Source organism: Micromonospora gifhornensis (assembly GCF_016863515.1).
Taxonomy (GTDB): domain Bacteria; phylum Actinomycetota; class Actinomycetes; order Mycobacteriales; family Micromonosporaceae; genus Micromonospora; species Micromonospora gifhornensis.
In genome coordinates this window covers 1-115343 of record NZ_BOPA01000002.1, presented here as the reverse complement: position 1 = coordinate 115343, position 115343 = coordinate 1, and the positions used below count along the sequence as shown (strand labels likewise).

The following is a 115343-nucleotide window of genomic DNA, read 5'->3' as shown; positions in this document are numbered from 1 at the left end:
GGTCTTCGGCCGGCTCGACCTGCGGGACGGGCAGGTGATCTACGTCGGGCGGCTCGGCATCCGCGACGAGGACGCCAGCACCCTGGTGGTCGACTGGCGGGCCCCCGCCGCCGCCGCGTTCTACCAGGCCACTCCCGCCGAGCCGCTCGGCGTAGTGCGCCGCCGGACGATCCAGTCCAGCGGGGAACGGGTCACCCGGATCGAGGACGACCTGCTCGACCCGGAGGCCGCACCGCCGGACATGCCGGTGGTGGGCGACGGCGCGCTGCTGGCGACCCTGTCCCGCACCACCGGTCGGGGCATGCGCGACATCGTCGCGACCATCCAGCGTGAGCAGGACGAGGCGATCCGCTCCCCCGGTTCCGGGGTGACGCTCGTCTCCGGCGGCCCCGGCACCGGCAAGACGGCGGTGGCCCTGCACCGTGCCGCCTATCTGCTCTACTCCGACCGGAGCCGGTACGCCGGCGGCGGCATCCTGGTCGTCGGCCCGTCCTCGGTCTTCGTCTCCTACATCGCCTCGGTGCTGCCGTCGTTGGGCGAGGACAACGCCAGCCTGCACTCGCTGGGCAGCATCTTCCCCGGCCTGGTCGCCACCCGCACCGACGCACCCCGGGTGGCCGCGATCAAGGGATCGTTGCGGATGCGGCGGGTCCTGGAACGTGCCGTGCGGGACACCGCGCCGGGTGCCCCCACCGAGTTGCGGCTGCTCTACCGGGGACAGCTGCTGCGGTTGGAGCGGGCCGAGCTGAACACGGTCTGGAACCGTGCGCTGCCCCGTGGCGCCCGCCGCAACGAGGTACGCCGGGCCGGTTTCGACGGCATCCTCGCCGCGCTCTGGGCACAGGCCCGCCGGTTGGGCATCGCCGGCCTGCCCGATCAGCGCGCCTTCGAGGACGAGCTGATCGACCGGACCGACTTCCGGGAGTTCCTCAAGGCCTGGTGGCCACGGCTGCATCCCCGGCACGTGCTCGGTTGGCTGGCCGACCACGAGCGGCTGCGCCGGTACGCCGGCGGCATCCTGTCCGGGGCCGAGATCCGTCTGCTGAGCGAGGCGTACCGAGGGTTGGCCACAGACGGCCCGACGGTCGCCGACGCCGCGCTGCTCGACGAGCTGGACACGCTGCTCGGTAAGCCGGTACGCCCGGCCCGGCCCAAGCGGGACCCGTTCCAGCTGGCCGGGGGCGTACGGGAGCTGAGCACCTTCGCCGACCGGCAGCGGGCCGCCCGACAGGCCGCCCGCGAACGCCCGGAGGACTACCGGGACTACGCCCACGTGGTGGTCGACGAGTCGCAGGACGTCTCGCCGATGCAGTGGCGGATGATCGGCCGGCGGGGCCGGTTGGCCTCGTGGACCGTGGTCGGCGACCCGGCGCAGACCGCCTGGACGGGAGATCCGCAGGAGCTTGATCGCGCTCGGGAGCAGGCCCTGGGTCGGCGTCCGCGGCACCGGTTCACCCTCACCACCAACTACCGCAACTCCGCGGAGATCTTCGCGGTGGCGGCCGAGGAGATCCGCCGGGTGTACCCGGATCTTCCGCTGCCCACGGCGGTCCGCTCCACCGGGGTCGACCCGGTGCAACTCGTGGTGCCGGCCGAAGAGTTGACGACGAGCGTGGTGTCTGCCGCGCGCACCCTGCTCGGCGAGGTCGAGGGCACCGTCGGAGTCATCACTGCGGTGCCGCGGCGGGACGAGGTGACGGGCTGGCTCGGCGGCCTCGGCGGCGACCGTCTTCAGGTGGTGACGAGCCTGGAGGCCAAGGGCATGGAGTACGACGCGGTGGTGCTCGTCGCGCCGAGTGAGATCCGCGCGGTGCCCGATTCCGGCGTGCGGACGCTCTACGTCGCGCTGTCCCGAGCCACCCAGCGGTTGACCACTGTCGATGTAGGCGGCTGAGACCGGGTCTACCGATATCTGCCACGGATGATACTTTCGTCCGATTTCCTGGTGACCGGACGAACACCACGGGTCACACCGGCTGCACGGGTCACAGCAGCACCGGTAGGCTCGGACCCGGCCTCCGCCAGGCGGCACCCACCGGTGCCGGCGGTGGTCGCCGCCTAATCGCCCGCAGGGGCGAGCCGGGGAACCATGTTCCTGGGGTGCATCCGCGCACGCGCGGTAGGGATCTTCCGTCCCGAACCCGTCAGCTAACCCGGTCGGCGGCTGACGGAAGGACATGTGCATGCCAGCAGTGGCAACCGTGAAACCGGCCGCCCGAACGGCGGCCCTGATCTGCGCGGCGCTCGCTCTCGCCGTAGGCGTCGCGCTCGTTCCCGGCCCGGCCGCGGCGCACGGGTTACGGGCGGCGGCTCCCGGCGACGTCGGCGACGAGGGGGGCACCCCGGCGCTGCGCGCCCAACTGGAGGCGGCCAGCAAGGGCTACCTCGACGCCAAGGCCGCGCTGGACCGTTCGGTCAAGCGACAGAAGCAACTGGCCGCACAGCTCACCGCCACCGAGAGCCAGCTCACCGAACGCGGTGCCAAGGTCGCCGAGATCGCCGCACAGGCGTACCGCAGCGGCCGGCTCGGCGCGGCGTCGGCGCTGCTCAACAGCGGCTCTCCGGCCGGCTTCATGGACCGGGCGGCGGCGCTGGACGCGGTGGCCGCCAACGAGGAACGCGCCCTCGGTGAGCTGCGGGCCACCCGTGACGAGGTCAGCAGGACCAAGCAGGCGCTGGACGTGGAGGTCCAGGAGCAGCGCAAGCAGGTCGCGGTGATGGCCAAGCGCAAGGACCAGGCCGAGCGGGCGCTGACCGTGGCCAACGAGCGGGCGGAGGCGGCCGAACGCGCCCAGGCCGCCGAACGCGCCGCCCGCACCCCGAACCGTGGTGGCGGTTCCAGCCCGACGGCCAAGCCCGCGCCCCGCAACTCGGACGGCTCGTGGCCCTCGGAGTCGTGCAGTGTCAACGACCCGACCCCGGCCAACGGCTGCATCACCCCGCGCACGCTGCACGCGCTCAAGCAGGCCAAGGCGGCCGGCTTCACCAGGTACGTCTCCTGCTACCGCTCGGGCGGCTCGGGCGAGCACCCCAAGGGCCGGGCCTGTGACTTCGCCGCGCAGAAGAACGGCTTCGGCGGAGTCGCCACGGGCGGCGACCGGACGTACGGCAACAACCTGGCGGCGTACTTCGTCAACAACGCCGACCGGCTCGCCGTGCTCTACGTGATCTGGTACAAGCAGATCTGGCTGCCCAGCAGCGGCTGGAAGGCGTACAGCGGCGGTCGCGGCGACCCGTCCAGCGACCACACCAACCACGTGCACCTGTCGGTGTACTGACCCGTTCACACGACGACGCCGGGTGGGACTTCCACCCGGCGTCGTCGCATCGTGCCCGCACCCGCGAAACGGCCACCCTCGCCCGCCGGTCGACGCGCGCGGATCCGCCACCTTGGTTACCGTCTAAGACGGAAGTGGACATTTCGCCACGAGGGGGCGCAACGCGCATGAGACAACCCACCACGCGGTTCACCCGGTCCGGCGCCTGCGGGTGGGACCGGTGACCGGGCACGTCATGGTCTTCGCGCCCACACCGCTGCTGACCGTCACCGTCGACCAGCCCAGTGACGTACCGGAGCTGCACCTGCACCCCGGCGGACAGGGCGTCTGGCAGGCCCGGATGGTGCTGTCGCTCGGTGTCGACGTGGTGCTCTGCACGGCGCTCGGCGGCGAGATCGGGGAGGTCCTGGCGCCGCTGCTGGTCGGCGAGGGAGTGGACCTCAAGGTGGTGAACCGCGACTCCGGCGGCAGCGGCGGGTACGTGCACGACCGTCGCGGGGGCACCCGGCGGGAGATCGTCGACGTGCCCGGCCAGCCGTTGAGCCGACACGAACTGGACGAGTTGTACAACCTCGCCCTCAGCGAAGGGCTGCGCGCGGAGGTGTGCGTGCTCAGCGGCCCGAACGACCCGTCACTGGTGCCCGCCGACCTGTACCGGCGCTTCGCCGCCGACCTCGGCGCCAACGGCAGCCGGGTGGTGGTGGACCTCAGTGGCGAGCACCTGACGGCGGTCGTGGAGAGCGGCGTGTTCTTCCTCAAGGTCAGCCACGAGGAGCTGATCGCGGACGGCCGAGCCGCCGACGACGACGAGGAACAGCTCACCCGCGCCATGTACGACCTGCATACCGCCGGTGCGGAGAACGTGGTGGTCAGTCGGGCCGAGAAGCCGGCGCTGGCCCTGGTCGACGGCGAGGTGTTCGAGGTCCAGATGCCCCAGTTGGAAGCGGCCGACCCGCGTGGCGCGGGCGACTCGATGACCGCCGGGGTGGCCGCCGTGGTCGCCCAGGGCGGCGACGTCCGCACCGCCATCCGTACCGGCGCGGCGGCCGGCGCGCTGAACGTCACGCGCCACGGGCTGGGCACCGGCCGGGTCGACTCGATCACCGGCCTGGTGGAGCGGGTGCAGCTGGAGCCGGCGAGCATCCGCCCGCAGCACCGCACGACCCCCGACGAGTTGGCCCACCGGGCGGGCGGGCGATGACGCTGCGGGTACTGATCACCAACGACGACGGGATCGCCGCCCCCGGCATCCACGCGCTGGCCCGGGCCGCCGTCGACCGGGGCCTGGACGTGGTGGTGGCCGCCCCGCTGGAGGAGGCCAGCGGCACCAGCGCCGCGATGAGCGCGATCGAGCAGGACGGCCGGGTGGTGGTCCACGAGCACCCGCTGCCGGACCTGGACGGTACGCCCGCCTTCGCGGTCGGCGGGTCTCCCGGCTTCATCGCGCTCATCGCCGTGCACGGCGCTTTCGGGCCACCGCCGCAGGTGCTGCTGTCCGGAATCAATCGTGGCGCCAACGCCGGTCGCGCGGTGCTGCACTCCGGCACCGTGGGTGCCGCGTTCACCGCCGCCGCGAACGGCTGTCCGGCGATGGCGGTGTCCCTGGACGTCCTGTCGGCCGGTGAGGCCACCGCGGCCAGCGGCGGTGCGGCGGTGGCCGCCGCCGCCCGGGTACGCGACGCCGACCGGCACTGGTCGACCGCTGCCCGGGTCGCGCTGGACCTGCTGCCCAGGCTACCCACCGGGCCGGTGGCGAGCGTGCTCAACGTCAACGCGCCGGATCTGCCGTACGAGCGGCTTCGCGGGGTACGCCGAGGCGCGCTGGCCACCTTCGGCCAGGTGCAGATGACGGTCGCCGAATCCGGTCACGGTTTCGTCCGCACGTCGCTGGAGGAGCCCGGTCAGGCGGTGCAGCCCGGTACCGACCTGGCCCTGCTCGCCGAGGGTTACGCCTCGGTGACGGCGATTCGGGCCGTCACCGAGGCGACCGATATTGATCTGTCCGGCCTCGACGCCGGATGAGGAGTCAGGCCCCCGGAAGGACCTCGGGTGTGGCAGCCCCCGCGTAGTACGGCTCGGGGGCGCCGAACAGGCCGAGCAGGCCGGTCACCCAGAGTTGCCGGTGCACGAACCGGCTCGGCTCGGTCACGACCAGTTTCACGCCACTGACCTCGGCAGTCTGGAATCCGGCGACCATCGCGCTGATGCCAACCGAGTCGATGAAGGTGACCAGCCGCATGTTGAGCTCGATCCGGGCCGGCCGGCCCTTGGCCAGCACCTCGGCGATGGCCTCTTTCACTTCGTACGCGGTGTCGACGTCGATCTCCCCTCGCGGGGCGATCTCGATGACACCACCAGGCCGAACCGTCTGCAGGATCGACAGGCTCACGCGAGCACCTCCACTCGCCCGTACGACGGGCGCCTCATCAGTACGCGGGCCGCGACCGAGAGTATTCCTCCAACGGCCTCGGTCGCCACCCCTCGGGATGAGCAATTCGCGGACAGGGGCGTGCCAAGTCGCCCTTGTCCGGACTTTTCATGTCCTATCACTCGACGCGCTGGCCGCAATTCCACACCGCGAGCCAGCCCACGCCGCCGAACCAGGGTAGCGGGCCGATGCCAGCGGTTTCGATATCCAGCGCGGCGAGGCGTCCGCCCCGAGGCCGGCTCCGCTGGTAGCCGGGCTGCGGTCAGTGCCGGAATGTGCCTAGCATCACCACTTACCGAATCGATGAGAGGACGACGACATGCTTCGCAGGCTCGCCACCCTGGCCGGCGTCAGTGCCCTGCTCACCCTCGTCCTGGCCTGCGGTTTCGGCGGCGCGGGCGATGACGACGACGATGACGACGACGACTTCGCCCGCGCCGCCGTCGCGGTGGTGTCGTCCCGCTGATCCGGTTTGCGAGGGCATCGGGCGGGGCACAGCCTCCGATGGCGTACCCCCCGCCGCACGCCGGGCAAGTCGCCGAGGAGGTCTCATGCGGGCACCGGCCTCGGTCCTGTCGAGGAGGGAACCATGTTCGGAACCAACCTGCTGGAACGCCGCAGCAAGCCGGAGCGGATCGCGGACGACGCCTGGCACCACCTCGTGTCGGCGGTGAGCACCGCGGGCGACAACCTCCGGGGCACCGCACGCTCCGCCCGGCACACCTCTGCGGGGCTGGCCGACGACGCCGGGGAACTGGTGGGGTCGGCCGCCGAGGAGGCCCGCCGCCGGGCCACCCGGGCCTTCGACGCCCTCGCCGGTCGCCGTCCCGCACTGCCGTGGACCCTGCTGATCGGCGCGGCGCTGGCCGGTGCCGCTATCGGCTGGGCTGCCGGCACCGCCGCCCGCGCCGCCGGCAGTCGTGACCGGTCCGTCGACGACATCGAGTTCGTGGACGTCGAGCGGCCCGACTCCCCCGCCGAGACCGACCGCTGAGCGGCGGCCTTCTCCCTGCTGGCGTCGAACGGGCTCAGCTCGGGACGGGACCCCGTCCGACCGATCCGGTCGGACGGGGTCCGCTGCGCTGACCGGGTGTGGACGGCCAGCGAGTGGTGCGGGTGGTGGTCGTCGGAAGCGCACTCGCGTCACGCGTCGGCGCCGAGGCAGGCGGCCGGAGCGCCGCCCGACGGCGGCGGGCGGGTCGGGAACGCGGACGGGCCGGTGGCCGGGGTGGACGCGGACGGACCCTGGGGCGACGCCGTCTGGCCGGTCGGGCTCGGGGAAGAAGAAGCCCGTACTGCTGACGTTCGTCGACGTGATGCCGGTGGCTCCGGTGCGACGCCCCGGCCCACCCTGCCCACCCAGCCACAGTTCGCCCTCCTTAGCGGGCCGGGCCATGGACCGTACGGTGCCGGTGGTGGGTGGCGTGGTCGCGGCGGATGGTACCCCCGGTCGGGCTCGCAGGACGGGTCCGGCGCCGGCACAGCCGGGCGCGGACTCCGCCGCAACGACGAGACCTTTCCGCATCTGAGTTCCTCTCGGGGGGAGACGCCCCACACCCCGTGACCGGGGTGGGGTGGACGCACAACAGACACCCATCGGAGCTGCCCTGGCTCCGGCACCGGCGCGATTGGCTCCCGCACCCGAGGAATGAACTCACACTAACCGTTTGGACGAGCAAATGGAAGCGCTCCCACGGGCCTCCTTCGACCCGGGTGAGGCCGGATCACCCGTACCGCCACCAGGCTGAGTCCCGCGGACCCGGCAGAACGGGCCGCGCCACGCCGGCAAGGGAGGAGCAAGGCGATGGCCAGCATCTCGACGATCAACCGCATCGATCAGGACATCCGCTCGGCGGTACTCGACGAACTGGACTGGGAGCCCCGCGTGCAGCCGCACGAGATCGGGGTGGCCGTGGCCGAGGGCGTGGTGACGCTGACCGGCCGGGTGGACAGCTACGCCAAGAAGTGGGCGGCGGAACGCGCGGCACACCGGGTCGCCCAGGTCCGGGTGGTCGCCAACGACATCGCCGTACGGCTGATCACCGGCGCGGAGCGCACCGATCCGGAGATCGCCGCCGCGGTGGAACACGCCCTGCAGTGGCGTGCCTTCGTACCGGTGGAGCAGCTCGACGTGACTGTCGCGGAGGGCTGGGTCACCCTGCACGGCCAGGTCGAATGGGAGTACCAACGCCGCGCCGCGGAGGAATCGGTAAACCAGCTCAACGGCGTACGCGGCATCAGCAACGGGATCACCGTACGGCCGACGGTCCGTCCCGACGGCAGCAGACTGGCCGACCGGATCGTCGACGCGCTGGCCCGTAACCGGGCGACCGACGCCGAGCAGGTGACGGTGCGGGTGCACGGCGACACCGTGCTGCTGGGCGGTCTGGTGCACTCGATGCCCGAACGCGCCGAGGTGGAGCGGGTCGTCTGGTCCGCGCCGGGCATTCGGGAGGTGCAGAACCACATCGCCGTGGCACCGGTGCTGCGCTGAAGCGGCGTACGCCCCAACCACCCGGGCCGGGTGAGCCACCCTCACCCGGCCGGGCAGCAGTCTGGCACTCATGACCGATCAGCTGACCACACCACTGCAGGTCACTGCGCGGCTCCGCACACCCGTCACGGAACACGACCACGTCCGAGGTCCGACGGACGCGCCGGTGACAATCGTCGAGTACGGCGACTACCAGTGCCCCTTCTGCGGCCAGGCGCACGCCAGCCTGCAGGAGGTGCTCCGAGAGCGGGCCGACACGGTCCGCCTGGTCTACCGGCACTTCCCCATCGCGAACCTGCACCCGTACGCCGAGATGGCCGCCGAGGCGGCCGAGGCCGCCGGACGGCGGGGACGGTTCTGGGAGATGCACGACTGGCTCTACGAGCACCAGGAGCAGCTGGATCGGGTGCACCTGATGCTCGGCGTCGAGCAGCTCGGGCTGCCCGTGAACGAGGTGGACGCGGAGATCGGTCGACACGCCGGTGGTGACCGGATCCGACACGACTTCGTCAGCGGCATCCGCAGCGGCGTGGACGCCAGCCCGACCCTGTTCGTCAACGACACCCGCCACGACGGCGACTTCGACCTGGCCACCCTGCTGGCCACCGTCGACGCCGCCACCACCTGATCCGGCCATCACCTGATCCGGGCACCGACGGATCCGTTAACAAGGGGCCCCTCCTCTACCGCAGGCGTTAACAAGGGGCCCCTCCTTGCAGGTCATCTGGTGACGGGACGCCGCTCGCCCACGACCCGCCGGCACTGCCCATTCAGATGAGGTGGAGTTCGCGGGCCCGGCGGACGGCGTCCCGGCGTCGGGTGGCGTCGAGCTTGCGGTAGATGTTGCGCACGTGCGTCTTGACCGTGTTCACCGACACCGACAGCTCGGCCGCGATCTCCACGTTGGACAGGATGCTCTGCAGGTAGCGCAGGATTGTCAGTTCCCGCTCGGTCAGGGGCTCGTCGAGCGGTGCCACCGACGCACCGGACGCGGCGAGGTCCGCCGGCGGGTCCACCGCCCGAACGAGGTCACTGACCATCGGCCAGTGCGCCGTACCGGCGTCGAGGTGGGCGGTGAGCAGGTGACGCAGGCCCGGCTCGGCGCGGGTGAACGGGCGGCGGTACCCGTCGGGGGCGGCGAGGTCGAGCGCCTGTTCCAGGGTGCGTCCGGCCCGGCGCTCGTCGCCGCCGCGCCCGGCGAGCACCGCGTCGAGCAGCGCGGCGTCGAGGCGTACCGGCAGGGGCCAGTCGGTTGCCGACCCGGCGGCCCAGTCCGGCAGCAGCCGCGCGGCGGCGTGCGGGTCGCCGGAGCGCAGTTCCACCCGGGCCGCCGCGACCGACAGCACGGCTGCGGGGAAGGCCGGCCCGGCCTGCGTCGGTGAGGTGAACCGCGCCATCCCGGCGGCGGCCAGCTCGCGGGCGGTCGACAGGTCACCTCGGGCCGCGTGCAGATCCACGTCGGCGGCGAGCAACCAGGCCGCCACCGGGCCGGAGCGCTGCGACCAGCACTCCCGAGCCTGCCCGAGCAGGCGGTGCGCCTCGACGAGGTCCCCCTCGTCGAGGCGCAGCATCGAGTGGCACCAGGCCGCCACCGCACCGGCAGGTGCGTCGCCGGTCGCCGCCGCGGCCAGCGTCAGGTTCGCCGCGGCCTCCGCCGGCTGGTCCCGGTGCAGCGCCACCAACCCCAGCGCCAGGTACGCGTACCCGCAGTCCAGCTGGGCCGACCAGCCCTGGCAGGGCGGCAGCGCGAGTGCGGCCCGGGCCGCCTCCTCGGCCGTCCGCAGGTGACCACGCAGCGCCGCCAGCAACGCCCAGCGGCTGGCGCAGACCAGTTCGGGGCGGAGTCGGCCGGTCACCCGGGCGGCCGTCAACGACGCGGCGAACCCGTCGGCCGCCTCGGTCAACTCCCCGGCGTCGAGCGCCAACCGGGCCAGCTCGGTGCCGGCCACCGCCCGTACGTCGGCGTCGTCACCCGCGTCGCCGCGAGGCGTCTGCCCGGCGGCTCGTTCCTCCACGAGGGTCACGGGGGCGGCACCCGCTGCGGACGCGGTGGCGAGCAGCCGGGCGGCGGCGGTGCGTACCGTCTCGGGGTCGCCGGTCGACCGGGCCAGGGTGAGCGTCACGGCGGCGGCCAGCCGGTTGAACCGGCCCCGGCGTGGTTCGGGCAGCGCGCCGCCGTGCTCGGCGGCCAGCCGCAGCTGCGCCTCGGCCGCCTCCCGGTCGCCGTGCAGGGCCCGGTCGGCGGCACAGGCCAGCGCCAGCTCCGGATCCCGCGCCACCGCCTCCGGCGGGGGTGCCGCGGCAGGGCCGTCCCGGTCGACCGGGCCGTTCGGGACGAGTTCCGGCCACCGGGTGACGAACAGGTCGACGGCGCCGACCCAGTCCTCGGCGGCCAGCGCGTGCCGCAGCGCCTCGGCCGGTCGGCCGTTGCCGGCAAACCAGCCGGCGGCGCGCAGGTGCAGGTCACGCAGCTCGTCGGCGGGCAACCGACCCAGCTCGCGGTGCAGCAGGTCCGCCAGGAGCGGGTGACTGCGGTACCACGCCGGGCGGCCCCCGTCGTGGTGCAGCAACCCGGCGTCCTCGGCGAGACCACTCAGCCGCCCTTCGACCGTCGGGTCGTCGGTAAGCGCACCGGCGAGACCGGCGCAGACGGTGTCCGCGACCGCGGCCCGCCGCAGCAGCTCGCGGTCCTGCGGCGTCAGCCCGGCCAGCACCTCCTCGCGCAGGTAGCCGCCGATCTCCGGGTGGTCGGCACCGAGCTGGTCGATCCAGCGTTCCGGGTCCGGCTGCTGGCGCAGCGCCAGCGCGGCGATCCGCAGCGCCGCCGCCCAACCCTCGGTGCGTTGCCGCAGTCGCCGCACCGCGGCCACCGGGACCGCCACCGCGTGCGCGGTCAACAGGTCGGCGATCTCGTCGCCGGTGAAGGCCAGTTCGTCCGGTCCGATCTCGGTCAACTCACCGGCCAGCCGCAGTCGCTGCACGGCCAGCGGTGGGCCGGAGCGCCCGGTCACCACCAGACGTAACCGCTGATCCGTGTGACGCAGCAGGAACTCCAGCCCGGCCACCGCCGCCGGGTCGGTGACCCGGTGCAGGTCGTCCAGGATCAGCACCGCAGGCTGCTCCCGGGCGGCCAGCGCGGCGGCGAGCACCTCCAGGTCGTCCGGGCCCGGCAACCGGTCGGGGATCGGCGTCGCCGCCACGTCGACGATCGAGCGCAGTGCCGCCGCGAGGTACGCCCAGAGCCGCTCGGCGTCGTCGCCGGCCTCGACCGAGACCCAGGCCGGTGGCGGGGTGCCCGAGTCGCGCTGCGTGGCCGTGCGCCGCCACGAGGCGAGCAGCGTCGTCTTTCCCCAGCCCGCCGGGGCACGCAGCAGGGTGACCGGCCGGGCCACGGCCTCGTCGAGCAACCGGGCCAGCCGTGGCCGCAGCACCACCGGCTCGGGCAGCACGGCGGGCGACAGGCGGGACGCCAGCACGGCTGACCCGCCCGGCGTACGGGCCCGTGCGGCAACCCGGACCTCGCTGCGGTCATCCGGCATCCGGCCCACCCCCACGGACGCGTCCACCCTCCCCAGGCCCCTGCGGTCCGGCGGTTACCCGGCACCGGGCGGTTCACCCCTTCGGGAGGAGCCCGGTTCACCCCGGTCGCGATGACGATGGAGGCCGCGCGGAGCACGGGAGGTACGGGTGGGACAGGTGAGAACGGCACTCGCGGTGACGGGTGTCCTCGGCGCTGCCCTGCTCCGGGCTGTGCGTACCGCCCTCGTCCGGCGGCGGGCCGGGCGTTCCGGTCCCGCCCGTCAGGGGCCCCAGCCGTGGCAGGTGGTGGCCATCGCCCGGCCGCCCGAGGAGGTGCTGCCGGAAGGGGTCTGGCCGGAGCCGCTGCGCCGACTCGACGGTGCCATCCAGGTCGAACTGCGCAGCCCGCCCGACGGTCGGCGTACCGAGTTGGCCGCCCGACCGGTCACCGATCCCGCGCCCACCGGGCTGGCCGCGCATCTGATCGGTGACGAACCACAGCTCGCGGTCCGCCACGCGTTGTGGCAGGCCAAGCAGCTTGCCGAGACCGGTGAGCTGCCGCCGACCGCGCGGGAGCGGTAGCCGGTGCCGAGCGGTGGCGCGCTCGGGCTGGCATCATTCGCGGCATGACGGCGGAGCGGGCGTACGACATCGTGTTGTTCGGGGCGACCGGCTTCACCGGCGGACTCACCGCCGACTATCTCGCCCGACACGCCCCACCCGGGCTGCACTGGGCGATCGCCGGACGCAACCCCGACAAGCTGGCCACGGTCCGCGACCGGCTGGCCGCGATCGACCCGGCGCTTGCGGAACTGCCGCTGCTCACCGCCGACGTCACCGACCCGGCGTCGCTGCGCGCGGTGGCCGACGCCACGCGGGTGGTGGCCAGCACCGTCGGGCCGTACATCCGGCACGGGGAACCGTTGGTGGCCGCCTGCGCCGCCGCCGGCACCGACTACCTGGACATCACCGGCGAGCCGGAGTTCGTGGACCTGATGTACGTGCGCCACCACGCCGAGGCGGTACGCACCGGCGCCCGGCTGGTGCACGCCTGCGGCTTCGACTCGATCCCCCACGACCTGGGTGTCTGGTTCACGATCAAGCACCTGCCGGCCGACGTGCCGATCACCGTGGACGGCTACGTACGGGCCGGGGGCCGGGTCTCCGCCGGCACCTACCACTCCGCGTTGACCGCCTTCTCGCGTACCGCCGAGACCGCCCGGGCGGCCCGCGAACGCCGCGCCGTCGAACCGCGCCCGACCGGCCGTCAGGTGCGGGCCGTGCCCGGCAAGGTGGCCCGCTCCCGCGACCTGCCGGTCTGGGCGGTGCCGCTGCCCACCATCGACCCGCAGGTGGTCCGCCGGTCCGCCGCGGCCCGCCCGGAGTACGGGCCGGACTTCCGCTACCGGCACTTCGCGGCGGTACGGCGGCTGCCGACGGTGCTGGTCGCCGGTGCCGGTCTGGGCGCGCTGACCGCGCTGGTGAAGCTGCCGCCGACCCGGCGTTGGCTGCTCGGCCGGCTCGCCTCCGGCCAGGGACCGAGCCCCGAGCAGCGGGCGAAGTCGTGGTTCCGGGTCCGGTTCGTCGGTCGCGCTGGCGACCGGCGGGTGGTCACCGAGGTGGCCGGCGGAGATCCGGGCTACGACGAGACCGCCAAGATGCTCGCCGAGTCGGCGCTCTGCCTGGCCCTGGACGACCTGCCGTCCACCGCCGGGCAGGTCACCCCGGTCACCGCGATGGGCGACGCCCTGCTGCACCGCCTCACCACCGCCGGCCTCACCTTCGGTGTCCTGGACGAAGGAAGGGCACCTTCTTAACGCCTGGTGTAGAGCAAGGTGCCCCTGTTAACACCCGACAGCCGCTTGACCCTCAAGCAGGTCGAGGGGGCAGGATCTCGGCGTGGACAGTGACCTGCGCAGCATCGGCGAGCTGGCCCGGGCCAGCGGGCTGACGGTGAGCGCCCTGCGGTTCTACGACGCCGCCGGGGTGCTGGTGCCCGCCTGGGTCGACCCGGTCACCGGTTACCGCCGCTACACCGACGACCAGGTGGCGCCGGCGCGGCTGGTGGCCGGGCTACGCCGGGTCGGCATGCCGGTGGCCGAGATCGCCCAGGCGGTACGCGCCGAACCGACGCTGGTGCACCGGCTGCTCGACACGCACCTGCGAAGGCTGGAGCAGGGGCTGGCCGACGCGCGTCGCGAGGTGTCCCGGCTGCGCTCGCTGCTGCCGGCCGACCAGCCCGGGGTCACCCGACTCACCCTGACCGGTGCCGCGCTGGCCGCCGCCGTGGACGCCGTACGGTTCGCCGTCGGCACCGACCCCACGGTGCCGGCGTTGACCGGTGTGCTGTTCGACGTGACCGCCTCGGGCCTGGAACTGGTGGCGACCGACCGGCACCGGCTGGCGGTGGCGACGGCCGAGGCGACGGTGCACGGCCCGGCGGTGCGGACCCTGCTGCCGCTGGACACGGTGGACGCCCTGCGTCACCTGCTCGGCGCTGGCGCTGGCGCTGGCGCTGATCGGGTCGTGGTCGAGTTGACCGTGTCCGGCTCGTCGCTGGTCGCCGACGTGGCCGGGCACGAACTGCGGGCCACCGCGCTGCCGTACGACTTCCCGGACTACCACGCGCTGCTGCCACGATCCGGTGCCGCCGGGCCGACCCGACGGGTACCGGTCGACGCCGAGTGGCTGGTCACCGCGTTGCGGGCCGGTGGGCCGACGGTCGTACGGGAGTACGCCGGCCGGTCGTGGCCGGTGACGGTGCTCGGTCTCGGCCCGCCGGACCGGCTCCGCCTGCTCGGCCCCGACGACCTGCTCGGCCCCGACGACCTGCCCGATCCGGACCGTCCCGGCGTGGCCGCCGGTGGTGACCGGGCCGGCGCGGACGGCACCGAGCTGCGGATCGGAGTCAACGGCGAGTACCTGCTCGACGCGCTGGACGCGGCGGGCGGCCGGCACCTGACCCTGGAACTGGACAGCCCACTCACCCCGCTGACCATCCGCCGCCCGGACGACGAGGGCGCCTTCTCCATCCTGATGCCGATCCGACTCTGAGGCTGGTCCGGCTATGGGGCTGAGCCGCTGCGGAAGGTGGACGGTCGGGTGCGGGGGGTAGGGCGGTCGGCGTACGGCGGTAGCATCACCGGGTCAGCCTGACCTGAAGGTACGGAGCAGCATGCTCGACATGGAGTTGATCCGTAAGGATCGCGACGCGGTGGCGACCGCCCTGGCCAAGCGGCTCGATGCCGCCGAGGTCGACCGGGCGCTGGACGAGATCCAGCACCTCGACCGGGAACGCCGCCGGCTGATCACCGACATCGACGGGGAGCGGCAGCGTCGCAAGGCCGAGGCCCGGGCGTACGCGCAGGCCAAGCGGGCCGGTGTCGAGCCGCAGGTGACCGACGAGACCGGCCGCAAGCAGGTCGCCGAGTTGGAGGCCGAGCTCGACCAGGTGCAGTCCCGGCTGCGTACCGTGATGAGCGAACTGCCCAACCTGCCCGCCGACGACGTGCTTCCCGGCGGCAAGGAAGCCAACCGGGTGGTCAAGACCTTCGGCGCCCCACCGGCCATCGAGAAGATCCGCGACCACGTCGAGTTGAGCCGGATGCTGGCGCTTGTCGACCACGAGCGGGGCGTCAAGCTGGGCGGCTCGGGCTTCTGGATGTACACCGGGCTGGGCGCCCGGCTGGAGTGGGCGCTGATCAACTGGCTGATCGAGCGGAACATCGAGGCCGGGTACGAGTTCCTGCTCCCGCCGCACCTGCTGCTGGACACCGCCGGTTTCGCCGCCGGCCAGTTCCCCAAGTTCTACGACGACGTCTACCACCTGGACAAGCAGTCCGCCCCGCGCGGGCAGTTCCTGCTGCCCACCGCGGAGACGGCGATCCTCGGGGCGTACCAGGACGAGATCCTGGACACCGCGACGCTGCCGCTGAAGGTGTTCGCGTACACCCCCTGCTACCGGCGGGAGGCGGCCGGGTCGCACTCGGACGAGCGCGGGACGGTCCGCGGCCACCAGTTCAACAAGGTGGAGATCTTCCAGTTCACCCTGCCCGAGCAGGCCGACGCCGCGCTGGAGCAGATGGTCTCCCACGCGGAGAGCCTGGTCGAAGGGCTCGGCCTGCATTACCAGCGCAGCCTGCTGGCCGCCGGCGACTCCAGCGCCTCGATGCGCAAGACCCTCGACATCGAGGTGTGGATGCCGAGCACCGGCAAGTACAAGGAGGTCTCGTCGGTCTCCTGGGGCGGTGACTACCAGGCCCGCCGGGCGGCGATCCGCTACCGGGAGCCGGGCGCCAAGCAGACCCGCTTCGTCCACACCCTCAACGGCTCGGCACTGGCCACCAGCCGCCTCCTCCCCGCCATCCTGGAGCAGTTCCAGCAGCCCGACGGCTCAGTCCTGGTCCCCGAGGTCCTCCGCCCCCGCCTGGGCACCGACCTCCTGACCCCCCGCTAGCCCCTCTCCCCCTCCCCGCACCCTGCCGTCGGCGTCGACCTCACCGTCGACGCCGACGCCTGCGTCCGCCCCGACCTCTGCGCCGACGCCTGCGTCCGCCCCGACCTCTGCGCCGATCTTGCACTTGTGGTCGCTGAAACGTCCGCATCTGTCTCTTTTGTCGAGACAGAAAGTGCAAGATCGCGGGGGTCAGGGGGGTGGGGGTGGGAGGGGCGGGTGAGGAGGGTGAGGGTGGCTAGGAGGAGGGCCAGGGTGGTGGGGCCGGCGGTGTCGAGGGCGGCGGCCAGCCAGCGTTGGACCTGCGCGGCCCCGACGATCACCGGGTCGGTGAGGGCGTTTCGGTGGCCGGCGAACAGGCGGGCCTCGTACCAGCCGTACCAGGCGACGTAGCCGCCGGCAAGCAGCAGCACCAGGCCGCTGAGCCGGGGCACCCACGCGCCGGCACCGCGTAGCCGGGCCACCACCTCCCCGCGCAGCAGGGCCACGCCGAGGGCGGCCACCGCCACCACCAGGCCCATCCCGAGGGCGTACGCGCCGAACAGCGCCAGCCCGCGCGGCAGCGTACCGGCCCGCAGGCTGGTCACCACGATGGCCAGGAACGGTGCGATGGCGCAGCCCAGCGAGGCGACCGCGTACGCCATGCCGAACAGCACCATCGACGGCCACGAACGGGTCAGTCGGGGTGCCCGCGCCAGGGGGCGCATGGTGGGCAGTCGCCGGCCGGCGAGCAGCCAGCAGCCGAGCAGCACCAGCAGCAGTCCGAGCCCGACGGTGAACCAGGGCAGTCGAGGGCGCAGCCAGCCGGCGACCGGGGCCAGCGCCAGGCCGAAGGCACCGAACACGACGACGTAGCCGAGGGTGAGCGCGGCGGCGGCGGTGAGCGCCCGCCGTACCGCGCCACGGGTGTCGGTGGCTCCGGCGACCAACAGCGACAGGTACGCCGGCAGCATCGCGAAGCCGCACGGGTTGACCGCGCCGAGCATCCCCGCGGTCAACGCGAGCAGCAGCGTGGCCTCCATCAACCACCTCCCGGTCGGAGCCGACAGCGCTGTTGCGCCCTCGGCGACAGCGGGCAGCGCCGATGCGCCCCCGGTCGCAGCGGGCAGCGCCGATGCGCCCCCGGTCGCAGCAGGCAGCGCCGGTATGCCCCCGGCATCAGGCGGCCAGCGCGGTGACCCGGCGGGTGAGGTCCTCCCCGTCCAGCCAACCCTGGTGCACCACCCGGCCGTCCCGGTCGATGATCACGAAGGTGCTCTGCTCGGTGACCTCGAAGCGCCGCCAGATCGCCCCCGCACGGTCGTCGAGTTGCGTCACCGGCGCCAACTCGAACTCGGTGACGAAGTCGGCCATCGCCTGGTGTTCGCCGAGGCCGGCGACGCCGATGATCGGCACGGTGTCGCGGAAGCCGGGGGCGATCTCGGCCACCGTCCACGCCTGGCTCGCGCAGGCGGCACACCACGGTGCCCAGAACCAGAGCACGACCGGGCGACCGGCCAGAGCGGCGGCGTCGAAGGCCGTACCGTCGAGGGTCTTGCCGGTGAACCGGAGGGTGTCCGGCACCGTGACCGGTCCGGTGGGCGCGGCCCCCGGGGAGGCGGTGCCACCCGCGGGAGTGGCCGCACTGTCGGCGGAGTTCGAGGCGGGCGGGGCGCCCGCCGGCGTGACCGCCTCCGCGCCGCAGCCGGCCCCGGTCAGGACGACGGCCAGCAGGGCGGCGGCGCGTCGTCCGGTCGTTCGTGCCTTCCCCATCCGCGTCTCCTTCGTCGGTTCACGTGGCGAGCCAGGGCGGTCCGCCGAGGGTCGGGACCTGCCGGGCGGGCCGCGTCGGTCCGCCGCTGGTCGGAACCTGCCGGGCAGGCCGGGTCGGTCCGCTGAGGGTCGTGAGCTGCCGGGCGGCTTGGAGCGGCCCGTCAGGCCTTGGTCAGTCGCAGTGCCAACTCCGGGCAGACCTTGACCGCCTTCGACGCGCCCTCCCGCAGCCAGGTCGGCACGGGGGTGGGTGGGAAGGCGGGGTATCCGTTCTGGTCGAGCCGGATGAAGTCCGGCACCACGTGCGCGCACAGCCCGTGACCGTCGCACCGGGACCAGTCCAGGACGAGCTTCTGCGGATCCGGGTCGGGCGCACCGGGCAGCCCCATCATGCCCTTGACCCGTCGGCCGCAGCCCTCACCGGTGGTGTGCTTCTTCAGGTCCTCGGCGAAGACCTCCATCGCGGACAGCGCGAATCTGGACGTACCGTCGGGGTGGCTGCACGCGCCGCGTCCCTTGACGTCGCCGGCTGCCGCGCGCACGACCTCCACCGGCGCGCTGCCGGAGACCGCCAGGTCGACGGCGCGGGCCAGGTCCGGCAGGCCACGCTTGCACGGGCCGCACTGCCCGGCGGACTCCCCGGCCAGATACCGCACCACCTGGGCGGCCTCGCCGAGCGGGCAGGTGTCGTTGGCGAGCGGGACGATGATGCCGGCGCCGAGGGTGCCGCCTACCGCGGCGAGCCCCTTGCGGGAGACCTCGGCCTTGTTCGCTGCCTCCCAGGTGATCCACTTGCCGTGGTAGCCGCCCATCAGGATGCCCGGCCCCTCGGGCACCTCGCAGAGTTCGAGGATCTCCCGCAGCGGGGTGCCGGCGGCGCACTCCACCACCGCGTGGCGTTTGGCCGCGCCGGTGATGCTGAGCAGCACGGTGCCGGGTTCGTCGTCGGTGCCGAGCGCCGCGTACTCGTACGGGCCGAGCCGGGCGGCGATCGCCATCTGCGAGTACGTCTCGGCGTTGGACAGCAGGGTGGGCAGGTTGTTGACACCCGAGTCGCTGGACCGCTTCTTCGTACCGGGCGGGATGTGCGGCAGGCCGTTGATCCCGTTGACAAGTGCGCCACCCTCGCCGCTGATGAAGCGGTGCGGCACCGTGACCACGCTTGTCGGTACCGGCATCCGGCGCTCCTCCAGCGCCTCCATCAGGGAGTCCCGGCCGATCAGGTCGTCGGCCACGCAGAGCACGATCTCCTCGGCGTCGAGGGCGAACGCGGCCAGGGCGGCACCGTCGAGGATCAGGTGCGGCGCCCGGGTCAGGATGACCTTGTCCTTCCAGCTGGCCGGCTCACCCTCGGTGGCGTTGACCACCACCACCGGGGGCAGGTCCTGGCGTTCGCAGGACTCCAGCACCGCGCGCAGCTTCCGGGCGAACGGGAACCCGGCACCGCCCTTGCCCTTGAGCTGGATGCCTTCGGCCAGTCGCAGCAGGCTGGACGGTTCCATCGGGCTGATCGGGCCGTGCACCATCTCGTGCGCCCGCAGATCGAGGCGACCGAACTCGGCGAACCCGGCGGTGATCCGTGGCTCACCCACGCAGGCGACCGGTGGCACGGTGGTACGCATCGTCACTTGGCTTCACCTCGCAGGCCGGCCCAGTAGGCCCCGTCGACCGAGTCCGGGTCGGCCCGGCGGCGACGCCGGCTGTCCGCAGCCGCCCGCTGAGCTCGTCGGGCGGCCAGGTCGACAAGGGTCGGGGTGTCGTCGTCGGCAACGTCGTCCGGGGCGTACCGGGCCGGGGGACGCCAGTAGTCGGTCTCCGCCTCCGGGCCGTCGTCGTCGGCGCTGTGCCGGCCGCCACCACTGCGCGGCGCGGCCGAGATCGGCGAACCGGAGATGGGCGAGCCCGAGATCGGTGAACCCGAAATCGGTGAACCGGAGATCGGCGAGCCGGAGATCGGCGCGGTGGACTCCCAGCGGCGCGGGCTGTCCCAGGGTTCCTCCGGCTCGTCGACGATGCCCTGCGGAGGTGCCGAGTAACGGGTGCCGGCGTCCAGGTCGGACCGGGACCGCCGCGAGCGGCCGTACACCTCGTCGTCGCGGTAGCGCCGGCCGCCCGGCTCACGGTCGACGTCGGCCACCGGCTCCTCGTCGCGGCGTCGGGTGGCGCGGCGTGCCACCGGCTCGTACTCCTCTTCCCGCCGGTCGACGCGACGCCGGCTCGATTCCTCGTCCCGTCGGGAACGACGCGGTTCCGCGTCGTCGTCGATCCGGGAACGGCGCGGTGCCGGCTCCAGTTCCTCCTCGTGGCGGGAGCCACGCCGCCCGACCGGCTCCTCGTCGCGCCGCCGACGGGCCACCGGTTCGAGCAACTCGGTCTCCCGTCGTACCGCGCGCTCCAGGTCCTCCTCGTCGCGCCACGACGTACGCCGGGCGACCGGCTCCAACTCCTCGTCCCGGCGTCCGGGGCGGACCGGTCCGCGCAGCGTGCCCGGCTCCGGGACCACCGGCACGGTGAAGCGTTCCGGGTCGTTGCGCCGGATGGTGGGGCTGGCCCAGGTGCCGGAGGTGCTCTCCGCCCAACTGGTGTCGCGGCGGGTCCGCTCGCCCTCGCCGGCCCGCTTGGTCAGGCTGCCGAGCAGGGTCTTCGGTCGGGTCTCGTCACTGCCCTTGCCGGTCATCGCCTCGTTGAGGGCGGCGGCCTGGTGCCGTTCGCGACTGCGCCGCTGAAGGGTGACCGAGAGACGGACCAGCAGCGCCATCACGACAAGCACCACGCAGAGCCCGTAGCTCAGGCTGACCCAGGTGGCCGGCGGACGGCCGGCACCGAGGCCGTGGAAGATGCCGAACGGCCAGGAGAGGTACGCCAGGGAGTGCAGCGCCCGCCACACCCACTTCGGACCGATGTCGGCGAACCGGGCCCGAATGATCCCCGTCCACAGCACGCTCACCATGAGCAGCGCGGCAATGGTGCCGAGCCCGACGTAGAGGCCCCGCCCACCGACGAACGGCACGGCCGCGTCCGTCATCCCGGCCCGCCCGGTGGTGATCTTGGTAATCACGTGGAAGCCCAGACCCGCCACCCCGAGGATGCCGGTGGCCCGGTGCGCGGACTGCAACAGGACCCGGTGCCGGATGAGCAGCACCAGCCGGTCGGTGGAGAGCAGCCCCATCATCACGGTGAGGCTCAGCGCGACCAGGGCGATCACGCCGGCGAAGAACTCGGTGAAGAAGAAGCCCATCGCGTACGCCTTCTGGCCGGCGCCGGTGAGCATGACCAGCGCCCACACCGCGGCGAGCCCGGACGCGGACAGCGCCAGGATCTGGCCACGGGAGGCCACCTGGACGCCTCTACTGCTGCTGCTGGTACGGACGGCAGGCGTCGTCTCGTTCTGCATAGCCCGGGCCATGTGCTCCTCGATCGTCTCGCGGCGGCGTACCACCGGCCGACCCTGTTCCCCACTCCAGTACGCAGTCGGATGCCGGACGGATCAGCCCGCGCCGAAAAAATCTCCACGAGTTGTCGAACCGTCCCCCCGCCCGGCGCGTGTAGACCCGATCCGGGCACTGACGCACGTCCATGCGTTGACAGCCCGTGAAATGGGCTTGTAACCTTGCTGAAATTTTTCAGCATCGATGCAAGATGCCGGCAACCCCCCACCCCCGTAGGAGCTTCCGATGCACCGACGTCGACTCCGTACGGCGATCGTGGCCCTCGGCGCGATCGCCACCCTGCTCGCCCCCACCGTCGTGACGGCACCCCCGGCCGTCGCCGCCCCGACCGGCGGCAAGAAGGTCATCGCCAACCTGTTCGAGTGGAACTGGCCCTCGGTGGCCAGCGAGTGCACCAGCACTCTCGGCCCGAAGGGCTACGGCTACGTCCAGGTCTCGCCCCCGCAGGAGCACGTCCGCGGCAACCAGTGGTGGGTGGCGTACCAGCCGGTCAGCTACCGGATCGAGTCCCGCAAGGGCACCCGCGACCAGTTTCGGTCCATGGTCACCACCTGCCAGTCAGCAGGCGTCAAGGTGATCGTCGACGCCGTCGTCAACCACATGTCCGGGCAGTCGGGCGGCGGCACCGGTTGGGCCGGGTCGTCGTACCAGCACCACGTCTACCCCGGCATCTACCAGGCGCAGGACTTCAACTACTGCGGCCGCAACGGCAACAACGACATCGTCAACTACAACGACCGGTACGAGGTGCAGAACTGTGAGCTGGTCAACCTCGCCGACCTGAAAACCGGCTCGGACTACGTCCGCTCGCGGCTGGCCGCGTACCTCAACGACCTGCTCTCCCTCGGGGTGGACGGCTTCCGGTTGGACGCCAGCAAGCACATGCCCGCCGCCGACATCGCCAACATCCTCAGTCGACTGAACCGCCGCCCGTACATCGTGCAGGAGGTCATCTACGGTGCCGGTGAGCCGATCCGGCCCGAGGAGTACACCGGCAACGGCGACGTGCACGAGTTCCGCTACGGCAAGGACCTGGCCCGGGTCTTCCGCTCCGAGCGGTTGGCGTACCTGCGCAACTTCGGTGAGGGCTGGGGCCATCTGCCCAGCGGCGTCTCGTCGGTCTTCATCGACAACCACGACACCCAACGCGACGACGGCGGCGTGCTCACCTACCGCGACCGGGGCATCTACGCGCTGGCCAACGCCTTCATGCTGGCCTGGCCGTACGGTTCGCCGACGGTGATGTCCAGCTACACCTACAGCAGCCGCGACGCGGGCCCGCCCTCGGACAGCAACAACAAGACCCGCAACACGGTCTGCTACTCCGGCTGGGAGTGCGAGCACCGCTGGCCGGTCATCGCGAACATGGTCGGCTTCCGCAACGCCACCGAGGGCACCGGCGTCAGCAACTGGTACGACAACGGCGCCCAACACATCGCGTTCAGCCGTACCGGCAAGGGTTTCATCACCATCAACGACGAGGACTTCGCCATCAACGGCCGCTCCTACTACACCGGCCTGCCCGCCGGCCGCTACTGCGACGTCATCCACGGCACCTTCTCGGGCGGCACCTGCTCCGGCCCAGTCATCACGGTCGACACCAACGGCTGGTTCACCGCCAACATCCCCGCCCACGACGCCATAGCCATCCACCTCTCCGCCCGCCTCCCCTAACCCCACCCCCGCCCGCGCTCCCGCTCCCGCCCACGCTCCCGCTTCGTTGATCAAGAGGTTTGCGTCAGGAATCGACTCCATCCCGACGCAAACCTCTTGATCAACACGGCTCAGGGCAGGGCGGGTCAGGGTGGGGGGTGGGAGGGTGGGTGGTTTGGGGGTGGTGGGGCGGGTGGGGAGGTTAGGGTGGGTTGTGGTTTTTGGGAGGTTTGAGCGGGGGCGGCGGGGGGCCGTCGCGGCGGTGGGTGTTGCGGTGCTGGTGGGTGGGTCGGCGTACGCCGGTTGGGCGCTGACGCCCTCGGCGGGGCCGGCCCCGGTGGCCCGGCCGAGCGACCAGGTGTCGGCACCGACATCGTCGGTGCCGACGGAGAGCGCCGAGACGATCGCGCCGGCGGCGCCGGCTCCGGATCACCTGCCGGAGATCGACTACGACCCGGCACCCGTCGGCTTCCCCGACGATCCGGACGCACTGGACACCACGCCGCTCACCGAGGGCGTACGCCCACAGCGCCGCCTCGCCGCGTACGACGGGCCCGGTGGGCGGCCGATCGCCTTCCTCATGCCCACGATCAGCGGGGTGGACCTGACCGTCCCGGTGGCGCGCCGCGAGGCCGGCTGGACGGCGGTGCTGCTGCCGTCGGCCAACCGCAAACTGGCGTGGCTGCCACCCGGTGGTTTCGACACGGTGGAGCTGCGGGACCAGATCGTCGTCGAGCGGGTGCCGTACCGGCTCACCTGGTACCGCGACGGTGTCGCGAAACGCAGTTGGCGGGTCAGCCTGGGTCAGCGCGGCCAGGAGACCCCGCTCGGGCGCACCTTCGTGCTGGGGCGTACGCCACCACCGGAGTCGGTCTACGGCGGCGTCGACATCTACGCCCTTGGCTCGGTGCCCGACGACCCGGAATCCGTACCGGCCGGCCTGCGCGGCGCGCACATCGGCATCCACACCTGGTACCACGACGGGGAGCTGGGCCGGCAGACCACCAACGGCTGCATCCGACTGACCCCCTCCGGGCAGCGACTGCTGCTCAAGGAGGTACCCCCGGGCAGCCCGGTGACCGTCGTCGACACGCTACCCACCCCGACCCCGACCGCCTGACCGCCGCCGAACAGCCCTGGCCCGACCACCGGCCATTTCGGGTACGCGCAAACCTGACCGGTCGTGGCATGCTCGCCCGACATGAAGACCCGCATCGCTGACCGTTGTCGGACGGGCAGCTCGGCATGATGACCCGCATCGCTGACCGTTGTCGGCCGGGCAGCTCGGCATGATGACCCGCATCGCTGACCGTTGTCGGCCGGGCAGTGGGGACCACCGATGACCACCGCGCGTCCCGCAGCTCGCCAGATCACCCGTTCCGGCGACGGTGAGGTCGGGCTGCGCCGGGCTCGCGGCACCGCGCTGCGTGCGGTCATCGCGTACCGGGATCTGTCGTGGACGCCGTTGTTGCTGGTCGGGGCCGGCCTGGGCCTGTCCGCCTTCGTCGGTGACGAACTGCCCGGCATCGCCGGGATGGTCGTGCTGACCCTCACCAGCACCGGCTTTGCCTGGGGTGGCGCTGCCCTGCTGACCGGCTACCTGACGACCAGCAGGGCACTGGCGCCGGTCAGCGCCACAGTCGTCCTGGTAACGGCGACGGTCGTCTACTACGGACTGATCATCGCCCACGGCCGCCGTTGGCGTCTCGGCACTCTCGAGGACGGCAGTTCTTCCGCCCTGAACGGTCTGGCCTCGGTCGGGCGGGCCACCGCGTTCTGGCTCGCCGCCTCGGTCGTCGCCGGTGTCCTGCTGGGCGGGCTTGGTGCGCTCGTCCGACGGGGAAGCCGGATCCAGGCGTCGGTGGCTGCGGGCGTGGTGCTCGGGCTCCTTGCCGGCCAGGGCCTGGAGTTCCTGATGATCTTCCGTGCCTGGCACGCCCTGGACGCGTTCTTCCTGGGCCGGGTGCTGTCCGCCACGGTCAGCGTCCTGCTCGCGATGATCGGGGCGACCGTGCTGCTCGCGTACCGTCGGGCCCCGAAGTCGTGGCCGGTCTTCGCCGCCACGTCCCTGCTGGCCAGCCTGGCGGGGGCGCTGCTCTGGCACCAGATCAGTTCGATCACCACCGCCATCTGACGTGCGGAGAGCCTGCCAACCGGACGATCAGGTCACGACGAACCGGACCGACTCACTCAGCACACTCACCGCGGCCTTCGGATCGGCTAAACGAGCGGACAGGGTCGCCGCCGCGAGCTGCTTCGGCAGGGCGGCACTGAACTTGAGGCCGTCGAGCGCCTTCTCGCTGACCTCAGGAAGACAAAGCCGAACGCTGGCATCGGCGGTCTTCTGCCGCCATTCAGCCGAGGTCACATTGTCACGCAACCGGATGCTGTGATCGTCGAAACGCTCCATCGGATCGACCACGTCACCGAGCGTTGCAGTCAAGGTCGCGTTTGCCCGGATGCCGGCCCAGGTCCACCAACGGAGGTCCCCGCCTTTCTCGCGGACGATGAGAGTGCCGCCCGGGTGCACGAGATGCAGTTTTTCCTCGCGCTCGCGCGCGAGCCGCTCGATGGCGCGACGGGTCAGTCGAACCGGCGGATCGGCTCCGAGCAGGACCTCACGTACTGCGCGGGTCAACGCGAAACCCTGGTACGCCCAGCCGGTCCCGGACCAGCGCGCCCGACCTCCGCCGTCCGTTGCTTCGACGAAACACCGCCGCCGTCGCCAGTCGATGTAAGTGACCCGCCAGCTCCGGCCGCCCAGCAGGAGCCGACGGTCGCCGCGGACCTCCTCGGTGAGCAGACTGGGATCTACGCGCCCCAGTTCGGTGCGTCCCAGCAGAACCGTGAACTCCGGCGGGCCGGAAAACACCGCCGTCAGATCCATGAAGTGTCGGCGACCGAAACGCGCCTCGGCAGCAGGACCGATGAAGAGCATCCCCCCGTCGTGGTCAAGGTATCCATGCTCAACCAGGTAACGGAGGATTGGCTCCGCTTCCTCCCCGAAGGGCGGCAGCTCATTCCACGCCTGCACCCACAGCTTGTCGCCCACCTGATGTTCCTGCAGGCAGAGGGCGAGCAACTGTTGGGCGACAATGTGCCGAGGCTCCGGCGGTGCGACGACCGGCTCGACCCAGCCGCGCGACCAGAGCAGCAGCAATGCGGCAGCCTCGGTGAGCGCCGCACCGTCGAGCGCCAGGAACAGGCAGTTGCGGCTGCTACCAACGCGCCGGCCGGCACGCCCGATCCGCTGCAAAAAAGACGCGACGGTCGCCGGAGCATCAATCTGGATCACCCGATCGAGGTCACCGACATCAATCCCGAGTTCCAGAGTGCTGGTGGAGACGATGGCACAGTCCCGCGCCTCACTGAATGCCTGTTCAGCCCGGCGCCGCTCGTCGATGGAAAGCGAGGCGTGCGACAGAAATGTTGTCACTCCCTTTGACCGCAGCAGCTGACCGAGTTCTTCCACGGTCTGCCGGGATTCGCAGAAGACAAGTCGTTTCTCTCCGCGATGCAGCCCAGCAATCACCGTCGCCGCGTTAGCGAGCGAGCCGACATAGTCCAACTCGATGTCGCCAGGCGGCGGTCCATCGGCCGCAGTAACCAGGTCAGGAGCCACCACCTCGGCTGGCCGACGGCCGCCCCCCGAGCCCTGAAGCCAGCTGAGCAACTGACCCGGATTGCCGACGGTGGCGGAGAGCCCAATCCGCTGCAGGGGACGACCGGCCACCCGAGCCAGTCGTTCCAACACCGCCAGCAGGTGCCAGCCCCGGTCGTCCCCGGCGAAGGCGTGTACCTCGTCGACGACCACGGCGCGCAGCCCGGCGAAGAAACCTTGGTGGTCGACCTTCTCGCTGACCAACATGGATTCCAGTGATTCGGGAGTAGTAAGGAGAATGTCGGGCCGCTCGTAGAGCACTGCCCGTCGTTGTGCAGCGCTGATGTCACCGTGCCAACAGGCGGCACGTCGACCGAGCCATCCGGCGTACTGCTCGACGCGGGGCTGCAGGTTGTTGAGCAGCGCTTTGAGCGGGGCGAGGTAGAGCACCGAGGTGCCCGTCCACCGCTGTTCCGTCATCCTGGTCAGCAGTGGAAACAGCGCGGCTTCCGTCTTACCGCCCGCCGTGGGCGCCAGCAGCAGCACGTCCGCGCCGCCGCGCACCGGGGCGATCGCGGCCCGCTGCATCGGCCTGAGATCACGCCACCCCAGGCTGTTCACCAGGTGATGCACCACCACCGGGTCGAGGTCGAGCGACATGTCAGATCGGCAGTTCGATGTCGTCGGCCGACGCTGCTGCATTCCGTTCGATGTCGGTCAGTTCGTCAGCCCGTAGGGTCAGCTGGTAGTGCTGGCGCGGATCCCAGTCCTCGAACTGGTCGACCCGATCGAAGACGTCCGCCACCAGCTTCTTCAAGTAGATCCGAGGTGCCACTCCCACCTGGCCACCGAGGGCGCCGGTGACAGCTCGGGCCAGCAGGGCCAGATAGTCGTCGTCAATGCGGGAGACCACTGCGGCGCTGCCGTAGATGGTCCGTACCCGTCGGCCGAGGTCGACGAGCGCGTCAGTGGTGAAGCCCGGCAGCCGCAACTGGGTGGCGCGCGGATTGTCCCAGCGGGCTTCCGGCCCGAAGTCGGTGGCGAGGCGCTGGGCCAATGGCGCGAGCCGCTGCACGCCCTGCGGGCCGTCGTAGAAGGCTGGCGTCCCGGTGATCAGCACCATCAGGCCCGGAAAGCGGTCGGCATGTACCTCGTCGATGAGCTGACGCAGCGAGTTGAGGGCCTTGTCGCGGACGTCAGAGCGTACTCGTTGCAGCGTCTCGACCTCGTCGAGCACCAGCAACAACCCTTGGTGCCCACTGTCACGTAGCACGGTCAGTAGGCCACGCAGAAAACTCAATGCGGCGTAGTGGTCGAGGTCGCCTTTGACTCCGGCCGCCCGGCGCGCCGCCGCCGCGACGTGCGGCTGGCCGCCCAGCCAGGCAGCGAGACCATCCGCCGTGGCGTGGTCCGCGCCTGCGCTGGCAGCCCGGTAGCCACGTAGCGCGGCCGCGAAGCCCGGAGTAGTTCGGGAGATTTCTCCCAGCCGACGCTCCAGCAGGTCGTTTACCGCGCGTTCGAGGGCGTCCGCGTCGTCCTCGGCGATCACACCGCCGGCCAGGACGTCCTCCTCAAGAGCGAAGATCCACCCATCGAGTACGGGCCGGAACGCGCTCGGCGCGAACTGTTCGGTGCTGAGGTGCTCGACCAGACGCCGGTAGACCGTCTCCATCCGATGCAGGGGCGTTTCCAGCTCCGAGATCTGCACCTCGGCGGCGGCGAACCCGCGTCGTTTGGCGCGCTCGGCGAGCCATCGGGTGAAGAAGGTCTTGCCGGCGCCGTACTCGCCGCGTACCGCTTTGAAGACGCTGCCGCCGCCGGCCACCCGGTCGAGGTCGTCGTCGAGCGCGGCGGCGAATCGTTCCAGCCCAACGGCGAGAGCGTCCAGGCCGTTGCTCGGTACGACACCGCGACGCAGCGCATCAATGATGTCCCGGCGACGGCGGGCGGAGATTTCCGCTGTCACTGCGGCTCCAGCTCGAACTGCTCGATCAGCAACTTGCGGTTGAGGTGGACCGTCCGACCGTCCGCGTCGACCGTGAGTACGGGATAGCCCTCGACCTGGAGAAGCCGGCGCAGCACGGTGAGCGTGCCGGTGATGCGGTGCGCGGGGATGCCGGCCCGCGCCGCGAGGGTGTCGAGGGTCGCCCGGTCACCGCCGGCGACCAGGGTGCGCAGCAGTGCGGCGACCCGTTCGTCGGTGAGCGACAGCCGGGGGTCACGCCGCTGGGCGTACCGGTCGCTGGCCAGCAACGCGGTCACCAGGTCGAGCATCGGATCGACAGCAGGCGCAGCGGCGGTAACGGGTGCGGTGGCAGGCGTGGTGGCCATCAGATCGAACAGGCCTTCGGGCTGGTGTTCGATGGGACGACGCGGACGGCGTCGAGCGATCGGGGAGGCTGACTTCTCGGACGGCTCGGGCAAGGGTTCACGCCACCACTCCGGGCTTGCCACCGGGGCACCGGACCAACCCGGTACGGCGGGATCCTCACCGGGAGTGAACACGAGCAGCGGGATGACCGCCTCGGCCGCCGAGGCACCACCGTGGTAACCGGCCTTGCGTGGCCCGTACCGCACCTCTTCTCGCCAGGGCACGACGATCTCGCCACCAGCGAGCGCCACCCGGCTGCCGACCAACCTGACTTCGGCGTCACCTGCCGGCTCGCTGGCCGGACGCCACCGGTTCTCGCTGCTGGAGCTGGGCAGAACCATCGCGTCCGGTCCCCGGTCGACGACGTGACCGTGATCGGAGACGACGACCACCACCCGGTCGGTCACGGAGGCCAACAGGTCGTCGACGGCGGTGATGGTGTCGGTCCCCCAGACGGTGGTGCCCGGCTCGCTGCGGTCGAGCGCATCGTCGATGGTGTTCACCACGGCGGCCACAAGTGGGACCGAGGGATCCTCAAGGGCAGCCAGCACCTCCCGGTCGAGCGCCATGCCTGCACCGGCACGCAACGACGCCTTGTGCAGCAGTCGCCCGGCGGGGAAGCGCAGTTGGAACGCCTTCCGCTCGGCCTGCTGGCCCCCGGTGGCGATGCGTCCACTCAGCAGGCTGCATCGGCTCACTTCGGTCACGGTGGGTAGCGCCGCCAGTACGCCGGTGCGGGGTCCCCCGTCGGGAGTGAGTTCTACCCAGGCACCCCTACGGGTGACCGACTCGGCCACCTCGGTCGCCGCCGCGACACTCATCCCGTCGAGCACCAGCAGCAGGACGCGTTTCCCCTGGTCGAGGATCGGTTGGACCACCCGATCCAGAACGTCCTCGACGCGCAGCAGGGCTCCGGGTTCGCTCTCGGCGGCGGCGAGCAGGTCGGCGAACTGGCGGTCGTGCCGGGACCGACGGGCGTCCACCGCCTGGTGCAGCAGCCGGTATGCCGCAGCGACCTGTGGATCGGGGTCTCCGGCGAAGACATCGAGCCGCGCGCGATCCACCCAGCCGTCCTGCTGAACCTGCCGGTGCAGCGCCTCCAGCAGCGTTGCCGGCGCAGCGGCGTCGACGGTGCCGAGCCAGCGGAGCAGGCGTACGGCCATCCGGGCCGTCTCCAACCTGCGCGGCTCGACAGCCCGGTGTGCCTCCACGGTGGCCAGTGCCGTCTGCACCCGGGCGACCGCGGCCGGCAGCGCGACACCACCGGCCGGTACGGCGAGCCGGACGGCGTCTGCGAAGGCACGCAGTCGCTGCAGGAATCCGCTGGGCAGGATGGTCGATGCGCCGATCAGCTCGGTTATTCCGATCTCGGCGGCAATGGTTTCGGCTCGGCGCAGCATCCGCATGGCCTCGGCCGTGCCGTCGACGCCGGTGTCGATGGTCCGGTAGACCCACGCTTCGGCTGCCTGATGCAGCGCTTCGGCCTGCGGTGGTGTCAACGACAGTCCGCCGAACCTCGGTTCCAGTCGGGTCCGGCCGACCGCCGCCACGACCTCGTTGCCACCCGTGTCGGTCCAGAGCAGCCCGGCCAGCAGGCCCATCGGGATGACGTCCACTCCGTGTCCGGCCCGCACGGCGGCCATGATGCCGGGGACGGCCCGGCCTGCGATGCCGGTCAGGTACGCCGTGATGCCATGCGCCACGGCGTCGGGCGCGTCCATGAACCGCCGTTGTCGGGTGGCTTCGGTGGTCCATTGCACGAGGCCGCTGTCGTCGAGTGCGGTGGCCGGCAGGCCGAGCAGTTCGGCGGTGAGGCTACGCAGCGCGTGGTCGCGGGTGAGAATCGTGCCGGGTGGTGCCGGCCATCCCTCAGGGGGGGCGTAGTCGCTGAGCGCGTCGGCGACCCAGCGTCCGCTCCGCACCAGCATGGGATCGTTGCGGGCGACCCCGCCGAACAGTTGCCGGACCAGGTCCCACGGATCGATCTTGCGCACGGTCTGCTTACTGAGATGGGCGAGCAACCCGTCGCCCAGTTGACTCTCGCTCAGATCGGTGAGCAGCACCAGCCGTTCACCGTCGACCCGATCGTGTATCGCAGCCCGTGCGGCCAGGGGGGTCGGGCACGGCACCACCCGGATCCGCACATCGCGAACGGTGAACACCGGGTCGCCCTGCCAATCGGGGCGGGTAGCCAGCGCGATCGCGTACCCGGGTTCATCCTCGGCCAGCCACGCCTCGACCTTGCGTCGCACTGCCTCGGGTGTCGCGACACCCTCCGGAGCACTCACGATGACACCACCCCGACCGTGACCGGCTCAACCCCAGCCGCCGTCACCGGGTCTCCCAGGTGACGGTGATCTGTCGGCCAGCCGCTACCGCCGCCTCTATTTCGGCGGCGACCTCTTTCCAGGTGGCCAGGTCGGAGACTTCGTGTTGCCGGGCGCGACCGACTCCGATGCCGCCGGCCTGGTGCCCGGTACCGCCCGGCGCCAGGTATGTCACCTCCGGCTGAGCAGGGCTGCCGCCGTCACCGGAACGCACGTCCCCGGGCAGTCGGGGATCGGGCACCATGCCGCCGCCCCCGACCGTGCCGCCGCCCGGTACGGGTCCGTCACCGGTCGGACGCTCGGATGCCGGGTCCGGGGTCGTTGCGGGCGGGCGGGCCGAGGCATCCGCGGCGAGCAGTGCGGCAGAGCTGCTTACCGCAGCCTCAAGGGCGTGCACGAGATCCTGCCCGTGTTGCTCGTGCTGGACGACACTGCGCAACTGGCCGATGATCTGACGCGCCTGCTCGTCCTTGGCCGATCGGGCCAGAACGACCTTGAGCAGCGGCCACTGGTGTTCCTGTCGAAGCGCACGACCGAGCGGGCCGGCCTGGCTGAGCAGCTCGCCGACGGCCGGGTCGTCGACGTCACCGAATTCGGCAGCGGCAACGGATTCGACGAGAACGACATCGTCGCGCTCGCTGGCGATGTCGGCGACGAAGCGGGCCGCTCGCCGTGCGGTGGCGAGCCGCCCGACGGCTGCGGCAGGGTCCAACCCCAGCACCTCGGCGTGCCTGGTCAACTCGTCTACCAGCCCGGCGGCGGCATCGCGACGGTCCCTGGCCGCCTCACGCAGCGTGGCGGCGAGCGTGCCCAGGTTGGCCGGGGTACGCCAACCCGGCAGCACCTTGCCGAAGAGTTTGGCGCCACGGTGCACCGCGTCCGCCCAGGCCTGTTCGTCGGGCATCGGCGGGTGCCGCAGCTCCATCTCGTCGTCGCGTACGGCGGCCACGCTTGTCACGTCGACCTTGCCGCCCCGGTAGTACCAGGCGAGCTGCTGTTCCAGCCCGAAGACCAGGATGATCAGGTTCTGGAGTTCCCGGTCGAAGCCGAACGGGGCCGGCACGTCGATGAGTTCCCGCAGCCGGGCCACCGGGAAGCGGTCGGTGTAGCCCTCGTTGGCGGCGGCCTGCAACAGGTGTCGGCTCCAGCGGCAGGTCGAGGTGGTGAGCACGTACCGGCCGTCGTCCAGGTCGCCGAGGCCGAGGTTGTTGCAGACGCGACGCAGGGTGCGCTGGTCGGCGGGGTTGGCCACGGTGACGCCGCGCGCGGGGTCGGCGGCGGCGCGGGTGGCGTACTCCAGGATCTTGGCCAGCTCGCTGCGGGTGACCGGCTTCTCGTCGTCGGGCATGGCCGGGCGGCCCGGGTAGGACCAGGCGAGCAGTTCCCCGGTGAGGTGGTGGAATGCCTCGGCGAGCGTGCCGCCGCGCGGATCGCCGAGGTGCAGGCCCTCGCTGAGGGTGTGGAACACCCCGACGCTGTCGTCGCGCACGTCCGAGCCGTGGGAGGTGGCCGACCCGTACGCCTGCATCAGCGCGCCGAGCAGGGTGCTGCGCAGTTGCGACTGGCGTTGCTGGAGGTAGACCCGGCCCTGTTGCCGGTCGGCGAGGGACCAGTCGGCGGCGAGCGAGTTGAGCCGGTCGCCGGTGCCGTTGCCGAGCAGATAATTGATCTTGGCGAGCTGGCCGACCTTCGCCATCATCTCGTCAGTCAGGAAGAACGGCAGCCAGAACACCGTCCGGGAGCCGCGTTCCAGGCTCTCGATCCGGGACCGGTCGGCACTCCGCTCGAAGCCCTCAAGGTCGAATGGGTAGTCGATGATCACCCGCCAGGCTTCCCCGCTGGCGATCAGCGCCGAGACCGGCATGCTGTCGGGGTCACGCACGTTGCCGAACTTGACCTGGATGGTGTGCCGCCCGCCACGCCAGTCACGCGGGTGCAGCAGCTCACCGAGCTGGCCGTCGGCCCCGATGATGCCCATCTCGGCGGTGACCATCTCGCGGATCAACTGCTGCCGCACGCCGGTGGTGGTGGTCTCGTTGTCGGGCACCAGGTCGAGCAGCTTGTCGTAGTCGACAGCGTGCAACTTGAGCGAGAAGACCGGGTCGGGTGTCTTGGTGATGTGCAGCTCCCCGGCGCTGTCGGCGACCCGGTTGAGCCGGTTGAGCACGATCTGCCCCTCGTAGCCGGGGATCGGCGAGGTGATCGAGCCGAAGTTGAGCGCGTGCAGCTTGGCCGCGGTGAGGTTGTGCAGCGCCGGCACCTCGGGCACCAGCGCGCCGAGCAACAGCGTCTTGATCAGCTTGTCGTCGAGCTGGAACTGTTGGTGCCCGGCGGCCTGCTCCTCGGTGATGTTGTTGATGTTGAGCAGGATCGGCCGCAGCTTCTGGAGGTAGAGACTGCGGGCCGATTGGAACAACTGCTTGAGCTTGGGCCGGTCGGGCAGTTCGCCGTGCAGCACCAGCGGGTCGAAGAGGGCGGCCACGCCGATCAGGTCGTTGACCCGCAGGGTGTCCCGCCGAGCCACGAGCAGCTCGGTCATCACCTTGAGCGCGGTCCGCTCCCGCTGCAACGCCTGCGACAGTGCCACCAGGGTGGCGACCAGGGCCGGCGAGAACGGGTAGAGCTTGCGGAAGGCGGAAGCGTCGGAGCCGATGCCGGCGTCGCCGTACTGGGCGCCGAGCAGCAGAGTGTCCCAGACCTGCCGGTTGCCCTTGACTGCGGCAAAGGCGTTGTCAATCACCGCTCGGCCCTCGTCGGTGATCGGCTTGAGCAGTCGCTTCTCGGTGATCTCCGGCAGGTTGGTGTCGGCCAGGGCGATCTCGCCGAACCGGCCCTGCACGCTGCGCATGACGTGCGCGAGAGCCTCCCGCTCGGTGCCGCCGACCTGCGGGCCGAGGAAGTCCTCCAGGTTGCGCTGCCGAGCCACGAAGGAGATCAGCGGCAGCGGCCGGGTGGCGTCGGCGGACTCCACCAGCTTGTTGAGCTTGGCACCCTCGGTGTTGACGAAGACGTGATCGCTGAGTTTCGTGGAGAGCCAGAGGATCAGCTCGTCGAGGAAGAGCACAAGCGCGTCGTACCCGAGGGCCTTGGCATGTCGGGTGATCACCGCGAGGCCGGTGTCGAGGTCCAGGTATTCCCCGCTGCGTACCGCACCGGTGAAGAACGTGCTGGTCAGGGCGCTGACCAGCAGGTCTCGCTGCTCGGTGCCGGGCGCTGCCGCGGCGGCGTCGGCGTAGCGCTCCGCCGTCCAGCCGGCCTTCCGGGTGACGTGTGCGGCCAACCCGGCGCCGCTGGCCACCGGCGTGCTGCCGCCGTCGTGCAGCGCGGCGAAGAACGCCTCGTCGCCCATCCGTTCGCGCAGCCGGGCCGCGTCGTCGAGCAAGGCATCCGACCGGTGTACGGCGGGCACGGGTGCCTCGGGGTGCAGTGCGGTGATCTGGTTGAGGTACCCCTCCAGGATCGCCTGCTCGACCGAGCGCGCGTCGAGCATGTGAAAGGTCAGGGTGAGCAGCTTGCGGTCACGCAGCCACGGGTCGGCGGCGAGCACCGGCTCGGCCAGACCCCGGATCTGCCGCGCGTCCGGGTTGTGCTGAAGGATCTCCCGGAGCACCGCCATGAAGTGCGACTTGCCGGAGCCGAACGAGCCGTGCAGGAACATGGCTTGGGAACGCCCGGTGGTGACGGCGTGCCCGATCCGCCGTAGCGCCTCGGCGAAGTTCTCCCGGAGTTGCTCCGTGACGACGTACCGCCGCAGATCGGCACCCTCGGCGGCCCGGACGACGAAGTCACCGTCGCCCACCGACGTCGGAATCTCGATCACGTCCCGCAGCAGGGTCATCACCGCTCCTCGTTCCGCCGCTCCCCGTAACGCCGCGCCACCGGCGACCCGACGATCCTAAGCCGTCCCCCGCCCCCTGCCGTCGATCATGGAGTTGTGGCGCTTGCTCCTCCCTCACAGCCGCAGGGCGGAGACGGCGTCGTCGAGGGTGGCCGCCCGGGCGAGCGGTTGGACGAGGCCACCCTCGGCCAACCAGAGCCGGCAGCCCGTCCGGCCGAACGAGGCCACCACCGGTTGCCCGGCGTAGTGCCGGCCGACCCGGCGCAGCAGGACGGTCGGGTCCGGCACCGGCGGCGACGGTGCCGCCTGCGGTGCGGGTACCGGCCGTTGCGGGTCGCGAGGCACGGCGGCGAGCAGGTGACTGTCGAGGTACTCGACGCAGCGGGCCACGGCCAGCTCGACGCTGGCACAGAACGGGAACTCCGCCCCCACCTCGGCGTCCCGCGCCAGCAGCCGCACGTCCCACCGCTCACCCTGGATCTTCGTCGGGTCGCCCGCGTCGAGCCGATGGTCGCAGTAGGTCAGCACGACGGTCAGATCGAGCGCGTGGGCGAGCCGCAACAGGTCGGTCAGCGGCGGCGTGTCGGGGGCGGCGGCCAGCACGAACAGCCGCGCACCGGGCAGTCCGGCGACGATCCGCTCGACGTGCCGCCGGGCCGGCTCGACGGCGGGGTCGAAGACGGTCACCGTACCGTCGAGCAGGTCCTGGTCGACCGGCTGCCTCTCGTCGAGGCGGGTCAGGTCGGCCGGGCGTACCCCGAACGTCTCCGCGTGCCGGCGCAGCCGCCAGTGCGCCCCCAGTTGGTGCACCGGGCTGCCGTTGGGCTGGTAGCCCACCACGGGGGCCGGCTCTCCCGGCACCGACCGCCACGTCTCGTGGCTGACCCGACGCAGGTCCGTCACGGTCACCGTCAACGCCGCCGGGATCCGGCCGCCGTCGCGGCAGGTGAAGCAGGCCAGCGCCGACGGGGCCAAACCTGACCCGGAACAGCGCGAGCACTCCGGGTCGGGGCCGGGCGCACCGATCCGGCAGTGGCAGCGGCGCAGCCGGGTTCCGGGCCGGCAGTCCGGGCACGGCCGGTGCTCGACCGGCTCGCCCCACCAGGCCGGGTCGGGTGGTTCCGTGGCACGGCGTACCGTCTCCCGCACGTACCGGACGATCTGGCCGGTGTCCCGTTCGTGCAGCTCCTCGACGTTGCCGGCCGGGCAGAGCCGGGTGTGCCACCAGCGGCCGTCGCGCCAGATGGCCTGGGCCCCGGGCGCGTCGCCGGCCAGGTCCGCGAGCACGGCCGCGCCGAGCCGGTCCAGGTCCACCTCCGGGGGTACGCCGGCAGCCGGCACCGACCGCATCGTGTACGCGGGGGCGTGCCGGCCCCGCTCGTCCAGCCGGTGCATGGCGCTGGTGACAGTGGTGCCGGTGACCGCCGAAGCCAGGTCGGCGGGCCCGCTGACGTCCTGCCCGCCCGGCACCGGTGAGCCGGGCAGCTCGTAGCGGATCTGCCAGGTCAGCCAGTCGTACCGTCGGCGGGCGTCCACCACCAGATCAAGGTGCAGCAGGTCGGCCAGCCCGCAGAGCCGGGCCAGCTCACGGCCCGGCTCGCCGGGCGCGGGAAGCTCGCTGCCACGTCCCACGTAGACCCGCCACGGGTCGAAGTCCTGCCCGGCCAGGGCCGCCGCCTCCAACCTCCACCGCTGCGGTGCCGGCAGGTCGGGCTGCCACGATTTCGGATACCAGGCCAGCACGTCGTCCGGTTTGCGCCCGGTCCAGCGGGGTCGCAACCCGCGTACCCCGACGGCGTCGGACAGCTCGGCGACCACCGGCTGCGCCCGCCATACCCGTTCCGCGTCGACCTGCGGCACCACCGGGCCGCCGGGCACCAGCCGCCGCGACGCCGCCGCCCCGGTGTCCAGGTTGACCACGGTCACCACGAGTTGCGCCCGCCGTAGCCCACCGTGCCCACACCGGTGGCACGCCTGCGCCACGCTGCCGTCACCGCCACAGACCCGGCATCCGGCGTACGTCTCGTCGCGGTACCGGTCCCCCTCGACGAGAAGCTGGTCGCCGCCGGCAGCGCAGTAGCACCGCCGCACCTGGAAGCCCAGCCCTGAGCACTCGTCACAGTCGACCATGCTCATCGGCGACCATCTCCCAGCCGGCGGGCGCACGCGCCGTCGTGGTCGGCCCGCAGCAGGCACCGCCCGCCGGTGGGCAACCGCAGGTCACAGAAGACCCGATGGCGTACGCCCTGCTGGTCTTCTGCCGACACGGTGGCCTCCCCCGGGTCGGCCTGCGGCAGCACCGACGCCCACCGGGCCACCACCCGGGCCATCCGCTGCGCCGCGAGCAGGTCGGACGCGGTGACCGGCAGGTGTACGACCCACCGCCCGCTCACCGGTGGTGTCCCTGGTTCGCCGGCCGCTGGTGGAGACTTGCCTGCCGCGCCTGCGCCTGCTCGGACTGCCACCGGCGCAGCGCCTCCCGGACCCGAGCCGCCTCCCGATCGGCCACGGCCACCTGCCGGTAGGCAGCCTCCAGGTCACCGGCCACCCGGTCGAGGAACTCGGCGACCTCCGCCGGGTCGTAGCCGCGCCGCCCCAGCCGGAACCGGCGATCCCGCACCTGCCACGGCCGCAACGGCCGATAGCTGGTCGAGCGGTAGCAGGTGCCGGTGTGATGCCGCTCGTCACGCTGGTTGCCGTGCCGACCGGCGCGCCGCCGGAATGGGATGCGCATGACAGACCTCGCTCTCCTTGGCGTAGGCGATGTGGATGGCGGGTCCGTCGGCCCGCCGCGCACCGACGGACCCGCCCGGCACCTGCCACCGCAGCCCTCCTCGGCAGTACGGCAACAGGGCAGACATGGCCGCTGAGCAGCAGTTCCACAGTGGCCGCAAACAGAGTCAAGCACTGCAAGCATTCAATTGCAATGTCGCAATAGCGTCTCTTGATCAGAGATCTTGCTATAGAGGTTTACTGTTCGTGACGTGTCTATTGATTCTGAGACACTCGGCAGCTTCAATTGGACAGAAGAATGTCGAACCAGCCAAACCAGCCGAACCAGCAAAGGACGGACAGTTGTCACAGTCAGTAGCAGGATCGACGATGCTGAGGCGTCAGATCGGACGCAAGTTCGAGTCACTGCGCAAGGCAGCAGGGCTCACGATGGAGCAGGCTGCGGAGCGGTTGGATCGAGCACGGGCCACGTTGCATCGGATCGAGAACGGCGCCGAACACGTCCGCTTCCGCCAGGCTGACGTACAGCAGATGCTCGACCTGTACGGCGCCTCCGATGACGAGCGGGAACTACTGCTCGCGCTGACGGCGGCGACGCGTGAAAACAAGAACTGGTGGCATGACTACATCGGCGCTGGCCTGCCACGCTGGTTCCAGCTCTACGTTGGTCTCGAAGCAGCGGCTTCCACTATCCGCCAGTACGAAGCCGAACTGGTACCCGGCCTGCTTCAGAGCCGCGCCTACGCCGAGCAGGTCTTCAAGATGCCGGGCGGTGCGATTGATGCTGCCGACGAGCAAGAGCAGCAGCGTGCCATCCAACTCCGCGTCGACCGGCAAGCACTCCTCACGCGCTTCTCCCCTCCGCAACTCAGCGTGATAATCAACGAGGCCGTGTTGCGTCGCCCCGTGGGCAACGCGACGATCATGGCTGCGCAACTTCACCACATCGCGAAAGCTGCGGAGCTACCGAACGTGACCGTCCAAGTTCTAGATTTTTCTGCCGGGCTGCACGCGGGCGCGATGGCCGGAGCCTTCTCGCTCCTGGAGTTTCCCCGGGACACTCATGGCCGGGAGGTCGAGCCGCCTGTTGCGTACCTCGATGCCGCGACCGGAGCGATCTACCTCGACAAGCCTCACGAGACGGCTGCCTACAACACGATCTGGGCCGACATGGCGAGTAGAGCCCTGAACGAGTCAAGATCCTTGAGCCTGATCCAGCAGATCGCTAAGGAGTACTCTCGTGTCTGAGTTGATCGGTGCGGTGTGGCGCAAGTCCAGCCGCAGCAACAACGGCGGCAACTGTGTCGAGGTCGCCGATAACCTGCCCGGCGTTGTCGGGCTGCGAGACAGCAAGGACCCTAACGGGCCAGTTCTCGCGATCAGCCCGGCAGCCTGGACCGCCTTCGTGGTGGGCGTGAAGCGGGAGACCTTCGACGTCTGAGTCGGTGGGCGCGGGTCGACGACCCGCCGATGCGGCGAGCAGACCTGCGCCCTCAACCAATCGAGCGTGACAGGGGACCCCGCGCAGCCTTGTTGGAAGCAGTGGACAAGCGTTGAGAGGACGGCGACTGTGGAAGAGATCAGCCGCCACCAAGCGCATCCTCCGCCCACCCGCTGACCGATGAGCGATCGGGGGCTGACGGACCGTACATGATTCGGTACGGTCGCTGCGGACGTGTTCGATGCCCACGGGGAGGAGTCGTCGCGGTGGCGTCGATTGAGGAAATCAAGGCTGGCATCAATCGGTTCGGCCAACAGACGCAGCAGAGCGTCGTACAGCTTCGCGCTGTGCATGACTCGTTGGAGCAGAGCCTCGCGCTGTTGCAGGCCGTTACCGCCGGCACCAGCCACCCGGCTGTCGGCCAGGCGATCAGTCAGATTGAGCAGGTCAAGACCAAGCTCAACGAGGCATCCCAGCTCGCGCTGGGCGCGGTCGAAACCACCAGGCGATACGCCGCCAGCTTCTGACACCCAAGAGGTTCCCATGCCACGCGTCATCGTTCCCGTCGGCCTGTCCATGGGCCCGCGCTACCGCTACGTCCGTCCGCCGGACCCGATCCCCGAGTGCTACGAAATCCACCTCGGCGACGACTTGATCGAGCTGACCGAAACCGAAGCGGCTGTCTGGGCAGCCGCTTTCGTGGACGCCGAGCGGCACGCCAAACTCGAAGCCAACCGCGAGTCTCTGATCCAGCTGCTGGAAACCGCACCAAAGCCGGAACCCCAGGCCGCCCGGCTGGTCGACAGCCTGATCGCTCGCGGCCTCCTCGTAGAGTTCGACACCGACGGCAACCTAGAGCCGGTCTTCCGCCGCCACAAACTCCTTCCCCTCGGTGAGGGCCTCGGCTCCACCCCCGAGGAACCCCATCTCCACCGCATCGGCCACGCCGGCCAACCCAAGGTCGCCGTACCGGTCGACGTATACGGCCTCTGGTCGTTCTCCTGGCGCGATCCGAATCTATGGCAGGCGTGCGTGCTCTATGCCGACGACTCGGAGAACGTTGCGGAGGGCGACGAGCCGTCGGACAGCACCCCTGGCGAGGTAGCTCACGACATCGCCGTTCATCTGCCCCTGCTCATAGCCGTCAGCTGCGGCTACCTGGACCCGATCTCAGCCTGATGGGCTGGCGTAAGGAGAACCGCCGCAAAAAGCAGGTTGAGCGGCCGTTCGCGCGGCGGTTGAAGTACGAGAGCGCCAAGGAGGCGCTCGGGAAGCTGGTCGAGTGGGGCGGCGCTGGCGTCGGCATGCTGGTCGGCCTCGGCAGCGCCAAGTACGGGTTGCCGGTGTCGCCTGCCGTCGCCTCCACTGGCGGAGCGATCATCGGCGGCATGGTCGGCTCGCAGGGCAAGGCGTTCGTCGTTGCCGGCATCGACCACTTCCGCGAGCGACACGAGCAGAGAAAATCCTCCGCACCGGCGGACGGATCTCGCCACCGGCCGAGGCGGCGCACGGGCAGCAGCGGCGGAACCGGAGTCGTTTCCGTGGCACGCGCACAGGGCAGCTCGGCCAGCATTGCCGGGCAGGTGATCGGCGGGCTGGACAATGTGATGGCTCAGCTCAATCGGGCGTCGCGGCAGCTTGCCAAGCTTCATCGCACGATGTGGGCGAGTCAGAACGAGCTCAACGCTGTACTGGCCGGGGGGCGGCCGGATGTGGTGGGCGGCCTTGAGGACGCCCTCACCACGGCTCGGAACCTCGTGCTTGACTCGCCCGATCTGCTCCGCACCTGCACCGACACCATCAGGGGCTACCGCTCCAGAATCTGACGCCCGGAACACCGGCATCAGGTTCCGCGTGGCGGCTTTGACGATGAGCAAGGTGGCACCACGATAGCCCGCGTGGAATCGAAGGAGTTGAAGGAGCGGGCGCAGGCGCTGCGGTCCGCCGGTCAGACGCCGAAGCAGATCGCCCGGGAGCTAGGTGTGACCCGCGCGGTGGTGACCCGGCTGGTCCGTGGGGTCGACGTCGTACGACCGGCGCGCGTTCACCCGTCGGAGTTGCCGCTGCTGGGATGCTGGATCAGCCGACAGTGGAGCAACGGGTTGAGCATCACCGATCGGCCGACCGACTGGGTGGACGACAAGGAGCTGCCCGAGATGGCGATGGGTGCCGGGCTGGTCAGCGTCATGGTCGCTCGTGCCGAGAACGGTGGCGTGACCACCTGCGGCTTCCTGGTCGACACCTACTGTCTCGGGGTGAAGAACGCCCTGCCGCCGGTAACCAGCGCTCCGGAGGAGATGACGGGCACTGTGGCGGAGTTCTTCTCCGCTTACGACGCCGAGCCGCTTCAGACGCCCCTCGATCTCGCCCGGCACCTGGTCTTCGGCGCGGTGGACTACGCCCACAGCCTCGGCTTCGAGCCGCATCGTGACTTCTACAGCGCCGCCCCGCACCTCGGCGCCTGGGAACCGCCGAGCCGTATCACCTTCGGCCTCAACGGCAAGCCCTACTTCCAGCAGGGCCCACACGACAACCCCGAGCGAATCATGCGTACCCTCGACCGGACGGTCGGCCGTGACAACTACCACTTCACGATCGTCCCGACAATGCTTTGAGGACAATCATCGAACGAGGTGGGAGGCGCACGCGTGGCCGAGCAGGTGGCCGGGTTCGTACGCCGGACCGAGCGGTACGCGGCCGAGGACGTACACGCGGTGCTGCGCCTGTGTGACTCCGGGCGGCTGCGGTGCAGCGAGAAAACGCGGCGGCCGGCGGCGGCCACCGTGGTCGAGGTGGCCAGGACACTGTCCTCGGGTGACTTCTATCCGGACGAGCCGATCGCCGCGTTCGCCTGGCCGCTGCTGGTGCAGGCGGGCGGTCTCGCCGACATCAGCAGCGGGAAGCTGCAACTGACCGCGAAGGGCCGGGCCGCCCTCGGCAAGCCGGCCGCCGCAGTCGTGCAGGCGCTCTGGCGGTCGTGGCTGACCAAGGGTCTGATCGACGAGTTCAGTCGGGTCGAGAACATCAAGGGGCAGCGCGCCGCCAATGTGCTCACCGCGCCGAAGGCGCGGCGGCAGAAGGTGTCCGAGGCGCTCACCGCTCAGCCAGTCGGCGAGTGGGTCGACGTGGACGATCTCTTCGCACAGATGAAGCAGACCGCCTGGTCACCGCGGGTGGTGCGCAGCGAGCGGGCACTCTGGAAGCTGTACCTAGAGGATCCGCAGTACGGCAGCCTCGGCTACGCCGGGTTCGGCGAATGGGAGTTGCTGGAGGGCCGCTACACCCTGGCGGTGCTCTTCGAGTACGCGGCGACGCTGGGCTTGATCGACGTCGCCTACGACGAGCCGGGCGGTGTCCGCGACGACTATCACGAAAACTGGGGTGCCGACTCTCTCGACGCCCTCAGCCGATACGACGGGCTGCGGGCGATCCGCCTCAACGACCTCGGTGCCTACGTGCTCGGTGTACGCAGGTCGTACGCCCCGCCGGAGCCGGAGGCACCCGGGCGTACGGTGAAGGTCCTGCCCAACCTCGATGTCGTGGCTGTCGAACGCCTTTCCCCGGCCGAGTTGCTGGTGCTGGAGAGCTACACCCGCCGCACCGGTGACTACGTCTGGACCGTCAGCCGGGAGAGTCTGCTCGCCGCCGTCGATGCCGGACGGCATCCGGACGAGTTCGCTGCATTTCTGCGGGACCGGGCCGCGCAGACCGAACTGCCCGGTGCGCTGCTGGCGCTGTTCGATGAAGTTGCCGAGCGGGCAGGGCGGCTCACCGACCTGGGGCAGGTGCGCCTCATCGCGTGTGCGGACGCGGCGCTGGCCGCGCTGATCAGCAACGACCGGAAGCTACGGTCGCTGTGCCAGCTGATCGGTGACCGGCACCTGGCCGTGCCCTTCGACCGAGAACAGGACTTTCGGCGGGCGTTGACCACCCTCGGCTATGCCGTGCCAACGAGCACGTCACGCCGCCCCGGATAACCTCCCCCGGCATACAGGTCTCAGGGCAACTCCGGCACGCCCCGCAGCAGGGTCAGGGCCGAGCGGTCGGAGCTGAGCGCGGCAAGCTCGGCATTGATGAAGTCGGTGAAGAACTCGGCGGGTGATCCGGGGAAGGCAGGATGCTCGCCGGAGTGCCACTGGTGTAGCCACGGCTCAATCTCGGCCAGGCCCGCGAGCAGCGGCAGTAGCCGGTGCGCCGGCCACACCTCCTGCGTCTTGCGGTCCAGGTAGACGGTGGCCAAGGCTTGGGCCTGCGCCAGGTGGTCCCACCCGGCCCAGCCGAGCAGCTCGCTGCCGTCGCTGTCCCGGCCCGCTCCCGGGTACGAGATGAAGCGCTCCTTCGGCACGTCCAGCTTGCCGCGCGCCTTCCAGTACGACGGCCGTACAAAGTCTGGCGAGCTGTACTTCGGCGGCACCTCGATGGTGACCTTCTCCCCGGCGTCCTCCCGGCGCTGCAACGCCCACGTCCGCTCCCACTGCGCCCGCTTGCGCAGCCCGGCCGGCTTGTAACGCTGCGCGGGAAGGTACGGCACATGCTCATCGGCGACCAACTCGCCAAGCGCCCGCGTCAGGTCATAGTTGTCGTGCCCGACCCACAACTCCAGCACCGCCCGGAAATCCTGATCGCCGCTGACCCGGTCGGCGAGCTGTGCCACCGACAACGGCACCGGCTGCCCACTCCACAACTCCGGAGCCTCCAGCCGATCGAGCAGCCAGTCCCGCAACGCGACCGACTGCATCTTCTCCCACCCGTCGGTCGACCAGCGCCGCTTGCACTCCGGCCGCTCGATCAACCCGATGTGCCGGTTCGACCCGATCACCTCGATCCGGCGCTCCACCAGCGACCGATACTCCGCCGGCCACTCCGCCCTGGGCCGGTCGATCGGCTTGGACCCATGCCGGTTGAACCACTCGGTCTGCGTCCCGCTGGTGTGCAACACAATCTCGAAGGCCCGCTCCCCCAGCTTCAACTCCGGCGGATCGGCGCAGGTCAGATCCTCATCGATCAACCCGTAGAGCCGGTAGACCTCCCAGTCCAACTCCTCCTGAAGCGCGATCATCCGCGCCCGCACCGAGTGGTACTCCGCCTCAGCCTCCGCAAGCCGCTGCCGACTAGGCACCCCGGAGGCGGCAACCGCCGCCGGGGTCAAGCCCGACAGCCGCTGCGCCAGCCCATCCAACTCCCGCGCCCGCCCTAACGGGTACGCCGAAGGCAACGGAAACTCTTGCAGCTTGGTCCCGGTGAACTCGTAGAACCGCTCCCACTCCTGGCTCTTGAAGCCCTCATTGACGCCCTGGCTCCCCTTGTTGTGGCTGACCTGCTTGAGCCAGAAGCAGGCGGTGGAGCTGTTCAGCACCCCGAGCAGCCGCAGGTGATCATCCTCCGTAGCCCCCTCCGGCAACTTGATCACGGGAGCGTGACGATTGAGGACGCTGTTATCACGATTCAGCATGAAGTGGTTGTGAGTAGAGACGCAAACGAATGCAATCAAACGTTCGGCAGCAACTCTTGACCACGACAGCATTGCGTATTCGTGCCAGGCCATACCGCGCTGTTCTCGCCGTTGGCCGAAGATTAATCCTGCCCTAAGCCTGGCACGATATGGCCAAAACAATGGCCCCGGTTGAAGTGCAAGAAGAGGCTGTTGACCCTCATACGGCCACAGCACGAACTCGGAAGTATTCACCCAATCTCGGACAAGGTCGCCCGTAATGAATGGACGAACAGGAGGTTGCTGCTGCAACCAAGTCGGCGGTCGGCGTTTACCGCCGACGAAGACCTCGTCGTCTCCAGTAATCGTATGGGGCCCGACTGTACTGTCCAGTTCATCCCTGAGCCGGTACCCGGAGGACTCCAAAGAGGTCAGAAGCCCAGCCGCGCCACCACCACTGAGACTCCATGGATGAGTTGCGAGTTGGAAGCGAGGGCAATCCGTGACACTGATCCACTCAGACTCGTACCCTGGAACGTCAACCTGGTTCTTGATGTCAACCCACACCGCTCCTTCTTCCGCCTCTTCTGGTTTGGACGGCTCACCTCGAATGCCAAGTACGGTGCGGATTGGCCTGCTATAGCGAGGGCTGACAAGACGGCTTCGTCCAATCAGGATGACAGTCGGAGTACCGTGGTGTGGGATGTAGGCACCTGAAGTGTCTATCACCTCGGTCAGCTCAACACTGCTCGCGAGGTAGTCATTGATAAATTTCTTCCCGAACTCGCGCTTCATGAAGCCGTTGCCGGTGATCTGACCGACGTGACCTGCACCATCGCCGTCATGGTCGCCGCGCACAGCCAAGTCGAAAAACCGCTGGGCGAACGGCACGGTCAAGGCGTACTTGCCGGAGCAGGTGTCATACAGCCCCCGGTAAAGCTTGTTGCGCGCCGGGTCGGAGACGGTGATGTAGGGCGGGTTGCCGACCACCACCGTGTACTGGTTCTCGGCCAGGTATTCCTTGAGCAGGTCGGCGTCTTCGCTCTCGTACGCGAAGATCTCCCTGCCCTCGATGGCGGCGAACAGGTCGCCTTGGGCTCGGGAGGAGAAGTCACCCCAGGGCAGCAACGAATCGCCGGTGGCTACTCGGACGGGGAAGGCGGGGGTGCGTTCCAGTTTGGTGAGTTTGCAGGCTTTCGTGGCGGCGATGAGCAGGCGGAAGCGGGCGATGGCCACCGCGAAGGGGTTGATGTCGACGCCGGTGACCTGGCCGAGGGCCCGTTCGGCGAGGATGCGTACGTCGGTGCCGGGCTCGCGGTCTTGCCACTTGCGCAGCAGGCGGTGGAACGCGCCGAGCAGGAAGTGGCCGGAGCCGCAGGTGGGGTCGATGACGCTGGTCTCGGCGAGGCCGAATTCCTTGACCGCCGGCTCGAAGGTGCGGTCGAGGATGAATTCCTCGACGAACTCGGGGGTCTGCAACAGCGCGTACGTCTTTTTGGCGTGCGCGGAAAGGTCCTGGTAGAGGTCGCCCAGGAAGCGGGTGTTCAGGTCGTCGCGGCGTAGCGACTCGGCACCGGCGCCCCGGCGGAAGAAGTCGCTGAGGTCTTCAGCCGCCGGTCCGGAGATGTCGAAGCGCCAGACCGGGTTGTGCTGATCGAAGATCTTGCCGGTGGCGCGCAGCCCGGCCAGGTAGCGGAAGGCTTCGCGCAGCCAGTGCCGGTCGTTCTCCTTGGGATGGGCGATCAGGTACGCCTGCCGGTGCTGCACCGCCTGCTCGGCGGGGGCGGCCGGGTCTGCGCCACCGATCCAGAGGCCGTTTACCAGCTCGTTGTCCTCGCAGAAGCGGACGAAGACACAGCCGAGCACCCAGGCCACCGCCGCCTGGTCGAGGATGTCCTCCAGCCAGGTCTCGAAGCTGACCCCGACCCGTTCGGCGGCCTGCGCCCTGGCGTACTCCTGGCGCAGCTCGGCGCGCAACCCCGGTGTCTCCGCGACCTGGCCGCGCAGATCCTCCACCAGGTTCTTGACCTGCGCTTGCAGTGCCTTCAGCTCGATCACTGCTAGATCCTAAGGTCTGCCGCTCGCACGGCCGTCATTCCGAGTCGTCGTCGGCGTCGCCTTCGATGGCGCCGAAGACCGGCACGTCGAGGCGGTCGGCGAAGGCCCGGAGTCGCTGCTCCAGGAACTCGGTGCGATCGTCGACGAAGATCTGGTTGCCGTTGCCGCCCTCGCAGAGCCGCCGCCACGCCTTGACGGGGATGCCGTGGCTTTCCAGGATCTGCTCATCCTTCGGCAGGTTGAGCCCTTTGAGCGCGGCCAGCACGCCGATGTTCGGCGTGGTGGGGAAGATCAGCCGGTTGGCGGGTCGGCTGTCCTTCGGCACGACGTGCCGGAATATCTGGATGTCCGCGGTTTCCAACAGTTTCACCACGTCGAACGGCTGGCCCAGCATGTCGAGCCGCCGAGGGAACTCCGACGACTCCCAAGCCACGTACGCCTTGGTGCGGGCGCTGTTGAGGGTGAATGCTCCGGGCATCGGTTGCACGTCGCTGAGGTCCGGCCGTAGATCACCCGTGCCGCTGGCGAACGTCTCCATCTCCACCAGCGCCTTGCGCAGGACGGTGGAGGTCGCCCCTGCGAACGCGCTCGACCAGGAGGTCACCCAGAACCAGCGGCGCAGCCGGTCGTACTGCCAGCCGCTCGGCTCCGGGCAGATGTGGAAGAACATGGCCAGCAGCACCAGCTGATGTGAATACGGCAGGAACTTCGCCTGCGGCAGGTTCACCCCGGTACGCAGGAAGCGCGCGGCGAGGTGCACCGCGCGATCGGTCTGCGGCAGGGCGTCGTGCAGCCGGTTCTGCATGTAGTTGGCGACCAGGTTCCACCGGGGCGACATGATGTCGTTCTCCCCGGCGATCGCCAGCAGCGCGCGGAACACCGCCTGCCGGGGCAACTCGCCGAAACCGGTGTCGGCGACGGCCGCCACGATGTCGTCGATCCGGCTGGCGAGGGACGGCTGCTCCTTGCGGTACGTCAGGGCGGAGACCATCTGGTCCGGGTCCATCCGGGTGCCGGTGCGGTTGAGCCGGGCGTAGACGTTAACCGCCTGCTCGATGCTGGCCCCGTCGAGACGTACCAGCGTCAGCTTGTATCCCTTGATCCGCTGGGCGACCGCCTCGGCCTCCCGGATCAGCGAGTCCGCCTGGTCGGGATCCTTGACCGCCAACTCCACTCGCTGGAAATGCCGAAGAAAATCCCGGGTACGCATCACCGCCGCCAACGGCAGCAGATGCGGCAAGAACTTGCCGGACCGGTGGTGGCGGTAGCGGTCCGAGCCGAGCGGATCAGGGCGCAGGTCCCGGTAGATCTGCCAGATCCAGTCCGCTTCGTTCTGCGGTGGGCCGTCGCGCAGCGGGCGGTTCAGCACCCCGAACAGCGTCGACACCCGCTGGTGCCCGTCGAGCAGGTAGGACACCTGGCGGCCCTCGGGCGGCGGCGGAATCGGCAGGCCACCGATGCTGTCCAGTGAGGGCACCCGCTGGTTGGTACGCCAGAGCAGCAGGCTGCCGATCGGGTAGCCACGCTCGATGCTGTCGAACAGCTCCAGCATCTGGTTGGGCCGCCACACAAAGGGGCGCTGGAACGCGGGCACCCGGATCTCGCCCCGACCGATGCCGCCCAGCAGATCATCGACGAGTGCGATGGTCGGGTCGGGCCGGATCTCAGCCTGGTCGGCGCGCATGGTTCCAGTCTCCTACAGGATCCGGTTGATCATCGCGAGCAACTCCCGCAACTCCGCCACGACCTCCGGCCCCAACTCGGCAAAGTCGTCTTCGGTCAAGCAGGTGTGCTCGGCGATCAGCGGCTTGGGCATCTTGCCGCCGAAGTGCTCTTTGACGTCGAGGTAACGCCGCTCCTCAACACTTTTGCTGCGCAGGGCGTCCACCTTGGGCTGCCTCGTCGGCAGGCTCTCCTCCCAGGCCCGGCAGGGGATGTAGTTCTCCATCTCCCGACAGCCCCACAGGTGCAACTCGACGCCGTCGATCTCCCGAATCTTCGCGGCGTAGGTGTCGTTTCGCGTCCGGTGCCCGGCATTCTTGCGGTCGCTGTCCATGATCGCCGCCAACCGGACCAGGATGGCGAACTGCCGGCGACGACGCTCGACGAACAACGGCATGCGGTCCTTGCCGCCTGCGTGCCTGACGGTCAGCCAGTCGGCGCGGATAGCGTGCACGATGCGCTGCTCGTTGAACGCCGCAGCGAGCGCGAGCAGGAAGCACTCCTCGTTGATCTCGTCCTCGACCACCAGCACCGCTGGTTGGCTCAGATCCGCCACCAGATCCTTCAGCTCGGCGGCGGTGATCGGTGCGCGTTGCCCGGCCGGTGCCGCCACGGGGCTCGTGGCCCGGATGAACGCCTCCTCGACGAACGCCTTCACCCCGTCGAACGGCAGGGTGTCGGCGAAGCGAGCGGCGCTTTCCGCCGTCGTCCTGTCCGGCCGCCACTCGTGCCGCTGATGCATGAGTAGTTCGAGGAGCTTGACGACGGCGATCTTGTCGCCCTGGACGAACACCTCGGACTTGATGTCAAGATCCATAACCGCTCCGGCTCAGCTGCGCGCTCGCCAACGCCCGTGCCTCGTCGTAATCCTGCGAGAAGTAGCCCTCCGGCCAGCCAGCCCCGAGATTGCCCAGCTCGTCGATGGCCACCCGCTGCACGGTCGACACCCCGTCGCGCTGCTCCACCACATAGACCGCCACCATGTCGGGCTGGTACTTGCCCTCGGCGATGAGGCGTCTCAACCGCAGCAGCAGGGTCTCACTGTGAGTCTCGATGAGGAACTGGGTGCCGGTCGTGCGGGCGGTTTCCAGATAGAGATTCGCCAGTGCCGCGTGGGCACCCGGATGCAGGTGCATCTCCGGCTCCTCGACGATCTGCAGCGGCTTGACGCCGTCACCGCGCAGCTCGTCGAGCGCGCACTGCACCAGCACCGGCAGCACCTGCGCCAGCCCGGTGCCCGCGTCGGCGAGGTTGACCCGCACCGAGCTGCCCGGCCGGGTCAGCACCGTCGACCAGAGTGGACCTGCCGGGATCTCCTCGATCCGCCAGTCCGGCACGATGGTGGCGAGCAACTCGTTGACCCGATCGATCAGCTCTCCGCTGCGCCGGGCCTGGTCGTCGGCGAGGATGCCGTAGACCCCCTGGCCCTGCTCCCCTACCTCACGCGGCGTACCGAACGGCAGCCGATGCTGCCGCTCCGGCCGGTCCCGGTATGCACTGAGAAACCGAATCGGCCCCAAGGACGGCCAGTTACGCAGAGCGGGTGGCCACCCGATGCCCGATTCTCGCGCCCTCGGCAGGAGCCCTCGAAAGGTAACCGCCCGGATCGCGGGCTCTCCACCCGGCTCCCGCACCTCGTAGAGCAAACCCTGCTCGGTCAGCTCGATGCTCGGCTGAAGCCGAAGATCCAAAAGCCTTCCTGCTGCGGCGAGTTGCAGGCTGGACACGTACGCCGAGCGATCCTCGTCGACGTAGCGGATGGTTGCCTCCAGTTTGAACTCTCCTGGACCACCGGTTTCGACCCCAAGCGTAAAGCGGCCGTGGGTGCTCTGCTCGAAGATCAGGTCGGGGAAGCCGTCGACCGGCAACGGGTGCAGGCGGTCCAGGTCGAGCGGGGCGGTGCTGGAGGTGTCGAAGCCGGTAGCGATGACCAGTGGGGCGCGGGTCAGCACGCTCTTGCCGGAGTTGTTCTTGCCGAGCACCACGGTCACCGGGGCCAGCTCGACTTCCTGCCGATCCCGGAAGCAGCGATAGTTCTCCAGCACGATCTTGCGCAGCGGCATTCCTAGATTCCTACCACAGTCCGTGATCAGCAGGGCACCCCTCGACCGAGTACACAAGGTACAGTCGCCGACACGCTCAGGTTGAGGGGGCAACCACGTGGGCATGAACCCCGGCAACGTTCCACAGAAGTCGGCTGCTCGTCGAGGCGGGCGACACTGGGTGGTCGCCGCCATCGGCATGCCGATCGTGGCCGTGTCCTGGTGGTACGTCTACCGGCTCAATGTGCAGTTCAACCAGTGTTTCGCCGAACACGGCCCGGAATCCGCCGACGAGATCGATGGGGTCGCTGGGCCATGCCATTCCCTCCTGTTGTCGGGCGGCATTCTGTCGCTCGCCACCCTGGCCGGTCTTGCGGTGACCCTCATCGTCGGGCTCGTGCTCGGGGTCATCGACGGTCGTCGGCGACGCCGTTTCGCGTACGGCCGTTGGGTGTGTGTCGTCGTGGTCGGCCTCACCGGGCCGTGGGCGTTGCTTGCGTACGCACTGGCCTACGGCCTGGGAAGATTGCTGCCCGCCTACCGCCCACCTGCGCGCCGACCGCAGGACTCGGCTGGGCAACGGGGTTGGATCGAGGCGATCCACCTTTACCAACGGCTCGCTGCGGGAGAACCGCCACCGGTCGTCTACTCGCCCGACTTCATCGGGCCGGGCGTGGTCTACCTGGACGCCCCGTTCACCTACTCCCGCTACTACGGCACCACCGTCACCTACGAGCAGAGCAGTACCTTCGCCTACGGCCGGCCGGCGTTCGTCGTCGGTGCGGTGGTCGGCGACCTCATCGGCAACAGCGTCGCGCGGTCCCGCGCCGCGAGCTTCGCCCAGCCGCAGTGGCGAGACTTCGCGTACGCGCGGGTCATCGTCACGCCGACGACCACCTGGTGCTGTCTGGGCGGCCTTTGGCTGGCGTTCGACCACGACGTGGTCATGGGGTATTCCGTCGACGGCATGAACGCCCTGCTGACCTTCCCCGATGTGGAACCGTTGCGGCTGGGCGGCCCGTCCGTCTGGTGCCACGCCGTCATGTTCGCCTACGCCCGATTCGGGCCGGACCACTGGCAGACGGCACCGTTCCTGCACCCGGTACGCGAGGCGGTCGGCAGCCTGGCTCAAGAGCGACGGCCCACCGCACCCGGGTCCGACTGATCATCTAGCCCGGGTGCGGGGCTGGTCGACCGTATTGATCCAGTCATCGGCCAGGTAGAGGGACTGATTGGTCGGGGAGGTCAGCGGCAGCGGAATGCCGTCGAGCGTGGCCGACTCCGCGCGCCGGGTCGGGACCAGCAGCAGCCGGGCCGCCGGGCGAGGTCGGGTCGGGTCGGCCAACTCCTGCAGCAGTTCGAGCTGCCCGTACCGGGCCAGCGGTGCGGCCTCGGTGAGCAGTACCGGCCCGTCAGCGGCGGCGATCGCGGCACGTACCGCCGGCAGCACCTGGTGCCGGACGAGATCGACGAGGCTGCGGAAGTCCGCGTCCTGCGGCAGGCCGTTGTCGGCAGCCACGATCGCCTCCCAGGGGAAGCCCAGCGAACGCAGCCGCTCCAGCAGGATCGCCGTGACGTTCACCTCGGTCAGCGCCAGCCGGGCCAGCAGTGCCCGCCGGGCCGGGCCCAGCCGACGCCACGGTGCCTGCACGGCGAGGAAGGCGTGCCGGTCGATCGCCGCGGCGAGCCGGTCGCCCACCTCGTCGACGGCGTTGGGCTTGAGCAGCGGAGCATGACTGGTGCCCGTACGGGTGCCGGTGACCGATGCCAGCACAGTCACCGGTCCGAAGGTCCCCTCCTGCGCAAGCCAGGTCAGCGGCACCTCGGCCTTGGCCAGCAGGGTGGTGAGCGTAGGACGGCCCGGCAGCGGCTCGGCGCGCGGGAAGCGGCTCTGCACCCGGTCCCGCAGCTGCCGTTCACTGAGCCGCTGGCCGATCAGAGTGCCGGTGGACAGCCGCAGAGCGCGCTCGGCCGGCATGCCCACCGGGTAGAGCTGCCCCTGCGCGTTGACGTCCACCCGGTCGTTGCTGCCGATCGCGGCCAGTTGCAGCAACCGCAGATCGGCCACCGGCGGCAGGCCCGACGGTACGGGCAGTCGCCGCAGTTCCTCAATCGCCCGCTGCCGCGTTGGCAGCGGGTCCCCGTCGTCGGTCCGGCGCGGCTGCGGTGACCGGTCAACTCCGACCAAGTCGGCCGCGCGCCCGCCCAACGCCACCACGTAATCGAGGAAGTCGGCGGCGGTGACGTCGGAGGTCGGATCGTCCGGCTCCCGCCCGACCAGGACGAGCCCGGTCGGGCGCAGCCGCTGGATGGCCACCCGGGCGTCGCCGCCGGTGCTCAGTTCGGCCTCCACGGCGGCTCGGATCAGACCGATCGCCTGGGGCAGGCGTTTCAAGCCGGAGGTGTAGGAGCCGCGCGCCGCCATCAGCGCCTCGGCCAGCTCCACGGCCGACATCACCCCACCGCGGGCGTCGAGCAATGCCACGATCTCGTTGCGGACCGCAGTCAACGCCGGCTCGGCCCACCACACTTTTGCCTGCGCGGTGAGCAGTTTGGAGATCTGTGGCTGGCTGCGCCCGACGATCCCGGCCACGTCTTTCTGCGCGGGCCAGGACAGGAACGTCCCGTCATCGGCCGGCGCCTGCCCCAACAGCACAGCCAAGGTTCGATAGTTGCGCGACGTGGGCCCGGGAAGGAGAGTGGCGCAGAGCGCCTCCACTCCCTGCGCCAGCGGCCGGTCCGGCGTACCGGCGGTTTCGGTGCCGGCTGGCACGACCGTGCGCAGCGCCCGAGCCTTGGCGAGGATTTCCTTGCGGGTGGCGTCGGGCACGCCCTTGGCCCGGGTCAGGACCGACGGTTCCGCGTCGAGCAGGTCTCCGACAGTGACCATGCCAAGCCGTTCCAGCGCCGACCGGGCGCGGTCGGTCAGCTCGGCGGCAGCCAGTGGCGCCTCCCGGGTCAGCCCTGGTACCGCCGGTCCGCTCGGTGCCGCCTTCGGGATCTGCTGGAAGATGGCCCGCCAGGCGTCGGTCATCTCGTCGACGGTGTCGAACCGGGCCGCTGCCTCGCGGGCCAGCGCCCGTCGGAAGAACTCCACCAGCCGGTCGGCGACGGCGGGGTCGAACGCGCTGGCCTCCAGGGTCACCTCGTCGCGGATCGCCGCCGGGTTGGCGTTGTCGCCCCATCTGGGCAGCGTGCCCGTTGCCATCTCGTAGAGCACGACGGCCGCCGCGAAGCGTTCCGCCGCGGCGTCGTAACGCAGCCGGCGCGGTGGCCCGAGGAACGGATCGAGGTAGCCGACAGTGCCAGCGGTGATCCGATCGGCGGGCGTCTCCGACAGCGAGAAGTCGAAGACGCACAGGTGCGGCTGCTTGTCCTTGGGGCGGGGCCGGGCCGCCAGGTTTGCCGGTTTCAGGTCTCGGTGCCAGACTCCCTGCCCGTCGAGGTAGTTGACGATGTCGAGCAGATCCCGTCCGTACCGCTCCAGCAGGTCCAGCGCGAGCCGCCCGCCGCGCAACTCCTCGGCAAGGGTCTGCCTGCCGGCGCTCTCCAACAGCAAGGCGGTCCGGCCGCCGACCCGCACCGGGCCGTCGACCAGCGCGGCCACCTGGGGATGCTTCAAACCCGCGAGGGTACGCGCCTCCGCGGTCAGCCGTTCCTCATGCTGTTCGTCGCGGGCAACCTTCAGTACCGTGTCGTCGGCATCCCCCGGTCGCCGGACCAACAGGGCGACGGCGGTGGCACCGGACCCGAGCCGATCCTTGACCTCCAAGCCACCGTCTAGGACGTCGCCGCGATGCGCCGAGAGCGGATCGGTCACCGGCTCGGGTTCCGGAGCGGTCAGCTCCTCCCACACCTTTTCCAGCCCGGCGCGGATCGCCGCGACACTGGAAATCCGCTGCCCAGGATCGCCACGGGTCGCGTCGTAGACCAGGGTGACAAGCGTGTGTGGCATCCCGTCGACGACGGCATCCAGGTGCAGCCCGCTGTCTCGGACTGCGCTGACCAGTTCCTCCGGGCTCGCCGCCGGTGGGCTGCCGGCGAGAATCCGGTAGGCGATCGCGCCGAGCGAGAAGACGTCGAGCTGATGGCCGGGCAGCGCGGTGGCGTTCTCCGCCTCGGGCGCCTGGTAGCAGCGGACTTCGTCATCGAAGAACAGCTCCAGGCTCGCCGGGTCGCTGGACGGCCCCAACCGGGTGAGCTCGGTCGTCCCCTTCAACTGGCCACCGGTCTGCCAGTCGGTCACCACAAGCGTCGGTCGTGGCCCGTCCGGGTCAGCGACGTAGACCGCCCGGGGCGAGAGCGCCCGGTGCGCCAGCCGGCGGGAATGCGCGTAGTCGACGATCTCGGCGAGCTCCTGCACCAGTTGCAGCCGTTGGGCGAGCGTCAACGAGTTCCCGCGCCGCAACAGCCACTGGTCCAGGCGTACCCAGTCCTTCTGATGTTCGAAGACGACCGCTGGCCCCCACGGATGCTCGACCAGGTCGTGGGCCCGCGCCACCCCAGGATGGTGGATGCCCTGCAACAGGCGGAACTCCCGCTCCGCCGCCCGGCGGATCGCCGGCACCTCGTGCTCGGCCGCGCGGCTGGTCAGGTAGAAGCGCACCCGTCGCACCAACGCGGTGTCCATCACATGCCCGCCAAGGAAGTCCTGCCAGCCCAGGCCCTCGGCGAACGGCTTCGGATGCAGCAGCAGTTGGCCGATCTTGCGATCCGCCACCGACGGTCGGATCTTCGCGCCCCGGACCAGTTCGATGATCTGGCGGGCCCGGGCCGCGTCGACCCGGTGCGCCGGGTTACGCGGTGCGCTGAGCAGCAACTCCTTGATGCTGGGCAGGTCCGAGTCGTTTCCTGGCAGGCCGTAGACATGCTGGCGGCCGATGGCGTCCAGACCGCGGGCGTTCATGTTCCTGGCATGCAGGAACACCGCCGTGCCGACGTACGGTGCCTCGTCCTTTCGGCCCTGCTGCCGGGCGTAGTAGCGGATCAGGCTGGCCAGCCGCTTGGCCTTCCGGTTGGCCAGGATGTAGGGGTTGTCTTCCGGAGTCAGGCGGTGGTTGTTGAACCGACGCACCCACTGCGTTCCGTCGCCGTGGATCTCACCCTGCCAGTGCTTGAGTTCCAGCACATAAAGCCCGCTGGGAGTGAGCACCAGCGCATCAACCTCGTTGATCGAGCCGTCGGTGCCGACGAATTCGACGTTCGCCCAGACATGGAAGGGGTCGACGTCCGGCAGGTAGCTGGCCAGCTCGCGCAGCCCGTCCTGCTCCTCGTGATGGATGCTGGCGTTGATCTGCTCCCAGCGCGGCGAATCCTCACGCATGCGCCGACTCCTCCACCCCCGACCGGCAAACGATCCGGCTCAGCCATCGCACTTTACCTGGCTGCGGCTCAGCCGGCGTTTTCGACTCGGGCATGGGTTTAGCCTCCGGGGGTATCACCCAGGCATGAGGGCGAGTTTCGGGCTCGGTCGGATCGCGGGCGTACCGGTCGGCGTGAACTGGAGTGTCCTGGTCATCTTCGCGCTGATCTGGTGGGGGTTGTCGGCGAACCTGTTCCCGGCGTCGTACCCGGGTCGCCCGGTCGTCGCGTACGTCTTCGCGGGTCTGGCCGCGGCGGTGGTCTTCTTCCTGGGTCTGCTCGCCCACGAGGTGTCCCACGCGGTGGTGGCCAAGCGCAACGGGCTGGGCGTACAGGGGATCACGCTGTGGCTCTTCGGTGGGGTCGCCGAACTGCGGGGCGAGGCCCGTACGCCGGGCGCGGAGTTGCGCATCGCGGGCGTCGGACCGCTGGTCAGCCTGATCATCGGGGCGTTCTTCGGGGTGATCGCGATGGTCCTCGGGGTGGCCGGGGTGCACGGGCTGCTGCTGGGCGTGATGGCCTGGCTGGCCGGCATCAACCTGCTGCTGGCCCTGTTCAACGTCCTGCCGGCGGCGCCGCTGGACGGCGGGCGGCTGCTGCGCGCGGCGGTGTGGAAGGCCACCGGGGACCGGACCCGGGCGTCGGTGGTGGCGGCCCGGGCGGGTTGGGTGCTCGGCGTGGTGCTGATCGGGCTGGGGTTGTGGCGGTTCCTCAGCGGCGCCGGCTTCGGGGGGCTCTGGTTGGCGCTGATCGGCTGGTTCCTGATCGGCGCGGCCAGCATGGAGGAACGGCAGGCCCGGATGGGCAGCGCACTGCGCGGGGTACGGGTCGGCGAGGTGATGACCCCCCAGCCGCAGACCGCCTCGGGTGAGCTGACCGTGGCCGACTTCGTCGACAACTACCTGTTCGCGTACCGGCACACGGCGCTGCCGCTGACCGAGGACGGACGACCCGTCGGCCTGGTCACCCTCGACCGGGTGCGCGGCGTGCCGAGCGACCAGCGCAGCAGCACCACCCTGGAGGCGGTGGCCTGCCGAGCCGACGACCTGGTGCTCACCTCCCCCGACGAGCAGCTCACCGACCTGCTGCCCCGCCTCAGCGAATGCGCCGACGGCCGAGCCCTGGTAGTAGCCAACGGCAACCTGGTAGGCATCGTCTCCCCCAGCGACATCAGCCGCGCCGTCCAACGCGGCCACCTCCGCACCCAGGTCACCACCGACCACTAACCCACACCCCCACCCTCGCCCCGCCCCCGCCCCCGCCCTCAGCACCGCCACAGCACCGTCGATCTTGCACTTCCTGTCGGCGTAAATGCCCTGAAAAGGGGCGTATCAGCGACCAAAACTGCAAGATCGACGCGGGGCAGGGCGGGCGGGACCGCGGGCGGGGCGGGCGGGACCGCGGGGCGGGGCGGGCGGGACGCGGGGCGGGGTGGGTGGGGGGGGTCAGCGGGGGAAGAGGGGGTTGAGGGCGGGGGTGTTGAACTTGGCGGTGGGGTCCAGGTGGTGCAGCAGGGTGGTGAAGTCGGACCAGCGGGGGTAGGTGGCGGCGATCGCCTCGGGGGCGGTGGTGAAGACCTTGCCCCAGTGCGGCCGGGGTGCGAAGGGGGCCAGCGCCCGTTCCACCTCGGCGACCACCGGCAGCACCCGTGTCGTGTCGGCGATCCAGGTGAAGTGGATCGCGAGGCTGTCGCGGTGGTACTGCGGGCTGAGCCAGAGGTCGTCGGCGGCGATGGTCCGCAGTTCGCTGATCTGCAGCACCGGGGCGATCAGGTGTGCCACCTCGTCGAGGGCGGCAAGCGCGTCGGCCGCGTCGGCGCGCGGCAGGTGGTACTCGGATTGCAGTTCGTCGCCGCTGCTCGGGGTGAAACCGAGCCGGAAGTGCGGCAGCCGCTCGTGCCACGGCCCGGGCACGCCGAGCTGTTCGGTGCAGTTGGCCGTCGGCATGCCGGGCACCGGATGGCAGGGCCGGTCGGCCGCCGTGGTGCCGAGCCAGCCCGCCGGGGGCGCGGGCGCGTCCGCGAGCTGTTTGCGCCAGACCTGGGTGCCGCGCGTCGAGCGCCAGTCGGTGAAGACACTGACGCTGTACGCCGACCCGAGCGCCTCGTCCAGCGCCGGGCGGGGCAGGTCGAGGTGGACGTACTGGCGCAGGTCGAAGGTCGGCAGCACGTCCAGGGTGACCCGGGTGACGATGCCCAGCGCCCCGAGGGAGACCACCATCGCGGCGAAGTCGTCGCTGTCGCGGTGCACGGTGCGCAGCTCGCCGGTGGCGGTGACCAGTTCCAGACCGGCGACGGCGGTGGCCAGGTTGCCGTTGCGCTCGCCGGAGCCGTGGGTGCCGGTCGCGATCGCGCCGGCCACCGAGATGTGCGGCAGGGAGGCGAGATTGGCCAGGCCGTACCCCCGCTCGTGCAGCCAGCTCGCCAGGTCGCCGTAGCGCATGGCGGCCGGGACGTCGACGGTACGGCGTTCCTCGTCCAGCCGTACGTCCGCCGGCAGTCCGGCCAGGGTGACCAGGTCGCCTGTGGTGTCGCCGAGCGGGTTGAAGGAGTGTCCGCTGCCCACCGCCCGGATCCGGTCGCTGCCGGCCACAAGTGTCGCCAGCTCCGCCACAGTTGTCGGCCGGTGGTACGCCCGGGCGGAGTACTGGATGTTGCCTGCCCAGTTACGGTGCGTCGGCACTGCGACCCCCTTCTCCGCGGCGGCGGTTACCGCCGGCTCCGTCGGGGAACCCTACGCCGATGAGCAGCTACCGTGATCCCGCCCCTCGTGGCGACGTGTACCCCTCCGAGGAGGAGATCGATCCGGGCGGCAGCGGCGTCGAGCCGGCCAGCGGCCCGGCCGGGGCGTACGCCTCGGATGTGGCGAGCCAGCCCGGCCCGCAACCGAACCCGACGCCTGGACCGGCGCCGACGCCGGTGCCCACCCCGGGGCCGCCGCCGCGGCAGGCGGGCGGCGGCCGGTCGATCGTCAGCCGGCACCTGGACGGCTCGGTGCAGGTGGTCACCGACGTCGACGGCGACGGGGTGGCCGACGTGGTGCAGTTCGACCTCGACGGTGACGGGATCCCGGACGTCACCTACCTGGACAGTGACCGGGACGGTCGGCTGGACACCGTGGTGCGCTCGTCGGTCCGCTGACGTCAGAGCTGGCGCATCACCTCACCGGCGACCAGGTCCAGGTGGTCCAGGTCGCCCAGGTCGAGCACCTGCAGGTAGATGCGCTGGCTGCCGACGGCGGCGTACTGGCCGATCTTGTCGACGACCTCGGCGGGGGTGCCGGCCACGCCGTTCTCGCGCAGCTCGTCGGGCTCCCGGCCGATCGCGGCGGCCCGGCGGGCCACCTCGGCGTCGTCCTTGCCGCAGCAGAGCACCAGCGCGTTGGACCAGACCAGCTCGGTCGGGTCCCGGTCGATGCGCTCGCAGGCCGCCCGGACCCGCTCGAACTGGGTGACGGTGTCGGCGATCGAGACGAACGGCAGGTTGAACTCGTCGGCGTAGCGGGCGGCCAGTTGCGGCGTACGCTTCGCGCCCATGCCGCCGAGCAGGATCGGCGGGTGCGGCCGCTGCACCGGCTTCGGCAGCGCTGGTGAGTCGCTGACCTGGTAGTGGCGGCCGGTGTAGTCGAACGTCTGCCCCGCCGGGGTCCGCCACATCCCGGTGATGATCGCGAGTTGCTCTTCGAGCCGGTCGAACCGCTCCCCCAGCGCCGGGAACGGAATCCCGTACGCGCTGTGCTCGGCGTCGTACCAGCCGGTGCCGATGCCCAGCTCGACCCGTCCGCCGCTCATCTGGTCGACCTGCGCGACGGTGATGGCGAGCGGGCCGGGCAGCCGGAACGTCGCGGCGGTCATCAGCGTGCCGAGCCGGATGGAGCGGGTGTCACGGGCCAGTCCGGCCAGGGTCGTCCAGGCGTCGGTGGGGCCGGGGTCGCCACTTACCGACCCCATCTTCAGGTAGTGGTCCGAGCGAAAGAAGGCGCCGAAGCCCGTCTCCTCGGCGCGACGGGCCACGGCGAGCAGGTCGTCGTAGGTCGCGCCCTGTTGGGGTTCGGTGAAGATCCGCAGTTCCATGAGTCGAGCATAGAAAGCTCACGACCGTACCGCCCCGACTTGTGCCGCCGGTGTGAGCCACCGGTTGTTTCGAACGAAGTGGACGCAAATCCTTGCAGTGATTGCAGGCGTCCGCAAGGGCTTGTTCTTCATACGGGCGACGTGTGAATCAGAGGTTCCCAAGCATCGATGTCGCTGTTACGGTCACGCATCATCGCAACTTCTTGCATAACTTGCAGGAAACGTTGGCTACCACCACCGCTGCCTGACCGTCCCCCGAGGAGGGCCCGTGCGAGTTCCCCGTCCCCGCGCCGCGATACCCGCGGCCCTGGCCGCGACACTTGTCGCGGCCAGCCTCACCGTCGTCGCCGCCACCACCGCCCCGGCCAGCGCAGCCGAGGTACGCGCCAACGGCGACGCCATCGTTCACCTGTTCCAGTGGCGGTGGGACTCCATCGCCGAGGAGTGCGAGACAAACCTCGGCCCGAACGGCTGGGGCGGGGTTCAGGTCTCACCGCCGCAGGAACACGTGGTGCTGCCCAGCGCCGAGGGCGCCACCTACCCGTGGTGGCAGGACTACCAGCCGGTGTCGTACCGGTTGGACGCCACCCGGCGCGGATCGAAGGCCCAGTTCGTCGACATGGTCGAGCGCTGCCGCGCGCAGGGCGTGAAGATCTACGTGGACATGGTGCTCAACCACATGAGCGGCACCGGCTCGGCAGGTGCCGGTCCGGGCAGTGCCGGCACGGTCTACGGCAAGTACAGCTACCCGAACCTGTTCAACGACGGTTCCGGCGACAGCTACGGCTACGCCGACTTCGGGCCCTGCTACCGCAGGATCAACAACTGGGGCAACAAGCAGGAGGTCCAGGACTGCGAGCTGCTCGACCTGGCCGACCTCAACACCGCCGACCCCGAGGTACGGCGGAAGATCGCCAAGTACATGAACGCGGTGATCGACCTGGGCGTGGCCGGGTTCCGGGTGGACGCGGCCAAGCACGTGCAGGAGTCGCACCTGGCCGACATCATCAACCGGCTGCGTGACGTGCCCGGCTTCGGCGGCCGACCGGACCTGTTCCACGAGGTGTACGGCGACGGCACGATCCCCTACACCGCGTACGCGCCGTACGGCGGGGTGACCAACTTCGACTACCAGCGGTCGGTCTCGTCGGCCTTCCGCGACGGCAACATCGCGCAGCTGGGCAACCTGCCCCACTACGGTGGCCTGACCGGACAGCAGGCGGTGGTGTTCATCGACAACCACGACACCCAGCGGGAGACTCCGACGCTCACCTACAAGAACGGTGCCCGCTACTACCTGGCGGACACGTTCATGATGGCCCACCCGTACGGCCGGCCCCAGCTGATGTCGAGCTACGCGTTCGGCTCGGTGCACGGGCAGGGCCCGCCGAGTGCCTCCAACGGCACCACCCTGGCCACGGACTGCACCAGCAGCGCCTGGATCTGCGAGCACCGCGACGCGGGGGTGGCCGGCATGCCGGGCTTCCGCAACGCGGTCGCCGGCACCGGCATCGCCTCGGTGGTCACCGACGGCAACGGCCGGCTCGCGTTCGCCCGGGGCAACCGGGGGTACGCCGCCTTCAACGCCACCGGCAGCACGTGGAGCCGCAGCTTCAGCACCTCACTGCCGGACGGCCGGTACTGCAACGTGGGTCGGGGCGCGTACGACCGGTCGACCGGGGCCTGCCCCGGCGGAGCGGTGACCGTCTCGGGCGGCAGCTTCAGCGCCGCCATCCCGGCTGACCAGGCGGTGGCCCTGCACGTCGAGGCGCGCCTGGACGGCCCGACCCCGACGGCCACTCCGACCGTCACGCCCACCGCTTCCCCGACCGCCTCCCCGACGCCGACGGCGAGCCCGTCGCAGCCGGCCGGGTCGACCCGCTTCACCGCCACCGTCACCACCAACCCCGGCCAGGAGGTGTACGTGGTCGGTTCGATCCCGCAGCTCGGCTCCTGGAACCCGGCCAACGGGGTGAAGCTGTCCACCACCTCGGGCAGCTACCCGACCTGGAGCGGCGCGGTCGACGTCCCGGCCGGTACCGCCTTCGAGTGGAAGCTGGTAAAGGTCGGCAACGGCGTGCAGTGGGAGAACGACCCCAACCGCACCGGCACCGGCGGGACGACCTTCACGGTGACCTGGAACCAGCCGGCCACCAACCCGCCCGGCGAGGCCACGGTCTCCTTCCAGGCCACCGCGAGCACCACGTACGGCCAGCACGTCTACGTCGTCGGTGACCTGCCCGCCCTCGGCGGCTGGGACCCGGCCAAGGGGGTACGACTCTCGCCGACGGCGTACCCGGTGTGGACCGGGCAGCTGAGCCTGCCGGCGGGCACCGCCTTTTCCTACAAATACGTCAAGCGCACCGACTCCGGCCAGGTGGTCTGGGAGTCGGGCGCGAACCGCACCGCCACCGCGTCCGGCTCGGTGACCCTGACCGACACCTGGCGCTGACCGTACCCACCGTGCGGCCCCTCCCGAACCCGATCGGGAGGGGCCGCCCCCGTTGTCCTCACGGTGAGCCGTCGCGCTCTGCGGCGCAGCCGGTCGTGGTGTTAAAGGTCGTGGTGTTAAAAGGGGGCCCTTGCTCTACCGCAGGCGTTAACAAGGTGCCCTTCCTTTCATCAGGGGGTGGCGCGGCGGATGATCAGGTAGCTGACCACGGCGAGCGGCAGGGTCAGCAGGGCGGGCCAGCCGACCAGCAGGGCGGCGCCGGGCTGGTCGGCGAACCAGCCACCGATCGCCGACCACCAGCCCTGCCAGGTGACAAGCACCGCGGAGCCACCGACGGCGACCAGCGCCACCGCCGACAGGGTGAGCATGCCGTTCATCCCCCAGCGCTTGAAGACCACGGCGATGGCGATGCCGACGAAGCCCAGCAGCAGGAACGGGATCGCGAAGCCGAGGTACCGCAGGACCGGATGCTCGACCAGGAGGAACGGGATGCCGAAGAAGCGCAGGTTCACGCCCCAGCCGTCGGTGGCCTGCTCGATCACGGCCAGCAGGTAGAGAACCGCCGCGTAGACGATCGCCTGACCGACGAAGTGCAGCACGTTGCCGAGGTAGAAGCTGCGGCGGGAGACACCGAGCCCGATCGCGAACGGGAAGTCCATCGTGATGGCGCTGATGCTGGCCACGAACATCACCACGTAGATGCTCATCAGGCCGCCGGTGGTGGGCTCGAAGTCGTCCTTCTCCCCCATCGCGCTGAACAACGCCAGGTTGATGGCGAAGCTGAGCAGCAGGATCGCCCACGGCCAGCCGACCACACTGCGCCAGGCGACGAACTGCATCCGGGCGACGGTCAGGGTGCGGTTCATCGGACGGCCTCCTTGTCGGCCGCGACGGCGCTGCCGGCGTCCGCTGCGGGTCCGTTTGACGACGTGGTCAGGCGTACGACGATGTCCTGGAGCGACGAGGCGACCAGGTCCACGCCCAGTGCGCGGGCCCGCTCGTGCTCGGCCGCGCCGAAGTCACCGCGCACGGTGGCCCGGGCCGTTCCGCCGAGGCGTACCCGGTGCAGTTCGGTGCCGTTGCGGACGAATTCGTCCACCGCCGCGACCGGACCGGAGGCGGTGACCACCTGCCCGCGCAGCGCGTCGGTCTCGCTGTCCAGCAGCAGGCGACCCTGGTCGATCAGCAGGACGTGTTCGATCAGGTCGCTGACCTCGTCGATCAGGTGGGTCGAGAGCACGATGGTGCGCGGCTGTTCGGTGAAGTCGGCCAGCAGCCGGTCGTAGAAGATCTGTCGGGCCACCGCGTCGAGGCCGAGGTACGGCTCGTCGAAGAAGGTCAGCGGGGTCCGGGCGGCCAGTCCGATGACGATGCCGAGCGCGGAGAGCATGCCCCGGGAGAGCTTGCGGACGTTGCGTTGGAGCGGCAGCCGGAGGTCCTCGACCAGCTGCTGGGCGTACTCCTCGTCCCAGTTCGGGTACACCAGGGCGGCGGCCCGTAGCGCGTGCTTGACGCGCAGGTTCGACGGGTAGGTCTGACTCTCCTTGATGAAGGAGATCCGGGAGAGCACCCGCTCGTTCTCGTACGGGTGCTCACCGAAGACGGTGATCTCCCCGCTGGTGGCGAAGATCTGCGCGGTGAGCAGCTGCATCAGGGTGGTCTTGCCGGCGCCGTTGCGCCCCAGCAGGCCGTAGATCCGGTTTTCCGCGAGCGTGAAGCTGACGCGGTCCAGCGCGGTGACGTCGCCGTACCGTTTGGTGAGGTCGGTGACGGTGACCACCGGGCTCATCGGGTCTCCTCCCAATTGTCGATCATGTGTTTGAGTTCGGCCGGGTCGATGCCGAGCTTGCGTGCCTCGGCCACCAGCGGTTGCACGTACTGCCGGGCGAACTCGTCACGGCGGCGGGCGCGCAGCTTGGCGCGGGCGCCGGAGGAGACGAACATCCCGATTCCTCGCTTCTTGTAGAGCGTTCCGTCGTCGACCAGCTTGTTGACGCCCTTGGCGGCGGTCGCGGGATTGATGCGGTGGAAGGCCGCCAGCTCGTTCGTCGACGGCACCTGGCTCTCCTCGGCCAGCGTCCCGTCCAGGATCGAGCTCTCCAGCAGCTCCGCGATCTGCAGGAAGATCGGCCGGCCGTCGTCCATCACACCCGCCGCCCCGCTGCGCTCCATCGGTTGGCTGGTTCATTACTCATGTAACTAACCATGCAACCAACACGGCTCGATGTCAAGGCACGGCAGTCGTCGGCTTCCGGCCACCGGGCAGCGAAGGGGCCAGCCGCCGGGCAGCGAAAGGCCGGTGGCGCCGGGCACGCACCCGGCACCACCGGCCGGCTCAGGCGTACGGCGAGCGGGCGTACGCGGACCGCAACGCGGCCAACCCGGCGGCCTTCGGGCTCAACGTGCCCCAGCCGGAGTTGAAGTAGTTGGTCCGGGCGAGAATCGGCCCGCGCTCCGCGTTGAGCCGGGCGATCGCGGCCGGCACCGTGGCTATCCAGGCCGCCTGGTCCGGGATCTCGGCGACCCGGACCCCCCACTCGGCGACGATCACCGGTCGGGACAGCGCCACCGGACCGAGGTCGGCCACCGCCCAGTCCTTGGTGCGGCGGAACCGGGCCAGTGCGGTGTCCGAGGCGCTCGTCGCGTACACGTTCCACTGCAGGTAGTCCAGGCGCGACATCAGCGACTCCGGGTGGGTGCGCGTGAACGAGGCCCGGTCGAAGCCACCGACGCCGACCGAGAAGGTTGTTCCCGCTGGTAGCGCCTTGACCCGGAACCAGTTGACGATGTACGTCATCGCCTGCACCGCCCGGGCGTCCGACTCCGCCCAGGTGTACGCCTTACCGGCCTCGGTGGTGCCGAACTCGTGGTCGGTGTCGAGTTCGGAGGCGAGTTGGATGTTCACCCCGAAGCCCAGCGTCCGGTACTGCGACAGCGCCCGCGCGAACAGTCCGTCGCACTGGCCCGAGATCACCTGACCGTAGCCGTACGCCTTCGGCCACACGGTCCCCGGGCGCTGCTGGATGGTCATCGCCGGGGCCGGCACCGTGTAGCGCACCCCGTCCACGGTGAAGGTCTGGGATCCGGTGTCACCGGCCCCGTAGTGCTTGAGTTCCAGCACCATGTTCATCTGCACCCCGGACCGGCCGAGGGTGACCAGCCACGGCCGGTTGTAGCCGGGGAAGATGTTGCTGTCGGCGAAGCTGCGGTACTGGGTCAGCGAGCGGAAGTTGCCGCCCGACATGTCGGTCGTCGGGTCGGCGTTGCCGGACAGGTAGTAGCCACCGAGCACCGGCGGAGTGAGGCTGTAGTTGGCGGCGGCGGTGGCGGTCTGCCCGGACGAGTCACGCACCGTGACGGTGACCCGGGGCATCAGGCCACCGCCCGGTACACGGCCACGGTGCCGTTGTCCGACACCCGGGTCCAGGTACGTTTCGAGTCGTCGGTGACGGTGACGGTGAGCGGGTCGATGACGGCGTTGACCTTGGCCGGCGCGCTGCTGTTGCCCTGGGCGTCGGTGACCACGACGGTGACGGTGACGGTCTTGGTGTCGGGATCGCCGTAGGTGACGGTGAGCAGCATCTGGGCACCGGGGGCGTAGCTTGTCGCGTTGAGAGAGGCGGTCACGGTGGGAGCGGCCATGGCAGTTCCTTCCTGGCTCGGGCAGAGTCGGATGTGGCCCGCCATCCGCAGCCTCTTGACCTGCTACAACAGTGCATCGGGGCAGGCCCGGGCGTCCTGTCACCTTGCGGACACCGCAACGGAGGGTTCCACATGAAGTACCTGATGCTGATCTACGGCAACGAGCAGATCTGGGGCAGCCTGCCCGCCGGCGACCTGGCCACGCTGATCGGCGAGGTGGACGCCTTCAACGAGGAACTGCGCGCCCGCGGTGAACTGGTGGACGTGCAGGGGCTGGACGCCCCGGCCCGCTCGGTGCGGATGGCCGGCGACACCCCGGTGGTCACCGACGGGCCGTACCTGGAGGCGAAGGAGTACGTCGGCTCGTACTTCGTGGTCGACGTGGACAGTGAGCAGAGGGCTGTGGAGATCGCCCGGTCGTACCCGGGGTTGCGGTTCGCTCCCGGCGTCGGTGGCGGCATCGAGATGTGGCCGTTGATGATCCGCGACGGGGCCGACCACTGAGCCTCGACGAGGCCGCTGCCGAACTGCTGCGCCGGCTCTCCCCCCAGGTGCTCGGTGTGCTGGTCCGCCGCTACGGCGACTTCAGCGCAGCCGAGGACGCCGTGCAGGAGGCGATCGTCGCCGCTGTCGAAACGTGGCCGCGCGACGGCGTACCGGAGCATCCGGCGGCCTGGTTGCACACCGTGGCTGCCCGCCGCTACGTCGACCACGTACGGTCCGAGGTCGCCCGGGCCCGCCGCGAGCGTACGGTGCTCGACACCACCGGGCGTGACGCGCTTGTCGGGCCGCCGTCGGACGCCGATGTGCCCCGCGACGACCTGCTGGAACTCTTCCTGCTCTGCTGTCATCCGGCGTTGTCGACGAGCGCGCAGGTGGCCCTGACCCTGCGGGCCGTGGGTGGGTTGACCACGGCGGAGATCGCGGCGGCGTTCCTGGTGTCGGAGAAGACCATGAGCCAGCGGATCTTCCGGGCCAAGCAGCGGCTGCGCGAGGTGGGCGCCCGGTTCGAGTTGCCGCCGGAGGCGGAGCAGGCTGCCCGGCTGGCCGCGGTCCGCCAGGTGCTGTACCTGATCTTCAACGAGGGTTACAGCGCCAGCAGCGGCCCGCGGCTGCACCGGCCCGACCTGACCCGGCGGGCGCTGTGGCTGACCCGCCGACTGCACGACCGGCTGCCCGACGACGGGGAGACCACCGGCCTGCTCGCGCTGATGATGCTGACCGAGGCACGGTCCGCCGCGCGGGTCGGACCGGACGGCGAGTTGGTGCCGCTGACCGAGCAGGACCGTCGCCGATGGGACCGTGCGGCCATCGCCGAGGGCAGCGCGCTGGTGGAGCAGGCCCTGACCACCTCGACCCCGGGGCCGTACCAGATCCAGGCCGCGATCGCCGCCGTGCACGCCGAGGCGTCGACCACTGAGGAGACCGACTGGCCGCAGGTGCTGGCCCTGTACGAGCTGCTGGAACGCCTGGCACCCAACCCGGTGGCGACCCTGAACCGGGCCGTGGCGGTGGGCATGGTGCACGGGCCGGCCGCTGGGCTGGCCCTGTTGGCGCACCTGGAATCGGGCATCCTCGCCGGGCACCACCGGCTGCACGCCGTCCGCGCGCACCTGCTGGAGCTGGCCGGCGACCGGGCCGCCGCGGCAACGGCCTGGCGGCGGGCGGCGGAGCTCGCCGGCAGCGACCCCGAACGCCGGCACCTGCTCCGCCGGGCTGCCGCCGACACGTGACTCCGGTGGCAGTGCAGGGGTCACCAGGGCTCGGGGATGTTCACCGCCAGGCAGCGCTGGGTCCCGAGGAGAGTCTTGTAGCAGGCGGACGCCTCCAGGTTGTAGCTGTGGTCGTTGCGGTGGAAGGAGGTCGTGCCGCCGTTGAGGCAGGTGCTGCCGCTGACGGTCGTCCCGCCGGTGACCTTCCCGCTGGCGCACGCCCCCTTGGCGACGGCGGTCTTCTCCACCGTGTTCAGCGAGGAACGCAGATCCCCCGCCTGGTGGACGCCGTATCCGATGAGGCGGACGCCGGGTCGGGTGACCGTGTACTGGTACGCCGTGGAGGTGTAGTACGACCAGCTGGCCCCGGTGCCGACGGTGCGCAGCTCCGAATCGGTGGCCGAGCCGGGGATGAACAGGTAGAAACCCTTGTCGTTGGTGTTCGTTCCGTCGATCATCCGGTAGACGATCACCAACAACCCCTGGTCGTAGCTGACCGTGTTGTATGTCAGGTAGCTGCCGTTACCGCAGGTGGTGCGGTCGGCGATGTAGCCGACACCGTACGCGTAGAGCATCACCCGGGCGCAGCGTCCGTCCGCCGCGGTGTCCTCGATGGTGCCGAGCGTGGCCGAGGTGCCGGCGTTGTCGGTGGCGTAGCCGGTCAGGCGCACCCCGGGCAGTGTGCCGGAGTACTGGTAGGCGTTCGGTTGGTAGTAGCTCCACGAGGCCGACCAGCCGGCACCTGAGGGCAGTGCGAGCGCCGCCGTGGCGGGCAGCAGCGCAACAGCGAGCGTGGCGACAAGTGCGGTGGCCAGTGTGGCGGCCGACCGTCGTAGGGACAGCGTCCTCATCGGTTCCTCCGTCTTGAGAGTCACGAGCAGTGGATGTGCCACCGAATGATGACGGTCCATCCGGCGGCGCGAACGTCTCTGTCTCCAGGCAGACAACGGCGTCGCAACGAGGCGCTGAATCGACTCACCCGCAACCTGCCGGTGATTCAGATCACAGCCATGGGCGGTAGTTGGCGTCGGCTCCGCTCCGATCCATCGGCGAGCGGCACCCAGGGCGGGTGCCGCGAGACCGAGAGGAACACAATGACCAAGGTGACCGCGCAGATGTCGGTGTCGCTTGACGGCTTCTACGCCGGCCCCCGGCACGACGGCGACGGTGACTGGCTGCATTCGGCGGAGAGCCACGGCTTCTTCCGGGTGACACGCTGGGCCACCGAGGTGATGTCCTGGCGGGAACGGCAGGGCTTCGCCGGTGGCGCGCAGGACGTCAACTCCGACATCCTCGCCGAGTCGTTCGAGGCGGCCGGCGCGTACGTGATGGGTCGCCGGATGGCCGACGGCGGTGAGGTGCCGTGGGGCGACGAGCCGCCGTTCCGGGCACCGGTCTTCGTGGTCACCCACCGGCCGCGCCCGACGGTGGTGCGCAAGGGCGGCACCAGTTTCACGTACGTCACCGACGGCGTGGCCAGTGCGGTGGAGCAGGCCCGGGCCGCCGCCGGTGGCAGGGACGTGGCGGTTTCCGGGGGCGGCAGCCTGTTCCGGCAGGTCCTGCGGGCCGGTCTGCTCGATGAGTTCGAACTGCACATCGCGCCGGTGGTGCTGGGCACCGGGATGCGGCTGTTCGACGCCGACCTGGACGTGGACGAGTTCGAGGCCATCGAGCTGACCCCGGCCCGCGTCGTGTCGGCACCGCAGATCACCCACATCCGGTACGTGGTGCGCGGGCGTGCTCCCCTCACCCTCGACGACCGGGGCCGTAGCTAGGGGCGGAGTCCTCCGGCGTGGTGGCGCGTCCGGCTGGTTTGCGGCGCGGCGCCTGCTCGGCGACACGGGGCGTCGAGAATGCGCGTCCGCGCCTAGAGTGACGGCAATCGTCGTCCAAGGAGGTGCGGTGTCCGAGCCGCCACCGGTCGAGCCGTCCCCGGATGCCGTCGGGGAATCCCGCGAGGCCCCTGCCCCGACCGTCGCCGTCCCGGCGGATCCCGCCGGGACGGCACCCCGGCTGCTTGTCGTACCGTCGGTCGAGGGGCTGCCGTCCATCGTGTGGCCCGGTCCGACCGACCAACCCGCCTGGGCGATCCCGGTGCAGGTGCCGGCCGGCACCCGGGGCTACGCGATCTTCCTACCGCTGGTGCAGGAAGCCGAGGCCACGACCGCCGCCGCGCCACCCGCCGTCACCGCGGCGGCGATGCCCGCCCAGCGGACACCGACCACGACCACCCCGGTGCCCACGACTCCGACCACGACCGCCCCGGTGCCCACGACGCCGAGCACGACCACGCCGGCCGACGCCGGGCCGACGCCCACCGCGTCGCCCGCGCCGACCAGCGCGTCACCGGCCACCACCACACCGTCCACGGCAGCATCGGCTGCTGAAGCACCGCCGGACACTGCGCCAGCCGCGACAGCCTCGGCCGCCACCACCACCGGCCAGTCCCCATCCAGCCGGCCGGCGGGCGGCGGGCGGCCGGTGGCGGTGACGTCGGGTGGGCTTCCGGTCTCGTATCCGCCGCCCGGCCCCGGGTACGCCTTCCGACGGACCCCACCGCCACCGACCTTCTTCCAGCGGGTCTGGCCCGGCCCGACCACGACCGGTCACCTGGCCACCCCACTGGCCGTGCTGGTCGGCGCGCTGGGGGTGGCGGCCTTCGTGCCGTTGGGGCGCACCGGCATCGGCTGGTTCCTCGGTTGGCTGGTGCTCACCGTCGCGGTCGTCGTGGCGGTACGGCAACACACCGCCGAGCTTGCCCGTACCGAACGGTGGGTCCGGGCCGGTTGGGCCGGTGCCGCTCTGGCGCTGCTCGCCGTGCTGGCCTTCCGCAACGCCTGGTGGCTGGTGACCTTCTGCGTGCTGGGCGCACTGGGCTGCGCCGCCCTGGCCATCGTCGGTGGGCAACGGGTGCGGTCGATCCTGTTCAGCCTGGTGGCCGCACCGATCGCCGGGCTGCGCGGGCTGCCCTGGGTACGCCGGCACCTGCGCGCGCCCGGCAGCCCCGGCAGCGTACGCCGGGTGGTCGGTTCGGTGGTCGCCACCGTTGTCGTCCTCGTGGTGTTCGGCCCCCTGCTCTCCTCCGCCGACGCCGCGTTCTCGCAGGTCCTCGGCGCGCTGCTGCCCGAGATCAGTGTCAGTGGCGTGTTCCGGTGGCTGTTCCTGGCGGCCGTGGGCGGCCTGATCGCGGTGGCCGCCGTCTACACGCTCGCCGCGCCGCCGGACCTGTCCGGAGTGGACCGGCCCACCGAGCGGCGCGTCGGCCTGCTGGAATGGGCACCACCGATCGCCGCGCTGACCGCCCTGTTCGGCGGCTTCGTGGCGGTGCAGTTCACCGTGCTCTTCGGCGGGCAGCGGCACGTGCTGCGGACCACCGGCCTGAGCTACGCCGAGTACGCCCGCAGCGGCTTCTGGCAGCTGGTCGTGGTGACCGTGCTGACCCTGGCGGTGCTCGGCGGGGTGACCCGTTTCGCCCGCCGGGACCGGCACCTCGACCGGGTGCTGCTGCGGGTCCTGCTCGGCCTGCTCAGCGCCCTGACCGTGGTCATCGTGGTGTCCGCGCTGTCGCGGATGTACACGTACCAGAAGGTCTACAGCTTCACCGGCGAACGGATCTTCGTGATGGCCTTCGAGCTGCTGCTCGGCGCGGTCTTCCTGATGATCCTGGTGGCCGGCGTACGTTGGCGCGGCGGTTGGATCCCCCGGCTGGCCACGGCGCTCGCGGTGGTGCTGCTGCTCGGCCTGGCGGTGCTCAACCCCGAGGACTACGCGGCCCGGCGCAACGTCGCCCGGTACCAGGAGACCGGCCGCATCGACGCCTGGTACCTGCGCGCCCTCTCCGCCGACGCCACGCCCGCCCTGGCCGCCCTGCCCGATCCGGTACGCCGCTGCACGCTCAGCTGGATCGCCGACGACCTGGCCGAACCGGACCCGTGGTACGCCTGGAACCGGGGCCGGGACCGGGCCCGGGAGGTGCTCGACCGGCTGGGGCCCGAGGCGATCGGCAACCAGCGTGACTGCCGCCGCGCCGACCAGTTCGACCTGCCGAAGACCCGCCGCTGATGGAGGTGACACGGGTGCGGACCAGCCGAATCCTGTCGTGGTCGCTCGCCGGCTGCCTGCTCGTCACCTCGGCCGCCTGTTCGGCCGATGATGCCGGCCAGGAAGAACCGCGTCCGCCGGTGCCTGCCACGTCCCTGGCCGACCCCGACACCACCGGGTCGGGCCAGGCCGGCGACGCGGTGGTGTCGTGTTCCGCCGCTGTTGAGGCGCTGCGGGAACCACCTGATGGTTACCGCATCGTGGGTGCGGACGTCGCGGTGCCGGACCGGGAGGTGATCGAAGCCCAGGAGTCGGAGAAACCGGATCCGGCGGCCCGGCTGTTCGCCAAATGGGGACTTGTCGTACGCGTCGGTGCCGTGGTCGACCTGCGGGTCGGGCCCGGCTGGGAAGACCGGGCCCGGGTCGGCTGGGGCCGCCCGGCGGTACTAGCGGTGAGCGTTCAGGTGCAGGCCTGTGTCCCCGACGACGACCAGGCCCGGTGGCTGGCCTTCGTCGGCGGCACGTGGGTCGCGCAGCCGACCTGCCTGCCACTGACGATCCGCTCGCAGGGGCGGACGTCACAGGTACGCCTCGGCATCGGCGTTGCCTGCGACACCTGAGGTCAGCGCCCTGCCAGCGGCTCCATCCGGTTCCACCCGGCCCAGCCGCGCTCGCGCAGCAGGTCCCGTAGCCGCTGCACCCTCGGATCGGACTCCACGGCGAGCACGTCGACGAGGTCCTGTGGCAACTCGTCGGACGCCTCGTCGCGGAGGATCTCGCCGGCGCGGTACGCCTGCTCGGCCAGGCCCACCATGATGTCGGCGACTTCCGCCAGTCGTGGGTCGTCGGTGGCACCCGGCTCGTCGTCGAAGATCTCCGACAGCACCCGGTAGAGCCGGACGACCTGCGGATCGTCGAGCTGCGCGAGCTTGCCGGGCATGAACTCGGCTATCCGCTCGGGCCAGCGGGCGGCGACCAGGATCCAGCCGTCCCGTTCACCCTCCACCACCCGCTCCGACACCCCGATCTCACGGAGCCGATCAAGGTAGGCGGTGACCTCAGGCGGGAGCGTCAGCCGGTCCCCACCGACCAGTTGCGCGATCTGTCTGCGGCTGGCCTCCAGCCGCGCGATCTGGTCGCGCAGCCGCTCGTCGATGGTCCGGACCGCGTCGGCGAAGGCCGACGGGTCGGCGTCGAGCAACTCACCGATGCGGGCCAGCGGCACACCGGCGTTTGCCAGCGTACGGATCTTCACGAGGGACACGACCGCTCTGGCGCTGTAGCGCCGGTAACCGGAGGCGTCCCGGTCCGGCTCGGGCAGCAGCCCGACCTGGTGATAGTGCCGCACCGCGCGCACGGTGACACCGGCGTACGCCGCCAGTTGACCGATCGTCAGCATGCTCTGATCCTGCCCCCTGTCGCCGCCGACTCAGGCGACCCGGCGACGGTAGGTGACGACCGCGAGGACGTAGGCGACGACGAGGATGCCGACACACCAGGCGAGAGCGATCCAGATGTCGGCACCGACCGGCTGCCCGGCGAACAGGTCCCGGATCGCGTCGACGATCGCGGTCACCGGCTGATGCTCGGCGAAGGCGCGGACCGGGCCGGGCATCGACTCGGTGGGCACGAAGGCCGAGCTGACGAAGGGCAGGAACACCAGTGGGTACGCGAATCCGCTCGCGCCGTCCACGGACTTCGCGGTGAGGCCGGGAAGCACGGCGAGCCAGGTCAACGCCAGGGTGAGCAGCACCAGGATGCCGGCGACCGCGAGCCATCCCAGCACCCCCGCCCCGGTGCGGAAGCCCACCACCAGGGCGACGCCGACGACCACCGCCAGCGAGATCAGATTGGCGACCAGCGAGGTCAGGACGTGCGCCCACAGTACGGAGGAGCGGGCGATCGGCATGGACTGGAACCGTTCGACGATGCCGCCCTGCATGTCCAGGAAGAGCCGAAAGGCGGTGTAGGAGATGCCGGAGGCGATCGTGATGACCAGGATGCCGGGCAGCAGGTAGTTCACGTACGACCCGGACCCGGTCTCGATCGCGCCGCCGAAGACGTAGACGAACAGCAGCAGGAAGGCGATCGGCATGATCGCGGTGGTGATGATGGTGTCCGGGCTGCGGGCGATGTGGCGCAGTGAACGGCCCAGCAGGACCGCGGTGTCGCCGAGAAGATGCTTGTTCATCGGTCTGCCTTCTCCGTTTCGGTGCCGACGAGGGCGAGGAAGACGTCTTCCAGGCTCGGCTGCTTCTCGACGTACTCGACCTCGGGTGCGGGGAGCAGCCGCTTGAGCTCGTCGGGGGTCCCGTCGACGATGATCCGACCCTGGTGGAGGATCGCGATCCGGTCGGCGAGTTGCTCCGCCTCGTCGAGATGCTGGGTGGTGAGCAGCACTGTCGTACCGCCTCCGGCGAGTTCCCTGACGGCCTGCCACACCTCGATGCGCGCCTGCGGGTCCAGCCCGGTGGTCGGCTCGTCGAGGAAGATCACCGGCGGGCTGCCGATGAGACTCATCGCGATGTCCAGGCGGCGGCGCATGCCACCGGAGTACGTCGCCACCCGCCGGTTGGCCGCCTCGGTCAGCGAGAAGCGCCGCAGCAGGTCGTCGGCGATCGCGCCCGGATCCGCGAGATGCCGGAGTCGGGCGACCAGAACCAGGTTCTCCCGCCCGGTGAGGATCTCGTCGACGGCCGCGAACTGCCCCGTGAGACTGATCGACTCGCGTACCTGGCCGGCCTGCCCGGCGACGTCGAAGCCGTTGACCCGGGCGGTCCCCGCGTCGGCCCGCAGCAGCGTGGCCAGGATCTTCACCAGGGTGGTCTTACCTGCCCCGTTCGAGCCGAGCAGGGCGAGGATGCTGCCCCGCGCCACGTCGAGATGCACGCCGCGCAGCACCGGCAACTGCTTGAACGACTTCTCCAGATTTCGTACCCGGATCGCCGGCGCTTCGGCCTGACCGGCTGTTTGTGGAATGCTCATGACCGGCAGCATGGAGGGTTGACGCTGCGTCAGGGTCAAGCGCCGTCCGCTGCCCCCTGACAAAGGCTTTCGGCACGTACGGTCCCTGCATGCTCTTCTTCGACGGCGCTGACGGCACCCGGCTCGCCTACCACCAGGTTGGCGACGGTGTCCCGCTGATCTGCCTTCCCGGCGGCCCGATGCAGTCCTCGGCCTACCTCGGCGACCTGGGCGGGATGCCGGCCCATCGCCTGCTCGTACGCCTCGACCTGCGCGGGACCGGTGATTCGGCCATCCCGGCGGACCCGGCGACCTATCGCCTCGACCGACTCGTCGAGGACGTCGAAGCGCTCCGCGCACATCTCGGCCAGGAGCGGATCGACCTGTTGGGGCACTCGGCCGGCGGCGCTCTCGCCGTGCGGTACGCCGCCCGCCACCCCGACCGGGTCGGCCGTCTCGTGCTTGTCACCCCCAGCCCGCGCGTGGTCGACCTGGAGGTCACCGACGCCGACCGCCGTCGGGTCGCGGAACTGCGCCACGGGGAACCCTGGTTCCCTGCCGCCTTCGCCGCCTTCGAGCGGATCTGGTCGGGCGATGCCACTGCGGCCGACTGGCAGGCGATCGAGCCCTTCATGCACGGACGATGGGATGCCGACCTCCGGGCTCGGCTCGACCGAGAGGCGGGTCAGAAGAACGCGGAGGCGGCCGGCATCTACTACTCGGCCGGGGCCCTCGACCCGCATGCCACCAGAGCGGACCTCGCCCGCCTCCGGGCACCGGTGCTGCTCGTCGCCGGCGAATACGACGTCGCACTCCCCCCGAGCTGCGCGGCCGCGTACGCCGGCCTGTTTCCACAGGCTGAGGTGGCCGTGCTGCCGGCCGGCGGACACCAGCCCTGGCACGACGATCCGCAGTGGTTTCGACAGACGCTGACAGCGTTCCTGCGCTGACCGATCAGTTCCAGCGTGCGCCTGCGGCGCATCCACTGCCACCGACGTGATTTCGTCGCGGTACTCGACACGCTGCCCGGGTCGACATCCTGGTCAACGCCAGCATCGTCCACAGTCGCTGCTACAGCGCTTCATCGAGCCGGCGGAGATCGCGAACATGGTGGTCTACCTGGCCTCCCCACTGGCGTCGGCGACCACGGGTGCCGCTGTGCGGGTCGACGGCGGTTACGTCGACGCGATTCTGCCCTGACAGCCTCGGATGTCGGCGATCAGGCACCGGGGCGGCGGGCGAGGTTGCCGAGCGCCGAGCGCAGCTCGTCGGGTAGCTCCTTGACCGCGGAGAGGACCTCCACCACGCCGGTACGACGCTCGTTCTGCACGCCGGCCGCACCGGCATCGAAGGGGTACGCGCGGCGCAGTGCCTCGACGTCCCCGTCCGACAGGTCGATGCCGTTGCCGGTGGCGGCGCAGGGGTTCGGGTTCGTGCGGTAGTAGACCGCCGGAAACCGGTAGAGCATGATCGATGCCTGGTCGAACGTGCCGATCAGGGTGCCTTCGGCGGGTCGGGGGCGCAGGTTGTGGTCGACCCGATCGCGTGGCCAGCGGTTCGGGTAGCCGGCCAGCATCGTGTAGACACCCGGATACCGCCCCTCGGAGTCCGGGAGGTAGCGGCCCGACTGGTCGGTGGTCGGCAGGTAGCCCGGATCGTCCTCCCAGCGGAACTGCAGCTCGCAGCCACTGAGGGGATGCTGGTGCTCGTGCCGGAAGGCGACCGCGTGCAGGAACTCGTGCCGGACCACCCCCATCCAGTTGGCGGGGCGCTGCACCGGGAAACCGCCCAGGTTCAGTGAGCCCTGGTGGGGGCGACCACCCATCGGTTCGCCGGGCATGCCGATGGTGGCGGTGATCGCATCTCGGCCCAGCAGCGAGTTGAATCCGCGTTGGTCGAAGGAGACCCGGATGTCCGCCCGGTAATCGGCATCCGATCTGGACCAGCTGCGGTATCGGCCGGTCTCCGGGTCGAACCCGAAGTCGAAGCTGATGTTGCAGGCGTCGGTGATCTGACGGGTCGCGATCTCGATGTCACGGTGCAGCGCAGTGTCGCCGCCGAGGAAGGCCACCCGGATGCGCTCACCCACCGGCCAGCGCACCAGATCGCCGAGAAAATAGGCACGCCCCTCGGGTGCTGCCGCCGCCGCGGCGAACCACCGGTCGCGTACCTCCATGGTCGCCACCACCGAGTCGGGCAGAACGTCGAGAACCGGCTCGATGTCGTTCTCCTGGCCATACATCGGGCTCTCCTCTCACCGTGAGTACGGCAAGTGTCTGCGCCCTGGACAGCAGGTTGACGAAGTTGGACAGCGTCGACCAACCGGACAGCCGCTTTACACCGCGTCCGGTGCTGAGGAACCTATGAGTCAAAGCGAGCTCCTGGCCGGAGGTAGGCATTGGCGGAGCTGCCCCGACCGGATCTGCCCGACGGCCCCGTCCGGATCCTCTTCGACCACCTGCACGAGCTGCATCACCGCGCAGGGTGGCCCAGCCTGCGCGAGATGGCCAGAGAGGTCGGTTGCAGCCACACCACCATCTCCGCCGCCTTCTCGGAACCGCGGACACCGCGCTGGGGTCTGCTGGAGCTGGTCGTGGAAACCCTCGGCGGCGACACCGGCGAATTTCACCGCCTCTGGCTGGCCGCGAGTCGACCATCAGACAGTCCCGAGACGGGCCTGCCGCCACCCACCGCCGCGCCCCCACCGCGCCCGCCGCAGCCGGCTCCCCCACCCGTGCCACCCCGCGAACTCCCGGCCGACGTGGTCGCCTTCACCGGCCGTGACAGGCAACTGGCAGAGCTGGACGTCCTACTCGCCCGGACCGGTGCCGCACCGGCCCTCACCCTGGTCGCCATCTGTGGCACCGCAGGGGTCGGCAAGACCGCGCTCGGGGTGCACTGGGCACATCGGGTCGCCGACCACCTCCCCGACGGTCAGCTGTACGTCAACCTGCGCGGCTACGATCCCGAGCAGCCGGTACGGGCCACGGAGGCACTGGAGTCCTTTCTGCGCGTGCTGGGAGTGGCCGGCCCGGACATCCCCCACGGGCTGCCCGAACGGGCCGCCCGTTACCGCACGCTGCTGGCCGGCCGGCGGATGATCGTCCTGCTGGACAACGCCCACTCGGTGGAACAGGTCCGTGACCTGCTACCCGGCGCACCGTCCTGCGTCGTCGTGGTGACCAGCCGCGACACCATGCCGGCCCTGGTCGCCCGGCACGGCGCCACGCGCATCAACCTCGACCTGCTCGCACCCGGCGAGGCACACGCGTTGCTGGGCACGCTGATCGGCGATCGGGTGACCACAGAGCCGGCGGCAGCCGAAACCCTTGCCAGCCGGTGCGCCCGGCTACCGTTGGCCCTCCGGATCGCGGCCGAGCTGGCCGTGGCCCGGCCCTGGACCTCTCTCACCGAGCTCGCCCAGGAGCTCGACGACGAACCCCGACGGCTCGACCTGCTCGCCGCCGGGGATGACGACCACACCGCCGTACGCGCCGTCTTCTCCTGGTCGCTGCGCCACCTGAGCAAGCCCGCCGCGCACGCCTTCACCCTGCTCGGCCTGCATCCGGGTGCCGGTCTGGACCGCCGCGCGGTCGAGGCGCTCACCGACGTCGACCCCGTCACCGCCCGAAGCCTGATCGACGCGCTGCTGCGCGCCCACCTGCTCGACCAGCCCGGCGGTGACCGCTACGGCATGCACGATCTGCTGCACGCGTACGCCGCCGAGCGGGCCAGCCAACTGGACGACGGCGTCCGCAGAGCAGCATCGGACCGACTGCGCAGCTACTACCTGGCCACGACGTGGGCAGCCATGCGCACGGCGTTTCCCGGCACGGCGCCACCGGACGAGCACACCGATGCGCCCACCCCACCGATCGGGTTCGAGACCGCCGCCGCGGCCCTGACCTGGCTGGACGTCGAGCGGACCAACCTGCTGGCACTGGCCCGCACCGCAACTGACGGAGGCGGTCGGTTCAGCTGCGCGCTGTCGGCGGCCCTCGCGCCGTACCTGGACGCCCGCGCTCACTACCACGACGCCGTGGTGCTGCACGAGTTGGCCCGGGCCGCCGCCCACGTCGACGCCGATCCGCGGGCCGAGGGGCGGGCCTACGCCCGTCTGTGCACCGTGCACCGCCGGCTCGGCAACTACCGGGATGCGGTCGCACACGGTGAGCGGGCGCTGGCCATCCAACGCGAGATCGACGACCGGAGCGGCCTGGGCATCACGCTGCACCAGCTGGGTCTGGCGTACTGGCGGCTGGGGCGCTACGGCACGGCGGTGACCTGCATCGAGCAGGCCCTGGCGCACTTCCGCGAGCACGATGACCACGGTGGGGAGGCCGCCGCCGCGTACGGCCTGGGAATCGCCAAGTTCCAGCTCGGGGAGTACGCCGCCGCCCGCGCGCAGCACGAGCGTGCGCTGGACATCTTCCGGCGCATCGGCGACCGCACCGGTGAGGGCCGCACCCACAACAACCTCGGTCTGGTCGCGCAGCGGCTCGACCGACCGGCACAGGCCCGGGAACACTACGTCACGGCGCTGGGCATCGCCCGTGAGGTCGGCAACCGGACCGGCGAGGCGGTCGCACTCATCAACCTGGCCGACCTGGACGTGCAGGACGGTGAGCTGGCCGTTGCACGGCACCGCTACGAGGCAGCGCTGGTGCTCGGTCGGCACCTCGGATACCGGGTGGGGCAGGCCGACGCGCTACGCGGGCTCGGTGTGGTCCTCGGCGAGCTGGGTCAGCACGAAGAGTCAGTGGACCATCTGGTGAACGCGGTCGCCCTCTGCCAGGATCTCGGCGAACACGAGACGCAGGTCCGCGCGCTGCTCGACCTCGGTCACGCGGTCCGCCGGGCCGGACGGCCGGCCGAGGCCGCCACCCACTACCGCCTGGCACTCGTGCTCAGCAGCGAGTCCGGTGACCGGCACGCACAGGCCAGAGCGCGGGAGGCGCTCGCCGAACTGCGACCGGGCATTGACCCCGCACCGCAGCCACCAGCCACCGGCGTACCGGAGCACCGACGACCGGGATGAGCGGTAGGCCCTGCCAGACGCTAACGTCGTCTCCCCTGCCCCTGACGATCCGGCTCGACTATCGGTTACGCAGCAGTTCCCACGCAGCCGGCAGCATGGCGGCTACGACCGCCAGCCACACCAGGAAGATCACGAACTTGACGACCCCGGCCAGGAAGCCCCCCGACCTCGTCGGTCGCGGGTGGCGCTGGTGATACGTCTGGCCCATCTGATGCGCGGCGCGAAACTGTTCCGCGGCGCGCTGCGCGGCGTCGTTGCCATGCTGCATGGCTGACCGGTGCGCGTCGTGTGCCGCGCTCGCAGACTGCTGGGCGGACTGCTGCGCATTCGTCCACGGTTGCATCGATGATCGCCTCCTCCGTGATCCCGCAAGGTGCCGTGACCAACAGGATCGGCCGCGCCCAGAGGCGCTTGACGGATCGGGACAGAAGTGGACGGCAGAATTCGACGCAACTGGTCCGCCGACGCCGCCCGGACCGCATCCGGCACGTCAGCGACGGCACGCACGGAACAACAACACGGCCGTCCGCTGGCGCTACTCCTTCGCCGGCAAGCCGTCAAACCACCGCCGGGACGACGCGGGCACCAACAACAGGCCAACGAGAGCCGACGCACCCAACATCTGCAGCAGCCCTAACACATCCGTCCTGGTGATCGCGACGACACCGAACACCACGCTGGCGGTCGCGAAGACTGTTGTCCAAAACCGGGCCCGCCCGCTACCACGCCACAGGCCGTACGCCAACGCCGGCAGAAGAACTACCCCGATCAACCCGGTGGCCACGGACGGACCACCCGAAAACAGCATCGTCACCGCGAGCACGGCCGCCACAAGCAGAATCCCCGAGGCGGCGGCAACCGGCACAGGAACACGTCGCTGACCTTGCTCGATCATCGGCACATGGTAGACACCGTTCACCCGGTCCACCAGGTCGGTCGATGCCGGCCGCACCAGCCACACCTGGTTGGCCCCGGTACGCTCCAGCCCCTCTCGCCAACGGCGTCAGGAGCGGTAGACACAGCGCCTACCCGGCGTTCTTCGCCGCCCGGACGCGAGCCGACCTGCCGGCCGCCCATGTGGAGGTCCAGGTGGTGCGGAGTGGGATATCTCGGGTGGATGCCGGGGCGACGCCATGGCGGTCCGCTCGGGGGGGGCCAGGACTTGACCAAGGTCGCTGGCACGTGCGGCCAAGCAGGCTAAACTAATCCCTTAGCTAAGCAAGGAGGGTGCGCCATGTCGGCTGAGGCTGTGCACTACAACATGCATGACGCCAAGACCCATCTGTCGCGCATCATCGAACGGGTGGAACGCGGCGAGGAGATCATCATCGACCGGGCGGGCACCCCGGTGGCGAAGGTCGTACCCCTGGTCCGGCGGGCCAACCGCACCGCTGTCGGCTCCCTCGCCGGCCAACTGGACCTCTCCGGTGACTGGGACTCACCACAGACCAACGCCGAGATCGCCGACGACTTCGGCATCGGCGCATGAACCTGCTACTGGACACGCACGTCGCGCTCTGGGCCATCACCGGCGATCCGACCCTCGGCACCGAATTGCTCGACCGGTTACGCCACGAGCCGGAGATCTTCCTCTCCCCGGTCACCCTGTGGGAAATCACCATCAAGCAGGGTGCCGGTAAACTCGGCGGCCCCCCTGACCTTGCAGAGCGGGTAAGAGACATGGGCTTCCGGGAACTCCCGGTCACCCACGCCCACGCCATCGCCGCCGGCCGCCTGCCGTCGCATCACCGCGATCCCTTCGACCGCATGCTGGTGGCACAGGCGATCACCGAAGGGCTGACCCTCGCTTCCCGCGACCCGTCGATTGCGCTGTACGACGTGGACGTCCTCACGGTGTGATCGCACAGGTGGTCCGCGCCTGATGGCGCGAGAGGGCCAGTGTCAACTCACCGACCGGCCGCCCCTCCCAATCCGAGCGGCGACGGCTGCTCAGCCCTGACACAGGTTACGGCCTGCAGCTCCGCAGGTTGGCCCCCTCCGTTCAGGTATCCGTTGCGGTGGGCCGGAGGTACCACCATGCGAACCACACCGCCACTATCGCCGGTGACCCGCTACCACTCAGGTTGGCCGCTGCCCCAAGGACCTCAGGCCGATAATCCTCGGGCGGCTACCGTCAAGACGCCGCGAGCAGCCGGATCTCGCAGCGGACGCCGTTGGCCTTGGCGAGCCGACCATCACCGGTCACGAGTGGACAGGCCAGCAACTCGGCCGCCGCGATATACGCCGCGTCGTACGCCGTAACATTGCCCCGCAACTGCCACATCCGATCAAGCAGTGTCGCGACACCAACCTCGTCGATGACCAACGAAGGCAGGGTGTCGATCGCCTCCTGTGCCCGAGCAAGGCCCAGCTTCCCACCGAGGACCTTGCCTCTGATCACCGACATGACCTCGATCAGAAGATGGCTCGGCGCGGCCCAGTGCGGATCTCCGGTCAGTTCCGCCCGTGCCGCGTCGCCGACCGGCCCGTCGTCGACCAGGGCATCGGCCAGAACCGACGCATCCACCACGATCACGCGGCGCTTCCCCACGGTCCGCGCTGCTCCCGCTGGTCATCCAACTCGGCGGCACTCTCCCCCGGCAGGGAGCGAGTACCGTCCGATCGACCGGCGAAGCGATCAAGGGCCGCCGTGTTGCGCAGCCGTCGAGCCTGGGTCTCCACCAACTCCAGCAGGTACGCCTGGAGTGACTGCCCACGCGCCTTGGCCTGGGTCGCCAGGGCGTCTCGCACCTCTTCCGGCACGTCTCGAATCTGGAGCGCAACCATGCATTCATTATGCATGCAGCCTCACTTGCTGGCCAGAAAGACTCGAACCTCGACCAACCGGTTCGCATGACGACTGCGGCACGTACCAAGAACCGCAGGTCAGAGAAGTACGTGGGGCGGGCGGGACTCGAACCCGCGACCGAGGGATTATGAGTCCCCTGCTCTAACCGGCTGAGCTACCGCCCCGGCACTGGGGCCGGAGTGATCCCGCCCCTGTCGATCACCGGCCGCTCATACCGGCGTCGCCCTCCGCCTCAGCAGCACGATGGGCAACGCGAGAATACAGCGGGCAGCCGGGAAAACTGATCCCGCCCCGCCCACGGGCCACACCAGCACCGTCGATGCAGCTGATGCCCTGGTAGCGACGGGGTACGGACATCTCGGCGGCCCCGAAACGGCGAATGCCCACCGGGTAGCCGGTGGGCATGTCGTGCTGGAGAAGCAAGCTCCCCCGTTTGGACTCGAACCAAAAACCTGCCGGTTAACAGCCGGCTGCTCTGCCAATTGAGCTACGGGGGACTGCACAGCCGCCCGGTGCGGATCTCTCCGCGCCGTGCGCCGGGCACAAGAGTACAGGACTCCGGGGGGTCTTGGTCCAGGGGGTTACCCTCCTGATCATCGGACCGGCCGATCGGATTGTGTGGGACAAATCGCCATCGGGGCACAAGGAGGTATGAGCAGAGAGCAGGATGGGTAGTTAGCTGCCGACGACAGGACGCAGGCGCGAACTGGTCGGCCCCGCCCTCGGGATCGGGGGTGGGTCGACGGCGCGTCAGGTACGAGAGGAGCCGCCATGCGCGGAAAGATCATGTTCCTTGGCGGGCTGGCTGCAGGGTTCGTCCTGGGCGCCCGTGCCGGCCGTGAGAAGTACGAGGAGTTGATGGTCCAGGGCCGCAAGGTGCTCGACCACCCGACCGTCCAGGAGGCGGCCGGGGTCGCCCAGGCCCAGGCCAGCCGGCTCTACCACGAGGGCAAGGACAAGCTCGGCCACTCCAAGCTGGGCGAGAAGCTGCACCAGAACGGCAAGCACGGGCCCACCGCTGCCGACGACGCCTTCGCCGGCACGCCGGCCACGGCCGGCGCCAAGCCCGGCCCCAGCTCGTCGGGGTCGACCGCCGGATCGACGACGTCGACCACGGCCCGCAGCAAGCCGTCCGGCACCAACGGCACGAACCTGTAGCAACCCTTCAGCCGGGCCCTGTCGCCAGTGTGGCGGTCGGGCCCGGCTGTTGTGTGTGCACCTCAGGCAAAGTGTCCAGCCTCGCGGTAACTTTCGCCCGTATTGAACAAAAGTCCCGACAGTTTAGCTAAAACTTCTACCTCCAACCTCTTCTCTTTATTGTCGGCCGCAAATATCGTCCTCGTTAGACCTGGCCAGGCTCGTTTGGTAACCCCAACCGCCCCGGCACCGCGTGTGTCGGGGCGGAGCTGACCGATCAGAGCGAGGTTCGATGCACAGACCGTTGGGCCGCAGAGCCCTCACCTATCTGAGTCTCCTCACCCTCGTCGGCGCGACACTCGTCGCGACCGGCACCCCGCAGAGCACGCCGGCGCAAGCCGCGCCGGTGACCGGCGAGGCGACATCGACAAACAACGGCATCCAGTACAAGGTGCTGGTCTTCACCCGGTCGGCCGACGGCGCCCACCCCGCCACCTCCGCCAGCGTCGACGCCATCCGGCAGCTCGGCAAGCAGCGACGGTTCACGGTGGACGTCACCGACGACGCCCGCAAGTTCCGCGAGCCGCACCTCAAGCAGTTCCGCGCCGTGGTGTTCCTGAACACCTCCGGCGAGGTGCTCGACGACGACCAGCGAGCCGCGTTCGAGAAGTACCTCCGCGCCGGTGGCGGTTTCGTCGGCGTGCACTCGGCGATCGAGGCGGAGCCGGGTTGGGACTTCCTCGACGAGGTCCTCGGCACCCGCGCCGTCGGCGCGGCGACGCCGGCCAGCGCCGCCACGGTGACCGTGGCCGACCGGGTGCACCCGGCCTCGGCCTCGCTGCCCGAGCGGTGGACCACGACGGACCGGTGGTACAACTTCGCGGCAAACGTGCGGGGCTTCTCGCACGTCCTGGCGACGGTGGACGAGAAGACGTACGCCGGCGGCAGCATGGGTTTCGACCACCCGATCACCTGGTGCAAGGACTACCAGGGCGGACACTCGTTCTACACCGGACTCGGCGCCACCCCGGAAAGCTTCAGCGGCACAGACCTGCGCGCCCACCTCGGGGGCGCGATCCAGTGGGCGGCCGGCGTCACCGACGGCGACTGTGGCGCGACGGTGCTGGCCAACTACCAGATGACGGTGATCGGCGCGCAGCCCAACGTCAACGAGCCGATCGGCTTCGACGTGCTGCCCGACGGGCGGGTCATCCAGACCGACCGCCGCGGGGGCCGGCGGGCACCGGCCGGATGATGGTGGTCGACAAGCCCGCGAACTACGGCTGGCCGCTGTGCGTGCAGCCGGACCTGCCGTACGTCGAGATGAACTGGACCACCAGCCCGATCTCGCCGATCGCGCCGTTCGACTGCGCGGCGCCGAAGAACACCTCCCGGCACAACACCGGCCTGGTCGACCTGCCGCCGGTGGAGAAGTCGGAGCTCTGGTACTCCTTCCAGGCCCCGACGCCCTGCCCGGAGTCCTACCTGTCCACCCCGACCCAGACCTGCCCGGTGCTCTTCCCGGAGCTCGGCACCGGCGGTGTGGGTCCGCACGGCGCGGCGAAGTACGACTACGACCCGGAGCTGAGGTCGGAGACGAAGTTCCCCGCGTACTACGACGGCGCGATCTTCTTCGGCGAGTTCACCCGGGACTACCTGCGGGAGATCCGGCTCGACTCGCAGGGCGACGTCCTGAAGATCAACGATCTGTTGAGTTGCGGCGGAGGCCCGGTCACGCCGGCCAGGCCGTTCCTCTGCGACAACCCGATGGACATGATGTGGGGTCCGGATGGCAACTTCTACCTGCTGACGTACGGGGACGGGTTCTTCAACATCAACCCGGACGCGGCGATGGTGAAGTTCAGCTACGTCAAGGGCCTGCGGGCGCCGACGGCCGTGCTGAACGCGACCCCGACCAACGGGCAGGCCCCGTTGACCGTGGCCTTCTCCAGTGACGGGTCACGCGATCCGGATCCGGCGGACTCCATCTCGTACGCCTGGGACTTCGACGGCAACGGCACGACCGACTCCGTCGACCCGAACCCCTCGTTCACGTACACCAGCAACGGCGTCTACACGGCGCGGCTGACGGTGACCGACTCCAGTGGCAAGACCGCGACGGCGAACACCACCATCACGGTCGGCAACACCGCCCCGACGGTACGGGTGGACGTACCGATCGAGGGTGGCTTCTTCAGCTGGGGTGACGACATCCCCTGGTCGGTGACGGTCACCGACCCGGAGGACGGCCCGATCGACTGTACGAAGGTGGAGGTCACCTTCGTCCTCGGCCACGACGACCACGGGCACGGGGAGGCCAACCAGTTCGGCTGCTCCGGGGTGCTGCCCACGCTCGCCGACGACGCCTCGCACGGCGGCTACATCTACGGCGTGATCAGCGCGACCTACACCGACAACGGGGCCAACGGTCAGCCGCCGCTGACCACCATCGGTCAGCAGGTCATCCAGGACAAGTTGCAGCAGGTGGAGTTCGCCCGCGAACAGTCCGGCACCACCGTCGGCAACACCGCGGACACCGGCGGCGGGCAGCAACGCGGCAGCCTCGACAACGGTGACTGGATCGCCGTCAACGGCACGGTCAATCTTCGGAACATCGACTCGGTGACCCTGCGTACCTCCGGTGGCAGCGCGGCCACGGCCGGGCAGCCACGGTTCCACGTCGAGTTCCGCCGGGACTCGCCGACCGGGCCGCTGCTGACCACCGCCACGGTCAACGCGACCACCGGCAACAACGCCTTCACCAGCACCAGCGTGCCGATCACCGACCCCGGTGAGACGTTCCGGCTGTACCTGGTGTTCACCACCGTTGCCGGCGGCCCGGCCGGCGGCTTAGGCAACCTCAACTGGGTGCAGTTCAACGGTCCGGGCATCGGCCTCACCCCGTAGGCACCCTCCGGCTGGGGTCGTCACCCGGCGACCCCAGCCATCCCACCGGTAACACCACCGAGAAAGGCAGTAGGACATGAGCGACAGTCAGCACGGAATGAGCCGGCGTCGGATACTCGGCGCCTTCGCCGGGGTCGCCGGCGCGGCGGCCGTCGGCGCCGCCGGCTTCGGCTCCGCCGCCGTTGCCAACAGCAAGGGCAACGGCAACGGGGTGCTCGTCCCGCCCGGCAAGCGGGGCATCATCCTGTACAGCGTCCGGGACCGAATCAGCGCCGCCCCGGACACCAGCGGAGTGCCGTACGGCTTCGAGCGGGTGCTCGGCCGGCTCGCCGAGATCGGCTACAAGGAGGTGGAGTTCGCCGGCTACACCCAGCACACCAGCATCCTGGGCCGGCAGATCACCCCGACGGAGATCCGGAAGATCCTGGACGACAACGGGCTGCGCGCCAACGGCTCGCACGCCTCGATCCCCAGCACCGTCACGCCGAACACCATCGCCGCGTTCGAGCAGACCCTCGACACCGCCGAGATCCTCGGCATGCAGCACATCGGCACCGGCAGCGACCCGACGAGCAGCAACTACAAGGCCGACTGGGACGCCGCCGCCGACCGGTGGAACCTGTTCGGTGACATGGCCCGTGCCCGAGGGCTGAAGCTGTACACGCACAACCACGACGCGGCGTACAACTTCCTGCTCGACAGCGGGCCGCTGGACGGGCTGGGTCGACCGACCCGCTCCTCGGGCATCCGCAAGCTGGAGTACTTCTTCGACAAGACCGAGGCCGACAAGGTCTTCTTCGAGATGGACATCTACTGGGCGCACGTGGCCCAGCACCGCTTCCGCACCTACACCGACGCGGACGGCAACCTGCAGACCGACGTCTTCGACCCGCTGGCCACGGTGGCGACCCGGACCATGCGGTTCCCGCTGTTCCACGCCAAGGACGGCGCGTTCAACCCGGACGTCGCGGCCGGGTACGAGATGGTGCCGCTCGGCCAGGGCGACATCGACTACGGCAACTTCTTCGCCAACATGGGCGCCAAGGGTTACCACAACCCGATGTGGGAGCAGGACAACGCTCCGGGCGGTGCCGCCGACCCGGGCCGTTCGCTGCGCTACGCCGAGGTGAGTTACCAGCACATGTCGGGTCTGCGGGGCTGACGGACCCGACATGCGGGAGACCGTGGACGCGTGCCGGTTCCGGCGGGCCCGCCCGCTGTGCCGGCACCACCCGCGGTGACGACTTCCCACCCAGGGCCGCATCCGGTGACGGATGCGGCCCTGCCTCGCTACCGGCTGGAAACACCTCCATGGAAGACTTTGGGACGGGAGGTGTTGGGGATGACGCTCGTCCGCCCAGAGAATCCGCAGCAGGCGAGGCTGGTCCGGCTGTTGCGCGACGACGGCCCCCGCTCCCGGGTGGAGTTGGGTGACATCCTCGGGTTGTCCCGCTCGACGCTCACCACCGAGTTGGATCGGCTCGTCGCCCGCGGGCTGGTCGAGACCGCCGGGCAGGCCGCCTCCCGGGGCGGACGCCGGTCGTCGTTGCTGCGCCTCGCCGGCCGGGTGCGTTTCGCCAGCGTCGTCGTGGCGGCCGACCGGATCAACGTGGCGCTGACCGACGGTGAGCTCAACGTGCTGGCCGAGACCGGTGAACCGGCGGACGTTCGGGGCGGGCCGGAACCGGTGATCGCCCGCGCCGTCGAACTGGTCGACAAGCTTCGCGCCGAACTCGGCGTCGCCGAACTCACCGGGGTCGGCATCGCGCTGCCCGGGCCGGTCGACGGCGGCACCTCGGTCGCGCCGGCCGTGCTGCCCGGCTGGCAGCGGTTCCCGGTCCGGGACGCGTTCGCCACCGAGTTGGGCTGTCCGGCGCTCGTCGACAACGACGCGAACGTGCTCGCCCTCGGTGAGCAGCACGCCGGCATCGGCCGTACCTTCGACGACTTCCTCTACCTGAAGCTCGGCACCGCGATCGGCTGCGGCCTGGTGCTCAGTGGTTCGCTCTACCGGGGGGCGACGAGCAGCGCCGGTGACATCGCCCACCTGCCGCTCGGTGAGGACGGGCCGGTCTGCGCCTGCGGCGAGTTCGGCTGCCTGGAGGCGTACTGCGGTGACGCGGGGCTGATCCGGGCGGCGTCGGCGGCTGCCCGCGGTGGCCGGTCGGAGTTGCTGGCGGCCCGGCTGGCCGAGACGGGCACGCTCACCGTGCCGGACATCGCCTCGGCGGCGACCGCCGGTGATCCCGCCGCCCAGGCGCTGGTCCGCGACGCGGCCCGCCGGGTGGGGCGGGTACTCGTCGGCCTGGTCAGCTTCTTCAACCCGGGCATCGTGGTGATCGGCGGGGCACCGGACGGGCTCGGGCACATCCTGCTCTCCGAGATCCGCGGCGTGGTCTACCGCCGGTCCGCGCCGCTGGCCACCGGGACGATGCCGGTGGTCCTCTCCGACCTGGCCGACCGGGCCGCCCTGGTGGGCGCGGCCCGCCTGGCCAGCGATTACGTCTTCACCTCCGGCTGACGGCCGCAGCGCGGGTTCCCGGTGGCGCCGCCCCGGAACTCGCGCCCCCATCGGGGTACGCCCCGCGGGGCCCGGTGGTCGCCGGGCCCCACGGGTTGTCTCAGTCCTTGCTGCTGAACGCCGCGTCGAAGGCGGCGGAGGGGGCGTCGAAGGCGAGCCGGCGCACGAACTGCAGCGCCTCGGGGGCACCGACCAGGCGGTCCATGCCGGCGTCCTCCCACTCGATCGAGATCGGCCCGTCGTAGCCGATCGCGTTGAGCGCCCGGAAGCAGTCCTCCCACGGCACGTCGCCGTGACCGGTGGAGACGAAGTCCCAGCCGCGCCGCAGGTCGGCCCAGGGCAGGTGCGAGGAGAGCCGGCCGCGCCGGCCGTCACCGGTACGCACCTTCGCGTCCTTGCAGTCGACGTGGTAGATCCGGTCGGCGAAGTCGAAGATGAAGTTGACCGGGTCCAGCTCCTGCCAGACGAAGTGCGACGGGTCCCAGTTCAGGCCGAAGGCGGGCCGGTGGTCGATCGCCTCCAGGGTCCGCTTGGTGGTGTAGTAGTCGTAGGCGATCTCGCTCGGGTGCACCTCGTGGGCGAATCGCACCCCGACCTCGTCGAAGACGTCGAGGATCGGGTTCCACCGGTCGGCGAAGTCCTGGTAGCCGCGCTCGATCATCGACGGCGGCACCGGCGGGAACATCGCCAGGGTGTGCCAGATCGACGAGCCGGTGAAGCCGACGACGGTGTTGACGCCGAGCTTGGCCGCCGCGCGGGCGGTGTCCTTGATTTCCTCGGCGGCCCGCTGGCGTACGCCTTCGGGCTCGCCGTCGCCCCAGATCCGGGCGGGCAGGATGCCCTGGTGCCGCTCGTCGATCGGGTGGTCGCAGACCGCCTGGCCGACCAGGTGGTTGGAGATCGTGAAGACCTGGAGGTTGTGCTTGGCCAGCGTCTCGCGCTTGCGCTCGATGTACGAGTCGTCCGCGAGGGCCTTGTCGACCTCGAAGTGGTCGCCCCAGCAGGCCAGTTCCAGGCCGTCGTAGCCCCACTCGGCGGCGAGCCGGCACACCTCGTCGAACGGAAGGTCGGCCCACTGGCCGGTGAACAGCGTGATCGGTCGCGCCATCTGTCCTTTTCCCCTGTCGTGGTGTTGGGGATTCCGTGACTGCGGGACCGGGGCGAGGGATGCCGGAGACGGCGGCCTCGACGGTGTGCCGGTGGGCGTGTTCACGCCTGGGGCCGACGGGTTGCGCCTCCCGTCGGCTCACCGGCCACCTCGCGGTCGCCGCCTTCACTCTAGGCCCGTCACCCGCGCCGCAAAAGGCCCTGCCGTTTGCCGGTGTTAATAGGGGCCCCTTGTACCACGCCAGGCGTTAACAAGGGGCCCTTCCTTACCTCGTTACGGGAGGATCCAGCGCTGGTTGGCGTTGGTGTGGCAGGTCCACAGGTGCACCGCCTGACCGTCGGCGGAACTGTTGTTCGACACGTCCAGGCACTTGCCCGTCTGCGGGTTGCGCAGGGTGCCGTTCGACTGCGCCGACCAGTTCTGCGCGCCGCCACCGTTGCACGTCCACAACTGGATCTTCGTGCCGTCCGCGGAGGCACCGCCGTTGACGTCCAGGCACTTGCCCAACGCCCGGATCGTCGAGTTCGGCGTCACCGTCCAGGTCTGCGCCGCACTGCCGTTGCAGGTGAGGATCTGGATCTGCGTACCGTCCGCCGACGAACCGTTGCGCACGTCGAGGCACTTGCCGCCCAGCCCGGTGATCGGGCCGGTGCCGCCGGTGCTGCCGCCGCCCCGGACCAGGGTGAAGTCGTCGACATCGAACAGGCTGCCACCCGAGCCGGTGAAGGTCAGGTAGACGTTGCGGGTGCCGGACGGGACGTTCGACAGCGGGGCGCTGACGTCGACGAAGGTGTTCCAGTTGCCGGTGTTCGGCGCCGACACCGACCCGAGCACGGTGCCGGTGGTCGAGCCGGTACGCACCTGGATGGTTCCGCCGGGGCCGGCGGAGGCGATCCGGGCCCGCAACGAGGTGACGCCGGTCAGGTCCAGGTTGTTGTACGCCGCCCAGTCACCCGGATCGATGTAGCCCAGCACCTGGCCGCCGTTGGCACCGGTCTTGCCGACCACGGTCACCCCGTTGGCCGAGCTGTACGCCTCGGCCTGCACCGTCGTGTTGCTGCCCGGCGGCGGGTTCGTGCCGCCCAGTTCCTTGATCCGGATGTTGCGGAACGAGACGTCGTCGCCCGTACCGTGATTCTGGATGCCGATGTGACCGGCGAGCGAGCGGACCGGGTCGGTGTTGGTGAAGTCGTTGATCTTCACCCCGTTGAGGAACACCTGCAGGCGCTCCCCTTCCACAAGCAGTTCGTAGGTGTTCCACTCCCCCGCCGGGTTCAGCGCCGCGTCGCGGGCGGCGAGGTCGGCGGACTTGAAGCCGTACACCGCTCCGGTGGTGCGGTCGGCGGTGTCGGTGGGGTCGATCTGCACCTCGTAGCCGTTGTTGATGGCCGAGTTCGGGTCGCTCGACGGCGGGAAGCCGATGAACACCCCCGAGTTGTCGTCTCCGGCGATCCGCCAGTCCAGCTTGAGCGAGTAGTTGGTGAACTGCTTCGCGCTGTACCAGTACAGGCCCATCCCGCCGGTGGAGTTGAGGGTGGCGTCGGAGTTGGTGAAGCTGCCCGGGCCGGCCTGCGACCAGCCGGTGGTCGAGCCGTTGTAGAGCGTGGTGTAGCCGGTCTCGGCCCGGCAGTCGGCCTTGGTGCGGCCGGCCGCGTACCGGATGCCGCCGAGCAGGTGCGCCCGGAAGGCCGGCTCGGAGTACGACGCCTGGGTGTGCCCGGCCCCGGTGTAGAAGGACCGACCTCCGGCGTACGTCTTGCACCAGGCGATCGGGTGGTCGGCCCCCATCACCCCGCCGGAGTACGACGACTCGTCGAGGTTGGCCAGGATGCGGGCGCCCGGGCGGGGGTTGGCCTGGAAGTCGTACCACTCGTCGGTGCGGGTCCAGGTCTGCGGCAGGTGGGCGGTGGCCGCGTGGGCGCGGTTCTCCACCCGGACGGTGGCCTGCGCGATGGCCGGGTGGGAGCGGAAGTACGCCCCGACCAGGTTGCCGTAGAAGGACCAGCCGTACTCGGTGTCGGCGGCGGCGTGCACACCCACGTAGCCGCCACCGGAACCGATGTACGACTCGAAGGCGGTCTGCTGGCTGGCGTTGAGCACGTCGCCTGTGGTGTTGAGGAAGACCACTGCCTCGTACTGGGCGAGGTTGCCGGTGGTGAAGACACCGGCGTCCTCGGTGGCGGTGACCGTGAAGCTGTTGGCCGCGCCCAGGTCGCGGATGGTCTGGGTGCCCACCGCGATGGAGTCGTGGCGGAAGCCGGCGGTCTTGGAGAAGACCAGCACGTCGTAGGGGGTGTCGGCGGCGCTGGCCGGGGTGGCCGGGGCGGTGCAGGCGATCACGGCGAGGGCCGCGGTGGCCACGCCGAGAACGGGGCGGAGCAGTCTGCGCATGTCGCTCTCCCAAACGGTCGTCGTGTTAGGAGGGGCCCCTTGTACAACGCTAGGCGTTAACAAGGGGCCCTTCCTTTCAGCTACGGAAGGATCCAGCGCTGGTTGGCGTTGGTGTGGCAGGTCCACAGGTGCACCGCCTGGCCGTCGGCCGAACTGTTGTTCGACACGTCCAGGCACTTACCGGAGTTCGGATTACGCAACGTGCCGTTCGACTGCGCCGACCAGACCTGGGCGACGCCGCCGTTGCACGTCCACAGCTGGATCTTCGTGCCGTCCGCCGAGGCGGCGGCGTTGACGTCCAGGCACTTGCCCAACGCCCGGATCGTCGAGTTCGGCGTCACCGTCCAGGTCTGCGCCGCACTGCCGTTGCAGGTGTAGATCTGGATCTGGGTGCCGTCGGCGGTGGCCGCGTTGCGTACATCGAGACACTTGCCGCCCAGGCCGGTGATCGGCCCGGTCCGGACGGTGCTGCCGCTGCCGGTGGTGAAGGCGAACGAGTCCAGGTCGTAGAGGTGGCCGGTGCCCGAGCCGGCGAAGGTCAGGTAGAGCGTGGTGGTGCCGGTGGGCGGGTTGCTGATGGCGCCGGTGACCGTGGTGAAGCTGTCCCAGGCCCCGGTGACGGGAACGGTCGCCGAGCCGAGGACGGTGCCGGTGGCCGAACCGGCCCGCACCTGGAGGGTGCCGCCGGCCCCGGCGGAGGAGACCCGGGCGCTGAACGAGGTGACGTTGCCCAGCCGGTACGGCTCGAACGCGATCCAGTCACCGTTGTTGATGTTGCCGACGGTCTTGCCGCCCTCGGCGGTCGGCTTGTCGAAGGCGTCGACACCGGAGGCGGTCCTGTAGTGCTCCGCCTGCCGCTTGCGGGGCTGCAGGGTGTGCTGCGTGTGGGTGGTCAGCCCACCGGCGTCGGTGTACTCGGCGTCGAAGATGCCGAAGATGTTGGCCGCGTCGTCGTGCTCACCGTCGACCGGTACGGCGATCGTGCCGGTGCAGCCGTTCTGCGAGGTGATCTGGTGACCGTGGCTGTCGTGGCCCAGCACGTAGGTCATCTTGACCCTGGTGCAGTCGATGGTGCCGTCCTCCGGGTCGGTGACGGTGATGCTGAACGGCACGGTGTCACCGAAGCTGAACAGTTGGCCGTTGCCGGGGCTGGTGATGGTGACCGTCGGGGCGGTGTTGCCGACCCCGATGCGTACGCTCGCCGTGCCGGTCGCGCCCTGCGGGTCGCGTACGGTCAGCGTGGCGGTGTAGTTGCCGTTGGCGGTGTACGTCTTGCTCGGGTTGGCGGCCGTCGAGGTGGTGCCGTCGCCGAACGCCCACGAGTAGGTGAGCGTCCCGCCTTCCGGATCCGATGACCCGGCCGAGGAGAAGTTCACGGTCAACGGGGCGATCCCGGAGGTGCGGTTCGCCGAGGCCACCGCCGTGGGCGCCCGGTTGCCACCGCCGACGTAGTCGTAGCGGTAGAGGGCGGAGTTGGCGTCGCCGTTGTAGTAGCCGGTGCCGTAGTCCAGCACGTACAGCGCGCCGTCCGGGCCGAAGGCCATGTCCATGACCTGCTTGCCGTTCCACGGGAACGATCCGTCGATGCTGCCCACCGAACCGTCGGTGTTGACGTGGATCGGCTTGATCCAGCCTCGGCCGAACTCACCGGCGAAGAACTGGCCGTCGAAGCTCTGCGGCCACTTGGTGGTCGAGGTCGACGCGGCGTTGTAGCGGTAGACCGGGCCGCCCGACGGGGACTCGGAGCCGCCACCGAACTCCGGTGGGCTGCCGGCGTCTCCGGCGTACCGGATCCAGGCGGGTTTGGCCGCCGGCAGGGTGGTCAGGCCGGTGTTGCGGAACGAGTTGTTGGTGGCGCCGCCGGTGCAGTTGTACTTCGCCCCGGCGGTGTTGTTGGCGAAGTTCCACTCGGCGTACGTCTCGTTCGTGGTGTTGGTGCCGGTGCAGTACGGCCAGCCGTAGAAGCCGGGGCCGGTAATCCGGTTGAACTCGACCTGTCCGGAGGGGCCACGGGCGCTTGTGGAGCCGGCGTCCGGCCCGTAGTCGCCGACGTAGACGATGCCGGTGGCCTTGTCGACGCTCATCCGGAACGGGTTGCGCAGGCCCATGGCGTAGATCTCCGGGCGGGTGTTCGCGGTGCCGGGGGCGAACATGTTGCCGGCCGGGATCGAGTACGAGCCGTTGGCGTTGACCTTGATCCGGAGGATCTTGCCGCGCAGGTCGTTGGTGTTGGCCGCGCTGCGCTGTGCGTCGTACGCCGGGTTGCGGTTGGTCCGCTCGTCGATCGGGGCGTAGCCGCCGGAGTCGAAGGGGTTGGTGTCGTCACCGGTGGAGAGGTAGAGGTTGCCGGCGGCGTCGAAGTCGATGTCGCCACCGACGTGGCAGCACATGCCCCGGTCGGCGGCGACGTCGAGGACGTCGACCTTGCTCGCCGTATTGACTGTGAAGTCGGCGTTGAGGGTGAAGCGGGAGAGCCGGTTGACGCCCTGCCAGGCGGAGAAGTTGGTGCCGGTGGCCGGGGCGTCGCCGCCGGGGGTGGACAGCGGCGGCGCGTAGTAGAGGAAGATGTGCCGGTTGCTGGCGAAGTTGGGGTCCACGCCGACGCCCTGCAACCCTTCCTCGTCGTGGGTGTAGACCGGGATCGTGCCGATCACCGTGGTGTTGCCGGCCGCGTCGGTGCGGCGCAACGTGCCGTTGCGGGCGGTGTGCAGGACGGAGCGGTCCGGCAGCACCGCGAGGGTCATCGGCTCGCCGACCTCGGCGACCCCCTTGGCGAGGGTGACCTGTTGGAAGTCGGTGGCGACGATGGGGTGGGCCTGGGCCGGAGTCGGTCCGCCGAGCGCGGTCGGACCGGCACCGAGGGCGACCGTGCCGGCCGTGACGGCCAGGAGCAGGGCCGCGCCGGAGGTGAGCCACCGTGCGGGGTGGCGAGTGCAGTCCATTGTGGACATTGGAGGGCTGTCCCTTCCTGACGGATGAAGCCAGGCGGGGCGCGCGCCGTCGCGCCGAATGCCGTAGCGGGGGGAGATCGCCCGGACGACCGGTGGCCGGGTTGCGTGGTCGCGCGGGGATAAAAGACGGGTCAGTCCGAGGGTTCCCGCGCCGCCGGTTCACCTCATCGAAACATTTCGGTACCGGCTATGACACTAAATGGCATTCGTCGATGTGTCCATACCTTCCGCCGAGGACGCATGGACTTTCGTTGATCTGATCAGAAGTTGGGGAGGTTCTGAACGATCCACCTGCACGTCAATGGTGGCGGTCGACCGCCTGGGCCGCCAACGCGGTGAGCGCCGCCCGACTCTCCGGCGTCACAGTGGTCTGCGCCAGGGCGGCCAACGCGGCGTCGGTCCGGACCTGGATCATCTGCTCGATCGTGGTACGCGCACCGGTGCTCTCGATGATCTCGCGCAGCTCGGCGGCGCCCTCGGCATCCAGGTCGGGATTGCCGAACAGCTCCCGCAGCCGGGCACTCTGCGCCCGGTCGGCCGCGTCGCGGGCCAACGCCATCATCACCGTCGCCTTGCCCTCGCGCAGATCGTCGAGGATCGACTTGCCGGTGACCGCTGGATCACCGAAGACCCCGAGCACGTCGTCACGCAGCTGGAAGGCGTCCCCCAGCGGGTCGCCGAACTCGGCCAGCGCGTCGACCAGCTCGGACGACGCCCCGGCCAGCGTGGCGCCGATCTGCAACGGCCGGGTCACCGTGTACCGGGCCGCCTTCATCCGGATCACGGTGAGCGCGCTGGCCACCGAGCCGCCCCCGACACCGGAGACCAGGTCGAGGTACTCCCCCGCGATCACCTCGGTACGCATCAACGAGAAGACCGCGTAGCCCCGGTGCACCGACTCGGCGTCCAACCCGCACTCGTGGAACATCTGATCCGACCAGGCCGCGCAGAGGTCGCCGCAGAGCAGGGCGGTGTTGCGCCCGTACGCCTCCGGATCGCCCCGCCAGGACGACCGGGTGTGCAGGTCGGCGAAGATCCGGTGCACCGAGGGTTCGCCCCGACGGCGGTCGCTGCCGTCGAGGATGTCGTCGTGGATCAACGCGAAGGCGTGGAACAGTTCCAGCGCCGCGGCGGCGGTCACGATCGGGGTGCTGTCCGGGCCGCCGGCTGCCCGCCAGCCCCAGTAACAGAACAGCGGTCGCAGCCGCTTGCCGCCGGCCAGCACGAAGCGGTGCAGCGTGGTGAAGACACCCCGTGGCGCGCCGTCCGGCCAGTCCGGGTCCTGCCGGTCGAGAAAGGCTGTCAACTCCGCGTCGAACCGGGCCCGCAGTTCGTTCGCGTCGGTCGGGGCGATGGTGGCCGTCACGACGCCTCCAGTCCGGCCAGCTCCAGCAGCAGCCCCTTCACCTCCGTGGCGGCGATGCGGTCCCGGGCCCGCGAAGGGTCGGAGCAGAGCAGCACCGGCCCGTCGGCCGGGTCGGCCGGCAGCCGACCGTGCGAGCCGCGTACCGCCCGCGCACCGGCGTCCAGGCCGACCACGCTCATCATGTACCGCATGCCCGTCTTCTTGCGGGCCAGCGCGACGGCCGCCCGTCGCTTCGCCGCGCCCGGGGCGGCCGGGTCGAAGAACAGCTCCGCCGGGTCGTAGCCGGGTTTGCGGTGGATCTCGACCAGCCGGGCGAAGTCCGGCGCCCGGGCGTCGTCGAGCCAGTAGTAGTACGTGAACCAGGCGTCGGGCTCGGCCACCAGCACCAGTTCACCGGCGCGGGGATGGTCCAGCCCGTGTGCCGCCTTGCCGTCCGCGTCGAGCACCTCGGCCACCCCGGGCAGCCCGGCGCAGAGCTTCGCCACCGCCGGCACGTCCGCCGGATCGCGGACGTAGACGTGGGCCACCTGGTGGTCGGCGACCGCGAACGCCCGCGACGTCCACGGGTCGAGGTACTCCATGCCGGCCTGGGTGTGCACCCGCAACAGCCCTTCGGCGCGCAGCAGTCGGTTCACGTCGACCGGCCGGGAGACGTCGGTGATGCCGTACTCGGAGAGCACCACCACAGTCGTGTCGCGGGCCTGCGCGGCGTCCAACAGCGGCGCGAGCACCCCGTCCAGTTCGGCTGCCGCGGCGGCGGCCTGGGGTGCGGACGGGCCGAAGCGTTGCAGGTCGTAGTCCAGGTGCGGCACGTAGGCCAGGGTCAGGTCGGGAGACTGTTCGGTGAGGATCTGCTCGGCGGCCCGGCAGATCCAGCTCGACGACGGCAGACCCGCGCCCGGCCCCCAGTAGGTGAACAGCGGGAAGGTGCCGAGCCGCGCGGTCAGGTCGTCGTGCAGCTGCGGCGGATCGGTGTAGCAGTCCGGCTCCTTGCGACCATCCGCGTAGTAGACCGGTCGCGGGGTGACCGTCCAGTCGACGTCCGCCCCCATCGCGTACCACCAGCAGACGTTGGCCACCGTGTAGTCGCTGCGCACCCGCCGGGCGGCCTGCCAGAGCTTCTCCCCGCCGACCAGCGCGTTGTGCTGCCGCCAGAGCAGCACCTCACCGAGGTCACGGAAGTACCAGCCGTTGCCGACGATGCCGTGCTCGGTGGGCAGGGCACCGGTGAGGAATGTCGACTGCACCGAACAGGTCACCGCCGGCAGCACCGTACCCAGCTCGGCGGAGAAGCCGGTGTCGGCCACCGCGCGCAGCCGGGGCATGTGGGCCAGCAGCCGTGGGGTCAGCCCCACCACATCCAGCACCAGCAGTTTTCGGGTCATGGGGTAACCACCGTTTCGGTCGGGGTCAGCCCGAGGGCGACCAGTTCGTCGCGGGCGAAGGCCAACTCGGCGGCGATCCCGGCGGCCAGCTCCGCATCGGTGCCGGGGCGCCGCGCGGCCGGCAGCACCCCCCAGGTGTACGTCTCGACGTCGAGGTGGTCGCAGCCGGCGTCGGCCCCGGTGAAGAGGGCGGCCAGCGCGGCGCGCAGCACCGGCAGGGTCGAGTCCAGCGGCGGTTCGGGCGGGGCGTGCAACGGCACGTGGTAGTGCACCCGCCACGGGCCGGGCAGCCCGGCGTCGAGAGCGACATCGAGGTCGTCGGCGGCCCACCGGGGGTCCGCCGGGTCGGGCGATCCGGCGCAGCCGACGGTACGGGTCTGGTGCAGGAACCGCGGCTCGACCCAGCGGCGCAGCGCGGCCGTCTCGCCCGCCGGGTCGGTGGCCTCCAGCGCGGCGGACACCTGCACCTTCACCACCGGCAGGCCGGCCGCGGTCAGCCGGTCGAGGGCGACGCTCGGCTCCTCCCACGCGCAGGCGAGATGGGCCAGGTCCAGGCAGATGCCGAGCCGCTCGGTGTCCATTCCGGACAACGCCGACACCGCCTGCGCGCTGCTCTCCACCACGCAGCCGGGCTCGGGTTCGAAGCCGACCCGGATCACCCGGCCGCTGTCCCGCTCGACGGCGGCCAGGCCGGCGGCGAGCTGGTCGAGACGCCTCCGGGCCGCGTCCGCACCTGCGGTGTCCCAGGGCGTACGCCAGGCCAACGGCAGGGTGGAGATCGAGCCCCGGGCGGCGTCGTCGGGCAGCAGGTCGGCCAGCACCCGGGCCAGATCCAGCGTGTAGTCCAGCCGCTCCTGCGTGGTCCAGTCCGGCTGGTAGACCGCGCCCTTGACCACCGGCGCCTGGAAGGCGGCGTACGGGAAGCCGTTGAGCGTGACCACCTCCAGCCCTCGTACCGTCAACGCGGTGCGCAACCGACGGCGGGCGTCCGCGTCGGCGGCCAGTTCGGCGGCGACCGGGGCGGCCAGCCACAGGCCCAGGCCGAGCAGGTCGGCACCGAGCGCCGTACGGACCGGTACGGCGTAGCTGTCGAGTTGGGCGAGGATGCCGGCGAGGTCCTCGGCGGGATGCACGTTCGTGCAGTAGCCGAGGTGGATGGTGCGCCCGCCGGCATGCCGTAGTCGCATCAGCCGCCGCCACGCAGGATCGAGTTGCCGGCGAAGGTGGCCTCGGCACCGTCACCGTCGCTGAGGTCGAGTCGACCCGACTGCCCGTAGAACTCGATCGGGTTGCGCCAGAGCACCCGGTCGACATCCTCGTCGGTGAACCCGGCAGCCAGCATCGCCTCGCCGGTGGCCCGGGTCAGCAGCGGGTCCGAGCGCCCCCAGTCGGCGGCGGAGTTGACGAGCATCCGCTCGGTTCCGTACGCCTTGAGCAGTTCGACCATCCGGGGCGGCGACATCTTGGTGTCCGGATAGATCGAGAAGCCGAGCCAGCAGCCGGTGTCCCGGACCTGTTTCACGGTCACCTCGTTGAGGTGGTCGACCACCACGCGCCCCGGCTCGATGCCGGACTCGGCGACCACGGCGAGGGTGCGGTCCACACCGCGGGCCTTGTCCCGGTGCGGGGTGTGCACCAGCGCCGGCAGGTCGTGGGCGACCGCCAGGGCGAGTTGGGCGGCGAAGGCGGCGTCCTCCTCCGGCGTCATCGAGTCGTACCCGATCTCGCCGACCGCGACCACGCCGTCCTTCTCCAGGTAGCGGGGCAGCACGTCGAGCACCGGCCGGCAACGCGGGTCGTTGGCCTCCTTCGGGTTCAGCGCGACCGTGGCGTGGTGGCGTATCCCGAACTGTCCGGCCCGGAACGGCTCCCAGCCGACAAGCGAGTCGAAGTAGTCGGTGAACGATCCGACGTTGGTACGCGGCTGGCCCAGCCAGAACGCCGGCTCCACGATCGCCTGCACCCCTGCGGCGGCCATCCGCTCGTAGTCGTCGGTGGTGCGGGACGTCATGTGGATGTGCGGGTCGAAGATGCGCATCACGCCTCCCTGTGGTGCGGTTGGCTGCCGGCGGTGAGCCGGTCCAGCAGCGCGGTGGCGTCGTCGGGCATGTTCCGGCCCGCGGCCTGCCGTTCGGCGGCGAGCCCGGCGAGCATCACCGCCAGTTCCCCGTCGGCGCGGGCGTCGAGATCCGCCACCACCGCCAGCGGTACGCCGGTGAAGACGCACTTGAGCACCGCCTGCCGCCAGGTCGACGCGTCGAGGTGTGCCGCGTACGGGCCGAGGGCGGCGGCGATCAGCCGGGTGTCGTTGGTACGCAGCGCGTCGTGCAGCAGCGGCACCCCGGCCGCACCGATCGGCAGCAGCGGCAACGCCTTGAGCACGGCCCGCTTCTCGGCGGCGTCGCCGGTGCGGTACAGCGCTTCGGCCCGCTCGGCGTGCTCGGCCGGCAGGTTGGCCAGCAGCAGCGCGCGGGCCGCCTCGTCGGCGGTCCAACCGGGCAGGTCGGGCAGGTCGGCCCGGCCGCAGCGCCGACCGACCGCCGGGAAGAACCTCGTGATCGCCGACGGCTGTGCCGCGACGCCCGCCAGGGCCGCCACCAGCCAGTCCGGATCGGGTATGCCCCGCAGGGCCGCCCGCAGGTCGTCCGATCTCATCGCCGTCCTCACCCCTCTCATGTCGCGCTGCCTCGTCATCGCAGGCCCGGGTCGTCCCCACGGCCGGTAGGAATGTCGTCCGCCGCGGCGGCACACTCAGAAGTGCTGGTCATCGGCGTGGCGGGGGTGGGCAGCGCGGTGGAGGCGTTGCGCAGGTAATCAAGCGATCGGGCGGCGACGGCCGGTGCGGCGTGCGAGTGGCGCGGCAACTCGACCGCGACCAGGCCCCGGTAGTCGACCTCACGCAACGCGGCCAGCACCGGCGGGAAGTCGATCTCGCCCTCGCCGAACTCCAGATGCTCGTGCGTCCCGCGCCGCATGTCGTCGATCTGCACGTTGACCAGGTGCGGGCCGACGTCACGGACGCAGTCCGGCACCGACAGCGACTCCAGGCAGCGACAGTGTCCGATGTCGAGGGTGATGCCCAGGCAGGCCGGCGCGTCGAGCGCCGCGTGCAGCCGCCGCCAGCCGGCGATGTCCTCGACCAGCATGCCCGGCTCCGGTTCGAAACCGAGCGTCACCCCGGCCCGGTCGGCCGCCTCGACGACTGTGGCACTGCCGGCCACCAGGCGGTCCCAGGCCAGGGTCGGTGCGACCGCCTCGGGGCGTACCCCGGCCCAGAAGGAGACCGCCTCGGCACCGAGGTCGGCGCCGATGGCCACGGCCCGGCGCAGGAACTCCACCCGCAGCGCGGCGTCGTCGTGCAGCAGCGTCGGGGCGTGCTTGCGCCACGGGTCGAGCAGGTACCGGGCGCCCGTCTCGATCACCACGGCGAGGCCGAGTTCGGTCAGCCGACGCGCGACGGCGTCGACCCGCCGGGCCAGTTCCGGCGCGAACGGGTCGAGATGGTCGTGGTCCAGGGTCAGCGCGACACCGACGTAACCGAGGTCGGCGATGACCGCCAGAGCGTCGTCGAGACGATGGTTGGCGAAGCCGTTGGTGCCGTACCCGAAGCGTAGGCCGCCGGACCCGCCGACCGCGGGGACGGGCGTGCTCTCGGCGGCGGTCATGTCGGGGAGACCTTCCGGGCCAGCCGTCGGCCCAGCGGTGCCGCCGCCGCCACGGCCACCCCGAGCAGGCCGGCACCGGCCCGCGCGGTCAGCGCGCCCTGCAGGGCGGGCAGACCGGTGATGCCGGCACCGACCGCCGCGCGGACCCGCCCGGCGGTGGGCTCGCTGACCACCCGCGCCTGCGCGGCGCCGTAGCGGGCGGCGTACCACCCGGCGAGAACGGCCGGCAGCGCCCCCGCCACCGCGCCGACCGCCCGGCCACCGGCGCCGAAGCGCCCCTCACGGCGTCCGGGCGGTACCGCGGTGCTCGCCGCGACCAGGGCGGTGCCGGCGAGCGTACGCAGCGGAAGCGCCTTGTCCGCGCCGTCTACCTCGCGTCGGGACAGGGCGGTGACGGTCCAGGTGTGTGCGGCCACGGTCACCGCTGCCGGCAGTGCCCGCAGCGGGCGGCCACCGGCGGCACCGAGCAGCACGTCCAGCCCACGGCAGGCGGCCATCACGGCCGGGCCGGCGGCGGTGTTCTTGGCCAGGAGGTCGTACCCCCAGATGGTGGCGGCCAACGGCACCGCGACGGCGGCGGCGCGACGTCCCCCGGCGGCGGCGGCGAGCCCGACGCCCGCGGCGGTGAGGCCGGCGGCGAGGCCGACCGCCGCACCGGGGCTGATCCGCCCGCTCGGGATGGGCCGTTCCGGGCGTTCGACCGCGTCCAACTCTCGGTCGGCCCAGTCGTTTGCGGCCATGCCGGCCCAGTAGAGCAGCACCGACGCGGTCGCCAGAGCCGGCGTACGGGGACCGAGCGCGCCGGCCGCGGCGGCACCGGCGACCACGTCACCGGGCACCGAGAGGGCGGCCGGGGCCCGGACCAACTCGACGAGGTCAGCCACGCGGGTCATCGGTGCCTCCGGTGTGCAGCCGGTGGGCGAACTCGCACAGCCGGGTCCACTGGTCGGCAAGCGAGTGGGTGCCTTCACCGAGCGGGTCCTTGAAGAAGAACGCCAGCTCGGTAAGCGGCCCGCTACGTCCGGCGGCGTGCGCCGCGGCGGTGAGCCGGGCCAGGTCCAGCACGAGCGGGGCGGCCAGCGCCGAGTCGCAGCCGTGCCAGGTGAACTCCAACCGCATGCCGGTGCCGAGGAAGCCGGCGAAGGTGATCAGATCCCAGGCGGTCTTGAAGTCGCCCAGTTCCTCGACGTAGTCGATGCGGGTGTCCCCCTGGGGCAGGTAGCCGAGCGTCTCGCCGAGCACCCGCTGCTTGCTGCGTACCTTTGCGGCGTTGGCGGCCGGGTCGGCCAGGGTGGCGCCGTCTCCCCCGCCGAGCAGGTTGGTCCCGGACCAGGAGCGCACATGCAGGTTGCGCATCGCGAACATCGGAGCCAGTACGGACTTGAGCAGCGTCTCGCCGGTCTTGCCGTCGTGCCCGGCGTACGGCACCCGGTGCTGCTCGGCCAACGCGCTCAGCGCCGGCAACCGCAGCCCGGTCGACGGGGTGAAGTCGACGTACGGGCAGCCCGCCGTCACCGCCGCGTACGCGTACAGCGAGCTGGGCGGCAGCACCTCGTCGGGGCCGGTGAGGGCGGCGCTCAGAGCAGCCGGGTCGGCGTGGGCGGGGTGCGGCTCGGGGGCCGCTTCGGTGGCCGAGACGTTTACCACCACGACCCGGACCAACCCGTGCCGGTCACGGAACTCGGTGAGGTCGCGGACGATCGCGGCGGCCCGGTCGGCCTGACTGCCGTCGGTCGGTGCGGGACGCAGGTCCCGGTCGACCGCGGCCAGTTCCTCGGGCAGCGCGGCGACCAGTCGAGCGGGCAGCACCCCGGCGGCGGCGAGCGTCTCGGCCCGCTTGGCCAGTGGGGTGGCGACCACGTCGTGTCCGCCGAAGACCAGGTCGGAGAAGGTCGGTAGGGCGGGACCACCTACCGCGGGCAGTTCGGTGACACACCCGGTCGGCCTGGTCAGCCCGGCGCGCAACGCGAGCGCCCCGACGATGCTGGTGGTCGCGACCGAGCCGCGTGCTCCCACCAGCCAGATACCCGTACGCATGGCGCTCCTTTCCCGATCGACAGAACGTCCTGGGGATGTTGCGCCCCGTCCGCCGCCCGCTCCGATGCGAGTCAACCGACCGGCGCCGACGTCGGCGGCGTCACCGCCGGACCGGCGACCCGGAGCGGTACGGACGGACGGGGCTGGCAGGCATCGACGGTCGGCGTCTCGCCTCTGCCTACCCGCATCCGGTCCGGCCGCATGGCAACGCGACCGGCCGGACGACGACTGGAAACTCCTCCGGTGCAAGCCCCGGGTGGGTCCTGGGGCCGGTTGGTACGAATCGGGCGGCGGTCCTCCGGTACGGCCGGGGAATCCCGGTCCGACCGCACCGGAGGAACCGCACTGCTCGTGCCCTGCGGGCCGGGCGGCCCGAGGGCACGTCCTCCGGTACCCGACCCGTTCCGGCCGCGGGGCGCAACCGCGGCCGGCCCTCGCCGGTCGAGTACCGAAGGTGGCTCAGGCGGTGGCCGTCGCCAGTGCCGGCTCCACAGCGGTCCACGAGGACCCCAGTTCGGCCGACCGGACCACCGCGTCCAGCACCAGTTGCACCTGCAACGCCTCGGCGAAGGACGGGCTCGGGTCGACCCCGGTCGCCACCGCCTCGATGAAGTCGCGCATCTGGTGGGTGAAGGAGTGCTCGTACCCGATGATGTGCCCCGGCGGCCACCAGGCCGACAGGTACGGGTGATCGCCCTCGGTCACCAGGATCCGGCTGAAGCCCTGCTCGGCGGCGGGTCGCGTCGCGTCGTAGTACTCCAGCTCGTTGAGTCGCTCCAGGTCGAAGGCGACGGTGCCCAGCGACCCGTTGATCTCCACTCGGAGAGCGTTCTTACGCCCGGTGGCGAACCGGGTCGCCTCGTACGTGGCCAACGCCCCGCCGTTGAGCCGGGCGACGAAGATCGCCGCGTCGTCGACGGTGACCGGTCCGGTGGCGGCGCTGCCCCCGTCGGTCTGCGCGGCCAGCCCGCTGGACTCGCTCGGCAGCGGCCGTTCCTTGACGAACGTCTCCGTCACCGCGCTCACGCCGGTGATCTGCTGACCGGTGACGTACTGGGTGAGGTCGATGATGTGCGCACCGATGTCACCGAGCGCGCCGGAGCCGGACACCTCCTTACGCAGCCGCCAGACCAGCGGGAACTGCGGGTCCACGATCCAGTCCTGCAGGTAGGTGGCCCGCACGTGCCGGATCTCGCCGAGCCGCCCCTCGGCGACCAGCTGGCGCATCAGCGCCACCGCGGGCACCCGCCGATAGTTGAATCCGCACATCGACCGCGCCCCGCCGGCGCGGGCGGTGGCCGCCGCGGCGGTCATCTCCTGCGCCTCGGCGACTGTGTTGGCAAGCGGCTTCTCGCACAGTACGTGCTTGCCGGCGGCCAGCGCGGCCAACGCGATCTCGGCGTGGCTGTCACCCGGTGTGCAGATGTCCACCACGTCGATGTCTGGTCGGGACACCAGCTCCCGCCAGTCAGTGGTGTGCTCGTCCCAGCCGAGCCGGTCGGCGGCCTCGGCCACCTTTCCGGAGTCCCGGCCGCAGATGAGCGCCATCCGGGCCCGCGCCGGCAGGTCGAACACCCGGTTCACGGTGCGCCACGCCTGTGAGTGCGCGGCGCCCATGAACGCGTAGCCGACCATGCCGACCCGCAGTTCGTTGTCGTTCGTGGACAAGGTTGGGTCTCCCCCCGGTCGTATCAGAACCCGAGCTTGAGGTAGTTGCTCGCGTTCTCCTTGGTGATCGTTTCGGAGGCGAGGATGATCTCCTTGGGCACCTGGAGCTCCACCAGGTCGGACATGCCCCGCTCCTGGCCGATCAGCCGGGCCAGCGAGATGGCCGACGAGGCCATCGACGGGCTGTAGGTCACCGTGGCCTTGAGCACCGTGTTGTCGGCCTGGATGTCCTCCATCGCCTTCTTCGAGCCGGCACCGCCGACCATGAAGAACTCGTTGCGGTTGGCCTGGCTGATCGCCGCCAGGACGCCGATGCCCTGGTCGTCGTCGTGGTTCCAGATCGCGTCGATCTTCGGCAGGGCCTGGAGCAGCTGGCTCGTCTCCTGCTGGCCGGAGTCGACGGTGAACCGGGCCGCCCGCCGGTTGGCCACCTTGAAACCGTGCTGGGCCAGGGTGTCGTTGAAGCCCTGCGTACGCTCCTGGGTCAGCTCCAGCTCGTCCATGCCGGCGATCTCGGCGATCACCGGGTTGCTCACGCCCTTGGCCTTGAGCTGCTCGACGATGAAGGTGGCGGCGGAGACGCCCATGCCGTAGTTGTCGCCCTTGATCTGCAACCGGTACGCCTTGGCGTCCGGGAAGGCCCGGTCCAGGTTGACCACCGGGATGCCGGCCTGCATCGCCTCCAGGCCGAACGAGTTGAGCTCCTTGCCGTCGTGCGGCAGCAGCACGATCACGTCGGGCTTCTGCGAGATCAGCGTGGACAGCGCCGCCCGCTGGGCCGCCGCGTCCGCGCCGGCCTCGACCGTCTTGAACTCCACATCGGAGTACGCGGCGGCCTGCGCCTTGGCGTTGTTGGTGATCGCGGCGATCCAGCCGTGGTCGGCGGCCGGGGCGGAGAAGCCGATGGTCACCTGCTTGCCGGGCTCGGCGTTGCCGCCGCCCTCGGCCGCCTTGGTCTGCGCCTCGGTCGGTGTGGCCTGTTCGTTGCTGGTGCAGCCGGCGAGCAGTACGCCGGCCCCGACGGCCGCCCCGCCGAAGAGCAGCCGGCGGCGACTGTGCTGGGTCATCACGACCTCCTGATTATCAGTGATGGAGAGGGAATTTGGGTGTGCGAGACCCGACCACCGTCGATGTGCGCCGGCGATCTGGGTGAATCGGTGTTCAGCTGGTGGTCAGCCGGTTGTTGCGACGGAAGAACTGGGACAGGCTGCCGAACTGGACCTGCTGGATCAGGACGGCGGCGACGATGATGCCGCCCTTGACCATGTTCTGGGCCTCGGTGGAGAGGCCGTTGATGGCGAAGAGGTTGGTGATGGTGGCGAAGATGATCACACCGAGCAGGGAGCCGACGATCGTGCCCCGCCCGCCGCTGAGCAGCGTGCCGCCGATGATCACGGCGGCGATCGCGTCCAGCTCGTAGAGGTTCGCCATCGCCGCCTGGGCCGAGGTGGCCTGGGCGGTGAGCATGATGGCGGCGATGCCGCAGCACAGTCCGGACAGCACGTAGAGCAGCACGGTGTGCAGCTTGACGTTGATGCCGGCCAGCCGGGCGGCCTCCGGGTTGCCACCGACGGCGACCGTACGCCGGCCGAAGGTGGTCCGGTTGAGCAGCACCCAGCCGGCGATGACCACCGCGGCCAGGATGTAGACCAGCAGCGGGATGCCGAGCAGGCTGTTGCTGGCGATGCCGTTGATGGTGCTGTTCTGCGAGATCTGGGTCTGCTTGTCGGAGATCTCGGCGGCCAGCCCTCGGGCCGCCACCAGCATGGCAAGCGTCGCGATGAACGGCACAAGTCGCCCGTACGCGATGAGGGTGCCGTTGACCAGACCGACCGCCATCCCGACGACGATCGCGGTGAAGATCATGCCGGCGGCGCCGAAGCTCTGGGTGGCGACAGTGGTGCACCAGACCCCGGCGAGCGCGACGATCGCACCGACGGAGAGGTCGATGCCGCCGCCGATGATGACGAAGGTCATCCCGACGGTGACCACCCCGACCACCGAGGCCAGCTTGAGGATGCTGAGCATGTTCGCCCAGACCCAGTCCGGGTTGGAGTAGAGGTCCGAGCGGGTCGCCGCGCCGATCACGAACAGGATCAGCAGCACCCCGATCAGGGCCAGGTTGCGCCGTGCCCCGTCACCTCCGTCGCCGTGCCACCAGGACAGTCGAGCGGTACCGGCCGATGCCTTGTGCCCAGCCACCTCCGTCTCGGCCGGGTCTACCGGCGGCGACTGCGCCGGCAGCTTGGTCGTGGGCGGACTGTCGCTCATGCCAGCGCTCCGCTTCGCTCCGCGCCGCCATGAGGCACCTGCACGCTGTATCGATGATTCGCTCGCTGACGCTCGCTCATGCCGCTGCGCCTTCCATCAGGGACCCCGACATCACGAGGTCGAGGACGGTGGATTCGTCGAGTTCGGCGGCGGGAGCGGTACGCACGACCCGCCCCTCCCGCATCACCAGCACCCGGTCGGCCAGGCCGAGCACCTCGGGCACCTCGCTGGAGACCAGCAGCACCCCGACGCCCTGCGCGGCGAGTTCCCGGATCACCTGGTACAGCTCGGCTCGGGCGCCCACGTCGACGCCCCGGGTCGGCTCGTCCAGCAGCAGCAGCCGGGTGCCGCCGAGCAGCCAACGCCCGACCACCACCTTCTGCTGGTTGCCGCCGGAGAGCGTCCGTACCGGCCGGTTCACGTCGCGCGGCCGCATCTCCAGACTCTCGGCGATCCGGTCCGCCTCGGCCCGCTCCTTGCCGATGTCGGTGAACCCGAGCCGGGCGTAGCGGGCGAAGGTGGCAAGCGTGACGTTGCGGTAGATCGGCTCGCCGAGCAGCAGGGCCTGGCTCTTGCGCTCCTCCGGGGCCATGCCCAGGCCGGCCCGCACCGCAGCGCCGACGCTGCCCGGCCGCAGCGCCTTGCCGGCCATCCGGACGGTGCCCGACTCGGCCCGACGCGCGCCGTAGATTGTCTCCAGCACCTCGGAGCGGCCGGAGCCGACCAGCCCGGCGATGCCGACGATCTCGCCGGCCGCGACGGTGAGCGAGACATCGGCGAACTCGCCGGAGCGGGTCAGCCCGTCGACTTCGAGCAGCTTCTCGCCGACAGTGGTGTCGGCGGAGCGCTCCGGGAAGACGTACTCGATGGTGCGGCCGGTCATCCGGGAGACCAGGTCGCGGGTCGGTGTGTCGCGGGCCGGCAGGTTCGCTGCGGTGGTCCGGCCGTCCTTGAGGACGGTGACCCGGTCGCCGATCTCGCGGATCTCCTCCAACCGGTGCGAGATGTAGATGACCGCGATGCCCTGCGCGGTCAGCTCGCGGACGATCCGGAACAGGTTGTCGACCTCGTCGTGGGCGAGCACCGCGCTCGGCTCGTCCATGATGATCAGTCGGGCCTCGTGGGAGAGCGCGCGGGCCATGCTGACCACCTGCTTGCCGGCCGCCGGCAGCGCCCGCACCATCCGCCCGGGCGGGATCTCGGCGTGCCCGAGGCGACCGAGGATCTGCCGGGTACGGCGGGCCATGTGGCCCCGGCGGATGAAGCCCAGGCTGCGCGGCTCGTGGCCGAGGAAGGCGTTCTCGGCCACCGACAGGTCCTCGACCAGGTCGAGTTCCTGGTAGATGGTGGCGATGCCGGCGCGCATGGCGGCCTGCGGGTTGGCGAAGCTGACCGGCTGGCCACGCCACTCGACCAGCCCCGAGTCGGGCCGGTGCACCCCGGCGAGCACCTTGATCAGGGTGGACTTGCCGGCGCCGTTCTGCCCGAGCAGGCAGTGCACCTCGCCCGCGCGGACCTCCAACTGCACCCCGTCCAGGGCGCGTACGCCGGGGAAGGTCTTCACCACGTCGGACAGCCGCAGCACCACCTCACCGGCGACGGCGTCGGCGGGTGCCTCGACCAGGGGACGTCCGGTTTCGCTCATGCCGGCTCTCCACTCCACTTCGGGCCTCGGTCCGTTGTCTGGCGGTGGTTCACGTCGCCTCCCCGAAGGCCAGGTCGCTGGCGAGCACGGCGGCACCGGCGACGCCGGCGCGCGAGCCCAGTTCGGAGAGCACCACCGGGAGGTTGCCGGTGGCCAGCGGCAGCGAGCGGCGGTAGACCACGCTGCGGATCTCGGCGAGCAGCACGTGCCCGAGCTGGGCGAGACCGCCACCGATCACGATCATCGACGGGTTGGTGAAGCTGACCAGCCCGGCGAGGACGCTGCCCACCCGCCGACCGCCCTCGCGGATGAGCTGGATGCAGGTCACGTCCCCCTCGACCGCACCGGCGGCGACGTCCAGGGCGGTGACCGTGCCGTTGGCGGTCAGCCGTTCGGCGAGCGCGGGCGAGGCGCCGGTACGCGCCGCGGCGGTGGCGTCCTTGGCCAGCGCGGCCCCGCTGAACAGCGCCTCCAGGCAGCCGGCGTTGCCGCAGGAACAGATCGGCCCGTGCGGGTCGACCTGGATGTGGCCGATGTCCCCGGCGCAGCCGTCGGTGCCCCGGTAGACATCGCCGCTGAGGTAGATGCCGCACCCGATGCCGGTGCCGATCTTGACGAACAGGAAGTCGTCGACGGAGTGGGCGACACCGCCGTGCCGCTCACCGATCGCCATGATGTTGACGTCGTTGTCGACCACGGCCGGGCAGCCGTGCTCACGGGTGAGCAGTTCCCGGACGGGAAAGCGGTCCCAGCCCGGCATGATCGGTGGGGACACCGGCACGCCGTCACGGAAGCTGACCGGGCCGGGCACCCCGATGCCGACCGCGTCGAGCCGGTCGTAGGCACCGTCCACCCGGGCCTTGTGCAGCAGTTCGCTGACCCGCTGGAGGATGGCCTTGGGCCCGGACCGGATGTCGGCCGACTCCGCGTACGCGGCGACCGGTTCGAGGCGGCCGTTGACCACCTCGACGTCGATGGAGCTGGCACCGAGGTCCACGGCGGCGAACCGCAGGTGCGGGCTGAGTTCGACAAGGGTGGAGCGTCGTCCGCCGCGGGAGGCGGCCTTGCCGGCCTCGGCGACGAATCCGAGGCTGACCAGCCGTTCCAGCTCGGTGAGCAGCCGGGGGCGAGGCATCTCCAGCCGGTCGGCGAGCTCGGCGCGCGACAGCGCGCCCTCGTCACGGAGCAACCGCAGCAACCGTACGTGCAGGGGGTCGGCGGTGTGCACGGCTCACCTCTCCACCGGGCTCGTTCACATCGATGAAATACCGACGTGTAGTGCCCGACACAGTAGGAGCCTTCGATGCGCGGTGTCCAGACCTTAGAGAGAATCGGTGCCAACTTTTGTTGGATCAAGCAAAAGCTACCGACGGTGCCGACCGATCGCCTTTCCGCAGGTCAATAGGGCTCCGAAGAGTCATCCCCTGCGCACGTTTCGCGATCTTGATGGGCTTCGATGGAGATCATCTCGACGGCCCGGCGGAACCCCGCACGCCCGACCGCACACCCGCCACAATCCGCAAGATCGCTCACGGAGCGTCACCACGCAACCCGCGCCGCGACCGACGGCTCCCCGCTGCCCGACCCACCACCGGCTCACCTCCTCCCGCAGCCGGTCCGGGCGACCTTTCGTCACCCGCCACCATTTCGCGAGCCTGAAATCGACGCCGGAAAATCTCGCGTCATTCGACGGTGAACAGGGACGCACCCAACGATGATCGACAATGTCTGCGATCGCGGTCCGGGCCGCAGGATTCACTCGTCAGGCCGCCAGCCGCCGGCGAGCAGAGCACGTCGTACGGTGTCTGCGACCTGCTCCGGGTGGGTCCGCACCAGCCAGGCCGGAAATCGCAGAACCCGGTCGCCGGTCGTCCCGATGTCGTTCTGACGCTCCAGGTCCGCCACCTGATGGCGGACGTCCGCCCAATCGCGTACGTCCACCTGATGCGTACCGTCGATTTCCACGCGCACCAGTCACCCGCCTACCGTGGCCGCCCGCCCACCGACTCTCCACCAGATCTTGGACACTTGTCGCTCCATCGATGCGCTCCGCCCTGGCCCACACTCAAGATCTTGGTGCGAAACTGCCCCTGCAGAGGCGCTTTCGTACCAAGATCTGCTCGGGTTGGCGCGACGGAACAGCGCAGCGCGACGGAACAGCGGGTGCAGGAGTGCGGGTGGTCAGAGGCCCTCGGGGGTGGTGGCGACGCGGGCCGCTGCGACCAGCCGGTCGGTCTCGGCGATCACCGCCTCGTCGTCCACGGGGGTGCCGATGTCGTAGTGGACCATCCAGGTCAGACCGTCGACGCCGGGTACCCGCCGACCGACGATCCGGCCGGAGCCGCCCGGCAGGGCGTGATGCTGGGTGTACGCCACCGACTTGGTGACCCGGGCGCGTACCTGGTGTGGCAGCTCACCCGGGTCGAGCAGCAGGTAGCGTTCCGCCGGGCGGTCGGCGACGACCAGGTAGCCGTCCCGCTCGGCGACCCGCTCACCGGGGGTGACTGTCAGTTCCCGGCCCGACCAGACCGCCTTGACGATGTCGTGCCAGCCGAGCCGGTGGCCACGGCCGGGCAGCCACAGCCCGAGGTTGCTGGCGACGACCACCCCGTCGCCTTCGCCGTTGCCGACAGCGGCCCAGGCCAGCACCCGCTCGTCGCGCTCCAGGGGTGGCCGGGCAGCGGGCGACAGCTTGGGCCGGCGACGGAACAACTTGATCATCACAATCCTCCCGCTGCCTGCTCGCGCAGGGCCCGGGCGTGCTGCTCCAGCGAGAGCAGCTCACCGAAGGTGGCGAAGTACTCGTCCTTGTTGCTGACCGGGTTGATCCGCTGGATCCGCGACTTCAGGTCCCGGATCCGGGCGGTGACCGATCCCCACTGCAGGCGGGCCATGGTGATCGAGACGTACCGCGGGTCGGGCTCGCCGTCGATCCGCAGCGGCTCCACCGCCAACTCGCCGACAAGTGCCTGGGCCGCGAGGTCCTCGCAGGCGTCGCGTACCGCCTCGACCCAGACCGCGCCGGCGGTCGCGGAGGCGGCGCCACCGGCCTCGGCGATGGCGGTACGCACCACCACGTGCACCGGGTGCCGGTAGTCGGTCGCCTCGACCGCGTCGAACATCGGCCCGGCCAGCACCGGCTCCTGGAGGGCCAGTTTGAGCGCCTCCCGCTCGACCATCGACTGCGGGCTGTCCACGGCCGGCTCGCTGCGTGCCGGACGCGCCGGGGTGTCCATCGGTCGTCCGGAGGCGGCGGCCAGCACGGCCCGCTGCACCGGCTCGATCTCCATGCCGAGGTCACCGGCGAGCTTGCGTACGTACTCGGGGCGTTTTTCCTGGTCCTTGAGCTTGGCGACGAGCGGCGCGGCGCGGCGCATCGCCTCGACCCGCCCGTCGACGGTGTCCAGGTCGAACCGGCTGATCACGTGGCGCAGCGCGAAGTCGACGAGCGGCTCGCGGCGCGCGACCAGGTCGCGGACGGCCAGGTCGCCCTTTGCCAGGCGCAGGTCGCACGGGTCCATGTTGTCGGGGCTGACCGCGATGAAGGTACGCCCGACGAAGCGCTGGTCGTCCTCGAAGGCGCGCAGCGCGGCCTTCTGCCCGGCGGCGTCCCCGTCGAAGGTGAAGATGATCTCCCCCGCGACGGCGTCGGTGTCCAGCAGCAGCCGGCGCAGTACGCCGATGTGGTCGCCGCCGAAGGCGGTGCCGCAGGTCGCCACCGCGGTCGGTACGCCGGCCAGGTGGCAGGCCATCACGTCGGTGTAGCCCTCGACCACCACCACCCGGCCCTGCTTGGCGATCTCCCGTTTGGCCTGGTCGATGCCGTAGAGCACCTGCGACTTCTTGTAGATCGGCGTCTCGGGGGTGTTGAGGTACTTCGGGCCGTCGTCATCGTCGAACAGCTTGCGGGCACCGAAGCCGATCACATCGCCGGTCAGGTCACGGATCGGCCAGAGCAGCCGACGCCGGAACCGGTCGATCAGGCTGCCCGAGCGGGCCGGCCGGGACAGCCCGGCGGTGACCAGTTCGTCGTGGCTGAACCCGCGCTGGCGCAGGTGTCGGGTGAGCGGATCCCAGCCCTCGGGGGCGAATCCGCAGCCGTACCGCTCGGCGGCGGCCCGGTCGAAGCCGCGCTGGGCCAGGAACTCCCGGGCGGCACGCGCGCCGGCCGTGGTGAGCTGGGCGGTGTAGAACTCCACCGCGGCGGCGTGCGCGGCGACCAGCCGCTGCCGCTGCCCCTGCTGCGGTCGCTCCCGACGCGGCGCAGACCTGTCGTCCTCCACGTACCGCAGTTGCAGCCCGACCCGGGCGGCGAGCCGCTCCACCGCCTCGACGAAGCTCAGATGCTCGGCGTCCATCAGGAACTTGATGGCGTCGCCACCGGCACCGCAGCCGAAGCAGTACCAGACGTTACGAGCCGGCGAGACGTTGAACGACGGGCTCTTCTCGTCGTGGAACGGACACAACCCCTTCAGGTTGCCCGCGCCCGCCGACTTCAGGGTCACCGTGTCGGAGATCACCTCAGCGATGGAGGCCCGCTCCCGAACCAGCGCGATGTCCTCGTCCCGAATCCGCCCCGCCACACCCCCACCCCCTTCTCCTCACATCCTCCCTTGCCCACCCCCGCCCCCGACTCCCGGGTTGGCCATGGGGTGGGTGGCACTACCTGGCCGCCGTCGGCCTCGTGATCACCTGGCGGTCAGCGGTTGGGGTTGTTCGTCGGCTTCGACCTGGCGGTTCCAGTCGGGCTTGGTGGCGCGCCAGCCCTCGTCGTCGAAGCCCTTACGCCAGTAGCCGGAGATGGACAGGGCCTCGCGGGGCACGGCCCGCTCGACCCGCAGCAGGCGGCGCAGCTCACGGACGAAGCTTGCCTCGCCGTGGACGAAGGCGTGCACCGTGCCGGGCGGGAACTCCAGCTCACGGACGGCGGAGACCAGGGCCGCACCGACCGGGCCTGCGCCACGGTGCAGCCAGGTCAGCTGCACCGTGCCGGGGCTGGGCAGCGGCTGCTCGTCGGCCGGGCCGTCGACCTCGACGAAGACGTGCGCGGGCGCGCCCACCGGCAGCCGGGCCAGCGACGCGGCGATCGCCGGCAGGGCACTCTCGTCGCCGACCATCAGGTGCCAGTCGGCGTCCGGGCTCGGCGCGTACGCCCCACCGGGGCCGGTGAACAGCACCTCGTCGCCGGGTCGCAGGGCGGCGGCCCAGGGCCCGGCGAGGCCGGCGTCACCGTGGTACACGACGTCGACGGTCATCTGGCCGGTCGCGGCGTCCCAGTCCCGCACGGTGTACGCCCGCAGCCGGGGCCACTGCTCGCGCGGCAGGTCACGCTTGATCGCGGCGAGTTCCATCGGGCGCGGATAGTCGACCCCCGGCACCGGGAAGACGAACTTGATGTAGTGGTCGGTGAACTCGCCCACCGGCAGGCCGATCAGCTCCGGTCCGCCGAACACCAATCGGACCACGTGCGCGGTGGGTCGTTCGGTGCGGATCACGCGGGTGGCGGTGACTGTCTTCGGGCGCTCCGTCATCTGGTTAGGCTAGCCTCACCCACCGACCTCCGGCCGGGCGGCATCAGTCGGCCCGGCGGGCGTGCGGCGTCAGTCGGCCC

94 protein-coding genes, 2 tRNA genes, 1 pseudogene and 1 riboswitch (1 of these 98 running past the window's edge) are annotated in these 115343 nt (G+C 70.5%); of the genes and pseudogenes, 41 read left to right on the top strand and 56 right to left on the bottom strand.

Translation table 11 applies throughout. The annotated features are described in order from the left end of the window. The 4 genes from Vgi01_RS00930 to surE form a co-directional block, all read left to right on the top strand. Positions 1-1894, top strand: the 3' portion of a protein-coding gene (locus tag Vgi01_RS00930; RefSeq protein WP_204289865.1) for a HelD family protein. The gene continues 221 nt to the left of window position 1, outside the view; 1894 of the gene's 2115 nt are visible here — the last part of the coding sequence; its start codon lies beyond the left edge, outside the window; the stop codon is at positions 1892-1894. A gap of 151 nt (positions 1895-2045) precedes the next feature. Continuing rightward, positions 2046-2179, top strand: a riboswitch (cyclic di-AMP (ydaO/yuaA leader). A 4-nt stretch (positions 2180-2183) separates the two neighbouring features. Then, on the top strand, positions 2184-3278 hold the full coding sequence (locus Vgi01_RS00925; protein ID WP_102657911.1) for a coiled-coil domain-containing protein: 1095 nt from the start codon (positions 2184-2186) through the stop codon (positions 3276-3278). Positions 3279-3498: 220 nt separating this feature from the next. Then, positions 3499-4479 carry a 1-phosphofructokinase family hexose kinase gene (locus tag Vgi01_RS00920; protein WP_233196775.1) on the top strand — a complete coding sequence of 327 codons (981 nt, stop codon included), beginning with the start codon at positions 3499-3501 and terminating at the stop codon, positions 4477-4479. Further along, positions 4476-5300 carry a 5'/3'-nucleotidase SurE gene (surE, locus tag Vgi01_RS00915; RefSeq protein ID WP_204289864.1) on the top strand — a complete coding sequence of 275 codons (825 nt, stop codon included), beginning with the start codon at positions 4476-4478 and terminating at the stop codon, positions 5298-5300. Before Vgi01_RS00920 ends, surE begins: the two co-directional genes overlap by 4 nt. Before the next feature lie 4 nt (positions 5301-5304). Here the strand turns inward: surE and Vgi01_RS00910 are convergent, their stop codons facing one another. Next, positions 5305-5667 carry an STAS domain-containing protein gene (locus tag Vgi01_RS00910; RefSeq protein ID WP_013735292.1) on the bottom strand — a complete coding sequence of 121 codons (363 nt, stop codon included), beginning with the start codon at positions 5665-5667 and terminating at the stop codon, positions 5305-5307. A 358-nt stretch (positions 5668-6025) separates the two neighbouring features. Here Vgi01_RS00910 and Vgi01_RS00905 point away from each other — a divergent pair, with 358 nt between their 5' ends. The 4 genes from Vgi01_RS00905 (at position 6026) to Vgi01_RS00890 (ending at position 8828) form a co-directional block, all read left to right on the top strand. Further along, entirely contained in the window at positions 6026-6172 is a 147-nt protein-coding gene (locus Vgi01_RS00905; protein ID WP_158244890.1) for a hypothetical protein, read from the top strand. Positions 6173-6295: 123 nt separating this feature from the next. After that, entirely contained in the window at positions 6296-6700 is a 405-nt protein-coding gene (locus Vgi01_RS00900; protein ID WP_102657899.1) for a hypothetical protein, read from the top strand. A gap of 810 nt (positions 6701-7510) precedes the next feature. Next, on the top strand, positions 7511-8200 hold the full coding sequence (locus Vgi01_RS00895; RefSeq protein WP_102657900.1) for a BON domain-containing protein: 690 nt from the start codon (positions 7511-7513) through the stop codon (positions 8198-8200). Positions 8201-8282: 82 nt separating this feature from the next. Next, positions 8283-8828, top strand: coding sequence for a DsbA family protein (locus tag Vgi01_RS00890; RefSeq protein WP_043725422.1), 546 nt, complete (start codon positions 8283-8285; stop codon positions 8826-8828). Positions 8829-8970: 142 nt separating this feature from the next. On the opposite strand, the pseudogene Vgi01_RS00885 reads toward Vgi01_RS00890, so the two are convergent. Continuing rightward, positions 8971-11816 (bottom strand): annotated as a pseudogene (locus tag Vgi01_RS00885) (winged helix-turn-helix domain-containing protein). 80 nt (positions 11817-11896) lie between these two features. Here Vgi01_RS00885 and Vgi01_RS00880 point away from each other — a divergent pair. The 4 genes from Vgi01_RS00880 to serS all read left to right on the top strand — a co-directional run bounded on the left by Vgi01_RS00880 (position 11897) and on the right by serS (position 16175). Continuing rightward, entirely contained in the window at positions 11897-12301 is a 405-nt protein-coding gene (locus Vgi01_RS00880) for a hypothetical protein (protein ID WP_233196777.1), read from the top strand. Positions 12302-12345: 44 nt separating this feature from the next. Further along, positions 12346-13536, top strand: a complete 1191-nt coding sequence (locus tag Vgi01_RS00875; RefSeq protein ID WP_204289863.1) for a saccharopine dehydrogenase family protein — start codon at positions 12346-12348, stop codon at positions 13534-13536. A gap of 82 nt (positions 13537-13618) precedes the next feature. After that, a complete protein-coding gene (locus Vgi01_RS00870) occupies positions 13619-14773 on the top strand; it encodes a DNA polymerase III subunit beta family protein (protein ID WP_239088745.1) in 1155 nt (384 codons plus the stop codon). A 121-nt stretch (positions 14774-14894) separates the two neighbouring features. Beyond that, positions 14895-16175, top strand: coding sequence for a serine--tRNA ligase (serS, locus tag Vgi01_RS00865; RefSeq protein ID WP_102657904.1), 1281 nt, complete (start codon positions 14895-14897; stop codon positions 16173-16175). Here the strand turns inward: serS and Vgi01_RS00860 are convergent. The 4 genes from Vgi01_RS00860 to Vgi01_RS00845 form a co-directional block, all read right to left on the bottom strand. Further along, positions 16172-17194 carry a cytochrome c biogenesis CcdA family protein gene (locus Vgi01_RS00860; protein ID WP_239088744.1) on the bottom strand — a complete coding sequence of 341 codons (1023 nt, stop codon included), beginning with the start codon at positions 17192-17194 and terminating at the stop codon, positions 16172-16174. The genes serS and Vgi01_RS00860 overlap by 4 nt on opposite strands. 136 nt (positions 17195-17330) lie before the next feature. Further along, entirely contained in the window at positions 17331-17924 is a 594-nt protein-coding gene (locus Vgi01_RS00855; protein ID WP_204289862.1) for a redoxin domain-containing protein, read from the bottom strand. A gap of 161 nt (positions 17925-18085) precedes the next feature. Next, complete coding sequence (locus Vgi01_RS00850) at positions 18086-19546, bottom strand: NADH-quinone oxidoreductase subunit NuoF family protein (RefSeq protein ID WP_204289915.1); 1461 nt, start codon at positions 19544-19546, stop codon at positions 18086-18088. A gap of 2 nt (positions 19547-19548) precedes the next feature. Further along, positions 19549-21363, bottom strand: a complete 1815-nt coding sequence (locus Vgi01_RS00845) for a hypothetical protein (protein WP_239088743.1) — start codon at positions 21361-21363, stop codon at positions 19549-19551. 235 nt (positions 21364-21598) lie between these two features. Between Vgi01_RS00845 and Vgi01_RS00840 the strand changes: the two genes are divergently transcribed. From Vgi01_RS00840 to Vgi01_RS00830, 3 genes are all read left to right on the top strand, one after another. Beyond that, positions 21599-23047 (top strand): alpha-amylase, encoded by a 1449-nt coding sequence (locus Vgi01_RS00840; RefSeq protein WP_204289861.1) that lies wholly within the window; start codon positions 21599-21601, stop codon positions 23045-23047. A 241-nt stretch (positions 23048-23288) separates the two neighbouring features. Next, the gene (locus Vgi01_RS00835; protein ID WP_239088742.1) at positions 23289-24146 is read left to right on the top strand and encodes a L,D-transpeptidase; all 858 of its coding nucleotides are present in this window, start codon (positions 23289-23291) and stop codon (positions 24144-24146) included. Between the two features lie 219 nt (positions 24147-24365). Then, complete coding sequence (locus tag Vgi01_RS00830) at positions 24366-25160, top strand: DUF6518 family protein (protein ID WP_204289860.1); 795 nt, start codon at positions 24366-24368, stop codon at positions 25158-25160. A 27-nt stretch (positions 25161-25187) separates the two neighbouring features. On the opposite strand, the gene Vgi01_RS00825 is transcribed toward Vgi01_RS00830, so the two are convergent. From Vgi01_RS00825 to Vgi01_RS00795, 7 genes are all read right to left on the bottom strand, one after another. Next, positions 25188-27287, bottom strand: a complete 2100-nt coding sequence (locus Vgi01_RS00825; protein ID WP_204289859.1) for a DEAD/DEAH box helicase — start codon at positions 27285-27287, stop codon at positions 25188-25190. Between the two features lies 1 nt (position 27288). After that, entirely contained in the window at positions 27289-28593 is a 1305-nt protein-coding gene (gene brxD, locus Vgi01_RS00820) for a BREX system ATP-binding protein BrxD (RefSeq protein WP_204289858.1), read from the bottom strand. Continuing rightward, a complete protein-coding gene (gene pglZ, locus Vgi01_RS00815) occupies positions 28590-31286 on the bottom strand; it encodes a BREX-2 system phosphatase PglZ (RefSeq protein WP_204289857.1) in 2697 nt (898 codons plus the stop codon). Before pglZ ends, brxD begins: the two co-directional genes overlap by 4 nt. A gap of 43 nt (positions 31287-31329) precedes the next feature. Beyond that, entirely contained in the window at positions 31330-35163 is a 3834-nt protein-coding gene (locus Vgi01_RS00810) for a DUF6079 family protein (protein ID WP_204289856.1), read from the bottom strand. Positions 35164-35277: 114 nt separating this feature from the next. Next, entirely contained in the window at positions 35278-37299 is a 2022-nt protein-coding gene (locus Vgi01_RS00805) for a hypothetical protein (protein WP_204289855.1), read from the bottom strand. After that, positions 37296-37556, bottom strand: coding sequence for a hypothetical protein (locus Vgi01_RS00800; RefSeq protein WP_204289854.1), 261 nt, complete (start codon positions 37554-37556; stop codon positions 37296-37298). Before Vgi01_RS00800 ends, Vgi01_RS00805 begins: the two co-directional genes overlap by 4 nt. Beyond that, positions 37553-37897: a DivIVA domain-containing protein gene (locus Vgi01_RS00795; protein WP_204289853.1), complete on the bottom strand. Its 345-nt coding sequence runs from the start codon at positions 37895-37897 to the stop codon at positions 37553-37555. The genes Vgi01_RS00800 and Vgi01_RS00795 overlap by 4 nt, the downstream gene beginning before the upstream one ends. Before the next feature lie 368 nt (positions 37898-38265). Here Vgi01_RS00795 and Vgi01_RS00790 point away from each other — a divergent pair, with 368 nt between their 5' ends. From Vgi01_RS00790 to Vgi01_RS00760, 7 genes are all read left to right on the top strand, one after another. Next, a complete protein-coding gene (locus Vgi01_RS00790) occupies positions 38266-39144 on the top strand; it encodes a helix-turn-helix domain-containing protein (protein WP_204289852.1) in 879 nt (292 codons plus the stop codon). After that, on the top strand, positions 39137-39337 hold the full coding sequence (locus tag Vgi01_RS00785) for a DUF397 domain-containing protein (RefSeq protein WP_204289851.1): 201 nt from the start codon (positions 39137-39139) through the stop codon (positions 39335-39337). Before Vgi01_RS00790 ends, Vgi01_RS00785 begins: the two co-directional genes overlap by 8 nt. 266 nt (positions 39338-39603) lie before the next feature. After that, positions 39604-39864: a hypothetical protein gene (locus Vgi01_RS00780; RefSeq protein ID WP_204289850.1), complete on the top strand. Its 261-nt coding sequence runs from the start codon at positions 39604-39606 to the stop codon at positions 39862-39864. Between the two features lie 16 nt (positions 39865-39880). Then, on the top strand, positions 39881-40516 hold the full coding sequence (locus Vgi01_RS00775) for a hypothetical protein (RefSeq protein WP_204289849.1): 636 nt from the start codon (positions 39881-39883) through the stop codon (positions 40514-40516). Beyond that, positions 40516-41163 carry a hypothetical protein gene (locus Vgi01_RS00770; RefSeq protein WP_204289848.1) on the top strand — a complete coding sequence of 216 codons (648 nt, stop codon included), beginning with the start codon at positions 40516-40518 and terminating at the stop codon, positions 41161-41163. The genes Vgi01_RS00775 and Vgi01_RS00770 overlap by 1 nt, the downstream gene beginning before the upstream one ends. A gap of 72 nt (positions 41164-41235) precedes the next feature. Further along, entirely contained in the window at positions 41236-41952 is a 717-nt protein-coding gene (locus Vgi01_RS00765; RefSeq protein ID WP_204289847.1) for a helix-turn-helix domain-containing protein, read from the top strand. Between the two features lie 33 nt (positions 41953-41985). Continuing rightward, positions 41986-43314 carry a helicase-associated domain-containing protein gene (locus tag Vgi01_RS00760; protein WP_204289846.1) on the top strand — a complete coding sequence of 443 codons (1329 nt, stop codon included), beginning with the start codon at positions 41986-41988 and terminating at the stop codon, positions 43312-43314. A 20-nt stretch (positions 43315-43334) separates the two neighbouring features. Here the strand turns inward: Vgi01_RS00760 and pglX are convergent, their stop codons facing one another. From pglX to Vgi01_RS00740, 4 genes are read right to left on the bottom strand one after another with little or no spacing between them, the layout of a single operon-like run. Beyond that, positions 43335-46826, bottom strand: a complete 3492-nt coding sequence (gene pglX, locus Vgi01_RS00755) for a BREX-2 system adenine-specific DNA-methyltransferase PglX (protein WP_204289845.1) — start codon at positions 46824-46826, stop codon at positions 43335-43337. Positions 46827-46860: 34 nt separating this feature from the next. Further along, positions 46861-48510 (bottom strand): DUF262 domain-containing protein, encoded by a 1650-nt coding sequence (locus Vgi01_RS00750; RefSeq protein ID WP_204289844.1) that lies wholly within the window; start codon positions 48508-48510, stop codon positions 46861-46863. Between the two features lie 12 nt (positions 48511-48522). Beyond that, positions 48523-49365 carry a hypothetical protein gene (locus Vgi01_RS00745; RefSeq protein ID WP_204289843.1) on the bottom strand — a complete coding sequence of 281 codons (843 nt, stop codon included), beginning with the start codon at positions 49363-49365 and terminating at the stop codon, positions 48523-48525. Then, a complete protein-coding gene (locus Vgi01_RS00740; RefSeq protein ID WP_204289842.1) occupies positions 49355-50611 on the bottom strand; it encodes an AAA family ATPase in 1257 nt (418 codons plus the stop codon). Before Vgi01_RS00740 ends, Vgi01_RS00745 begins: the two co-directional genes overlap by 11 nt. 103 nt (positions 50612-50714) lie before the next feature. On the opposite strand from Vgi01_RS00740, the gene Vgi01_RS00735 reads away from it, so the two are divergent. Beyond that, on the top strand, positions 50715-51755 hold the full coding sequence (locus Vgi01_RS00735; RefSeq protein ID WP_204289841.1) for a hypothetical protein: 1041 nt from the start codon (positions 50715-50717) through the stop codon (positions 51753-51755). On the opposite strand, the gene pglW is transcribed toward Vgi01_RS00735, so the two are convergent. Continuing rightward, positions 51756-55913, bottom strand: a complete 4158-nt coding sequence (gene pglW / locus Vgi01_RS00730) for a BREX system serine/threonine kinase PglW (RefSeq protein ID WP_204289840.1) — start codon at positions 55911-55913, stop codon at positions 51756-51758. Between the two features lie 124 nt (positions 55914-56037). Between pglW and Vgi01_RS00725 the strand changes: the two genes are divergently transcribed. Next, positions 56038-57177 (top strand): site-2 protease family protein, encoded by a 1140-nt coding sequence (locus Vgi01_RS00725; RefSeq protein ID WP_204289839.1) that lies wholly within the window; start codon positions 56038-56040, stop codon positions 57175-57177. A 219-nt stretch (positions 57178-57396) separates the two neighbouring features. On the opposite strand, the gene Vgi01_RS00720 is transcribed toward Vgi01_RS00725, so the two are convergent. Then, a complete protein-coding gene (locus Vgi01_RS00720) occupies positions 57397-58632 on the bottom strand; it encodes a D-arabinono-1,4-lactone oxidase (protein WP_204289838.1) in 1236 nt (411 codons plus the stop codon). Positions 58633-58691: 59 nt separating this feature from the next. Between Vgi01_RS00720 and Vgi01_RS00715 the strand changes: the two genes are divergently transcribed. Then, positions 58692-59090 (top strand): hypothetical protein, encoded by a 399-nt coding sequence (locus Vgi01_RS00715; protein ID WP_013735311.1) that lies wholly within the window; start codon positions 58692-58694, stop codon positions 59088-59090. Positions 59091-59092: 2 nt separating this feature from the next. Here the strand turns inward: Vgi01_RS00715 and Vgi01_RS00710 are convergent, their stop codons facing one another. Next, a complete protein-coding gene (locus Vgi01_RS00710; protein WP_102660001.1) occupies positions 59093-60022 on the bottom strand; it encodes an LLM class F420-dependent oxidoreductase in 930 nt (309 codons plus the stop codon). Between the two features lie 268 nt (positions 60023-60290). Here Vgi01_RS00710 and Vgi01_RS00705 point away from each other — a divergent pair, with 268 nt between their 5' ends. Further along, complete coding sequence (locus Vgi01_RS00705) at positions 60291-62474, top strand: carbohydrate-binding module family 20 domain-containing protein (protein ID WP_204289837.1); 2184 nt, start codon at positions 60291-60293, stop codon at positions 62472-62474. Positions 62475-62644: 170 nt separating this feature from the next. Here Vgi01_RS00705 and Vgi01_RS00700 read toward each other — a convergent pair whose 3' ends face one another. The 5 genes from Vgi01_RS00700 to Vgi01_RS00680 form a co-directional block, all read right to left on the bottom strand. Further along, entirely contained in the window at positions 62645-63340 is a 696-nt protein-coding gene (locus Vgi01_RS00700; protein WP_204289836.1) for an ABC transporter permease, read from the bottom strand. Further along, positions 63337-64263, bottom strand: coding sequence for an ABC transporter ATP-binding protein (locus tag Vgi01_RS00695; RefSeq protein WP_102659998.1), 927 nt, complete (start codon positions 64261-64263; stop codon positions 63337-63339). Before Vgi01_RS00695 ends, Vgi01_RS00700 begins: the two co-directional genes overlap by 4 nt. Next, the gene (locus tag Vgi01_RS00690; protein ID WP_204289835.1) at positions 64260-64646 is read right to left on the bottom strand and encodes a GntR family transcriptional regulator; all 387 of its coding nucleotides are present in this window, start codon (positions 64644-64646) and stop codon (positions 64260-64262) included. Before Vgi01_RS00690 ends, Vgi01_RS00695 begins: the two co-directional genes overlap by 4 nt. 163 nt (positions 64647-64809) lie before the next feature. Beyond that, positions 64810-65847, bottom strand: a complete 1038-nt coding sequence (locus tag Vgi01_RS00685; protein ID WP_102659996.1) for a hypothetical protein — start codon at positions 65845-65847, stop codon at positions 64810-64812. Continuing rightward, positions 65847-66116 (bottom strand): hypothetical protein, encoded by a 270-nt coding sequence (locus Vgi01_RS00680; RefSeq protein ID WP_102659995.1) that lies wholly within the window; start codon positions 66114-66116, stop codon positions 65847-65849. The genes Vgi01_RS00685 and Vgi01_RS00680 overlap by 1 nt, the downstream gene beginning before the upstream one ends. Before the next feature lie 132 nt (positions 66117-66248). Between Vgi01_RS00680 and Vgi01_RS00675 the strand changes: the two genes are divergently transcribed. Continuing rightward, positions 66249-66620: a YciI family protein gene (locus Vgi01_RS00675; RefSeq protein WP_102659994.1), complete on the top strand. Its 372-nt coding sequence runs from the start codon at positions 66249-66251 to the stop codon at positions 66618-66620. After that, positions 66584-67849 (top strand): RNA polymerase sigma factor, encoded by a 1266-nt coding sequence (locus tag Vgi01_RS00670; RefSeq protein WP_239088741.1) that lies wholly within the window; start codon positions 66584-66586, stop codon positions 67847-67849. Before Vgi01_RS00675 ends, Vgi01_RS00670 begins: the two co-directional genes overlap by 37 nt. 20 nt (positions 67850-67869) lie before the next feature. Here Vgi01_RS00670 and Vgi01_RS00665 read toward each other — a convergent pair whose 3' ends face one another. Then, positions 67870-68679 (bottom strand): hypothetical protein, encoded by an 810-nt coding sequence (locus Vgi01_RS00665; RefSeq protein ID WP_204289834.1) that lies wholly within the window; start codon positions 68677-68679, stop codon positions 67870-67872. Between the two features lie 243 nt (positions 68680-68922). On the opposite strand from Vgi01_RS00665, the gene Vgi01_RS00660 reads away from it, so the two are divergent. The 3 genes from Vgi01_RS00660 to Vgi01_RS00650 all read left to right on the top strand — a co-directional run bounded on the left by Vgi01_RS00660 (position 68923) and on the right by Vgi01_RS00650 (position 72489). Beyond that, positions 68923-69603, top strand: a complete 681-nt coding sequence (locus Vgi01_RS00660) for a dihydrofolate reductase family protein (protein ID WP_204289833.1) — start codon at positions 68923-68925, stop codon at positions 69601-69603. A gap of 127 nt (positions 69604-69730) precedes the next feature. Beyond that, complete coding sequence (locus Vgi01_RS00655) at positions 69731-71890, top strand: DUF4153 domain-containing protein (protein WP_204289832.1); 2160 nt, start codon at positions 69731-69733, stop codon at positions 71888-71890. 14 nt (positions 71891-71904) lie between these two features. Next, positions 71905-72489: a hypothetical protein gene (locus Vgi01_RS00650; RefSeq protein ID WP_204289831.1), complete on the top strand. Its 585-nt coding sequence runs from the start codon at positions 71905-71907 to the stop codon at positions 72487-72489. Between the two features lie 2 nt (positions 72490-72491). On the opposite strand, the gene Vgi01_RS00645 is transcribed toward Vgi01_RS00650, so the two are convergent. From Vgi01_RS00645 to Vgi01_RS00635, 3 genes are read right to left on the bottom strand one after another with little or no spacing between them, the layout of a single operon-like run. Then, a complete protein-coding gene (locus Vgi01_RS00645; protein WP_102659990.1) occupies positions 72492-73268 on the bottom strand; it encodes a MerR family transcriptional regulator in 777 nt (258 codons plus the stop codon). Between the two features lie 30 nt (positions 73269-73298). Continuing rightward, positions 73299-74060 (bottom strand): ABC transporter permease, encoded by a 762-nt coding sequence (locus Vgi01_RS00640; RefSeq protein WP_204289830.1) that lies wholly within the window; start codon positions 74058-74060, stop codon positions 73299-73301. Continuing rightward, positions 74057-74854, bottom strand: coding sequence for an ABC transporter ATP-binding protein (locus Vgi01_RS00635; protein ID WP_204289829.1), 798 nt, complete (start codon positions 74852-74854; stop codon positions 74057-74059). Before Vgi01_RS00635 ends, Vgi01_RS00640 begins: the two co-directional genes overlap by 4 nt. Positions 74855-74943: 89 nt before the next feature. On the opposite strand from Vgi01_RS00635, the gene Vgi01_RS00630 reads away from it, so the two are divergent. Both Vgi01_RS00630 and Vgi01_RS00625 read left to right on the top strand, forming a co-directional pair. After that, positions 74944-75783: an alpha/beta fold hydrolase gene (locus tag Vgi01_RS00630; RefSeq protein WP_204289828.1), complete on the top strand. Its 840-nt coding sequence runs from the start codon at positions 74944-74946 to the stop codon at positions 75781-75783. Between the two features lie 46 nt (positions 75784-75829). Continuing rightward, a complete protein-coding gene (locus Vgi01_RS00625; protein ID WP_233196992.1) occupies positions 75830-76033 on the top strand; it encodes an SDR family oxidoreductase in 204 nt (67 codons plus the stop codon). A 19-nt stretch (positions 76034-76052) separates the two neighbouring features. On the opposite strand, the gene Vgi01_RS00620 is transcribed toward Vgi01_RS00625, so the two are convergent. Then, positions 76053-77075, bottom strand: coding sequence for a zinc metalloprotease (locus Vgi01_RS00620; RefSeq protein ID WP_204289827.1), 1023 nt, complete (start codon positions 77073-77075; stop codon positions 76053-76055). Between the two features lie 156 nt (positions 77076-77231). Between Vgi01_RS00620 and Vgi01_RS00615 the strand changes: the two genes are divergently transcribed. Further along, positions 77232-79871: an ATP-binding protein gene (locus Vgi01_RS00615; RefSeq protein ID WP_204289826.1), complete on the top strand. Its 2640-nt coding sequence runs from the start codon at positions 77232-77234 to the stop codon at positions 79869-79871. A 58-nt stretch (positions 79872-79929) separates the two neighbouring features. Here the strand turns inward: Vgi01_RS00615 and Vgi01_RS00610 are convergent, their stop codons facing one another. Together Vgi01_RS00610 and Vgi01_RS00605 are read right to left on the bottom strand one after the other, a co-directional pair. After that, entirely contained in the window at positions 79930-80214 is a 285-nt protein-coding gene (locus tag Vgi01_RS00610) for a hypothetical protein (protein ID WP_204289825.1), read from the bottom strand. A 192-nt stretch (positions 80215-80406) separates the two neighbouring features. Next, on the bottom strand, positions 80407-80823 hold the full coding sequence (locus Vgi01_RS00605; RefSeq protein ID WP_146017620.1) for a hypothetical protein: 417 nt from the start codon (positions 80821-80823) through the stop codon (positions 80407-80409). Between the two features lie 282 nt (positions 80824-81105). Between Vgi01_RS00605 and Vgi01_RS00600 the strand changes: the two genes are divergently transcribed. After that, a complete protein-coding gene (locus Vgi01_RS00600) occupies positions 81106-81360 on the top strand; it encodes a type II toxin-antitoxin system Phd/YefM family antitoxin (RefSeq protein ID WP_102659982.1) in 255 nt (84 codons plus the stop codon). Further along, positions 81357-81731 carry a type II toxin-antitoxin system VapC family toxin gene (locus tag Vgi01_RS00595; protein WP_204289824.1) on the top strand — a complete coding sequence of 125 codons (375 nt, stop codon included), beginning with the start codon at positions 81357-81359 and terminating at the stop codon, positions 81729-81731. The genes Vgi01_RS00600 and Vgi01_RS00595 overlap by 4 nt, the downstream gene beginning before the upstream one ends. A 274-nt stretch (positions 81732-82005) precedes the next feature. Here the strand turns inward: Vgi01_RS00595 and Vgi01_RS00590 are convergent, their stop codons facing one another. From Vgi01_RS00590 to Vgi01_RS00575, 4 genes are all read right to left on the bottom strand, one after another. Then, positions 82006-82422, bottom strand: coding sequence for a type II toxin-antitoxin system VapC family toxin (locus Vgi01_RS00590; protein WP_204289823.1), 417 nt, complete (start codon positions 82420-82422; stop codon positions 82006-82008). Continuing rightward, positions 82404-82658 carry a FitA-like ribbon-helix-helix domain-containing protein gene (locus Vgi01_RS00585; protein WP_204289822.1) on the bottom strand — a complete coding sequence of 85 codons (255 nt, stop codon included), beginning with the start codon at positions 82656-82658 and terminating at the stop codon, positions 82404-82406. The genes Vgi01_RS00590 and Vgi01_RS00585 overlap by 19 nt, the downstream gene beginning before the upstream one ends. 112 nt (positions 82659-82770) lie before the next feature. Further along, positions 82771-82844, bottom strand: a tRNA-Ile gene (locus tag Vgi01_RS00580). 260 nt (positions 82845-83104) lie between these two features. Further along, positions 83105-83177: transfer RNA gene (locus tag Vgi01_RS00575), tRNA-Asn, on the bottom strand. Between the two features lie 274 nt (positions 83178-83451). Between Vgi01_RS00575 and Vgi01_RS00570 the strand changes: the two genes are divergently transcribed. From Vgi01_RS00570 to Vgi01_RS00550, 5 genes are all read left to right on the top strand, one after another. Next, entirely contained in the window at positions 83452-83838 is a 387-nt protein-coding gene (locus tag Vgi01_RS00570; RefSeq protein ID WP_102659980.1) for a hypothetical protein, read from the top strand. 271 nt (positions 83839-84109) lie between these two features. Further along, complete coding sequence (locus tag Vgi01_RS00565; protein ID WP_204289821.1) at positions 84110-85072, top strand: ThuA domain-containing protein; 963 nt, start codon at positions 84110-84112, stop codon at positions 85070-85072. Then, a complete protein-coding gene (locus Vgi01_RS00560) occupies positions 85069-86724 on the top strand; it encodes a carbohydrate-binding protein (RefSeq protein WP_204289820.1) in 1656 nt (551 codons plus the stop codon). Before Vgi01_RS00565 ends, Vgi01_RS00560 begins: the two co-directional genes overlap by 4 nt. Before the next feature lie 76 nt (positions 86725-86800). Then, positions 86801-87886: a sugar phosphate isomerase/epimerase family protein gene (locus tag Vgi01_RS00555; protein ID WP_239088740.1), complete on the top strand. Its 1086-nt coding sequence runs from the start codon at positions 86801-86803 to the stop codon at positions 87884-87886. Between the two features lie 180 nt (positions 87887-88066). Further along, positions 88067-89245, top strand: coding sequence for an ROK family transcriptional regulator (locus tag Vgi01_RS00550; RefSeq protein WP_102659979.1), 1179 nt, complete (start codon positions 88067-88069; stop codon positions 89243-89245). A gap of 100 nt (positions 89246-89345) precedes the next feature. Here the strand turns inward: Vgi01_RS00550 and Vgi01_RS00545 are convergent, their stop codons facing one another. The 20 genes from Vgi01_RS00545 to Vgi01_RS00450 all read right to left on the bottom strand — a co-directional run bounded on the left by Vgi01_RS00545 (position 89346) and on the right by Vgi01_RS00450 (position 115263). Then, positions 89346-90353: a sugar phosphate isomerase/epimerase family protein gene (locus tag Vgi01_RS00545; RefSeq protein WP_102659978.1), complete on the bottom strand. Its 1008-nt coding sequence runs from the start codon at positions 90351-90353 to the stop codon at positions 89346-89348. Between the two features lie 273 nt (positions 90354-90626). Further along, entirely contained in the window at positions 90627-92744 is a 2118-nt protein-coding gene (locus Vgi01_RS00540; protein WP_204289819.1) for a ThuA domain-containing protein, read from the bottom strand. Between the two features lie 80 nt (positions 92745-92824). Then, a complete protein-coding gene (locus tag Vgi01_RS00535) occupies positions 92825-95686 on the bottom strand; it encodes a PQQ-dependent sugar dehydrogenase (protein ID WP_204289818.1) in 2862 nt (953 codons plus the stop codon). Between the two features lie 307 nt (positions 95687-95993). After that, a complete protein-coding gene (locus Vgi01_RS00530; protein WP_204289817.1) occupies positions 95994-97061 on the bottom strand; it encodes a polyprenyl synthetase family protein in 1068 nt (355 codons plus the stop codon). Continuing rightward, positions 97058-98446: an alkaline phosphatase family protein gene (locus tag Vgi01_RS00525; protein WP_204289816.1), complete on the bottom strand. Its 1389-nt coding sequence runs from the start codon at positions 98444-98446 to the stop codon at positions 97058-97060. The genes Vgi01_RS00530 and Vgi01_RS00525 overlap by 4 nt, the downstream gene beginning before the upstream one ends. Next, a complete protein-coding gene (gene eboE, locus Vgi01_RS00520; protein ID WP_204289815.1) occupies positions 98443-99633 on the bottom strand; it encodes a metabolite traffic protein EboE in 1191 nt (396 codons plus the stop codon). Before eboE ends, Vgi01_RS00525 begins: the two co-directional genes overlap by 4 nt. Next, the gene (locus Vgi01_RS00515; protein ID WP_013735339.1) at positions 99633-100484 is read right to left on the bottom strand and encodes a TatD family hydrolase; all 852 of its coding nucleotides are present in this window, start codon (positions 100482-100484) and stop codon (positions 99633-99635) included. Before Vgi01_RS00515 ends, eboE begins: the two co-directional genes overlap by 1 nt. Next, on the bottom strand, positions 100484-101101 hold the full coding sequence (locus tag Vgi01_RS00510; protein WP_204289814.1) for an EboA domain-containing protein: 618 nt from the start codon (positions 101099-101101) through the stop codon (positions 100484-100486). The genes Vgi01_RS00515 and Vgi01_RS00510 overlap by 1 nt, the downstream gene beginning before the upstream one ends. A gap of 35 nt (positions 101102-101136) precedes the next feature. Continuing rightward, complete coding sequence (locus Vgi01_RS00505) at positions 101137-102111, bottom strand: sugar phosphate isomerase/epimerase family protein (RefSeq protein WP_204289813.1); 975 nt, start codon at positions 102109-102111, stop codon at positions 101137-101139. Next, the gene (locus tag Vgi01_RS00500; RefSeq protein ID WP_204289812.1) at positions 102108-103004 is read right to left on the bottom strand and encodes an SCO3242 family prenyltransferase; all 897 of its coding nucleotides are present in this window, start codon (positions 103002-103004) and stop codon (positions 102108-102110) included. Before Vgi01_RS00500 ends, Vgi01_RS00505 begins: the two co-directional genes overlap by 4 nt. Beyond that, the gene (locus tag Vgi01_RS00495; RefSeq protein ID WP_204289811.1) at positions 102988-104148 is read right to left on the bottom strand and encodes an inositol-3-phosphate synthase; all 1161 of its coding nucleotides are present in this window, start codon (positions 104146-104148) and stop codon (positions 102988-102990) included. The genes Vgi01_RS00500 and Vgi01_RS00495 overlap by 17 nt, the downstream gene beginning before the upstream one ends. A gap of 459 nt (positions 104149-104607) precedes the next feature. Then, on the bottom strand, positions 104608-105783 hold the full coding sequence (locus Vgi01_RS00490) for a Gfo/Idh/MocA family protein (RefSeq protein WP_373306828.1): 1176 nt from the start codon (positions 105781-105783) through the stop codon (positions 104608-104610). 56 nt (positions 105784-105839) lie between these two features. Continuing rightward, complete coding sequence (locus Vgi01_RS00485) at positions 105840-106883, bottom strand: substrate-binding domain-containing protein (RefSeq protein WP_102660521.1); 1044 nt, start codon at positions 106881-106883, stop codon at positions 105840-105842. 94 nt (positions 106884-106977) lie between these two features. After that, positions 106978-108087 carry an ABC transporter permease gene (locus Vgi01_RS00480; RefSeq protein ID WP_102660520.1) on the bottom strand — a complete coding sequence of 370 codons (1110 nt, stop codon included), beginning with the start codon at positions 108085-108087 and terminating at the stop codon, positions 106978-106980. Between the two features lie 76 nt (positions 108088-108163). Next, complete coding sequence (locus Vgi01_RS00475) at positions 108164-109732, bottom strand: sugar ABC transporter ATP-binding protein (protein ID WP_204289810.1); 1569 nt, start codon at positions 109730-109732, stop codon at positions 108164-108166. Positions 109733-109781: 49 nt separating this feature from the next. After that, positions 109782-110960 (bottom strand): ROK family protein, encoded by a 1179-nt coding sequence (locus tag Vgi01_RS00470; RefSeq protein ID WP_102660518.1) that lies wholly within the window; start codon positions 110958-110960, stop codon positions 109782-109784. A 527-nt stretch (positions 110961-111487) separates the two neighbouring features. Then, positions 111488-111703, bottom strand: a complete 216-nt coding sequence (locus Vgi01_RS00465; protein ID WP_204289809.1) for a putative endonuclease domain-containing protein — start codon at positions 111701-111703, stop codon at positions 111488-111490. A gap of 210 nt (positions 111704-111913) precedes the next feature. Continuing rightward, positions 111914-112450, bottom strand: coding sequence for a hypothetical protein (locus tag Vgi01_RS00460; RefSeq protein WP_204289911.1), 537 nt, complete (start codon positions 112448-112450; stop codon positions 111914-111916). A gap of 2 nt (positions 112451-112452) precedes the next feature. After that, on the bottom strand, positions 112453-114315 hold the full coding sequence (gene dnaG / locus Vgi01_RS00455; protein ID WP_102660517.1) for a DNA primase: 1863 nt from the start codon (positions 114313-114315) through the stop codon (positions 112453-112455). Positions 114316-114420: 105 nt separating this feature from the next. Then, on the bottom strand, positions 114421-115263 hold the full coding sequence (locus Vgi01_RS00450; RefSeq protein ID WP_204289808.1) for a siderophore-interacting protein: 843 nt from the start codon (positions 115261-115263) through the stop codon (positions 114421-114423). Positions 115264-115343: the final 80 nt, after the last annotated feature.

Bases quoted from the DNA above. Each gene is read 5' to 3' on its own strand.
- Vgi01_RS00550 (WP_102659979.1), top strand. From the start codon at position 88,067: ATGACGCTCGTCCGCCCAGAGAATCCGCAGCAGGCGAGGCTGGTCCGG.
- Vgi01_RS00560 (WP_204289820.1), top strand. From the start codon at position 85,069: ATGATGGTGGTCGACAAGCCCGCGAACTACGGCTGGCCGCTGTGCGTG.
- Vgi01_RS00475 (WP_204289810.1), bottom strand. From the start codon at position 109,732: ATGAGCGAAACCGGACGTCCCCTGGTCGAGGCACCCGCCGACGCCGTC.
- Vgi01_RS00925 (WP_102657911.1), top strand. From the start codon at position 2,184: ATGCCAGCAGTGGCAACCGTGAAACCGGCCGCCCGAACGGCGGCCCTG.
- pglW (WP_204289840.1), bottom strand. From the start codon at position 55,913: ATGCGTGAGGATTCGCCGCGCTGGGAGCAGATCAACGCCAGCATCCAT.
- Vgi01_RS00620 (WP_204289827.1), bottom strand. From the start codon at position 77,075: ATGTATGGCCAGGAGAACGACATCGAGCCGGTTCTCGACGTTCTGCCC.
- Vgi01_RS00495 (WP_204289811.1), bottom strand. From the start codon at position 104,148: ATGCGTACGGGTATCTGGCTGGTGGGAGCACGCGGCTCGGTCGCGACC.
- Vgi01_RS00790 (WP_204289852.1), top strand. From the start codon at position 38,266: ATGCTGAGGCGTCAGATCGGACGCAAGTTCGAGTCACTGCGCAAGGCA.
- Vgi01_RS00555 (WP_239088740.1), top strand. From the start codon at position 86,801: ATGAGCGACAGTCAGCACGGAATGAGCCGGCGTCGGATACTCGGCGCC.
- Vgi01_RS00690 (WP_204289835.1), bottom strand. From the start codon at position 64,646: ATGGAGCGCAGCGGGGCGGCGGGTGTGATGGACGACGGCCGGCCGATC.
- Vgi01_RS00630 (WP_204289828.1), top strand. From the start codon at position 74,944: ATGCTCTTCTTCGACGGCGCTGACGGCACCCGGCTCGCCTACCACCAG.
- Vgi01_RS00685 (WP_102659996.1), bottom strand. From the start codon at position 65,847: ATGCCCCGGGTCACCGTCACGGTGCGTGACTCGTCCGGGCAGACCGCC.
- Vgi01_RS00485 (WP_102660521.1), bottom strand. From the start codon at position 106,883: ATGACCCAGCACAGTCGCCGCCGGCTGCTCTTCGGCGGGGCGGCCGTC.
- Vgi01_RS00505 (WP_204289813.1), bottom strand. From the start codon at position 102,111: ATGACCGCCGCCGAGAGCACGCCCGTCCCCGCGGTCGGCGGGTCCGGC.
- Vgi01_RS00490 (WP_373306828.1), bottom strand. From the start codon at position 105,783: ATGGTCGGCTACGCGTTCATGGGCGCCGCGCACTCACAGGCGTGGCGC.
- Vgi01_RS00740 (WP_204289842.1), bottom strand. From the start codon at position 50,611: ATGCCGCTGCGCAAGATCGTGCTGGAGAACTATCGCTGCTTCCGGGAT.
- Vgi01_RS00635 (WP_204289829.1), bottom strand. From the start codon at position 74,854: ATGAGCATTCCACAAACAGCCGGTCAGGCCGAAGCGCCGGCGATCCGG.
- Vgi01_RS00645 (WP_102659990.1), bottom strand. From the start codon at position 73,268: ATGCTGACGATCGGTCAACTGGCGGCGTACGCCGGTGTCACCGTGCGC.
- Vgi01_RS00850 (WP_204289915.1), bottom strand. From the start codon at position 19,546: ATGCGTACCACCGTGCCACCGGTCGCCTGCGTGGGTGAGCCACGGATC.
- Vgi01_RS00515 (WP_013735339.1), bottom strand. From the start codon at position 100,484: ATGCGCATCTTCGACCCGCACATCCACATGACGTCCCGCACCACCGAC.
- Vgi01_RS00810 (WP_204289856.1), bottom strand. From the start codon at position 35,163: ATGACCCTGCTGCGGGACGTGATCGAGATTCCGACGTCGGTGGGCGAC.
- Vgi01_RS00595 (WP_204289824.1), top strand. From the start codon at position 81,357: ATGAACCTGCTACTGGACACGCACGTCGCGCTCTGGGCCATCACCGGC.
- Vgi01_RS00900 (WP_102657899.1), top strand. From the start codon at position 6,296: ATGTTCGGAACCAACCTGCTGGAACGCCGCAGCAAGCCGGAGCGGATC.
- Vgi01_RS00600 (WP_102659982.1), top strand. From the start codon at position 81,106: ATGTCGGCTGAGGCTGTGCACTACAACATGCATGACGCCAAGACCCAT.
- Vgi01_RS00675 (WP_102659994.1), top strand. From the start codon at position 66,249: ATGAAGTACCTGATGCTGATCTACGGCAACGAGCAGATCTGGGGCAGC.
- Vgi01_RS00640 (WP_204289830.1), bottom strand. From the start codon at position 74,060: ATGAACAAGCATCTTCTCGGCGACACCGCGGTCCTGCTGGGCCGTTCA.
- Vgi01_RS00450 (WP_204289808.1), bottom strand. From the start codon at position 115,263: ATGACGGAGCGCCCGAAGACAGTCACCGCCACCCGCGTGATCCGCACC.
- Vgi01_RS00610 (WP_204289825.1), bottom strand. From the start codon at position 80,214: ATGCAACCGTGGACGAATGCGCAGCAGTCCGCCCAGCAGTCTGCGAGC.
- Vgi01_RS00510 (WP_204289814.1), bottom strand. From the start codon at position 101,101: ATGAGATCGGACGACCTGCGGGCGGCCCTGCGGGGCATACCCGATCCG.
- Vgi01_RS00735 (WP_204289841.1), top strand. From the start codon at position 50,715: ATGAACCCCGGCAACGTTCCACAGAAGTCGGCTGCTCGTCGAGGCGGG.
- Vgi01_RS00875 (WP_204289863.1), top strand. From the start codon at position 12,346: ATGACGGCGGAGCGGGCGTACGACATCGTGTTGTTCGGGGCGACCGGC.
- Vgi01_RS00570 (WP_102659980.1), top strand. From the start codon at position 83,452: ATGCGCGGAAAGATCATGTTCCTTGGCGGGCTGGCTGCAGGGTTCGTC.
- Vgi01_RS00525 (WP_204289816.1), bottom strand. From the start codon at position 98,446: ATGACCCGAAAACTGCTGGTGCTGGATGTGGTGGGGCTGACCCCACGG.
- Vgi01_RS00680 (WP_102659995.1), bottom strand. From the start codon at position 66,116: ATGGCCGCTCCCACCGTGACCGCCTCTCTCAACGCGACAAGCTACGCC.
- surE (WP_204289864.1), top strand. From the start codon at position 4,476: ATGACGCTGCGGGTACTGATCACCAACGACGACGGGATCGCCGCCCCC.
- Vgi01_RS00830 (WP_204289860.1), top strand. From the start codon at position 24,366: ATGACCACCGCGCGTCCCGCAGCTCGCCAGATCACCCGTTCCGGCGAC.
- Vgi01_RS00795 (WP_204289853.1), bottom strand. From the start codon at position 37,897: ATGCGCATCCCATTCCGGCGGCGCGCCGGTCGGCACGGCAACCAGCGT.
- serS (WP_102657904.1), top strand. From the start codon at position 14,895: ATGCTCGACATGGAGTTGATCCGTAAGGATCGCGACGCGGTGGCGACC.
- Vgi01_RS00840 (WP_204289861.1), top strand. From the start codon at position 21,599: ATGCACCGACGTCGACTCCGTACGGCGATCGTGGCCCTCGGCGCGATC.
- Vgi01_RS00480 (WP_102660520.1), bottom strand. From the start codon at position 108,087: ATGAGCGACAGTCCGCCCACGACCAAGCTGCCGGCGCAGTCGCCGCCG.
- Vgi01_RS00545 (WP_102659978.1), bottom strand. From the start codon at position 90,353: ATGGCGCGACCGATCACGCTGTTCACCGGCCAGTGGGCCGACCTTCCG.
- eboE (WP_204289815.1), bottom strand. From the start codon at position 99,633: ATGCGACTACGGCATGCCGGCGGGCGCACCATCCACCTCGGCTACTGC.
- Vgi01_RS00500 (WP_204289812.1), bottom strand. From the start codon at position 103,004: ATGACCCGCGTGGCTGACCTCGTCGAGTTGGTCCGGGCCCCGGCCGCC.
- Vgi01_RS00700 (WP_204289836.1), bottom strand. From the start codon at position 63,340: ATGAACCGCACCCTGACCGTCGCCCGGATGCAGTTCGTCGCCTGGCGC.
- Vgi01_RS00695 (WP_102659998.1), bottom strand. From the start codon at position 64,263: ATGAGCCCGGTGGTCACCGTCACCGACCTCACCAAACGGTACGGCGAC.
- Vgi01_RS00715 (WP_013735311.1), top strand. From the start codon at position 58,692: ATGAGCAGCTACCGTGATCCCGCCCCTCGTGGCGACGTGTACCCCTCC.
- Vgi01_RS00825 (WP_204289859.1), bottom strand. From the start codon at position 27,287: ATGTCGCTCGACCTCGACCCGGTGGTGGTGCATCACCTGGTGAACAGC.
- Vgi01_RS00750 (WP_204289844.1), bottom strand. From the start codon at position 48,510: ATGCGCGCCGACCAGGCTGAGATCCGGCCCGACCCGACCATCGCACTC.
- Vgi01_RS00775 (WP_204289849.1), top strand. From the start codon at position 39,881: ATGCCACGCGTCATCGTTCCCGTCGGCCTGTCCATGGGCCCGCGCTAC.
- Vgi01_RS00805 (WP_204289855.1), bottom strand. From the start codon at position 37,299: ATGAGCATGGTCGACTGTGACGAGTGCTCAGGGCTGGGCTTCCAGGTG.
- Vgi01_RS00535 (WP_204289818.1), bottom strand. From the start codon at position 95,686: ATGGACTGCACTCGCCACCCCGCACGGTGGCTCACCTCCGGCGCGGCC.
- Vgi01_RS00860 (WP_239088744.1), bottom strand. From the start codon at position 17,194: ATGGAGGCCACGCTGCTGCTCGCGTTGACCGCGGGGATGCTCGGCGCG.
- Vgi01_RS00660 (WP_204289833.1), top strand. From the start codon at position 68,923: ATGACCAAGGTGACCGCGCAGATGTCGGTGTCGCTTGACGGCTTCTAC.
- Vgi01_RS00585 (WP_204289822.1), bottom strand. From the start codon at position 82,658: ATGGTTGCGCTCCAGATTCGAGACGTGCCGGAAGAGGTGCGAGACGCC.
- Vgi01_RS00565 (WP_204289821.1), top strand. From the start codon at position 84,110: ATGCACAGACCGTTGGGCCGCAGAGCCCTCACCTATCTGAGTCTCCTC.
- Vgi01_RS00725 (WP_204289839.1), top strand. From the start codon at position 56,038: ATGAGGGCGAGTTTCGGGCTCGGTCGGATCGCGGGCGTACCGGTCGGC.
- Vgi01_RS00665 (WP_204289834.1), bottom strand. From the start codon at position 68,679: ATGAGGACGCTGTCCCTACGACGGTCGGCCGCCACACTGGCCACCGCA.
- Vgi01_RS00770 (WP_204289848.1), top strand. From the start codon at position 40,516: ATGGGCTGGCGTAAGGAGAACCGCCGCAAAAAGCAGGTTGAGCGGCCG.
- Vgi01_RS00855 (WP_204289862.1), bottom strand. From the start codon at position 17,924: ATGGGGAAGGCACGAACGACCGGACGACGCGCCGCCGCCCTGCTGGCC.
- Vgi01_RS00895 (WP_102657900.1), top strand. From the start codon at position 7,511: ATGGCCAGCATCTCGACGATCAACCGCATCGATCAGGACATCCGCTCG.
- Vgi01_RS00710 (WP_102660001.1), bottom strand. From the start codon at position 60,022: ATGGAACTGCGGATCTTCACCGAACCCCAACAGGGCGCGACCTACGAC.
- Vgi01_RS00905 (WP_158244890.1), top strand. From the start codon at position 6,026: ATGCTTCGCAGGCTCGCCACCCTGGCCGGCGTCAGTGCCCTGCTCACC.
- Vgi01_RS00540 (WP_204289819.1), bottom strand. From the start codon at position 92,744: ATGCGCAGACTGCTCCGCCCCGTTCTCGGCGTGGCCACCGCGGCCCTC.
- Vgi01_RS00745 (WP_204289843.1), bottom strand. From the start codon at position 49,365: ATGGATCTTGACATCAAGTCCGAGGTGTTCGTCCAGGGCGACAAGATC.